The sequence below is a fragment of the Mycobacterium timonense genome (assembly GCF_025821985.1).
Taxonomy (GTDB): domain Bacteria; phylum Actinomycetota; class Actinomycetes; order Mycobacteriales; family Mycobacteriaceae; genus Mycobacterium; species Mycobacterium avium.
This window is the reverse complement of the sequence record NZ_JACKSY010000008.1, coordinates 1-113,968: the sequence shown is the minus strand read 5'-3', so window position 1 is coordinate 113,968 and position 113,968 is coordinate 1. Positions and strand designations below refer to the sequence as shown.

At 70.6% G+C, this 113,968-nt stretch carries 107 protein-coding genes and 6 pseudogenes (1 of these 113 cut by a window edge); 85 read left to right on the top strand and 28 right to left on the bottom strand.

Translation table 11 applies throughout. The features are described 5' to 3' along the window. From ftsY to H7I87_RS01690, 4 genes are all read left to right on the top strand, one after another. Positions 1–75, top strand: partial view of a signal recognition particle-docking protein FtsY gene (gene ftsY, locus H7I87_RS01705; RefSeq protein WP_033718031.1) — the end only. 1,284 nt of this gene lie to the left of the window's left edge; only the last 75 of its 1,359 coding nucleotides appear in the window; the start codon falls outside the window, past its left edge; its stop codon occupies positions 73–75. A 102-nt stretch (positions 76–177) separates the two neighbouring features. Further along, a complete protein-coding gene (locus tag H7I87_RS01700; RefSeq protein ID WP_042632831.1) occupies positions 178–1,653 on the top strand; it encodes an ammonium transporter in 1,476 nt (491 codons plus the stop codon). After that, a complete protein-coding gene (gene glnB / locus H7I87_RS01695; RefSeq protein WP_003878721.1) occupies positions 1,650–1,988 on the top strand; it encodes a nitrogen regulatory protein P-II in 339 nt (112 codons plus the stop codon). Before H7I87_RS01700 ends, glnB begins: the two co-directional genes overlap by 4 nt. Before the next feature lie 45 nt (positions 1,989–2,033). Further along, positions 2,034–4,478 carry a [protein-PII] uridylyltransferase gene (locus tag H7I87_RS01690; protein ID WP_023868358.1) on the top strand — a complete coding sequence of 815 codons (2,445 nt, stop codon included), beginning with the start codon at positions 2,034–2,036 and terminating at the stop codon, positions 4,476–4,478. 16 nt (positions 4,479–4,494) lie between these two features. Here H7I87_RS01690 and H7I87_RS01685 read toward each other — a convergent pair whose 3' ends face one another. Then, positions 4,495–6,234, bottom strand: coding sequence for a DEAD/DEAH box helicase (locus tag H7I87_RS01685; RefSeq protein WP_033718032.1), 1,740 nt, complete (start codon positions 6,232–6,234; stop codon positions 4,495–4,497). A 102-nt stretch (positions 6,235–6,336) separates the two neighbouring features. Continuing rightward, entirely contained in the window at positions 6,337–7,128 is a 792-nt protein-coding gene (locus H7I87_RS01680; RefSeq protein ID WP_033727180.1) for an alpha/beta hydrolase, read from the bottom strand. Positions 7,129–7,344: 216 nt separating this feature from the next. Between H7I87_RS01680 and ffh the strand changes: the two genes are divergently transcribed. From ffh to H7I87_RS01660, 4 genes and pseudogenes are all read left to right on the top strand, one after another. Next, positions 7,345–8,898, top strand: coding sequence for a signal recognition particle protein (gene ffh, locus H7I87_RS01675; protein ID WP_033711969.1), 1,554 nt, complete (start codon positions 7,345–7,347; stop codon positions 8,896–8,898). Positions 8,899–8,903: 5 nt separating this feature from the next. Beyond that, positions 8,904–9,995 carry a metal-dependent hydrolase family protein gene (locus H7I87_RS01670; RefSeq protein ID WP_003875064.1) on the top strand — a complete coding sequence of 364 codons (1,092 nt, stop codon included), beginning with the start codon at positions 8,904–8,906 and terminating at the stop codon, positions 9,993–9,995. A gap of 81 nt (positions 9,996–10,076) precedes the next feature. Next, a pseudogene (locus H7I87_RS01665) lies at positions 10,077–11,920 on the top strand (N-acyl-D-amino-acid deacylase family protein). Position 11,921: 1 nt separating this feature from the next. After that, a complete protein-coding gene (locus H7I87_RS01660; RefSeq protein ID WP_009978170.1) occupies positions 11,922–12,515 on the top strand; it encodes a TetR/AcrR family transcriptional regulator in 594 nt (197 codons plus the stop codon). Positions 12,516–12,609: 94 nt separating this feature from the next. On the opposite strand, the gene H7I87_RS01655 is transcribed toward H7I87_RS01660, so the two are convergent. Beyond that, positions 12,610–13,479, bottom strand: coding sequence for a D-alanyl-D-alanine carboxypeptidase family protein (locus H7I87_RS01655; RefSeq protein ID WP_003878716.1), 870 nt, complete (start codon positions 13,477–13,479; stop codon positions 12,610–12,612). A 59-nt stretch (positions 13,480–13,538) separates the two neighbouring features. Here H7I87_RS01655 and H7I87_RS01650 point away from each other — a divergent pair, with 59 nt between their 5' ends. From H7I87_RS01650 to trmD, 5 genes are all read left to right on the top strand, one after another. Beyond that, positions 13,539–13,958 carry a nuclear transport factor 2 family protein gene (locus tag H7I87_RS01650; RefSeq protein WP_003875068.1) on the top strand — a complete coding sequence of 140 codons (420 nt, stop codon included), beginning with the start codon at positions 13,539–13,541 and terminating at the stop codon, positions 13,956–13,958. 132 nt (positions 13,959–14,090) lie between these two features. Then, positions 14,091–14,603: a 30S ribosomal protein S16 gene (gene rpsP, locus H7I87_RS01645; RefSeq protein ID WP_011725661.1), complete on the top strand. Its 513-nt coding sequence runs from the start codon at positions 14,091–14,093 to the stop codon at positions 14,601–14,603. Positions 14,604–14,611: 8 nt separating this feature from the next. After that, the gene (locus tag H7I87_RS01640; protein WP_003878715.1) at positions 14,612–14,854 is read left to right on the top strand and encodes an RNA-binding protein; all 243 of its coding nucleotides are present in this window, start codon (positions 14,612–14,614) and stop codon (positions 14,852–14,854) included. A gap of 9 nt (positions 14,855–14,863) precedes the next feature. Beyond that, positions 14,864–15,391, top strand: a complete 528-nt coding sequence (rimM, locus tag H7I87_RS01635) for a ribosome maturation factor RimM (RefSeq protein ID WP_011725660.1) — start codon at positions 14,864–14,866, stop codon at positions 15,389–15,391. A gap of 6 nt (positions 15,392–15,397) precedes the next feature. Then, positions 15,398–16,117: a tRNA (guanosine(37)-N1)-methyltransferase TrmD gene (gene trmD / locus H7I87_RS01630; protein ID WP_011725659.1), complete on the top strand. Its 720-nt coding sequence runs from the start codon at positions 15,398–15,400 to the stop codon at positions 16,115–16,117. Here the strand turns inward: trmD and H7I87_RS01625 are convergent. Further along, positions 16,114–17,082: a serine hydrolase gene (locus tag H7I87_RS01625; protein WP_003875073.1), complete on the bottom strand. Its 969-nt coding sequence runs from the start codon at positions 17,080–17,082 to the stop codon at positions 16,114–16,116. The genes trmD and H7I87_RS01625 overlap by 4 nt on opposite strands. A gap of 344 nt (positions 17,083–17,426) precedes the next feature. Here H7I87_RS01625 and rplS point away from each other — a divergent pair, with 344 nt between their 5' ends. From rplS to H7I87_RS01605, 4 genes and pseudogenes are all read left to right on the top strand, one after another. Continuing rightward, positions 17,427–17,768, top strand: a complete 342-nt coding sequence (rplS, locus tag H7I87_RS01620; protein ID WP_003875074.1) for a 50S ribosomal protein L19 — start codon at positions 17,427–17,429, stop codon at positions 17,766–17,768. 57 nt (positions 17,769–17,825) lie between these two features. After that, entirely contained in the window at positions 17,826–18,725 is a 900-nt protein-coding gene (gene lepB, locus H7I87_RS01615; RefSeq protein ID WP_003875075.1) for a signal peptidase I, read from the top strand. 2 nt (positions 18,726–18,727) lie between these two features. After that, a pseudogene (locus H7I87_RS01610) lies at positions 18,728–19,502 on the top strand (ribonuclease HII). Between the two features lie 7 nt (positions 19,503–19,509). Further along, positions 19,510–19,815, top strand: coding sequence for a DUF2469 domain-containing protein (locus H7I87_RS01605; RefSeq protein ID WP_003875077.1), 306 nt, complete (start codon positions 19,510–19,512; stop codon positions 19,813–19,815). A 6-nt stretch (positions 19,816–19,821) separates the two neighbouring features. Here the strand turns inward: H7I87_RS01605 and H7I87_RS01600 are convergent, their stop codons facing one another. Next, positions 19,822–20,592 (bottom strand): GAF and ANTAR domain-containing protein, encoded by a 771-nt coding sequence (locus H7I87_RS01600; RefSeq protein ID WP_011725657.1) that lies wholly within the window; start codon positions 20,590–20,592, stop codon positions 19,822–19,824. A gap of 288 nt (positions 20,593–20,880) precedes the next feature. On the opposite strand from H7I87_RS01600, the gene H7I87_RS01595 reads away from it, so the two are divergent. From H7I87_RS01595 to H7I87_RS01580, 4 genes are all read left to right on the top strand, one after another. Next, positions 20,881–21,870: an SDR family oxidoreductase gene (locus H7I87_RS01595; RefSeq protein WP_003878714.1), complete on the top strand. Its 990-nt coding sequence runs from the start codon at positions 20,881–20,883 to the stop codon at positions 21,868–21,870. A gap of 56 nt (positions 21,871–21,926) precedes the next feature. Beyond that, entirely contained in the window at positions 21,927–22,745 is an 819-nt protein-coding gene (gene fdhD / locus H7I87_RS01590; RefSeq protein WP_011725656.1) for a formate dehydrogenase accessory sulfurtransferase FdhD, read from the top strand. A gap of 122 nt (positions 22,746–22,867) precedes the next feature. Continuing rightward, complete coding sequence (locus H7I87_RS01585; protein ID WP_029248554.1) at positions 22,868–23,245, top strand: YraN family protein; 378 nt, start codon at positions 22,868–22,870, stop codon at positions 23,243–23,245. Continuing rightward, positions 23,245–24,756, top strand: a complete 1,512-nt coding sequence (locus tag H7I87_RS01580; protein WP_009978152.1) for a YifB family Mg chelatase-like AAA ATPase — start codon at positions 23,245–23,247, stop codon at positions 24,754–24,756. Before H7I87_RS01585 ends, H7I87_RS01580 begins: the two co-directional genes overlap by 1 nt. Positions 24,757–24,782: 26 nt before the next feature. On the opposite strand, the gene H7I87_RS01575 is transcribed toward H7I87_RS01580, so the two are convergent. After that, on the bottom strand, positions 24,783–25,058 hold the full coding sequence (locus tag H7I87_RS01575; RefSeq protein ID WP_003875087.1) for a DUF4190 domain-containing protein: 276 nt from the start codon (positions 25,056–25,058) through the stop codon (positions 24,783–24,785). 110 nt (positions 25,059–25,168) lie between these two features. On the opposite strand from H7I87_RS01575, the gene dprA reads away from it, so the two are divergent. Genes dprA through H7I87_RS01555 form a run of 4 tightly spaced genes read left to right on the top strand, consistent with a single transcriptional unit; the run spans position 25,169 to position 29,355 of the window. Continuing rightward, a complete protein-coding gene (dprA, locus tag H7I87_RS01570) occupies positions 25,169–26,335 on the top strand; it encodes a DNA-processing protein DprA (protein WP_011725653.1) in 1,167 nt (388 codons plus the stop codon). Positions 26,336–26,378: 43 nt separating this feature from the next. Then, a complete protein-coding gene (locus tag H7I87_RS01565; RefSeq protein WP_003875089.1) occupies positions 26,379–27,230 on the top strand; it encodes a siderophore-interacting protein in 852 nt (283 codons plus the stop codon). Between the two features lie 25 nt (positions 27,231–27,255). After that, the gene (locus H7I87_RS01560; protein ID WP_011725652.1) at positions 27,256–28,416 is read left to right on the top strand and encodes a lactate 2-monooxygenase; all 1,161 of its coding nucleotides are present in this window, start codon (positions 27,256–27,258) and stop codon (positions 28,414–28,416) included. A gap of 33 nt (positions 28,417–28,449) precedes the next feature. Further along, a complete protein-coding gene (locus tag H7I87_RS01555; RefSeq protein ID WP_011725651.1) occupies positions 28,450–29,355 on the top strand; it encodes a tyrosine recombinase XerC in 906 nt (301 codons plus the stop codon). A 109-nt stretch (positions 29,356–29,464) separates the two neighbouring features. Here the strand turns inward: H7I87_RS01555 and H7I87_RS01550 are convergent. Next, positions 29,465–29,929, bottom strand: a pseudogene (locus H7I87_RS01550) (M23 family metallopeptidase); the annotation flags it as partial. A 304-nt stretch (positions 29,930–30,233) separates the two neighbouring features. On the opposite strand from H7I87_RS01550, the gene rpsB reads away from it, so the two are divergent. From rpsB to H7I87_RS01535, 3 genes are all read left to right on the top strand, one after another. After that, complete coding sequence (gene rpsB / locus H7I87_RS01545; RefSeq protein ID WP_003875093.1) at positions 30,234–31,064, top strand: 30S ribosomal protein S2; 831 nt, start codon at positions 30,234–30,236, stop codon at positions 31,062–31,064. A gap of 13 nt (positions 31,065–31,077) precedes the next feature. Next, positions 31,078–31,905: a translation elongation factor Ts gene (tsf, locus tag H7I87_RS01540; protein ID WP_011725650.1), complete on the top strand. Its 828-nt coding sequence runs from the start codon at positions 31,078–31,080 to the stop codon at positions 31,903–31,905. Between the two features lie 62 nt (positions 31,906–31,967). Continuing rightward, positions 31,968–33,386, top strand: coding sequence for an amidase (locus tag H7I87_RS01535; protein WP_023861087.1), 1,419 nt, complete (start codon positions 31,968–31,970; stop codon positions 33,384–33,386). On the opposite strand, the gene H7I87_RS01530 is transcribed toward H7I87_RS01535, so the two are convergent. Continuing rightward, the gene (locus H7I87_RS01530) at positions 33,387–33,809 is read right to left on the bottom strand and encodes a MarR family winged helix-turn-helix transcriptional regulator (protein WP_003875096.1); all 423 of its coding nucleotides are present in this window, start codon (positions 33,807–33,809) and stop codon (positions 33,387–33,389) included. It lies immediately after the preceding gene. 118 nt (positions 33,810–33,927) lie between these two features. On the opposite strand from H7I87_RS01530, the gene H7I87_RS01525 reads away from it, so the two are divergent. Next, positions 33,928–34,341 carry a ChaB family protein gene (locus H7I87_RS01525; protein WP_011725648.1) on the top strand — a complete coding sequence of 138 codons (414 nt, stop codon included), beginning with the start codon at positions 33,928–33,930 and terminating at the stop codon, positions 34,339–34,341. A gap of 90 nt (positions 34,342–34,431) precedes the next feature. Here H7I87_RS01525 and H7I87_RS01520 read toward each other — a convergent pair. Both H7I87_RS01520 and H7I87_RS01515 read right to left on the bottom strand, forming a co-directional pair. Further along, positions 34,432–35,271, bottom strand: a pseudogene (locus H7I87_RS01520) (SDR family oxidoreductase). 59 nt (positions 35,272–35,330) lie between these two features. After that, positions 35,331–35,507: a hypothetical protein gene (locus H7I87_RS01515; protein ID WP_003875100.1), complete on the bottom strand. Its 177-nt coding sequence runs from the start codon at positions 35,505–35,507 to the stop codon at positions 35,331–35,333. Between the two features lie 312 nt (positions 35,508–35,819). Here H7I87_RS01515 and H7I87_RS01510 point away from each other — a divergent pair, with 312 nt between their 5' ends. Then, positions 35,820–36,392: an MPT63 family protein gene (locus H7I87_RS01510; protein WP_019732352.1), complete on the top strand. Its 573-nt coding sequence runs from the start codon at positions 35,820–35,822 to the stop codon at positions 36,390–36,392. A 95-nt stretch (positions 36,393–36,487) separates the two neighbouring features. After that, positions 36,488–37,426: a lysophospholipid acyltransferase family protein gene (locus tag H7I87_RS01505; RefSeq protein ID WP_033711950.1), complete on the top strand. Its 939-nt coding sequence runs from the start codon at positions 36,488–36,490 to the stop codon at positions 37,424–37,426. Positions 37,427–37,449: 23 nt separating this feature from the next. On the opposite strand, the gene H7I87_RS01500 is transcribed toward H7I87_RS01505, so the two are convergent. Then, a complete protein-coding gene (locus tag H7I87_RS01500; RefSeq protein WP_009978105.1) occupies positions 37,450–38,145 on the bottom strand; it encodes a winged helix family transcriptional regulator in 696 nt (231 codons plus the stop codon). A 168-nt stretch (positions 38,146–38,313) separates the two neighbouring features. After that, positions 38,314–38,553, bottom strand: coding sequence for a microaggregate-binding protein 1 (mbp1, locus tag H7I87_RS01495; protein ID WP_003875104.1), 240 nt, complete (start codon positions 38,551–38,553; stop codon positions 38,314–38,316). 331 nt (positions 38,554–38,884) lie between these two features. On the opposite strand from mbp1, the gene pyrH reads away from it, so the two are divergent. From pyrH to H7I87_RS01465, 6 genes and pseudogenes are all read left to right on the top strand, one after another. Continuing rightward, positions 38,885–39,682, top strand: a complete 798-nt coding sequence (gene pyrH / locus H7I87_RS01490; RefSeq protein WP_003875105.1) for a UMP kinase — start codon at positions 38,885–38,887, stop codon at positions 39,680–39,682. 121 nt (positions 39,683–39,803) lie between these two features. After that, positions 39,804–40,361, top strand: coding sequence for a ribosome recycling factor (gene frr / locus H7I87_RS01485; protein WP_003875106.1), 558 nt, complete (start codon positions 39,804–39,806; stop codon positions 40,359–40,361). 146 nt (positions 40,362–40,507) lie between these two features. Beyond that, positions 40,508–41,329 carry a phosphatidate cytidylyltransferase gene (locus tag H7I87_RS01480; protein ID WP_050595261.1) on the top strand — a complete coding sequence of 274 codons (822 nt, stop codon included), beginning with the start codon at positions 40,508–40,510 and terminating at the stop codon, positions 41,327–41,329. 34 nt (positions 41,330–41,363) lie between these two features. Further along, positions 41,364–42,458, top strand: coding sequence for a dual-specificity RNA methyltransferase RlmN (gene rlmN, locus H7I87_RS01475; RefSeq protein WP_023865167.1), 1,095 nt, complete (start codon positions 41,364–41,366; stop codon positions 42,456–42,458). A 130-nt stretch (positions 42,459–42,588) separates the two neighbouring features. Then, on the top strand, positions 42,589–43,092 hold the full coding sequence (gene dsbE / locus H7I87_RS01470; RefSeq protein WP_033711947.1) for a disulfide bond-forming protein DsbE: 504 nt from the start codon (positions 42,589–42,591) through the stop codon (positions 43,090–43,092). Positions 43,093–43,132: 40 nt separating this feature from the next. Continuing rightward, positions 43,133–43,942, top strand: a pseudogene (locus H7I87_RS01465) (cytochrome c biogenesis CcdA family protein); the annotation flags it as partial. A gap of 9 nt (positions 43,943–43,951) precedes the next feature. On the opposite strand, the gene H7I87_RS01460 reads toward H7I87_RS01465, so the two are convergent. Next, entirely contained in the window at positions 43,952–44,206 is a 255-nt protein-coding gene (locus tag H7I87_RS01460) for a DUF2631 domain-containing protein (protein ID WP_016705993.1), read from the bottom strand. 121 nt (positions 44,207–44,327) lie between these two features. Here H7I87_RS01460 and dxr point away from each other — a divergent pair, with 121 nt between their 5' ends. The 13 genes and pseudogenes from dxr (at position 44,328) to H7I87_RS01395 (ending at position 58,874) form a co-directional block, all read left to right on the top strand. Beyond that, on the top strand, positions 44,328–45,551 hold the full coding sequence (gene dxr, locus H7I87_RS01455) for a 1-deoxy-D-xylulose-5-phosphate reductoisomerase (RefSeq protein WP_011725644.1): 1,224 nt from the start codon (positions 44,328–44,330) through the stop codon (positions 45,549–45,551). A gap of 19 nt (positions 45,552–45,570) precedes the next feature. Next, complete coding sequence (locus tag H7I87_RS01450) at positions 45,571–46,794, top strand: M50 family metallopeptidase (RefSeq protein WP_009978095.1); 1,224 nt, start codon at positions 45,571–45,573, stop codon at positions 46,792–46,794. 32 nt (positions 46,795–46,826) lie between these two features. Then, positions 46,827–47,993 (top strand): flavodoxin-dependent (E)-4-hydroxy-3-methylbut-2-enyl-diphosphate synthase, encoded by a 1,167-nt coding sequence (ispG, locus tag H7I87_RS01445; protein ID WP_003875113.1) that lies wholly within the window; start codon positions 46,827–46,829, stop codon positions 47,991–47,993. A gap of 48 nt (positions 47,994–48,041) precedes the next feature. Next, entirely contained in the window at positions 48,042–48,896 is an 855-nt protein-coding gene (locus H7I87_RS01440) for a GNAT family N-acetyltransferase (RefSeq protein ID WP_023861092.1), read from the top strand. A gap of 158 nt (positions 48,897–49,054) precedes the next feature. Next, entirely contained in the window at positions 49,055–50,872 is a 1,818-nt protein-coding gene (locus H7I87_RS01435; RefSeq protein WP_003878697.1) for a penicillin-binding transpeptidase domain-containing protein, read from the top strand. A gap of 66 nt (positions 50,873–50,938) precedes the next feature. Continuing rightward, a pseudogene (locus H7I87_RS01430) lies at positions 50,939–51,505 on the top strand (DUF1707 SHOCT-like domain-containing protein). A 31-nt stretch (positions 51,506–51,536) separates the two neighbouring features. After that, positions 51,537–52,394, top strand: a complete 858-nt coding sequence (gene map, locus H7I87_RS01425) for a type I methionyl aminopeptidase (protein WP_009978087.1) — start codon at positions 51,537–51,539, stop codon at positions 52,392–52,394. 4 nt (positions 52,395–52,398) lie between these two features. Further along, positions 52,399–53,892, top strand: coding sequence for a cobyric acid synthase (locus H7I87_RS01420; RefSeq protein ID WP_011725641.1), 1,494 nt, complete (start codon positions 52,399–52,401; stop codon positions 53,890–53,892). 129 nt (positions 53,893–54,021) lie between these two features. Continuing rightward, a complete protein-coding gene (locus H7I87_RS01415) occupies positions 54,022–54,573 on the top strand; it encodes an alpha/beta hydrolase (protein ID WP_003875119.1) in 552 nt (183 codons plus the stop codon). A gap of 12 nt (positions 54,574–54,585) precedes the next feature. Continuing rightward, positions 54,586–55,992, top strand: coding sequence for a glutamine synthetase family protein (locus H7I87_RS01410; protein WP_011725640.1), 1,407 nt, complete (start codon positions 54,586–54,588; stop codon positions 55,990–55,992). After that, on the top strand, positions 55,958–56,737 hold the full coding sequence (locus H7I87_RS01405) for a gamma-glutamyl-gamma-aminobutyrate hydrolase family protein (RefSeq protein WP_224112210.1): 780 nt from the start codon (positions 55,958–55,960) through the stop codon (positions 56,735–56,737). The genes H7I87_RS01410 and H7I87_RS01405 overlap by 35 nt, the downstream gene beginning before the upstream one ends. Beyond that, positions 56,734–58,101, top strand: a complete 1,368-nt coding sequence (locus H7I87_RS01400; RefSeq protein ID WP_033726174.1) for an aldehyde dehydrogenase family protein — start codon at positions 56,734–56,736, stop codon at positions 58,099–58,101. Before H7I87_RS01405 ends, H7I87_RS01400 begins: the two co-directional genes overlap by 4 nt. After that, a complete protein-coding gene (locus H7I87_RS01395) occupies positions 58,098–58,874 on the top strand; it encodes a 3-oxoacyl-ACP reductase (RefSeq protein ID WP_011725638.1) in 777 nt (258 codons plus the stop codon). The genes H7I87_RS01400 and H7I87_RS01395 overlap by 4 nt, the downstream gene beginning before the upstream one ends. Here the strand turns inward: H7I87_RS01395 and H7I87_RS01390 are convergent. Next, a complete protein-coding gene (locus H7I87_RS01390) occupies positions 58,871–59,800 on the bottom strand; it encodes a PPE family protein (protein WP_011725637.1) in 930 nt (309 codons plus the stop codon). The two genes, H7I87_RS01395 and H7I87_RS01390, sit on opposite strands and share 4 nt — an antisense overlap. A gap of 289 nt (positions 59,801–60,089) precedes the next feature. Here H7I87_RS01390 and H7I87_RS01385 point away from each other — a divergent pair, with 289 nt between their 5' ends. Further along, positions 60,090–60,419, top strand: a complete 330-nt coding sequence (locus H7I87_RS01385; RefSeq protein WP_049770268.1) for a hypothetical protein — start codon at positions 60,090–60,092, stop codon at positions 60,417–60,419. Positions 60,420–60,494: 75 nt separating this feature from the next. Here H7I87_RS01385 and H7I87_RS01380 read toward each other — a convergent pair whose 3' ends face one another. From H7I87_RS01380 to H7I87_RS01365, 4 genes are all read right to left on the bottom strand, one after another. Next, positions 60,495–61,628 (bottom strand): alkaline phosphatase family protein, encoded by a 1,134-nt coding sequence (locus H7I87_RS01380; RefSeq protein WP_011725635.1) that lies wholly within the window; start codon positions 61,626–61,628, stop codon positions 60,495–60,497. Between the two features lie 78 nt (positions 61,629–61,706). Beyond that, the gene (gene nicT / locus H7I87_RS01375; protein WP_011725634.1) at positions 61,707–62,852 is read right to left on the bottom strand and encodes a Nickel transporter NicT; all 1,146 of its coding nucleotides are present in this window, start codon (positions 62,850–62,852) and stop codon (positions 61,707–61,709) included. Between the two features lie 107 nt (positions 62,853–62,959). After that, positions 62,960–64,339: a mycothione reductase gene (gene mtr / locus H7I87_RS01370; RefSeq protein WP_011725633.1), complete on the bottom strand. Its 1,380-nt coding sequence runs from the start codon at positions 64,337–64,339 to the stop codon at positions 62,960–62,962. Between the two features lie 10 nt (positions 64,340–64,349). Further along, positions 64,350–65,360: an alpha/beta hydrolase gene (locus H7I87_RS01365; RefSeq protein WP_011725632.1), complete on the bottom strand. Its 1,011-nt coding sequence runs from the start codon at positions 65,358–65,360 to the stop codon at positions 64,350–64,352. A gap of 194 nt (positions 65,361–65,554) precedes the next feature. Here H7I87_RS01365 and mqo point away from each other — a divergent pair, with 194 nt between their 5' ends. The 9 genes from mqo to H7I87_RS01320 all read left to right on the top strand — a co-directional run bounded on the left by mqo (position 65,555) and on the right by H7I87_RS01320 (position 77,568). Next, positions 65,555–67,003, top strand: a complete 1,449-nt coding sequence (gene mqo / locus H7I87_RS01360; protein ID WP_230590625.1) for a malate dehydrogenase (quinone) — start codon at positions 65,555–65,557, stop codon at positions 67,001–67,003. 102 nt (positions 67,004–67,105) lie between these two features. Next, positions 67,106–67,576: a GNAT family N-acetyltransferase gene (locus tag H7I87_RS01355; protein WP_003875132.1), complete on the top strand. Its 471-nt coding sequence runs from the start codon at positions 67,106–67,108 to the stop codon at positions 67,574–67,576. Then, positions 67,573–69,414: a magnesium chelatase subunit D family protein gene (locus H7I87_RS01350; protein WP_011725630.1), complete on the top strand. Its 1,842-nt coding sequence runs from the start codon at positions 67,573–67,575 to the stop codon at positions 69,412–69,414. Before H7I87_RS01355 ends, H7I87_RS01350 begins: the two co-directional genes overlap by 4 nt. A gap of 29 nt (positions 69,415–69,443) precedes the next feature. Continuing rightward, the gene (cobO, locus tag H7I87_RS01345) at positions 69,444–70,058 is read left to right on the top strand and encodes a cob(I)yrinic acid a,c-diamide adenosyltransferase (RefSeq protein WP_011725629.1); all 615 of its coding nucleotides are present in this window, start codon (positions 69,444–69,446) and stop codon (positions 70,056–70,058) included. Beyond that, complete coding sequence (locus tag H7I87_RS01340; RefSeq protein WP_167380267.1) at positions 70,055–71,464, top strand: cobyrinic acid a,c-diamide synthase CobB; 1,410 nt, start codon at positions 70,055–70,057, stop codon at positions 71,462–71,464. Before cobO ends, H7I87_RS01340 begins: the two co-directional genes overlap by 4 nt. A gap of 9 nt (positions 71,465–71,473) precedes the next feature. Next, a complete protein-coding gene (gene cobA, locus H7I87_RS01335; RefSeq protein WP_003875136.1) occupies positions 71,474–72,679 on the top strand; it encodes a uroporphyrinogen-III C-methyltransferase in 1,206 nt (401 codons plus the stop codon). A gap of 33 nt (positions 72,680–72,712) precedes the next feature. Beyond that, positions 72,713–74,329 carry an MFS transporter gene (locus H7I87_RS01330; protein WP_003875137.1) on the top strand — a complete coding sequence of 539 codons (1,617 nt, stop codon included), beginning with the start codon at positions 72,713–72,715 and terminating at the stop codon, positions 74,327–74,329. Positions 74,330–74,523: 194 nt separating this feature from the next. Next, positions 74,524–75,762: a GNAT family N-acetyltransferase gene (locus H7I87_RS01325; RefSeq protein ID WP_009978061.1), complete on the top strand. Its 1,239-nt coding sequence runs from the start codon at positions 74,524–74,526 to the stop codon at positions 75,760–75,762. A 57-nt stretch (positions 75,763–75,819) separates the two neighbouring features. Then, positions 75,820–77,568, top strand: a complete 1,749-nt coding sequence (locus H7I87_RS01320; RefSeq protein WP_011725627.1) for a proline--tRNA ligase — start codon at positions 75,820–75,822, stop codon at positions 77,566–77,568. Here the strand turns inward: H7I87_RS01320 and H7I87_RS01315 are convergent, their stop codons facing one another. Then, a complete protein-coding gene (locus tag H7I87_RS01315) occupies positions 77,569–78,015 on the bottom strand; it encodes a ferritin-like domain-containing protein (RefSeq protein WP_003875140.1) in 447 nt (148 codons plus the stop codon). Then, the gene (locus H7I87_RS01310) at positions 78,012–78,551 is read right to left on the bottom strand and encodes a hypothetical protein (RefSeq protein WP_033726177.1); all 540 of its coding nucleotides are present in this window, start codon (positions 78,549–78,551) and stop codon (positions 78,012–78,014) included. The genes H7I87_RS01315 and H7I87_RS01310 overlap by 4 nt, the downstream gene beginning before the upstream one ends. Positions 78,552–78,767: 216 nt before the next feature. Here H7I87_RS01310 and rimP point away from each other — a divergent pair, with 216 nt between their 5' ends. From rimP to H7I87_RS01280, 6 genes are all read left to right on the top strand, one after another. Beyond that, entirely contained in the window at positions 78,768–79,304 is a 537-nt protein-coding gene (rimP, locus tag H7I87_RS01305) for a ribosome maturation factor RimP (RefSeq protein ID WP_062904689.1), read from the top strand. A 102-nt stretch (positions 79,305–79,406) separates the two neighbouring features. After that, on the top strand, positions 79,407–80,462 hold the full coding sequence (gene nusA, locus H7I87_RS01300) for a transcription termination factor NusA (RefSeq protein WP_011725623.1): 1,056 nt from the start codon (positions 79,407–79,409) through the stop codon (positions 80,460–80,462). An 85-nt stretch (positions 80,463–80,547) separates the two neighbouring features. Next, positions 80,548–80,880: a YlxR family protein gene (locus H7I87_RS01295; protein WP_073578851.1), complete on the top strand. Its 333-nt coding sequence runs from the start codon at positions 80,548–80,550 to the stop codon at positions 80,878–80,880. A 75-nt stretch (positions 80,881–80,955) separates the two neighbouring features. Then, positions 80,956–83,733, top strand: a complete 2,778-nt coding sequence (gene infB, locus H7I87_RS01290; protein ID WP_003875145.1) for a translation initiation factor IF-2 — start codon at positions 80,956–80,958, stop codon at positions 83,731–83,733. A 50-nt stretch (positions 83,734–83,783) separates the two neighbouring features. Continuing rightward, the gene (gene rbfA, locus H7I87_RS01285) at positions 83,784–84,272 is read left to right on the top strand and encodes a 30S ribosome-binding factor RbfA (RefSeq protein WP_003875146.1); all 489 of its coding nucleotides are present in this window, start codon (positions 83,784–83,786) and stop codon (positions 84,270–84,272) included. Continuing rightward, positions 84,247–85,242, top strand: a complete 996-nt coding sequence (locus tag H7I87_RS01280; protein ID WP_104123847.1) for a DHH family phosphoesterase — start codon at positions 84,247–84,249, stop codon at positions 85,240–85,242. Before rbfA ends, H7I87_RS01280 begins: the two co-directional genes overlap by 26 nt. A 17-nt stretch (positions 85,243–85,259) precedes the next feature. Here H7I87_RS01280 and H7I87_RS01275 read toward each other — a convergent pair whose 3' ends face one another. Next, positions 85,260–85,826, bottom strand: a complete 567-nt coding sequence (locus H7I87_RS01275; RefSeq protein WP_033720846.1) for a hypothetical protein — start codon at positions 85,824–85,826, stop codon at positions 85,260–85,262. A 58-nt stretch (positions 85,827–85,884) separates the two neighbouring features. Beyond that, positions 85,885–86,634, bottom strand: coding sequence for an enoyl-CoA hydratase (locus H7I87_RS01270; RefSeq protein ID WP_033712657.1), 750 nt, complete (start codon positions 86,632–86,634; stop codon positions 85,885–85,887). 70 nt (positions 86,635–86,704) lie between these two features. Between H7I87_RS01270 and H7I87_RS01265 the strand changes: the two genes are divergently transcribed. Both H7I87_RS01265 and H7I87_RS01260 read left to right on the top strand, forming a co-directional pair. After that, on the top strand, positions 86,705–86,974 hold the full coding sequence (locus H7I87_RS01265; protein WP_033718064.1) for a DUF2277 domain-containing protein: 270 nt from the start codon (positions 86,705–86,707) through the stop codon (positions 86,972–86,974). Further along, positions 86,971–87,531 carry a DUF1802 family protein gene (locus H7I87_RS01260; protein ID WP_009978046.1) on the top strand — a complete coding sequence of 187 codons (561 nt, stop codon included), beginning with the start codon at positions 86,971–86,973 and terminating at the stop codon, positions 87,529–87,531. The genes H7I87_RS01265 and H7I87_RS01260 overlap by 4 nt, the downstream gene beginning before the upstream one ends. Here H7I87_RS01260 and H7I87_RS01255 read toward each other — a convergent pair. Both H7I87_RS01255 and H7I87_RS01250 read right to left on the bottom strand, forming a co-directional pair. Next, positions 87,490–89,217 carry a CocE/NonD family hydrolase gene (locus tag H7I87_RS01255; RefSeq protein WP_033727172.1) on the bottom strand — a complete coding sequence of 576 codons (1,728 nt, stop codon included), beginning with the start codon at positions 89,215–89,217 and terminating at the stop codon, positions 87,490–87,492. The two genes, H7I87_RS01260 and H7I87_RS01255, sit on opposite strands and share 42 nt — an antisense overlap. A 3-nt stretch (positions 89,218–89,220) precedes the next feature. Continuing rightward, positions 89,221–89,811, bottom strand: a complete 591-nt coding sequence (locus tag H7I87_RS01250) for a DUF3558 domain-containing protein (protein WP_009978043.1) — start codon at positions 89,809–89,811, stop codon at positions 89,221–89,223. A gap of 129 nt (positions 89,812–89,940) precedes the next feature. On the opposite strand from H7I87_RS01250, the gene pptH reads away from it, so the two are divergent. From pptH to H7I87_RS01225, 5 genes are all read left to right on the top strand, one after another. Continuing rightward, positions 89,941–90,906, top strand: a complete 966-nt coding sequence (gene pptH / locus H7I87_RS01245; protein ID WP_003878665.1) for an ACP phosphodiesterase PptH — start codon at positions 89,941–89,943, stop codon at positions 90,904–90,906. After that, a complete protein-coding gene (pptT, locus tag H7I87_RS01240; RefSeq protein ID WP_011725616.1) occupies positions 90,903–91,580 on the top strand; it encodes a 4'-phosphopantetheinyl transferase PptT in 678 nt (225 codons plus the stop codon). The genes pptH and pptT overlap by 4 nt, the downstream gene beginning before the upstream one ends. Further along, on the top strand, positions 91,577–92,473 hold the full coding sequence (truB, locus tag H7I87_RS01235; RefSeq protein ID WP_024637200.1) for a tRNA pseudouridine(55) synthase TruB: 897 nt from the start codon (positions 91,577–91,579) through the stop codon (positions 92,471–92,473). The genes pptT and truB overlap by 4 nt, the downstream gene beginning before the upstream one ends. 132 nt (positions 92,474–92,605) lie before the next feature. Then, positions 92,606–93,796: a lipid-transfer protein gene (locus tag H7I87_RS01230; protein WP_009978037.1), complete on the top strand. Its 1,191-nt coding sequence runs from the start codon at positions 92,606–92,608 to the stop codon at positions 93,794–93,796. A 7-nt stretch (positions 93,797–93,803) separates the two neighbouring features. Then, positions 93,804–95,048 (top strand): acyl-CoA dehydrogenase family protein, encoded by a 1,245-nt coding sequence (locus H7I87_RS01225; protein WP_033727171.1) that lies wholly within the window; start codon positions 93,804–93,806, stop codon positions 95,046–95,048. Positions 95,049–95,226: 178 nt separating this feature from the next. On the opposite strand, the gene mntR is transcribed toward H7I87_RS01225, so the two are convergent. Beyond that, entirely contained in the window at positions 95,227–95,931 is a 705-nt protein-coding gene (gene mntR, locus H7I87_RS01220) for a manganese-binding transcriptional regulator MntR (RefSeq protein WP_003875160.1), read from the bottom strand. A gap of 112 nt (positions 95,932–96,043) precedes the next feature. Here mntR and H7I87_RS01215 point away from each other — a divergent pair, with 112 nt between their 5' ends. From H7I87_RS01215 to H7I87_RS01195, 5 genes are all read left to right on the top strand, one after another. Next, positions 96,044–97,018, top strand: coding sequence for a bifunctional riboflavin kinase/FAD synthetase (locus tag H7I87_RS01215; RefSeq protein ID WP_003875161.1), 975 nt, complete (start codon positions 96,044–96,046; stop codon positions 97,016–97,018). Positions 97,019–97,146: 128 nt separating this feature from the next. Further along, entirely contained in the window at positions 97,147–97,416 is a 270-nt protein-coding gene (rpsO, locus tag H7I87_RS01210) for a 30S ribosomal protein S15 (protein ID WP_003878661.1), read from the top strand. Positions 97,417–97,825: 409 nt separating this feature from the next. Next, complete coding sequence (locus H7I87_RS01205) at positions 97,826–100,099, top strand: polyribonucleotide nucleotidyltransferase (RefSeq protein ID WP_023861122.1); 2,274 nt, start codon at positions 97,826–97,828, stop codon at positions 100,097–100,099. Next, positions 100,086–101,459 carry a M16 family metallopeptidase gene (locus H7I87_RS01200; RefSeq protein WP_033727170.1) on the top strand — a complete coding sequence of 458 codons (1,374 nt, stop codon included), beginning with the start codon at positions 100,086–100,088 and terminating at the stop codon, positions 101,457–101,459. The genes H7I87_RS01205 and H7I87_RS01200 overlap by 14 nt, the downstream gene beginning before the upstream one ends. A 59-nt stretch (positions 101,460–101,518) precedes the next feature. After that, entirely contained in the window at positions 101,519–102,544 is a 1,026-nt protein-coding gene (locus H7I87_RS01195; protein ID WP_023861123.1) for a nitronate monooxygenase, read from the top strand. Here H7I87_RS01195 and ald read toward each other — a convergent pair. After that, complete coding sequence (gene ald, locus H7I87_RS01190; protein WP_024637889.1) at positions 102,541–103,662, bottom strand: alanine dehydrogenase; 1,122 nt, start codon at positions 103,660–103,662, stop codon at positions 102,541–102,543. The two genes, H7I87_RS01195 and ald, sit on opposite strands and share 4 nt — an antisense overlap. 111 nt (positions 103,663–103,773) lie before the next feature. Between ald and H7I87_RS01185 the strand changes: the two genes are divergently transcribed. The 4 genes from H7I87_RS01185 (at position 103,774) to H7I87_RS01170 (ending at position 108,212) form a co-directional block, all read left to right on the top strand. Beyond that, positions 103,774–104,235 (top strand): SRPBCC family protein, encoded by a 462-nt coding sequence (locus H7I87_RS01185; protein WP_011725609.1) that lies wholly within the window; start codon positions 103,774–103,776, stop codon positions 104,233–104,235. Between the two features lie 180 nt (positions 104,236–104,415). After that, a complete protein-coding gene (locus tag H7I87_RS01180; protein ID WP_224111662.1) occupies positions 104,416–105,327 on the top strand; it encodes a metal-dependent hydrolase in 912 nt (303 codons plus the stop codon). A 3-nt stretch (positions 105,328–105,330) separates the two neighbouring features. Continuing rightward, the gene (locus H7I87_RS01175; RefSeq protein ID WP_033727169.1) at positions 105,331–107,115 is read left to right on the top strand and encodes an SDR family oxidoreductase; all 1,785 of its coding nucleotides are present in this window, start codon (positions 105,331–105,333) and stop codon (positions 107,113–107,115) included. Then, a complete protein-coding gene (locus H7I87_RS01170; RefSeq protein ID WP_011725606.1) occupies positions 107,112–108,212 on the top strand; it encodes a PDR/VanB family oxidoreductase in 1,101 nt (366 codons plus the stop codon). Before H7I87_RS01175 ends, H7I87_RS01170 begins: the two co-directional genes overlap by 4 nt. 8 nt (positions 108,213–108,220) lie before the next feature. On the opposite strand, the gene H7I87_RS01165 is transcribed toward H7I87_RS01170, so the two are convergent. Further along, entirely contained in the window at positions 108,221–108,871 is a 651-nt protein-coding gene (locus H7I87_RS01165) for a TetR/AcrR family transcriptional regulator (RefSeq protein WP_003875173.1), read from the bottom strand. Between the two features lie 121 nt (positions 108,872–108,992). Here H7I87_RS01165 and H7I87_RS01160 point away from each other — a divergent pair, with 121 nt between their 5' ends. Both H7I87_RS01160 and H7I87_RS01155 read left to right on the top strand, forming a co-directional pair. After that, on the top strand, positions 108,993–109,988 hold the full coding sequence (locus H7I87_RS01160; protein WP_011725603.1) for an aromatic ring-hydroxylating dioxygenase subunit alpha: 996 nt from the start codon (positions 108,993–108,995) through the stop codon (positions 109,986–109,988). A 4-nt stretch (positions 109,989–109,992) separates the two neighbouring features. Next, positions 109,993–111,075, top strand: a complete 1,083-nt coding sequence (locus H7I87_RS01155; protein ID WP_011725602.1) for an NAD(P)H-dependent amine dehydrogenase family protein — start codon at positions 109,993–109,995, stop codon at positions 111,073–111,075. Between the two features lie 5 nt (positions 111,076–111,080). Here the strand turns inward: H7I87_RS01155 and H7I87_RS01150 are convergent, their stop codons facing one another. Beyond that, complete coding sequence (locus tag H7I87_RS01150) at positions 111,081–112,436, bottom strand: HNH endonuclease signature motif containing protein (protein WP_033727168.1); 1,356 nt, start codon at positions 112,434–112,436, stop codon at positions 111,081–111,083. Positions 112,437–112,721: 285 nt separating this feature from the next. On the opposite strand from H7I87_RS01150, the gene H7I87_RS01145 reads away from it, so the two are divergent. Then, positions 112,722–113,954 (top strand): integrase catalytic domain-containing protein, encoded by a 1,233-nt coding sequence (locus H7I87_RS01145; protein WP_033726865.1) that lies wholly within the window; start codon positions 112,722–112,724, stop codon positions 113,952–113,954. Positions 113,955–113,968 lie beyond the last annotated feature (14 nt).

Here is a 113,968-nt window from a genome sequence, read left to right as displayed (position 1 = left end):
GTCGGCCTCGGCGAGGGCCCCGACGATCTGGCGCCGTTCGAGCCGGCCGCCTTCGTCGACGCGCTACTCGGCTGAAAACCCCTCCGCGGCCCCGCGGGACGTTAATCCCGCCGAAACACAGCGGCACTATCGCCGAAACAACCATTGCGCAATGTTCTGGATCAGGTCATCGGACGCATGTCTGACGGCCAGAAGCGGGCCGACCGGAGGAGATTGCGAGTGACATACCCGATACTGGGCCAGCCCAATACCGGCGATACCGCCTGGATGCTGGCCAGTTCCGCGCTGGTGCTGTTGATGACGCCGGGTCTGGCGTTTTTCTACGGCGGGATGGTGCGCGCCAGAAGCGTGCTGAACATGCTCATGATGAGCATCAGCGCGATGGGCGTGGTCACCGTGCTGTGGGTGCTTTACGGCTATTCGGTCGCCTTCGGCGACGACGTCGGCAACTTCATGGGCAAGCCGACGTCCTACTGGGGCCTCAAGGGTCTCATCGGCGTCAACGCGGTGGCCGCCGACCCGAGCAAAGGCACTGCGGCAACGGACATTCCGCTGGCCGGTACGCTGCCGGCCACCGTTTTCGTGGCCTTCCAGCTGATGTTCGCGATCATCACCGTCGCCCTGATCTCCGGCGCGGTGTCCGACCGGCTGAAGTTCGCCGCCTGGCTGGTGTTCGCCGGCCTGTGGGCGACGTTCGTCTATTTCCCGGTGGCGCACTGGGTGTTCGCGTTCGACGGCTTCGCCTCCGAGCACGGCGGCTGGATCGCCAACAAGCTGCACGCGATCGACTTCGCCGGCGGGACGGCGGTGCACATCAATTCCGGTGTGGCGGGCCTGATGCTGGCGATCGTGCTGGGCAAGCGCCGCGGCTGGCCCACCACATTGTTCCGGCCGCACAACCTGCCGTTCGTGATGCTGGGCGCCGGGCTGCTGTGGTTCGGCTGGTACGGGTTCAACGCCGGATCGGCCACCAGCTCCAACGGCGCTGCGGGGTCGACGTTCATGACGACGACGATCGCGACCGCCACCGCGATGCTGGCCTGGATGCTCACCGAACGCATCCGCGACGGCAAGGCCACCACGTTGGGCGCGGCGTCCGGGATCGTCGCCGGGCTGGTCGCCATCACCCCGTCCTGCTCGTCGGTCAACGTGCTGGGCGCGCTGGTGGTGGGCCTGGTGGCCGGCGTGGTGTGCGCGCTGGCGGTCGGCCTGAAATTCAAGCTGGGCTTTGACGACTCGCTCGACGTGGTCGGGGTGCACTTGGTCGGCGGGCTGGCCGGCACCCTGCTGGTGGGCCTGCTGGCCGCCCCGGAGAGCCCGGCCATCAGCGGCGTCACTGGTGTGTCCAAGGGACTGTTCTACGGCGGCGGCTGGGCGCAGCTGGAACGGCAGGCGGTCGGCGCGTTCAGCGTCCTCATCTACTCTGGGGTGGTTACGCTGATCCTGGCGTTGATCCTGAAGTACACGATGGGGCTTCGTCTCAACCCGGAGGCCGAAGCCTCGGGTATCGACGAGGCTGAGCACGCCGAGAGTGGTTACGATTTCGCCGTGGCTACCGGCTCGGTTCTCCCGCCCCGGGTCGCTGTGGCGGATACCCGCAACGGCCTGGAGGAGCAGCGAGTGGGCGACAAAGTGGAGGCAGAGCAGTCATGAAGTTGATCACCGCGATCGTAAAGCCGTTCACGCTCGATGACGTGAAGACCAGCCTCGAGGACGCGGGCGTCCTGGGCATGACGGTCAGCGAAATCCAGGGCTACGGACGGCAGAAGGGTCACACCGAGGTCTACCGCGGTGCCGAGTACTCGGTCGACTTCGTGCCCAAGGTGCGCATCGAGGTCGTCGTCGACGACTCGATCGTCGACAAGGTGGTGGATAGCATCGTCCGGGCGGCGCGCACCGGCAAGATCGGTGACGGCAAAGTGTGGGTGAGTCCGGTGGAAACCATCGTGCGGGTGCGCACCGGCGAGCGCGGAACCGATGCGCTGTGACGCCTTTCGCCAATTGCTGATACACCCCGGGCGGGCGCCGGCGGCATGACCCCGACCGGCCCCGATCCGTCCGGGCACCAAAACGCTTGCGGGGCAGTCGATTTGGCTGCCTCGCGGCGTCAGCTTCTCTCCGAGGGCGGCAAGCTGCATGCCGCCGAACTGCGGCACGCCTGGCTGGATCTGCACGAATCGTGGTTGGCCGCCAAGGCGGCCCAGATCGGTATCGCCGACGACAGCGGCTTCGCCCTGGTGGGCATCGGCGGCCTGGGCCGCCACGAGCTGCTGCCGTATTCCGATCTGGACCTGATGCTGTTGCACGACAACAAGTCCGACGAGGTGCTGCAGCGGGTCGCCGACGCGCTGTGGTATCCGTTGTGGGACGCCAACGTTCGGCTCGACCACAGCGTGCGGACCGTGTCCGGGGCGCTCGGTGTCGCCAACGGCGACATGATCGCGGCGCTGGGCATGCTGGACGCCCGGCACGTCGCCGGTGACGCGCGATTGAGCGACGAGTTGATCGCCGGCGCAAGACGCCAGTGGCGCAGCGCAATTCGCTCCCGGATGGACGAGCTGGTGGAGATGACCCAGGCCCGCTGGGACCGGTGCGGCCGGATCGCGCAGCGCGCCGAGCCGGATCTGAAGTCGGGCCGCGGCGGCCTGCGCGATGTGCAGCTGCTGGACGCGCTGGGCGTGGCGCAGCTGATCGACCGGCACGGCATGGCCCGGCCCGAGTCGCCGGGGGGCTCGCTGGACGACGCGCATCTGACGTTGCTCGACGTGCGCACCGAGCTGCACCGGGTGTCCGGCCGCGGGCTGGACCAGCTGCTGGCCCAGTACGGCGACGAACTGAGCGCGGCCCTGCACATCGGTGACCGATTCGACTTGGCCCGCAAGCTGTCCGACGCCAGCCGCACCATCGCCTATCACGCCGAGACCGGGCTGCGCACCGCGGAGAACGCGCTGCCGCGCCGCGGGGTGTCGGCCCTGGTGCGCCGGCCCAAGCGCCGTCCCCTGGACGAGGGCGTGGTGGAGTATGCCGGCGAGATCGTGCTGGCCCGCGACGCCCGCCCGGACACCGACGTGGGCCTGGTGCTGCGGGTGGCCGCCGCGTCGGCCAGCACCGGTTTACCGATCGGCGCGGCCACGCTGAGCCGGCTGGCCGCCGCCGCGCCCGAGATGCCGGAGCCCTGGCCGCGGGAGGCGCTGGACGACCTGCTGGTGCTGCTGTCGGCGGGGCCGACCACGGTGGCGACCATCGAGGCGCTCGACCGCACCGGGCTGTGGGGCCGGCTGTTGCCGGAGTGGGACGCCATCCGCGACCTGCCACCCCGCGACGTCGCGCACAAGTGGACGGTGGACCGCCACGTCATCGAGACCACGGTCAACGCCGCGCCGCTGGCCACCCGGGTGGCCCGGCCCGACCTGCTCGCGCTGGGGGCCCTGCTGCACGACATCGGCAAGGGCCGCGGTGTGGACCACAGCGTGCTCGGGGCGGGGCTGGCCCTCGAGATCGGGCCGCGGCTGGGGATGGCGCCCGCCGATGTCGAGCTGCTCGCGCAGCTGGTCCGCCACCACCTGCTGCTGCCGGTGGCCGCCACCAGAAGCGACCTCAACGACCCGAAAACCATTGAGCGCGTGTCGAAAACCCTCGGTGAGGACCCGCTGCTGCTGGAAGTGCTGCACGCGCTGACCGAGGCGGACTCCAAGGCCACCGGGCCCGGCGTGTGGAGCGAATGGAAGGCGTCGCTGATCGACGATCTGGTTCGGCGCTGCCGGATGGTGATGGCGGGGGAGCCGCTTCCGAAGGTCGAACCTGCTGCGCCCCAATACCTTTCGCTCGCCGCCGACCGCGGCGTGCATGTGCAGATCAAGCCCGGCGGCGGCGAGCGGCTGGACGTGGTGATGGCCGCGCCGGATCAACGCGGACTGGTGTCCAAGGCCGCCGCGGTGCTGGCGCTGAACTCGCTGCGGATCCACTCGGCCTCGGCCAGCACGCACGAGGGATTCGCGGTCGTCGAATTCGTGGTGTCGCCGCTGTTCGGTTCGCCGCCGGAGGCGGGCCTGCTGCGCCAGCAGTTCACCGGCGCGCTGGGCGGCGACGTCGACGTGCTGGGCACGCTGGAGAAGCGGGACAGCGACGCCGTCGGCGCGGCCACCAGGCGGGCCGGCGAGGTCCAGGTCGGGGTGCCCGTCACCCGGTCGACCGCGCCGCCGCGCATCCTGTGGGTCGACACCGCCGCGGCCGACCAGCTGATCGTCGAAGTCCGTGCCATGGACCGGCTCGGGCTGCTCGCCCTGCTGACCCGGGCGCTGGAGCGGGCCGGCACCGACATCGTCTGGGCGAAGGTCAACACCTTCGGCTCGACCGCGGCCGACGCCTTCTGCGTCACGGCCGGCGACGCCGGCGCCCGCGACGCCGTCGAGCAAAGCCTGCTCGCGGTGCTGGGCGGTCCGGCCGTGGAAGTGCTCGAGGAACCGGTCGGCGACTAGCGGCCGTGATGGGCCGTCACGAGTGCTCGGCGTTGAGCCGGCGCACCGCGTCGATGCGGGCCCGCAACTGTTCGCGGCTGGCCGCGGCGATCGGCGGTCCGCCGCAGCGGCGCCGCAGCTCGTTGTGAATCCAGCCGTGCGGCTTGCCCGTTCGATGATGGGCGATCGACACCAGCGTGTTGAGCTCGCGGCGCAGCTCGCGCAGCTGGCCGTGCACCGTCGCCGGCGGGGCGTCGCCCGCCGACGGCTGCCCGGCCCGCCGCTGCAGCTGCTCGTCCTGGCGCTGGTGCAGCAGGGCGCGCATCTGCTCGGCGTCCAGCAAACCCGGGATGCCGAGGTAGTCGGCCTCCTCCTCGCTGCCGGCCGGGGCGGCGGTACCGAACGACGAGCCGTCGAAGATGACCTGATCGAGTTCCGCGTCGGCCCCCAGCGAGGTGAAGCCGTTGTCGAGTTCGCTCTTCTCGTTCTGCGTGCGGGTGGCCGGGTCGCCGTCGAGGGGGTCGCCCTCGGAGACGCGGTGCGGCTCGCCCAGCACGTGGTTGCGCTGGGCCTCCAGCTCGCTGGCCAGTTGCAGCAGGTTGGGCACCGACGGCAGGAAGATGCTCGCGGTCTCGCCCGGGCGGCGCGACCGCACGAACCGGCCGACCGCCTGGGCGAAGAACAGCGGCGTGGAGGCGCTGGTGGCGTAGATGCCGACCGACAGCCGCGGCACGTCGACGCCCTCGGAGACCATCCGCACCGCCACCAGCCACCGGCTGGTGCCCGCCGCGAATTCGCTGATGCGCGCCGAGGATCCGGGGTCGTCGGAGAGCACCACGGTCGGCGTCTCCGAGGTGATCTTGGTCAGCAGGGTCGCGTAGGCGCGGGCCGCGACCCGGTCGGAGGCGATGATCATGCCGCCGGCGTCGGGAATGTGGGCACGCAGCTGGCGCAGCCGCTGGTCGGCCGCCGCGATCACCGCGGGCATCCATTCCCCGGCCGGGTCCAGCGCGGTGCGCCAGGCCCGCGCGGTCTGCTCGGCCGACAGCGGCTCGCCCAGCCGCGCCGCGTGCTCCTCGCCGGCGCTGTCGCGCCAGCGGGCCTCCCCGGAGTAGGCCAGAAAGACCACCGGCCGGACCACACCGTCGGCCAGCGCCTCGGGATAGCCGTAGGTGTGGTCGGCCTGCGAGTGGCGCACCCCGTCGGGTCCGGCCTGGTAGCGCACGAACGGGATGGGGCTGTCGTCGCTGCGAAACGGCGTGCCCGTCAACGCGAGCCGGCGGGTGGCGTCGCCGAACGCCTCGCGGATGGCGTCGCCCCACGTCTTGGCGTCGCCGCCGTGATGGATCTCGTCGAAGATGACCAGCGTCCTGCGCTGCTCGGTGCGCACCCGGTGCAGCGTGGGGTGCGCGGCGACCTGAGCGTAGGTCACCATCACGCCGTGGTACTCCGGCGCGATCCGCGGGTTGCTGTTGGAGAACCGCGGGTCCAGCGTCAGGCCGTGCCGCTCCGCGGCCTGCGCCCACTGCACCTTGAGGTGCTCGGTGGGCACCACGACGGTGACCTGCTCGACGGCGCGCTGGCCGAGCAGTTCGGCGGCCACCCGCAGCGCGAACGTCGTCTTGCCCGAGCCCGGGGTCGCCACCGCCAGGAAATCGCGGGGCTGCCCGGCGAGATATTTCACCAGCGCCCGGCGCTGCCAGCCGCGCAGCGCACCGGAGCGGTCGCTGTGGTCGTTGCCGGCGCGCGGATCCAAGCTGCTGACCGGCACCGACACAGGCCCCCCAATCGTTGCTCCTCGACGCGGCCAGCTCGATTGAGCGGCGGCTGTGAAATCTAGCACGCCAACGGTTTTCGGTGCGGGAGCGACTCGACCGGGCTAGCGGTGACGGGCCGCCGTCGGGGCCTGGAGCCAGTCGCGGATGCTTTCGGCGACCGCGACCCATCCCGGTTCCAGCATCATGTTGTGGCCCATGTCAAAGAACTCCGGATCGGTGCGGTAGGCCCGCGCGGTGGCGCGCACGTCCGCGGCGCTGACGAAGCCGTCGTGCGTCGCGCCCAGCACCAGGATCGGCGTGCTGACCCGTCGGGTCCTGACCCGGCGCAGCATCGGATCGGTCATGGCGGCGCGCACGCTTTCGGCTCCGGCGCGTTGCCGGCAGGATTCGACGATCGCCTCGGGGGTGGCGGCGCAGAACAGGTACTCGCGGGCCAGCGCCGGGGTGGCGAGGAATTTCAGCAGGGTGGGGTCGTTCCAGGCTTCCATGGTCATCGACGGCCGGCGGCGCCAGACCCGCAGCGCCAGCCTGAGCACGCCCTGCGGCGGCACCGACCCCACCAGCACCGCGGCGGGAACGCGGTGGGTTTCCAGGTAGCGCTGGATGACGAAGCCGCCCAGCGAATGGCCGATCAGGATCGGCGCGCCGCCCAGCTCGCCGGCCACCGCGGCGAGGTCGTCCAGGTAGTCGGCGATGGAGACCCTGTGCAGCGGCTTGGACGTGGGGCTGGCGCCGTGCCCGCGCAGGCTGAGCGCGACCGCGCGGTAGCCGGCGTCGGCGAAGAAGTCCAGGAAGTTCTCCCAGCACCACGCGGCGTGCCAGCCGCCGTGCACGAAGAGCAGCGGCGTCGTGTGCTCGGCGCTGCCGGACCCCTTCTCGACCACCTCGAGCATGAGCTGACTTTTCTGTGCCGGCGTCGCGCCGTCAACCCCCCGTCGAGCGTCACGCCGGCGTGGCGCTCGACGCCCAGGGTCACGCCAGCGTGACGCTCGCGCCGAACGGCACCTGCTGCGCCCCGCTTCGCGGCGCTTGCAGTGCCACTAGGCCTGGTTGCGTGGCACCTGCTGCGCCCCGCTTCGCGGCGCTTGCAGTGCCACTAGGCTGGTGTCGTGTTTGAATCGCTGTCCGACCGATTGACCGGTGCCCTTGCGGGACTGCGCGGCAAGGGTCGACTGACCGACGCCGACATCGAGGCCACCACCCGCGAAATCCGACTGGCGCTGCTGGAAGCCGACGTGTCGCTGCCCGTCGTGCGCGCGTTCGTCACCCGGATCAAGGAGCGCGCCAAGGGCGCCGAGGTGTCCGGCGCGCTGAACCCGGCGCAGCAGGTCGTCAAGATCGTCAACGAGGAGCTCATCGGCATCCTGGGCGGCGAGACCCGCCAGCTGGCGTTCGCCAAGACTCCACCGACCGTGATCATGCTCGCCGGTCTGCAGGGTTCCGGTAAGACGTCGCTGGCCGGCAAGCTGGCCGCCTGGCTGCGCGGGCAGGGCCACACCCCGCTGCTGGTGGCCTGCGACCTGCAGCGCCCCGCCGCGGTGAACCAGCTGCAGGTCGTCGGCGAGCGCGCCGGCGTCCCGGTGTTCGCGCCGCATCCCGGCGCCTCGCCCGAGTCCGGGCCCGGCGACCCGGTGGCGGTGGCCGCACAGGGCCTCGCCGAGGCCCGGGCCAAGCACCACGACGTCGTCATCGTCGACACCGCCGGCCGGCTGGGCATCGACGACGAGCTGATGGCCCAGGCCGCGGCCATCCGCGACGCCATCGACCCCGACGAGATCCTGTTCGTGCTGGACGCGATGATCGGCCAGGACGCCGTCACCACCGCCGAGGCCTTCCGCGAGGGCGTCGGCTTCACCGGCGTGGTGCTGACCAAACTCGACGGCGACGCCCGTGGCGGCGCGGCGCTGTCGGTGCGCGAGGTCACCGGGGTGCCGATCCTGTTCGCCTCCACCGGCGAGAAGCTGGAGGACTTCGACGTCTTCCACCCCGACCGGATGTCCAGCCGCATCCTGGGCATGGGCGACGTGCTGAGCCTGATCGAGCAGGCCGAGCAGGTCTTCGACGCCGAGCAGGCCGAGGCCGCCGCGGTCAAGATCGGCAGCGGCGAGCTCACCCTCGAGGACTTCCTGGAACAGATGCTGGCCATCCGCAAGATGGGGCCGATCGGCAACCTGCTGGGCATGCTGCCCGGCGCCGGGCAGATGAAGGACGCGCTGGCCGCCGTCGACGACAAGCAGCTCGACCGGCTGCAGGCCATCATCCGCGGGATGACCCCCGAAGAGCGGGCCGACCCGAAGATCATCAACGCGTCGCGGCGGCTGCGCATCGCCAACGGCTCCGGCGTGACGGTGTCGGAGGTCAACCAGCTGGTGGACCGCTTCTTCGAGGCCCGCAAGATGATGTCGTCGATGCTCGGCGGCATGGGGATTCCCGGGCTGGGCCGCAAGTCGGCGACGCGAAAAGCCAAGGGCGCCAAGGGTAAAGCCAAGAAGGGCAAGAAGGGCGCGCGCGGCCCCACCCCGCCGAAGGTGCGCAGCCCGCTGGGGCCCGGGATGCCGGCCGGGTTCCCCGACCTGTCGCAGCTGCCCGAGGGCCTCAACGAGCTGCCACCCGGGCTGGCCGACTTCGACCTGTCCAAGCTGAAGTTCCCGGGCAACAAGTAGCCGCCGTGCGCTGGCACCTACGCGGTCGGAGTCTGCCCGACGAGGGCCCGATCGAACTCTGGGTCGTCGACGGGCGGATCAGCACCGAACCGGTGGCCGGCGCCGACACCGTCTTCGGGGCTTCCGGAGGCGGCTGGATCGTGCCCGGGCTGGTCGACGCCCACTGTCACGTCGGGCTCGGTGAGCACGGTGAGATCCCGCTCGACGAGGCGATCGCCCAGGCCGAGATCGAACGCGACGTCGGCGCGCTGCTGTTGCGCGACTGCGGCTCGCCCACCGACACCCGCAGCCTCGACGATCGCGACGACCTGCCCCGCATCATCCGGGCCGGCAAACACCTGGCCCGGCCCAAGCGGTACGCGGCGGGCTTCTCCCGCGAGCTCGACGACGAGTGGCAGCTGCCCGACGCGGTCGCGCAGGAGGCCAAACGGGGCGACGGCTGGATCAAGCTGGTCGGCGACTGGATCGACCGCAGCGTCGGCGACCTGGCGCCGTTGTGGTCCGACGAGGTGCTCAAGGCCGCCATCGACACCGCCCACGCGCACGGCGCCCGGGTCACCGCGCACGTCTTCAGCGAGGACGCGCTGCCCGGGCTGATCAACGCCGGCATCGACTGCATCGAGCACGGCACCGGGCTGACCGACGACACCATCGAGCTGATGGTGTCCCGCGGCACCGCGCTGGTGCCCACCCTGGTCAACGTCGTCGAGAACTTCCCCGGCATCGCCCAGGCCGCCGCCAAGTACCCGACGTATGCCGCCCACATGCGCGACCTGTACGCGCGCGGCCCGTCCCGGATCGCCGCCGCCCGCGAGGCGGGCGTGCCGATCTACGCCGGCAGCGACGCCGGCACCATGGTCGCCCCCGGGCGCATCGCCGACGAGGTGGAAGCGCTCAAGGGCATCGGGATGACGGCGACGCAGGCGCTGGGGGCGGCGTGCTGGGACGCGCGGCGCTGGCTGGGCCGGCCCGGACTCGAGCACGGCGCGTCGGCCGACCTGTTGTGCTTCGCCGAGGATCCGCGCTCCGGGCCGGCCGTACTTCGAAATCCCGATCTGATCATGTTGCGCGGCAACATCTTTCGTTCACCTGCCTAACCCGGCGCGTCGCACCCGCCGGGGCGGACCGGTCGGCGGCGGGCGGATCTCGGCGCAAAAGATTGCGAGTGCTTGCTATCTATGTTAGCGTTCCGGCAGCCCGCGACTTGGAGGACGCCATGCCCTACGACGTGATCATTCGCGACGGATTGTGGTTCGACGGCACCGGCGGCGCGGCGCTGACCCGCACGCTCGGCATCCGGGACGGCGTGCTGGTGGACGTGGCCGAGTCGCTGGACGAGGCCGGCTGCCCCGAGGTGATCGACGCCGCCGGGAAGTGGGTGCTGCCCGGATTTATCGACGTGCACACCCACTACGACGCCGAGGTGCTGCTCGATCCCGGCCTGCGCGAGTCGGTGCGGCACGGCGTCACCACGGTGCTGCTGGGCAACTGCTCGCTGTCCACCGTCTACGCCGATTCGCAGGACGCCGCCGACCTGTTCAGCCGGGTGGAGGCGGTGCCGCGCGAATACGTTTACGGCGCACTGAGTTCCAACCGGACCTGGTCGACGGCCGCCGACTACGTCAAGGCCGTCGACGCATTGCCGCTGGGGCCCAATGTCGGCTCGCTGCTTGGTCATTCGGATCTGCGCGCCGCGGTGCTGGGGCTCGATCGCGCCACCGACCCCGCCGTCCGGCCCACCGGCGACGAGCTGGCGAAGATGGCGGCGTTGCTGGACGAGGCGCTGGACGCCGGGCTGCTCGGCATGTCCGGGATGGATGCGGCCATCGACAAGCTCGACGGCGAACGCTTCCGGTCCCGCGCGCTGCCGTCCACCTTCGCCACCTGGCGGGAACGGCGCAAGCTGATCGAGGTGCTGCGCCGCCGCGGCCGGATCCTGCAGAGCGCACCGGATCTGGACAACCCCGCGCTGGCGCTGATGTTCTTTCTGACCAGCAGTCGGATCTTCGGTCGCGGCAGGGGAGTCCGGATGAGCATGCTGGTGTCGGCCGACGCCAAGTCCATGCCGCTGGCCGTGCACACCTTCGGGCTGGGCACCCGCATCCTCAACAAACTGCTGCGCTCCAGCGTGCGCTTCCAGCACCTGCCCGTGCCGTTCGAATTGTATTCCGACGGAATCGATCTGCCGGTCTTCGAGGAGTTCGGCGCGGGGACCGCCGCGCTGCATCTGCGGGATCAGTTGCAGCGCAACGAACTTCTGGCCGACACCGATTACCGTCGGCGGTTCCGCCGCGAATTCGACCGGGTCAAGCTCGGCCCGTCGCTGTGGCACCGCGATTTTTACGATGCGGTCATCGTCGAATGCCCGGATAAGTCGTTGATAGGAAAGAGCTTTGGCGCGATCGCCGACGAGCGTGGCCTGCACCCGCTGGACGCGTTCCTCGACGTGCTGGTGGAAAACGGTGAGCGCAACGTCCGGTGGACCACCACCGTGGCCAACCACCGGCCCAAGCAGCTGGACAAACTCGCCGCCGACCCCAGCATCCACATGGGCTTCTCCGACGCCGGCGCGCACCTGCGCAACATGGCCTTCTACAACTTCGCGCTGCGCATGCTCAAGCGCACCCGCGACGCGCAGGCCGCCGGCGCGCCCTTCCTGACGATCGAGCGGGCCGTGCACCGCCTCACCGGCGAACTGGCGGACTGGTTCGGCATCGACGCCGGCACCCTGCGCCCGGGCGACCGGGCCGACTTCGTGGTGATCGACCCGGCCGGCCTCGACGAGTCGGTGGACGCCTACCACGAGGAAGCGGTGCCCTTCTACGGCGGCCTACGCCGCATGGTCAACCGCAACGACGACGCCGTCGTCGCCACCGGCGTGGGCGGCGTCGTCGTCTTCGGCGGCAGCCACCGCAAGGGCGAATTCCGGGACGGCTACGGGCACACCGTGAAATCGGGCCGCTACCTGCGGGCCGGCCAGCGGGTCCGGGCCAGGGTCGGCGCCCCGAGGGTGACCGCCTGAGATGGCCAGAACCCAGCAACAGCGCCGCGAGGAAACCGTCGCGCGGCTGCTGGACGCGTCCATCGCCACCATCATTGAGGTCGGCTACGCCCGCGCCTCGGCGGCGGTGATCACCAAGCGGGCCGGGGTGTCGGTGGGTGCGCTGTTCCGGCACTTCGACACCATGGGCGACTTCATGGCGGCCACCGCCTCGGAGGTGTTGCGCCGTCAACTGGAGTCCTTCACCAAGCGGGTCGCCGAGATACCCGCCGACCAGCCGGTGCTGGAAGCGGTGCTGGGCATCCTGCGCGACCTCACCAGCGGCCCGGTCAACGCCGTGATCTACGAACTGACGGTTGCGGCGCGCACCGACGAAAAGCTCAGGGAGACTTTGCAACACGAGCTCGCGCAGTACGCCGCGAAGATCGACGAGGTGTCTCGCGCGCTGCCCGGCGTCGAGGGTTTCCCGGCCGACACCTTCCCGGTGCTGGTGGCGCTGATGCGCAACGTGTTCGACGGCGCCGCGGTGGTGGAAGGTGTGCTGCCGCAACCGGAAATCGCGGCGCAGCGGATCCCGGTGTTGACCGCGCTGCTGAACGCCGCGCTGCCGCAGTGAGTCTGGCGAGCAGACGCAAAAGCACGCGACACGCCGGGGAAACGGGCGCTTTTGTGTCTGCTCGCGGCGGTGGCGCGGGGTGGCGGGGGCGGTGTTACAGCGAGCCGATGCTGGCCTGCGGGCTCTGGGCGAATCCCCAGTCGAACAACGTCGCCGCCTGATCCCAGTACGACGGCCCGCCCTCCTTGATCAGCCCGTACATCATGGCGATCACCAGCCGCCGGCCCCCGCGCGCGGCGGCGCCGACGAAGGTCTTGCGGGCCGCGTTGGTGAACCCGGTCTTGCCGCCGATCGCGCCGGGGTAGCGCTGCAGCAGCTCGTCCTGGTTGGTGATCGGCTGCAGACCGTTGTCGCCAGGGAACATCGCCGAGGGCTCGGCGGTGATTTGCGCGAACACCGGGTTGGCCATTGCCGCGCGGAAGATGACGGCCAGGTCGTGCGCCGTCGACGACCCCGACCCGTTGGGCCCGTCCAGGCCGGACGGCGTCGACGCGTGCGTGTTGGTGGCGCCGAGCGCCGCCGCCTTGGCGTTCATCTTGGCCACCGTCGCCTCCGGCCCGCCCAGCATGTGCGCCAGCGTGTTGGCGGCGTCGTTGCCCGACACCAGCAGCAGGGCGTCGAGCAGTTGGCGCGCGGTGTAGCTGCGGCCCGGCTTGATGCCGACGCAGTTGCATTCGACCTGGGTGTCGGCGGCGTCGGCCACCACGGTGGCGTCCAGGCTCACCTCGTCCAGCACCACCTGGGCCAGCAGCGTCTTGATGGTGCTGGCCGGCGGATGCGCGACGTTGGGGTCGCGGCCGGCCAGCACCTGACCGCTGTCCAGGTCGGCGATGATCCAGGTCTGCGCCGGGCCGTCGGGAATCGGGATCGAGCCGGCCGGCTGGGTGCTGTCCGCCGCGGCGGTGGGGGCACCGCAGGCGCCGACGAGCAGCAGCGCCGCGGCCGCGGTCCAGAGCTTGCGCATGGCCGCAAAGTCTAACTTCCGGTCCATTTCGGAGGGGATTTTCGTCTACTGTCCGATGCATGTTGAGCCTGGAGGAGATCTCCGACCGCCTGGAGATCCAGCAGCTGCTGGTGGACTACTCGACCGCGATCGACAACCGGCGATTCGACGACCTGGACGACGTCTTCACGCCGGACGCCTACATCGACTACACGGCGCTGGGCGGCATCGAGGGTCGGTACCCGGAGGTGAAGAAGTGGCTGGCCGAGGTGCTGCCCAACTTCCCGGTATACGCGCACATGCTGGGCAACTTCTCGGTGCGCATCGACGGCGACACCGCCTCGTCGCGGGTGATCTGCTTCAACCCGATGGTGCTGGGCGGCGACACCGATCAAGTGCTGTTCTGCGGGCTCTGGTACGACGACGAGTTCGTGCGCACGCCCGGGGGCTGGCGGATGACCCGGCGGGTGGAGACCAAGGTGTTCCAGAAGGTGATGTGAGCGCGCGCGATTTCTGATCGCCGCGGCCGTTCTGGCACAATAGGCGGCTGCACGCGAGGCAAAACCGGATCCGGGCAGCCCGCCCCGATTGCTGAATTGCAGCGTGATCCACACAGGAGAATTCGCTTAACCATGGCTGTGAAGATCAAGCTCACCCGGCTTGGCAAAATCCGCAATCCCCAGTACCGCATCGCCGTCGCCGACGCCCGCACCCGGCGCGACGGCCGCTCCATCGAGATCATCGGCCGCTACCACCCCAAGGAAGACCCGAGCCTGATCGAGATCAACTCCGAGCGCGCGCAGTACTGGTTGTCTGTGGGTGCTCAGCCCACCGAGCCCGTCCTCAAGCTGCTGAAGATCACCGGCGACTGGCAGAAGTTCAAGGGTCTGCCGGGCGCCGAGGGCCGCTTGAAGGTCGCCCCGCCCAAGCCCAGCAAGCTGGAGCTGTTCAACGCCGCGCTGGCCGAGGCCGAGGGCGGACCGACCACCGAGGCCGCCAAGCCGAAGAAGAAGGCCGCGACGTCGGGCGCCAAGAAGGCCGCGAAGGCCGCCGAGCCGGAAGCCGCCGCGCCGGAAGCAGCCGAGCCTGAGGCCGCCGCGCCGGCCGAGGGTGGCGAGCAGGCCGAGTCGAGCACCGAGAGCTGACCGCGGTCATGAGCACGGTTGTCGTTGACGCTGTTGAGCATCTGGTTCGCGGGATTGTCGACAACCCCGACGACGTCCGGGTGGACATGGTGACCAGCCGCCGCGGGCGGACCGTGGAAGTCCACGTCCACCCCGACGACCTGGGCAAGGTGATCGGCCGCGGCGGTCGCACCGCGACGGCGTTGCGCACGCTGGTCGCCGGCATCGGCGGACGCGGGATCCGCGTCGACGTGGTGGACACCGACCAGTAGGGAACTCCCTTGGAGTTGACCGTCGGGCGCGTGGTCAAAGCGCACGGCATCAGCGGTGAGATCGTCGTCGAGATCCGCACCGACGATCCCGCCGCCCGATTCGCACCGGGTAACACGTTGCGCGCCAAGCCTTCCCGTGGCGGCCCGGAACGCAGCTGCGTCATCGAGAGCGCGCGTGAGCACGGCGGGCGGCTGCTGGTGCGGCTGGCCGGCGTCACCGACCGGGACGCCGCCGACGCGCTGCGCGGCACCCTGTTCGTCGTCGACTCCGCCGAGTTGCCCGACATCGACGAGCCCGACACCTACTACGACCATCAACTCGAGGGCCTGCAGGTGCGCACCACCGGCGGCCAGCGGGTCGGTGCGGTCGCCGAGGTGCTGCACACCGCCGCCGGCGAGCTGCTGGCGGTGCGTGACGACGCGGACGGTGCGCCGCGAGAAGTGTTGGTGCCGTTCGTCAGCGCGATCGTCACCGCGGTGTCGCTGGACGACGGGCTCATCGAGATCGATCCGCCCGACGGCCTGCTGGACCTGTAGGCCGGCATGAGAATCGACGTCGTCACCATCTTTCCGGCCTACCTGGACCCGCTGCGGCAGTCGTTGCCGGGCAAGGCGATTCAGTCCGGCCTGGTCGATCTGCGGGTGCACGACCTGCGGCGCTGGACGCACGACGTGCACCGCTCGGTCGACGACGCGCCCTACGGCGGCGGCCCGGGCATGGTGATGAAGGCGCCGGTGTGGGGTGAGGCGCTCGACGAAATCGCCTCCGCGGAAACACTTTTGGTGGTCCCCACGCCGGCCGGCGCGCTGTTCGACCAGGCCACCGCCGCCCGCTGGAGCGCCGAGCGGCATCTGGTGTTCGCGTGCGGCCGCTACGAGGGCATCGACCAGCGGGTGGTCGAGGACGCCGCCCGGCGGATGCGGGTCGAAGAGGTCTCCATCGGCGACTACGTGTTGCCGGGCGGGGAGTCGGCGGCGGTGGTGATGATCGAGGCCGTGTTGCGGCTGCTCGACGGGGTGCTCGGCAATCCCGCGTCGCGCCACGATGATTCGCACTCGCCGGCACTGGACCGGCGGCTGGAGGGGCCCAGCTACACCCGGCCGCCGAGCTGGCGCGGGCTGGACGTGCCCGAGGTGTTGCTCTCCGGTGACCATGCCCGGATCGCGGCGTGGCGCCGGGAGGTCTCGCTGCAGCGCACCCGCGAGCGCCGACCGGAGCTGCTAGCCGATCCGGTTGGGCCGCAAGACGGTCCGGGCCTTTAGAGCCCGTGCGGCGGGGCCTCGATGCGGCCGTCGGGAAAGATCGTCTTGACCGCCCGGGTGATGGTCTCCCGGGCGGTCGCGTCGTCGGCGGGCTGCAGCGACTGGACCACCATGATGTAGCGGCGGTCGGCGCCGATCACGCCGGTGGACAGGTGCATCCAGTCGGCGCCGATGCAGCACATCCAGCCCTGCTTGACCGCGACGGGCTCGGCGTACAGGCCGTCGGGGATGCCGAACCGCTGCGGATAACCGTCCACACCGTTGGGGGTCGACTGGGCCAGGTCGCTGACGATGATCCTGGCCTGGTCGGCCGGCAGGCCGCCCGACCCGTCCAGCAGCATGTCGTAGTAGCGGATCAGGTCGGTCACCGAGCTCATGGTGTTCCACCAGCGGCCGTCGCCGGGTGGGGTGGTGGACGTCAGGCCGTAGCGGCTCGCCACCTCGGAGATGATGGCCGCGCCGCCGCCCTGGCCCCAGAACCGCTCCGCGGCGCCGTCGTCGGAGGACTGCAGCATGATGTCCAGCGCCTGGCGGTCGTCGGCGCTCAGCGCGGCCTTGCCCTCGGCCTGGTGCAGCAGCAGATCGTCGGCGATGAAGAGCTTGGCCACCGACGCGGTGCCCACGATCTGGCCGTTGCCGATGGACACCAGCTGGTGGGTGCCGCGGTCGAGGATGGCCACCGACAGCGCGGCGCCGCTGGCCGCGGCCTGGTCGGCGGCCTGCTGGATGCGGGCCGGCAGCTGGGCGAACCCGGCGTTCGGCAGCGCCTGCGGCGGCTGCGGCGGGGTGGCGGCCTCGAGCATCAGGGCGGCCGACTGCGGGGGCGGCGGCTGAGTGAGCACCCGCACCGGCGCGGCGACGGGCAGGTGGTACACCTTGGCCTGGACCAGCGCCTCGGAACCGGCGGCGATCAGCAACGTCACCGCCGCGGTGGCGGTGAACAGCGTCAGCGGCCGTACCCGCATTCGTCTCCTTGCGCGCGACTCGACACAGTGCCTACGGCGGCCCGCTCGCGGCACTCGCACCGGCCATCACGCCGTGGTGCGGGTAGCGCGTTCTGACCCCAGTCATATGTACCATTCACCAGCGAGTTCGGCTCGTTGTGAACCGCCGACGCGCTGTGATTTCCGCGCCAGGGACCCCGTCTGGCACAATTGACCAGTTGTCTCCAGCGGTTGCAGGCCGGCTGGGCCACTTCCCGCCTGCTGCGAGATGCGCCAGAAAGCCCGAAACCATCGGCCGGGCGACCGCCTCACACCCGCGTGTGGGTGGCTGCCGCCGGCCGCGACCTCAAGGAAGTGTCTCTCACATGAACCGGCTGGACTTCGTCGATCAGGCGTCGCTGCGCGACGACATCCCGGTTTTCGGCCCGGGCGACACCGTCAACGTGCACGTCAAGGTCATCGAGGGCGCCAAGGAGCGGATCCAGGTGTTCAAGGGCGTGGTGATCCGCCGCCAGGGCGGCGGCGTGCGCGAGACCTTCACCGTGCGCAAGGAAAGCTACGGCGTCGGCGTCGAGCGGACCTTCCCGGTGCACTCGCCCAACATCGACCACATCCAGGTGGTGACCCGCGGAGACGTGCGCCGCGCCAAGCTGTACTACCTGCGTGAACTGCGCGGCAAGAAGGCCAAGATCAAGGAGAAGCGCTGAGCGGCCCGACCGCTCGCCGCTTGCCGGGCCGTAACGTGCGCTGGCTACGCTGATCTCGTGACCGACACCGCGGATTCCTCTAACCCCCAGTCCCACGCTGGCGACGCAGATCCGAAGGTCTCCACCCGCAACCCGGATACCCGCCCCGACGACGACGCCGGCGCGCCCGCACCGGTTCCCGAACCGGGGACCAAGCCCGACGCAGCCGCTCCCACCGAGGGCTCCAAGCGTTCGACGCTGCGCGAATTCGCCATCCTGGCGGTGATCGCCGTGCTGCTCTACTACGTCATGCTGACCTTCGTGGCGCGGCCGTACCTGATTCCGTCGGAGTCCATGGAGCCCACGCTGCACGGCTGCACCGGCTGTGTGGGCGACCGGATCATGGTCGACAAGGTCAGCTACCGCTTCGGCGCCCCGCGCCCCGGCGACGTGATCGTCTTCAAGGGCCCGCCGTCGTGGAACCTCGGCTACAAGTCGATCCGGTCCAACAACACCGCGCTGCGCTGGGCGCAGAACGCGCTGTCCTTCGTCGGCTTCGTCCCACCGGACGAGAACGACCTGGTCAAACGGGTGATCGCGGTCGGGGGGCAGACCGTGCAGTGCCGGGCCGAGACCGGGCTGACGGTCAACGGCAAGCCGCTGCGCGAGCCCTACCTGGATCGCAACACCATGGCCGCCGACCCGTCGGTGTACCCGTGCCTGGGCAGTGAGTTCGGCCCGGTCACCGTGCCGGCCGGGCGGCTGTGGGTGATGGGCGACAACCGGACCCACTCCGCGGATTCACGCGCGCACTGCACCAGCGTGCCGGCCGAGGCGCTCAAGGGCGTGTTGTGCACCGGGGATCCGGCGTCGGGAACCGTGCCGGTGTCCAACGTGATCGGCAAGGCCAGGTTCATCGTGTGGCCGCCGTCCCGCTGGGGCGGGGTGGGATCGGTGAACCCGCAACAGGGGCAGTAACCATGGCCACGACGTGGCCGCCCCGGACGGTGATTCGTAAATCGTCGGGTCTGCGCACCCTGGAGTCGGCGCTGTACCGCAGCGGGCTGGGGCCGGTGGCCGGCGTCGACGAGGTGGGCCGCGGCGCCTGCGCCGGACCGCTGGTGGTGGCGGCCTGCGTGCTCGGCCCGGGGAAGCTGGAAAGCCTTGCTGCCCTTGATGATTCGAAAAAGCTGACGGAGAGCGTGCGGGAGCGGCTGTTCCCGGTGATCCGCCGCTATGCGCTGGCCTACCACGTGGTGTTCATTCCGCCGGCGGAGGTGGACCGCCGCGGCGTGCACGTCGCCAACATCGAGGGGATGCGCCGTGCCGTGGCCGGGCTGTCGCTGCGGCCCGGCTACGTGCTCAGCGACGGCTTCCGGGTGCCCGGGTTGGCGGTGCCGTCGCTGCCGGTGATCGGGGGCGACGCCGTCGCGGCGTGCATCGCGGCCGCCAGCGTGCTGGCCAAGGTCAGCCGGGACCGGTTGATGGTGGCGATGGACGCCGAGCACCCCGGCTACGGCTTCGCCGACCACAAGGGCTACAGCACGCCGGCGCACAGCGCGGCGCTGGCCCGGCTGGGCCCGTGCCCGCAGCATCGTCATTCGTTCATCAACGTGCGGCGGGTGGCCAACGGCTCGGGCGGCCGGGTGGTGGCCGACTGCAAACCGGACCTACCGCTGCAGCGCGACGAGGGCCGGTGAGGAAAGATGGGATGGCGAGGGCAGTGTCTCCGAAGAAGGACGTCTGAGCAGATGAGTGGCAGATGAGCGCAGAAGATCTCGAAAAGTATGAAACCGAGATGGAGCTCTCGCTGTACCGCGAATACAAGGACATCGTCGGACAGTTCAGCTACGTCGTGGAAACCGAACGGCGCTTCTACCTGGCCAACAGCGTGGAGATGACGCCGCGCAACGCCGACGGCGAGGTCTACTTCGAGCTACGGCTCTCCGACGCCTGGGTGTGGGACATGTACCGGCCGGCGCGGTTCGTCAAGCAGGTGCGGGTGGTCACCTTCAAGGACGTCAACATCGAAGAGGTCGAAAAGCCCGAGCTGCGGCTGCCCGAATAGCCCGGCCTAGGTGTTGGGCGGCAGCTGGTTCTCGATCTCGGGTGGCAGCTGACCGCGGTTGTCGATCACGGCGCGCGCCACCTCGGCCAGCTTGATGTTGAGCGCCTGGGAGTGGCGGCGCAGCAGGTCGAACGCCTCGTCCTCGGTCATCTCGTGCAACAGCATCAACATGCCGACCGCCTTGCCGATCTCGCGGTTGGACAGCAGCCCGCGGCGCAGGCTCGCGGCGTCCTCGCCCTTGGCGACGGCGTTGATGGCGACGCTGGCGAAGGCGGCCAGCACCGCCGCCCGGCCGGCCGACTCGGCGTCGAACATGTTGGGGGTGTCGCTGAACAGGTTGAGCGCCGCGCCCTTGCGCTTGTCGACCGGCAGCCGAAAGCCCATCGCACCGCGCACCGGGGTCTCGGCGACCAGCACGGAGGCCAGCTTGGGCCACAGCGACGGCGTGGTCAGGTCGGGGTCGATCTGCGGCGTCTCCTCCTCGATCGCGTCGATGCAGGGGCCGTCGCCGGCCCGGCGTTCCAGCTCGTCGATGTGCCGGGCCAGCTGGTCGCTGGCGCCGACGGTGACGTAGCGGTCGTTCTCGCGCACCAACAGGCTGGCGTGGTCGCAGCCGCGCACCGTCAGGGTGGCGGCGATGCAGATGGCGGCATATATCTCGTTGGCGTCCGAGCCCTGGTAGATGATCTCGGCCAGCGCCGCGAAAACCGTCGCGGGGTCGGCTTTCTCCCCGCCCGCCGCGGATGCCACCGCGCCGGCTTCCGATTGTTCCGCCATGCTGCTGCCTCGTTTCCTGCGGTGCCGGCGGGATGACCCGCTCCCCAACGCCGTAAATTATCTCCTCGCCGACACCAGCCTTACATGCCGTTTGGCCGGGTTGCCGACGGCATCCGCCGTCACCGCCGGTCGTCGACGGGGTGGGATGCCCGCCCGTGGGCGGCGGGCGCGATCGCGCGCGGGTTGGAATGATGGTTCTACCACGCGCCGAGCGGGCGTGCGCGACGCCGGCCTCGCACGGTTTCGGCCGGCCGCCGGGGGGAAGGACGTCTGTATGGGGGTGACCGAGTGGGTGTGACCGTCGCGGTGACCGGACCGACGGGGGAGATCGGCCGCTCCGCGGTGACGGCACTGGAGCGCGAACCGGGCGTGGACGCGATCATCGGGATGGCTCGCCGGCCGTTCTCCCCGTCCTCGCGCGGCTGGCAGAAGACCACCTACCAGCAGGGCGACATCCTGGACCGGGAGGCCGTCGACGCGGTGGTCGCGCAGGCCGACGTGGTGATCCACCTGGCCTTCATCATCATGGGTTCGCGCGACGAGAGCGCCCGCGTCAACCTGCAGGGCACCCGCAACGTCTTCGAGGCGACGGTGGCGGCCGGGCGGCCGCGGCGCCTGGTGTACACGTCGTCGGTGGCGGCCTACGGCTACCACTCCGACAACCCCGTCCCGCTGACCGAGGACGTGCCGGCGCGCGGCTCAGCCGAGCATTACTACTCGGCGCAGAAGGCCGCGTCCGAGGCGATGCTCGCCGAGATCACCAAGGATTCGCCGCTGGAGGTGTTCGTGCTGCGGCCCTGCATCGTGGCCGGGCCGGGCGCGACCGCGCTGGCCGACGCGATGCCGTGGAACCAGCTGCCCGGCCCGCTGCGCGCCATCGTCAAAGCGGTGCAGGCGATCCCGGTGCTCAAGCCGGTGGTGCCGGACCCCGGTTATCCGCTGCAGTTGGTCCACCACGACGACGTGGCGTCGGCCATCGCGCTGGCCGCCACCGCGCCGGCGCCCCCGGGGGCGTACAACATCGCCGGCGACGGGGTGGTGACGGTGGCCGACGTGGCCAAGGCGCTGGGCGGGCGGCCGGTGCGGGTGCCGGCCGTGGCGGCGACGGCGGCCTCGGCGGCGATATCCAAGGCGCCGCTGGTGCCCTCGATGCTGGAATGGCTGCACACCGCGCGCACGTCGATGGTGATGGACACCACCAAGGCCAAAACCCAACTGGGCTGGCGGCCCGTGCACACCTCGGCGCAGGCGCTGGCGGCGCTGGCGTCGGCGGTGTGATCGGCTCGTGGGTCTGCCGCGGCTCGCTGACCCACCGGTCGCGGTAGTTTGAGGCGGTGCAGGTAACGTCGCGCCGGCGGGTCACGCATCTGACCGCAGGGCAGGCGACCACCCGACCGGAGACCCTGGTCGTCGAGGAGCCGTTGGAGATCCGGGTGGGCGGCGCCGCGGTCACCGTGACGATGCGCACGCCGGGCTCGGATTTCGAACTGGCCCAAGGCTTTCTGCTGACCGAGGGCATCATCGGGGCCCGCGAGGACGTGCACAGCATCCGCTACTGCGCCGGGCGCGGCGAGGACGGCGCGAACAGCTACAACGTGCTGGACGTCACGCTGGCGGCCGGCCTCGGCCGCCCCGAGCTCGACATCACCCGCAACTTCTACACCACCTCCTCGTGCGGGGTGTGCGGCAAGGCGTCGCTCGAGGCGGTGCGATCGGTCAGCCGGTTTTCGCCGGCCGCCGACCCCGCCACCGTCGCGGCCGCCACCCTGCAGGCGATGCCACACCAATTGCGTTCGGCGCAAAAGGTTTTCGACAGCACCGGGGGTCTGCATGCGGCCGCGCTGTTCCGCGCCGACGGCACCATGCTGGTGGTGCGCGAAGACGTCGGTCGGCACAACGCGGTCGACAAGGTGATCGGCTGGGCGCTGGAGCAGCAGCGGCTGCCACTGCGCGCCACGGTGTTGCTGGTCAGCGGGCGGGCGTCGTTCGAGCTGGCCCAGAAGGCGGTGATGGCCGGCATCCCGGTGCTGGCGGCGGTGTCCGCGCCGTCGTCACTGGCGGTGTCGCTGGCCGAGGAGTCCGGAGTCACGTTGGTGGCCTTTCTGCGGGAGGACTCGATGAACATCTACACCCGGGCCGACCGGATCGGCTGAACCGCACCGGTGGCACGGCGCGGCTGTGGATGCGAGCCGCACTGGGGATAACCGGCCGGTGCGGGCGGCCGCGCCCGGCGGCCCGGCCTCGCCCGTCGGCGGCGCCGGGCAGGGTGGCCGCCATGACGACCGAAACGACGATGACCCGGATCCAGCTGGGCGCGATGGGTGAGGCGCTCGCCGTGGACCACCTGACCCGGATGGGGCTGCGGGTGCTGCACCGCAACTGGCGCTGCCGCTACGGAGAACTCGACATCATCGCCTGCGACGACGCCACGTCCACGGTGGTGTTCGTCGAGGTCAAGACCCGCACCGGCGACGGCTACGGCGGGCTGCCGCAGGCCGTCACGCCGCGCAAGGTCCGCCGGCTGCGCCGGCTGGCCGGGCTGTGGCTGGCCGGCCAGGACCGGGGCTGGGCGGCCATCCGCATCGACGTGATCGGCGTGCGGGTGGGGCGCCGCCGCACCCCGGAGATCACGCATCTGCAGGGGATCGGCTGATGGCGCTGGGACGCGCGTTCTCCGTCGCGGTGCGCGGCGTGGACGGACAGATCGTGGAGATCGAGGCCGACATCACGTCCGGTCTGCCCGGCGTGCATCTGGTGGGGTTGCCGGACGCCGCGCTGCAGGAGTCGCGCGACCGGGTCCGGGCGGCGGTCAGCAACTGCACCAACAACTGGCCGCAGGCGCGGCTGACGCTGGCGCTGTCGCCGGCGACGCTGCCGAAAATGGGCAGCGTCTACGACATCGCTCTGGCGTCGGCGGTGCTGTCGGCGCAGCGGAAGAACCCGTGGCACCGGCTGGACAAGACGGTGCTGCTGGGCGAGCTGTCGCTGGACGGGCGGGTCCGGCCGGTGCGCGGGGTGCTGCCCGCGGTGCTGGCCGCCAAGCGCGACGGCTGGCCGGCCGTGGTGGTCCCGGCCGACAACCTGGCCGAGGCCAGCCTGGTCGACGGCATCGACGTGTGGGGCGTGCGCACGCTGGGCCAGCTGCAGGACTGGCTGAGCGGCATCGGCGCCCTGGACGGCCGGATCGAGCCGGACACCACCGTCCCGGAGCCGACGGCGGATCTGGTCGACGTGGTCGGGCAGACGCAGGCCCGGTTCGCGGTGGAGTTGGCCGCGGCCGGGGCCCACCACCTGATGCTCACCGGCCCGCCGGGGGTGGGCAAAACGATGCTCGCGCAACGCCTTCCGGGGCTGCTGCCGCCGCTGACGGAGAGCGAGTCGCTGGAAGTCACCGCGATTCACTCGGTGGCCGGGCTGCTGTCGGGGGACACGCCGTTGATCACCCGGCCGCCGTTCGTGGCGCCGCATCACAGCTCCAGCGTCGCGGCGCTGGTCGGCGGCGGCTCCGGGATGGCCCGCCCGGGCGCGGTCAGCCGGGCCCATCGCGGGGTGCTGTTCCTCGACGAGTGCGCCGAGATCCGGCTCAGCGCGCTGGAGGCGCTGCGAACACCGTTGGAGGACGGCGAGATTCGGCTGGCCCGCCGCGACGGCGTGGCCTGCTACCCGGCCCGCTTCCAGCTGGTGCTGGCCGCCAACCTGTGCCCGTGCGCGCCGGCCGATCCGCAGGACTGCGTCTGCGCGGCGGTCGCCAAGCGGCGCTACCTGGGCAAGCTGTCCGGGCCGCTGCTGGACCGGGTGGACCTGCGGGTGCAGATGCATCCGGTGCGGGCCGGCGCGTTCGGCGGCGGCGACGGCGAATCCACCGCGCAGGTCCGCCGGCGGGTCGCGCAGGCGCGGCAAGCCGCGGCGCAGCGCTGGCTGCCGTACGGGTTTCGCACCAACGCCGAGGTGAGCGGGCCGCTGCTGCGCCGCAAGTTCCGGCTGGGCAGCGCGGCGATGGATCCGCTGCAGAAGGCGCTGGACCGCGGACTGCTCAGCATCCGGGGCCTGGACCGCACCCTGCGGGTCGCGTGGAGCGTGGCCGACCTGGCCGGGCGCACATCGCCGGGACCCGAGGAGGTCGCCGCCGCGCTGAGCTTTCGCCAGGCGGGGGCGCAGCGATGAACGCGGCGGCGCGCCGACGGGCCGGGTCACCAGCGCAGCAGGGTCAGCCAGTCGGTGTGCCCGCCGCGCAGCGCGATCGCGACGGTCACCAGGATCGCGAACGCGCGGGCGAATTGCGCCATGGCGCGGCCGCTTTCGCCGCGCGTTTGGATCTCGCGCAGCGCGATGCAGGCCAGCACGATGGCGATCACCGGGATGGGAAAACCGAGCCAGGCGACCAGGCTCAGCGCGAACGCCGCGACCGCCCACGGGTTTTTGGGACGTTGCGACGCGGCGTAGCCCAGCGGCAGGTCGAGGATCATCGTTCGCTCCGTTCGGTGCGGGCCGGCGGGCGGCCGTCGGCGGACCACACCACAGTCGCGGGCGAGGCTGGACGGATTCTTGGCGGATTCTTGGAACCGGGAGCACGGCGATGACGGCCGCCGACCCCCGGGCGTTGCGCGCCTGGGCCTACCTGTCCCGGGTCGCCGAACCGCCCTGCCCCGGGCTGGGCGCCCTGGTGCGCCGGGTCGGGCCGGTGGAGGCGGCCGAGCGGGTCCGGCGCGCAGCGGTCGACGACGCGCTGGCCAAACACACCGAAGCCCGGCGCGAGATCGACCGCGCGGCGGCCGATCTCGAGCTGATCGCCCGGCGCGGCGGGCGGTTGGTCACCCCCGACGACGACGAGTGGCCGGTGCTGGCCTTCGCCGCGTTTGGCGCGGCGACACCCCGCCCGCCCGGCACCGCGCCGATGCTGGCGCCGCTGGTGCTGTGGGCGCAGGGCCCCGCCCGGCTCGACGAGGTCGCCCACCGCGCGGCCGCCGTGGTCGGCACCCGCGCCGCGACCGCCTACGGCGAGCAGGTCGCCGGCGACCTGGTGGCCGGGTTGGTGCAGCGCGACGTCGCGGTCGTCTCCGGCGGCGCCTACGGCATCGACGGCGCGGCGCACCGCGCCGCGCTGGACTGCGACGGCGTCACCGTGGCGGTGCTGGCCGGCGGGCTCGACGTCGCCTACCCGAGCGGTCACTCCGCGCTGCTGCACCGGATCGGGCAGCACGGCCTGCTGTTCACCGAATATGCGCCCGGTGTCCGCCCGGCCCGCTACCGCTTCCTGACCCGCAATCGGCTCGTGGCCGCGATGGCGGGGGCCACCGTCGTGGTGGAGGCCGGGCTGCGCAGCGGCGCGGCCAACACCGCGGCCTGGGCGCGCGCGCTGGGCCGGGTGGTGGCGGCGGTGCCGGGGCCGGTGACGTCGTCGGCCTCGGCGGGCTGCCACGCGCTGCTGCGCAACGGCGCCGAGCTGATCACCCGCGCCGAGCACGTCGTCGAGCTCATCGGCCACATCGGCGAATTGGCCGCCGAGGAGCCGCACCCGGTCACGCCGCTGGACGGCCTGGGCGAGGCCGAACGCCGGGTGTACGAGGCGTTGCCGGGCCGCGGCGCGGCCACCGTCGAGCAGCTCGCGGCCGGCTGCGGGTTGCTGCCCGAGCAGGCGCTGGGGCCGCTGGCGATGCTCGAGCTGGCCGGGCTGGTGCGCCGCCAGGACGGGCGCTGGAGGATCGTGCGGACCGCCGCGGGCCCGGCCCCGCCACCGGCGTGACTCGTATAGTCGACGGCGGGTCGAGGTTTGGACAGGAGGACACGTGGCGGGCCGACCACTGCAAAGCTTCGAGGTTGTCAGGACCGAACAACTCACCCCGCATATGGTGCGGGTCGTGCTGAGGGGCAAGGATTTCGACGCCTTCGTGCCGAGCAAGTTCACCGACTCCTACGTCAAGCTGGCCTTCGTCGCCGACGACGTGGACGTGGCCGGGCTGCCCCAGCCGTTGACCCTGGACAGCTTCGCCGAGCTACCGGCCGAGAAGAAGCCTTCGGTGCGCACCCTGACGGTCCGCCACGTCGACGCCGCGTCCCGCCAGATCGCCCTGGACGTCGTCGTGCACGGCGAACACGGGATCGCCGGGCAGTGGGCGGCCACGGCCCAGCCCGGCCAGCCGATCTACCTGATGGGTCCCGGCGGCGCCTACACCCCCGACCCGGCCGCCGACTGGCATCTGCTGGCCGGCGACGAATCGGCGCTGCCGGCCATCGCCGCGGCACTGGAGGCGTTGCCGCCCAGCGCGGTCGGGAAGGCCTTCATCGAGGTCGCCGGCCACGAGGACGAGATCCCGCTGACCGCGCCCGACGGTGTCGAGGTGCACTGGGTGTACCGCGGCGGCCGCGCCGACCTGGTTCCCGAGGACCGCGCCGGCGATCACGCGCCGCTGATCGAGGCCGTCACCAGTGCCCCCTGGCTGCCCGGGCAGGTGCACGTCTTCATCCACGGCGAGGCCCAAGCCGTCATGCACAACCTGCGGCCCTACGTCCGCAAGGAGCGCGGCGTCGACGCGAAATGGGCGGCGTCGATCTCGGGCTACTGGCGCCGCGGCCGCACCGAAGAGACGTTCCGGCAGTGGAAGAAGGAACTGGCCCAGGCGGAGTCGGCGCAAGCCTGACGGCCCGACTGGCATCCTCTATCTCATGGCGTTCGGCGACTACCAGAACGAGATCTACTTCCGCGGCCTGGGCGGGGTGGCGCCGTCGCTGCCGATGGCCTTCGCCGAGCTGGAGTCCCGCGCCGAGCGGGCCATGTCGCCGTCGGTGTGGTCCTACGTCACCGGCGGCGCCGGCGACGAACGCACCCAGCGGGCCAACCGGGAGGCGTTCGACCGCTGGGGCCTGATCCCGCGCATGTTCGTCGGCGCCGCCGAACGCGACCTGTCGGTGCAGATGTTCGGCCTGACCCTGCCGTCGCCGGTGTTCATGGCGCCGATCGGCGTCATCGGCATCTGCGCCCAGGACGGCCACGGCGACCTCGCCACCGCGCGGGCGGCCGCGGCCACCGGCGTCCCCATGGTCGTTTCCACCCTGACCGCCGACCCGATGGAAGACGTCGCCGCGCAGTTCGGCGACACCCCCGGCTTCTTTCAGCTCTACACCCCGAAGGACCGGGAGCTGGCCGCCAGCCTCGTGCACCGGGCCGAGGCCGCCGGCTTCAAGGGCATCATCGTCACCCTGGACACCTGGATCCCCGGCTGGCGACCGCGCGACCTGTCCACCGCCAACTTTCCCCAGCTGCGGGGGATGTGCCTGAGCAACTACACCAGCGATCCGGTGTTCCGCGCCGCCCTGGCGCGCCCGCCCGAGGAGGACCCGCAGGGCACCGTGCTGCAGTGGATATCGACCTTCGGAAACCCGCTGACCTGGGACGACCTGCCCTGGCTTCGGTCGCTGACCGATCTGCCGCTGATCATCAAGGGCATCTGCCACCCCGACGACGCCCGCCGCGCCCGCGACGGCGGCGTCGACGGCATCTACTGCTCCACCCACGGCGGACGCCAGGCCAACGGCGGGCTGCCGGCGCTGGACTGCCTGCCCGGGGTGGTCGAGGCGGCCGACGGCCTGCCGGTGCTGTTCGACTCCGGGATCCGCAGCGGCGCCGACGTCGTCAAGGCGCTCGCGCTGGGCGCCACCGCGGTCGGCATCGGCCGCCCGTACGCGTACGGCCTGGCGCTCGGCGGCGTCGACGGCATCGTGCACGTGCTGCGCTCGATCCTGGCCGAGGCCGACCTCATCATGGCCGTCGACGGATATCCGACGCGCAAAGATCTCACCCCGGACACGCTTCGGCGCGTCGTCTGAGTCCGGCCGCTCGGTTTCTGCCAGCGTGGGGGAGTGCCGGACAGCGAACCGATCCTCGAGGAGTTCGACGAGTACCTGGCGCTGCAGTGCGGGCGTTCGGCGCACACCCGCCGCGCCTACCTCGGCGACCTGCGCTCGCTGCTGGCCTTCGCCGGTGAGCGCGGCACGGGCCTGGACGGGCTGAGCCTGCCCCTGCTGCGCTCCTGGCTGTCCGCGGCCGCCGCCGGCGGCGTCGCCCGCACCACGCTGGCCCGCCGCACCTCGGCGGTCAAGGCGTTCACCGCCTGGGCCGTGCGGCGCGGCCTGCTGACCGCGGACCCGGCGGCTCGGCTGCAGGTGCCCAAGACGCACCGCACCCTGCCCGCGGTGCTGCGCCAGGACCAGGCGCTGGGCGCCATGGCCGCCGCTAAAAACGGTGCGGCACAAGGAGATCCGATCGCGTTGCGGGACCGGCTGATCGTCGAGATGCTGTATGCCACCGGGATCCGGGTCAGCGAGCTGTGCGGCCTGGACATCGACGACGTGGACACCGGGCGCCGGCTGGTCCGCGTCCTGGGCAAGGGCAACAAGCAGCGCAGCGTCCCGTTCGGGGCGCCGGCCGGCGAGGCGCTGCACGCGTGGCTGGCCGACGGGCGGCCCGCCCTGGCGAACGCGGAGTCCGGCCCGGCGCTGCTGCTGGGCGCCCGCGGCCGCCGGCTCGACGTCCGCCAGGCCCGCACCGTGGTGCACCAGACGATCGCGGCGGTCAGCGGTGCGCCGGACATGGGACCGCACGGGCTGCGCCACAGCGCGGCCACCCACCTCCTGGAAGGCGGCGCCGACCTGCGGGTGGTCCAGGAACTGCTGGGTCATTCCAGCCTGGCCACCACCCAGCTCTACACCCATGTCGCGGTCTCGCGGCTGCGCGCCGTGCACGACCAGGCCCATCCGCGGGCCTGACCGGCGACGCGCGCGTCGAGTGTGAACCCTGGGCGGCGACACGCCGACGATCCGCGCCGCGATGCAACACCGAACGCCGAGGTGCAACACTCGAGCGCGCTCAACCGCCCAGCGGCTTGAGCCGGATCGGGGTGGACGCGACCAGGCCCAGCGGATCGACGTAGCGTGCGCCCGACGCCGGACCCCACATCGCGCCCCAGTGCAGGCAGGCCCCTCCAGCTGGAGAGGCCCGGCAGCCGGGGTGCCCGGGCAGCAGCTCGCCCAGCACCGTCTGCGCCGTCACCGGCTGCCCGACCCGCACCACCGCCCGGACGGGCTCGTAGCTGGTGCGCAGCCCGCCGGGATGTGCCACCGACACCACCGGCCGCCCGGCGAGCAGCCCGGCGAACACCACGGTCCCCGCGCCCGCCGCGTACACCGGCTGACCGGCGGTGCCGGCCAGATCGACGCCCCGGTGGCCGGGATGCCAGTCCTGGGCCGGGGCGTCGAACGCCCGCACCACCACCGGCGGCGGGCGCAGCGGCCACTCCAGGCGAAGATCGCCGGCCGCCGCCGGGACCGCGCCGACCAGGCCCACGACCAGCATCAGCGCCGCCCACCGCACGCACCGAGTTCAGCGCCGCGGCGGCGGCGCCGCCAGTCACGGCCGCGGCGGCTGTGGAAAAAGCACCTGCTGAATGGGTGTAAACTGCTGGTCGCAGCTCGTCCGCGGGCTGACTTCGCGCGTCTGCATCGCGTCTCGGAGTTTCCACGAGGAGATCGCACCGCATGCCGACCGGTCCCACCCGGGTTTCCGGGCTGGGTTCGGCATCGCCGCAGGCGCCAGGGCCCGGCCTCACCCGATGCCGGGCGACAACCGACACAAGTGAGGCACCTCCATGGCCGTAGTCACCATGAAGCAGCTGCTCGACAGCGGCACCCACTTCGGGCACCAGACCCGTCGCTGGAACCCCAAGATGAAGCGGTTCATCTTCACCGACCGCAACGGCATCTACATCATCGACCTGCAGCAGACGCTGACGTTCATCGACAAGGCGTACGAGTTCGTCAAGGAAACCGTCGCCCATGGCGGCACCGTGCTGTTCGTCGGCACCAAGAAGCAGGCGCAGGAATCCATTGCGGCAGAAGCGACCCGGGTCGGCATGCCGTACGTCAACCAGCGCTGGCTCGGCGGCATGCTGACCAACTTCTCCACCGTGCACAAGCGGCTGCAACGCCTCAAGGAACTCGAGGCCATGGAGCAGACCGGCGGCTTCGAGGGCCGCACCAAGAAGGAGATCCTCGGGCTGACCCGCGAGAAGAACAAGCTCGAGCGCAGCCTCGGCGGTATCCGCGACATGAGCAAGGTGCCGTCGGCGATCTGGGTCGTCGACACCAACAAGGAGCACATCGCCGTCGGCGAGGCCCGCAAGCTGGGCATCCCGGTCATCGCGATCCTGGACACCAACTGCGACCCCGACGAGGTCGACTACCCGATCCCGGGCAACGACGACGCCATCCGCAGCGCCGCGCTGCTGACCAAGGTGATCGCCTCCGCGGTCGCCGAGGGCCTGCAGGCCCGCGCCGGCGTGGGCCGCGGTGACGGCAAGCCGGAGGTCGAGGCCGCCGAGCCGCTCGCCGAGTGGGAGCAGGAGCTGCTCGCCTCGGCCACTGCGACAGCCGCCCCCACCGAAGCGGGCGCACCCGAACCCACCACCGACCCCTCCTAAGGAAGGCTGACCATTGGCCAACTTCACCGCTGCCGACGTCAAGCGGCTTCGGGAACTCACCGGTGCCGGCATGCTCGACTGCAAGAACGCCCTGGCCGAATCCGACGGCGACTTCGACAAGGCGGTCGAGGCGCTGCGGATCAAGGGCGCCAAGGACGTCGGCAAGCGCGCCGAGCGGGCGACGGCCGAGGGCCTGGTGGCCGCCCAGGGCGGCGCGCTGATCGAGCTGAACAGCGAGACCGACTTCGTCGCCAAGAACGCCGAATTCCAGGCGCTTGCCGACCAGATCGTGGCGGCGGCCGCGTCCTCGAAGGCCGCCGACGTCGACGCGCTGAAAGCCGCGAAAATCGGTGACACGACCGTCGAGCAGGCGATCGCCGAGCTGTCGGCCAAGATCGGCGAGAAGCTGGAGCTGCGCCGCGTCGCGCACTTCGACGGCACCGTCGAGGCCTACCTGCACCGGCGGGCGGCCGACCTGCCGCCCGCGGTCGGCGTGCTGGTCGAGTACCAGGGCTCGGGCAAAGACAGCGACAAAGAGGCCGCCCACGCGGTCGCGCTGCAGATCGCCGCACTCAAGGCCCGCTACCTGTCCCGCGACGACGTGCCCGAGGACGTGGTGGCCAGCGAGCGCCGCATCGCCGAGGAAACGGCCAAGGCGGAGGGCAAGCCGGAGCAGGCGCTGCCCAAGATCGTCGAGGGCCGGTTGAACGGCTTCTTCAAGGACGCCGTGCTGCTCGAGCAGCCGTCGGTGTCCGATAGCAAGAAGACCGTCAAGGCGCTGCTCGACGAGGCCGGCGTGACCGTCACCCGGTTCGTGCGCTTCGAGGTCGGCCAGGCCTGACCGGTCGCGCGCGGCGGCACAAAACCTCCCGGTGGCGTGCCCGCGCGGGTTAGCGTCGGTGCATGCGACACGTGCACGCGTTCGGCGACGACGCCCTCGGCGACCTCGACGCGGTCGGGCTGGCCGACGCCCTCCGAGCCGGTCGGGTGAGCCGGGCCGAGGTGGTCGAGGCCGCGATCGCGCGCACCGAGGCCGTCGACCCGATGCTGAATGGCTTGGCGTACGCGGCTTTTCAGCAGGCGCGGGCGGCCGCCGAGCGGCCCGACCCGCCCGCCGGTTTCTCCGCGTTTTTCGACGGCGTCCCGACGTTCATCAAGGACAACATCGACGTCGCCGGCCAGCCCACCATGCACGGCACCGACGCGTGGACGTCGTACAACGCCGTCGCAGACAGCGTGTTCACCCGGCTGTACCTGGCCACCGGGCTGATCTCGGTGGGCAAGACACAGCTGTCGGAGTTCGGTTTCAGCGCGGCGGCCGAGCATCCCCGGCTGGGCCCGGTCCGTAACCCGTGGGACACCGACTACACCGCCGGGGCGTCGTCGTCGGGATCGGGCGCGTTCGTCGCCGCCGGCGTGGTGCCGATCGCGCACGCCAACGACGGCGGCGGCTCCATCCGCATCCCGGCGGCCTGCAACGGGCTGGTCGGGCTCAAGCCGTCGCGCGGGCGGCTGCCGCTGGATGCCACGCTGCGCCGGATGCCGGTCGGGGTGGTGGCCAACGGGGTGGTGACGCGTTCGGTGCGCGACACCGCGGCGTTCTACCGGGAGGCCGAGCGGATCTGGCGCAACCTCAGGCTGGCGCCGATCGGCGACGTCACCGGCCCGGGCCGCCAGCGGCTGCGGATCGCGGTGTTGACCCGGTCGATCCAGCGCGAGTGCAGTCCGCGGATCCGGGAGCTGACGCTCAAGACGGCCGGCCTGCTCGAGGAGCTCGGCCACCGGGTCGAGCTCCTCGACGAGCCCCCGGTCGCGGCCAGCTTCGTCGACGATTTCGTGCTGTATTGGGGGTTTTTGGCGCTGGCCCAGGTGCGCAGCGGCCGGCACCTGTTCGGCCCGACGTTCGACCGCGACAAGCTGGACACCCTCACCCGGGGCCTGTATCGGCACACCAGCCGCAACCTGCACCGCCTGCCGCTGGCGATCGCGCGGCTGCGCCGGGCGCGACGGCGCACCGCGCCCCTGTTCGGCGTCTACGACGCGGCGCTGACCCCGACCGTCGCCGACGAGACGCCGCGCATCGGTTTCCTGGCGCCGACCGACTATCAGCAGGTGATCAGCCGGTTGATCGACTGGGTGTCGTTCACCCCGCTGCACAACGTCACCGGCGAGCCGGCCATCTCGCTGCCGTTGGCGCAGTCCGAGCACGGCATGCCGGTCGGCATGATGCTGTCGGCCGACATTGGCCAGGAGGCGTTGCTGCTGCAGCTGGCCTACGAGCTGGAAGAGGCGCGGCCGTGGGCGCGCATCCAGGCCGCCTGATCAGCCGTCGGAGCCCAGTTTCTGCAGCATTCGTTTGAACTCGCGCTGCTGAGTCTCGGTGAGCTTGGCCAGGATTCGGGCATCGGCGCCGCGCACGGCGGCTTCGGCCCGCTTGAGCAGGGTGCGGCCCGCGCCGGTCAGGTGGGCCGGCAGCGAGCGCCCGGACGACACCGACGACGGCCGCGCCACCGCGCCGACCTCCTGCAGCCGGCGCAGCACCGTGTTCATCGCCTGCGGGGTGACGCCCGCGCGGCGGGACAACTCCGCACTCGACATGCCCGGGAACATCGAAAGAATGCGCAGGCAAACGAATTCGGGCAGGGTCAAACCCAGCGGGCCCAGCGCCCCGGAAACCTCCGGGCGCAGCGCGGCCCCCACCCGGTACAGCAGGTAACCCAGCGGCGCGTCGTCGGCCTCAGTCATGTCAACGATCTTGACATATCGCGGCGCCCCGGTGCGGGTGTTCGGCGGCGTGATTGCCGGCCCCGCAACGGGGTAACCGTCCGGCGGTAACCAGTCGGGTGGCACACGAGGAGGTCCGATGCCCAAGACGACCAAGGGCGGCGCGCCCAAGAAGGGCGAATTGCCCAGCACCCTGCAACGTTCCAGCGCCAAGGCGCAGCGGACGTTCGCCAAAGCCCATGACGCGGCCGCGCAGGAGTACGGCAGCGAGGAACGCGCGCACCGGGTGGCCTACTCGGCGGTCAAACACAGTTTCGAGAAGGTCGGCGACCACTGGGAGCCCAAGGCGAAGAAGGGTCCCTCCGACCCGCGGGCCCGCAGCGGTGGCCCGCGGGCGTCCGGTGCGTCGGCCGAGGGCGTCGACGCCAACGCGAGCAAGAAGCACCTGCTGGACGTGGCCCGCCGACTCGATGTCCGGGGCCGCTCGACGATGACCAAGTCCGAGTTGGTCGACGCGATCAAGAAGCACAACCGCCGGGCGCGGGCCCGCTGACCGCACGCCAAACCAGCGGCGGCTCTGGTGTTTTCACCGGTTTAGCCGCCCGGCCGGTGGGCAACGTCAAGCGGCCCAATGCCTTTGGCGCTAGAGGATGGGCCGTCCGCCGGTGACGGCGACCCGCGCCCCGGAGATGTAGCTCGCCTCGTCGGAGGCCAGCAGCACGTAGATGGGCGCCAGTTCGGCCGGCTGCCCGGCGCGGCCCAGCGGCACGTTGTCGCCGAACGACTCCACGCTGTCCGGCGGCATGGTGGACGGGATCAGCGGTGTCCAGATCGGCCCCGGCGCCACGCTGTTGACCCGAATTCCCTTGTCTCACAGCAGCTGGGCCAGGCTGGCCGAGAAGTTGGCGATGGCCGCCTTGGTGGCCGCGTAGGGCGCCAGGGTGGGATTGGGCGTATCGGAGTTCACCGAGGAGCTGCCGATGATCGACGAGCCGGCGCGCAGATGCGGCAGCACGGCCTTGGTCAGGTAGAAATAAGCGCCGACGTTGAGCCGGAAGGTGTAGTCCCACTCCTCGTCGCTGATCTCGTCGAGGTTCTTGTGCATCATTTGATAGGCGGCGTTGTTGACCAGGATGTCCACCCCGCCCAGCTCCCGCACCGCGCGGTCCACCACCGCCCGGCAGTGGGCGGGATCGGACAGGTCGCCGGGCACCAGCACGCATTTGCGGTCGGCGTCGGTGACGTGGCGGGCCACGTCGCGCGCGTCGTCGTCCTCGTTGAGGTAGGCGATCAGCACGTCGGCGCCCTCGCGGGCGTAGGCGATCGCCACCGCCCTGCCGATGCCGCTGTCGCCGCCGGTGATGATCGCCTTTTTGCCGAGCAGTTTTCCCGAACCCCGGTAACTGTTTTCACCACAGTCCGGAATTGGTTCCATCTTCGCCTGCACGCCCGGGACGGATTGTTGTTGCGCCACAAAGCCCATCGGATTTCCTCAGCTGCTCGAAAATTCGTCGTCCATTGCCTCGGCGGCCATGTGCCGCTTCAGGATTCGCGCCGGCTGGGGCCGGCGGTCGGCACGTCCGGGTCGTCGTCGGCCGGCGGTTCCGGATCGCGCCATTCCTCGCTGCGGCTGGTCCGGTTACCCCGGACGGTGCCGTCCAATTCGTGCTTGAGCTCGTCGTCTTGGCGTGAACTGTGCTTGGAGTTGCCGCGTTGCACCCGACTGCTCCCTTCGCGGATATCTCGACTCGCGTCCTTCCGGGCGGGCGGACGCCCTTGGCGACGACTACCCGGCGGGGCAGCGCCTAATCGCACCCGGAGCGCGGTTGCCGGTGTGAGTGCTGAGACGGCTGTTATGAGCTGAGGCCGAAGATGTCGTCGGGTAAGTAATGCCATTTGTCCGCGTTTGCGCCGGTTGGGCGGTTGATTCGGGGCGCCGGTGTTTAAGTCGAAGATTTGTTGGCTATTTGCCGGATTATCTGCGAAAGGCCCTTCCGGGGGGCAATTGTTCGAGACGAAAGGAAATGAACAATGAAGGTCACCAAGAACGCCGTGCTGACAGCCGCCGCTGCCGGGGGTATCGCGGCGGCGAGCGTGTTCGCGGCGACGCCGGCCGCCGCCGCGCCCAACATCCAGGGGTTCGGCGTCAGCGAGCAGCTGGTGGACGGGCCGCTGGTCACCGACTACACGGTGAGCAATCTGCAGCCCAGCAACGTCAGCATTCCGGGTTACACCCCGAAAGGCACGCTCTACCAGGCCGACGTCAGCGTCCGCTCGGACGGTGGGGTGGTCACCCCGATGGTCCACGACTTCATCGCCCGCGGCCCCAACGGCCAGAACTACCGGGTGATCGACAACGTGGCGGTGCCCAACGGCCTGAGCCCCGCGCCGATCCCGCAGGGCACCGAGTCGACCGGGACGCTGTACTTCGACGTGACCGGCGCGCCGCCCAACGGCGTGGTCTACAACGACGGCATGCAGGACGTCCTGATGTGGACCTCCAACGTGCCCAGCTCCGCGCCCGGCGCGCCGAACAGCCCCGCACCGGGTGCGCCGAACAGCCCGGCGCCGGGCGCCCCGCCCGCGCCGGCGGCGCACACGTAAACCGTCGAACCGTCGAAGAACTCCCCGCACCGCAATGGTGCGGGGAGTTTTGCGGTGCGGGAATCGTGCGGGCGCGAATCGGGTATCCGGAATTCATGAGTAACCCCGATCACAGACCGACGCAGGTGCGCGCCCAGGCGCAGCGCCACGCCGCCGAAACCCGGGCGGCCATGCAGGAGCGACGCAACGGCCAACGCGGCGGGCTGAGCGGATGGGTCGCCGAGCGGGCGGCCCGATGGGATCTGTCCGGCCAGGACGAGGACACCCTGCAGCGGCAGAAGTATCTGTGGAATGCGCTGGTGGACTACTGGTTTCGGATGGAGATCGACGGGTGGGAGAACATTCCGGACACACCGCCGGCGTTGCTGGTCGGGGTGCACTCCGGGGCGCCGTTCGTCTGGGACGCCTGGACCGTCGGCCTGCAGTGGTGGCGCCGGTTCGGGCCGGACCGCCCGCTGCACGGCACCGCCCACGACGCATTGATGGCAATCCCGTTGTTCGGGCGCTACTTCCGCTCGATGGGGGTCCTTCCGGCGGCCCCGGACGCGATCGCCACCGCGCTGGCGGAGGGGCGTGACGTGGCGCTGTGGCCCGGTGGGGAAGTGGACTCGCTGCGGCCGTGGACCGAGCGGGACCGCGCCAACCTGGCCGGGCGGACCGGGTTCGTCAAGATGGCGATCCGCGCCGGCGTGCCCATCGTGCCCATCGCCACCGTCGGCGGCGCCGACGCCATGCCGGTGCTGATTCGCGGCGACCGGCTCTCGAAAGCCTTGCGGCTGGACCGTTTACTGCGGCTCAAGGTGTTCCCGTTGGCGATCTCGCTGCCCTGGGGGATCGCACCGGCCGCGCTGCCTCAGCTGCCGCTGCCGGCCAAGATCCGGACGCGGTTCATGCCCCCCGTCGAACTCGACAACGATCCCGCGCGGGTGCAGGACGACGAATACGTCGAGCGCAAATACCGGGAGGTGCAGGACTCGATCCAGCAGGGAATGGACGCGCTGGCGCGCCGGCGGGCATTCCCGGTCTTCGGCTGATCCTCATCGAAAAGCGTTGCCGCTCACGGCTTCTGGTGCCCAACGATCCATTCCGGCTGCGGTGGCGTCGGCACCCGATAGCCGACTCCGCGGACCGTGCCGACCAGCGACTGGTGCCGGGTGCCCAGCTTGGCGCGCAGCCGCCGGATGTGCACGTCGACGGTGCGGGCCCGCCCGTTGCCCTCATAGCCCCACGCCTGCTGCATCAGCCGGGTCCGCGTGAACGCCTGACCGGCATGCTGCACAAGGAAATTCAGGAGTTTGAACTCGGTCAGGGTCAGGTTCAGTTCCCGGCCGTCCAGCGACGCGGTGAAGCTGGCCGGGTGCAGCAACAGATCGCCGAATTTCAGGGTGCCGTCCAGGCCGCCGCGGCGGCGCCCGATGGCCAGCCGCAGCCGCGCCTGCAACTCCTCGGCGCAGGTGCCGGGCAGCATCACGTCGTCGAAATTGCAGTCGACGTCCACCGCCGCGCAATCGGCCGGGGCGACCAGCGCCACCACCGCGGTCGCCGGATGATCGGCCGTCAGCCGGTGGCTCACCGCCTGGGCGGCGGCCACGTTGCTGCGCGCGTCGATGATCGCCACATCCGCGGGGCCGAATTGCCCGTCGCCGTCGGTGCTAAGCGCGGCGCGGCGTGCCGGGCGGGCGAATCTGCTCAGATCGGGTAGCGCCGATTCGAAATCGTCCTCGTTGGTGAGGACCACCACGTCCAACGACATCTCCAAACCTCGTGAGGTTCTCGCTTCCCCCGGTCCGTAGGCACCTCTGCGGGAGATGTCTGACAGCGCCGTACTGGATACCCGCCCCGCCGGAAACTATGCAGGCGATCCCAGAAAAGCGATGGGCCCGGCCCATTTTCACGGACCGGACCCATCTTTTCCAGCGAGCTACTGGTTGGCCCTCTGGCGCTCCTCGGCGGCCTCGGCGCCGCCGCGGGCGGCCTCGGCCTCGGCTTCCTTCTTCGCCGCGTCGCGCTGCGCTTCGGCCTTGTCCTGCTGCGCCTGGCCCTCCCGGGTCAGGTCGTCACGACCGGCCACCGCGCCCACGGCCTCCTTGGCCTTTCCTTTGACGTCCTCGACGACGCCCTTCACCGCTTCCGCGGGTCCCGACTTGTTTTCTTCCGCCATGGAACCGTTCCTCCTCTTGGCGTACTGCGAGCGATGCACGCTCGAACGACGATCGCGAGCGATCGATCCGGTCATACGGCGAGGCAGGTCCTCGTTGCTCAAGACCGCGTATTTCCGCCGCGTCCTGGCGGATTCCCCCGCCACCGAGCCCTCAAACGCGCACCGGCGCGCCGCCGCAATCCGGTACCGAGAGACTCGAAAATCGGTCGGGCAGGCCAACTGTGCGCATAATGCACCCCGGCGAGGCCGCGTTGTGCTGCGATGAGGCAGGATGTGAAATGCCGTTCCGGAGAGACTCGTCCCGGGATGGCACTCTCATGCGAGGAGTCTGATGACGGAGTCCAGGGAGCCCCACGTCGCCGGCTCGGCGGCTCCGAGGCCAGAGCCGGCGAACGGACTGGCTTCCGGCCAGCCGTCGAGCCGGGCCCGGTATTCGCGAGTGCTGCTCAAGCTGGGCGGCGAGATGTTCGGTGGCGGGCAGGTCGGTTTGGATCCCGACGTCGTCGCGCAGGTGGCCCGGCAGATCGCCGAGGTGGTCCGCGGCGGCGTCCAGGTGGCGGTGGTGATCGGTGGCGGCAACTTCTTCCGCGGCGCTCAGCTTCAGCAGCGCGGCATGGAGCGCACCCGTTCGGATTACATGGGCATGCTGGGCACGGTGATGAACAGCCTGGCGCTGCAAGACTTCCTGGAGAAGGAAGGCATCGTCACCCGGGTGCAGACCGCGATCACGATGGGCCAGGTGGCCGAGCCCTATCTGCCGTTGCGCGCGGTGCGCCACCTGGAGAAGGGACGGGTGGTGATCTTCGGGGCCGGCATGGGCCTGCCTTACTTCTCCACCGACACCACGGCCGCGCAGCGGGCGCTGGAGATCGGCGCCGAGGTGGTGCTGATGGCCAAGGCCGTCGACGGCGTGTTCTCCGCGGATCCCCGGCAATATCCCGAGGCCGAGCTGATCACCGCGATCAGCCACCGCGAGGTCATCGACCGCGGGCTGCGCGTGGCCGATGCGACGGCGTTCAGCCTGTGCATGGACAATGGCATGCCGATCCTGGTGTTCAATCTGCTGACCAATGGCAATATCGCCCGCGCGGTCGCCGGTGAGAAGATCGGGACGCTGGTCACCACCTGAGGAGGAGCGGCGCAGATGATCCGCGGCGGCGACGATGCAGAGCGTAGCGATGAGGAGGAGCGGCGCAGATGATCCGCGGCGGCGACGATGCAGAGCGTAGCGATGAGGAGGAGCGGCGCAGATGATTGACGAGGCTCTCTTCGACGCGGAAGAGAAGATGGAGAAGGCCGTAGCGGTTGCCCGTGACGACTTGTCGACCATCCGGACCGGCCGCGCCAACCCGGGCATGTTCTCCCGGATCGTGATCGACTATTACGGCGCGGCCACCCCCATCACCCAGCTGGCCAGCATCAACGTGCCCGAGGCGCGGCTGGTGGTGATCAAGCCCTACGAGGCCAGTCAGGTCGGGGCGATCGAGACGGCCATCCGCAACTCCGACCTGGGCGTCAACCCCACCAACGACGGCACCCTGATCCGGGTGGCGGTGCCCCAGCTGACCGAGGAGCGCCGCCGCGAGCTGGTGAAGCAGGCCAAGAGCAAGGGGGAGGATGCCAAGGTGTCGGTGCGCAACATCCGCCGCAAGGCGATGGAGGAGCTGCACCGCATCCGCAAGGACGGCGAGGCCGGCGAGGACGAGGTCGGGCGGGCCGAAAAGGACCTGGACAAGACCACCCATCAGTACATCACCCAAATCGACGAGCTGGTCAAGCACAAAGAAGGCGAGCTGCTGGAGGTCTAGCGACCATCCGGCAGCGAAGTTGATTCAGGTCCGTGGCTACCTCAGATCCCGGTGCAGGCGACGAGCCGGAGCATGCCGTCGAGAACACGACCGAGGGCGCGGCCGGGCAGCGGGCCAAGAAGAAAACCTCCCGGGCCGGACGTGACCTGCGGGCCGCCATCGCGGTGGGCGCCGGTATCGGCGCCGTGCTCATCGTCACGCTGGTGTTCGCGCCCCGCTTCTGGGTGCCGATCGTCGCGATGGCCATCCTGGTCGCCAGCCATGAGGTGGTCCGCCGGCTGCGCGAGGCCGGATACGTCATCCCGGTCATTCCGTTGCTGGCCGGCGGCCAGCTCACGGTGTGGCTGACCTGGCCGTTCCACGCCGCCGGCGCGTTGGCCGGCTTCGGCGTCACCGTGGTGGCCTGCCTGTTCTGGCGGTTGTTCATGCAGGACAACCGCAAGCGCCCCGAGCCGTTCGCCGGTTCGCCCTCGGCGAACTACCTGCGCGACGCGTCGGCCACCGTCTTCCTGGCCTGCTGGGTGCCGTTGTTCGCCTCCTTCGCCGCCCTGCTGGTCTATCCCGCCGACGGTGCCGGGCGGGTGTTCTGCCTGATGATCACCGTGGTGGCCTCCGACGTCGGCGGCTACGCCGTGGGCGTGCTGTTCGGCAAGCATCCGATGGTCCCGGCGATCAGCCCCAAGAAATCCTGGGAGGGCCTGGCCGGCTCGCTGGTGCTGGGTATCACCGCGGCCACCCTGGCGGCGACTTTTCTGGCCGGCAAGGCGCCGTGGGTGGGCGCGCTGCTGGGGGTGGTGCTGGTGTTCACCTGCACCCTCGGCGACCTGGTGGAGTCGCAGGTCAAGCGTGACCTGGGCATCAAGGACATGGGCCGGCTGCTGCCCGGCCACGGCGGCCTGATGGACCGGCTGGACGGTGTGCTGCCGTCGGCGGTCGCCGCCTGGACGGTGCTGACGCTCGTTCCGTAGGCCGGCCCCGGCGATGACCGATACTGGACGGGTCATGGTTCAACAACTGGTGTTCTCCGAGCCGCGCCCCGGTAAGCCGCCGCGGCACCTGGCCGATCTCGACGCCGACGGCCGCGCCTCCGCCGTCGCCGAGCTGGGCCTGCCGGCGTTTCGGGCCAAGCAGCTGGCGCATCAGTACTACGGCCGGCTGATCGCCGATCCGCGGCAGATGACCGATCTGCCGGCCGGGCTGCGCGACGCGATCGCCGACACCATGTTCCCGATCCTGCTCACCGCGGCCTCCGAGGTGACCTGCGATGCCGGCCAGACCCGAAAGACGTTGTGGCGGGCCCTGGATGGGGTCACCGTGGAGTCGGTGCTGATGCGCTACCCGCAGCGCAATACGGTGTGCATCTCGTCGCAGGCCGGCTGCGGCATGGCCTGCCCGTTCTGCGCGACCGGCCAGGGCGGGCTGAGCCGCAACCTGTCGACGGCCGAGATCCTCGAGCAGGTGCGCGCCGGCGCGGCGGCGCTGCGCGACGACTTCGGTGACCGCCTGTCCAACGTGGTGTTCATGGGCATGGGGGAGCCGCTGGCCAACTACGCGCGGGTGGTGGCCGCGGTGCGGCGCATCGTCGCCGCGCCGCCGCAGGGTTTCGGCATCTCGGCCCGTTCGGTGACGGTGTCGACGGTGGGGCTGGCGCCGGCGATCCGCAAACTCGCCGACGAACGGCTCGGGGTGACGCTGGCGTTGTCGCTGCACGCCCCCGACGACGAGCTGCGCGACACGCTGGTGCCGGTCAACAACCGGTGGAAGATCGCCGAGGCGCTCGACGCCGCCCGGTATTACGCCGACGTCACCGGCCGTCGGGTGTCGGTGGAGTACGCGTTGATCCGCGATGTCAACGATCAGCCATGGCGCGCCGATCTGTTGGGGCGGCGGCTGCATCGCGCGCTCGGGCCGCTGGTGCACGTGAACCTGATACCGCTCAACCCGACGCCGGGCAGCCAGTGGGACGCCAGTCCCAAGCCGGTCGAGCGGGAGTTCGTCCGGCGGGTGCGCGCCGCCGGGGTGTCCTGCACGGTGCGCGACACCCGCGGCCGCGAGATCAGCGCCGCCTGCGGACAGCTGGCCGCCGAAGGCGGGTAGCTGGAGCGCAGGCGATCGGGCCTGGGCCTGCGGACAGCTGGCCGCCGAAGGCGGGTAGCTGGCCTTCGAGAAGGGATAGCAGGCGGGGCCGGGCGGTGAACCCGGGAGGCGCGCGGTGCGTCTTCAGGGCATGTCCCGTTTGTCATTTGTCTGCAGGCTTTTGGCCGCAACCGCTTTCGCCGTCGCCCTGCTACTCGGGCTGGGCGACGCGCCGCGCGCGGCGGCCACCGACGACCGCCTGCAATTCACCGCGACCACGCTCAGCGGCGCGCCGTTCAACGGCGCCAGTCTGCAGGGCAAGCCCGCCGTGCTGTGGTTCTGGACGCCGTGGTGCCCGTACTGCAACGCCGAGGCCCCGGGCGTGAGCCGGGTGGCCGCCGCCAACCCGGGCGTCACCTTCGTCGGCGTCGCCGCCCACTCCGACGTCGGCGCCATGGCCAACTTCGTCTCCAAATACAACCTGAACTTCACCACGCTCAACGACGCCGACGGAGCGATCTGGGCCCGCTACGGCGTGCCCTGGCAGCCCGCGTACGTGTTCTACCGGGCGGACGGCAGCTCCACCTTCGTCAACAACCCCACCTCGGCGATGCCCCAGGACGAACTGGCCGCCCGGGTGGCGGCGCTGCGCTGACGTGGACCGCGGTCTGGTCGGGCTGGCGGTTGCCGCCGGCATGGTGGCGGCGCTGAACCCGTGCGGGTTCGCGATGCTGCCCGCCTATCTGCTGCTGGTGGTGCGCGGCGCGGGAGCGCGGGCGCCGGGTGTGGCCGCGGCGGGTCGGGCCCTGGCGGCCAGCGCCGGCATGGCGCTCGGCTTCCTGACGGTGTTCGGGCTGTTCGGCGCGCTGACCGTGTCGGCGGCCGGGGCGGTGCAGCGGTGGCTGCCCTACGCCACCGTGGTCGTCGGGGTGCTGCTGGTGGCGCTCGGCGGCTGGCTGCTCGCCGGGCGGTCGCTGTCGGCGCTGACGCCCCGGCCGGTCGGGCCGCTGTGGGCGCCCACCGCGCGGCTCGGCTCGATGTACGGCTACGGCATCAGCTACGCGATCGCCTCGCTGTCCTGCACCGTCGGGCCATTTCTGGCGGTCACCGCGGCCGGCCTGCGCAGTGGCTCGCTGCTGACCGGCGCCGCGGTCTACCTCGGCTACGTCGCGGGCCTGACGCTGGTGGTGGGGGTGCTGGCCGTCGCCGCGGCGACGGCCGGCGCGGCGACGGCCGACCGGCTGCGGCGGATGGTGCCGTTCGTCGACCGGATCAGCGGCGCGGTGCTGGTGCTGGTCGGGCTGTACGTGGCCTATTACGGCGGCTACGAGGTGCGCCTGTTCGGCGCCGGCGGCGACCCGCGGGACGCGGTGATCGGCGCGGCCGGGCGGCTGCAGGGTGCGTTGGCCGGCTGGGTGCATCGGCACGGGCTCTGGCCGTGGGCGCTGGCGCTGCTCGCGCTGGCGGCGGTGCGGTTCGGCCGCGCCCGGCGGCGCGGGCGGCGGGCCGACCGGCTACCTGATCCAGCCGCGGCGGCGGCCCCACAGGTCGCGGATCAGCACCACGAGGACCAGCGTCGCGAATCCGATCAGAAACCAGTTCTCGATGTGGCCGACGTGGTTGCCGCGCAGCATGGCCAGCAGCAGCCCGAAGATGATCAGGCCGACGACGTGCCAGGTCCGGTGGTTGATCCGGCTCCATCCCCACGCCGCCGACGGCACCTCGACGGTGTCGACGCCGGTGAAGTGCTCGACCTCGGTACTGGCCACGGCGAATCCCCTTCGGATCGGATCGGCTTGTCGAACCCAGATTCTGGCACAACGGCCGGCCGGGCTCGCGGGGCACGGCCGCATCATGGCCCGCGCCGGTGGCGGGCGGCACAATGAATGGGTGACCAACCCGACGAGCGACGGGCAGCCGCGCGGCCGCCTGCGCGTACTGGTGCTGGGCAGCACCGGCTCGATCGGCACCCAGGCGCTGCAGGTGATCGCGGCCAACCCGGACCGCTTCGAGGTCGTCGGCCTGGCCGCCGGGGGCGCCAACCTGGACACGCTGCTGCGGCAGCGGGCCGAGACGGGTGTGACCAACGTCGCCGTCGCCGACGAACACGCCGCCCGGCGGGCCGGCGACATCCCGTTCTGCGGGCCCGAGGCGGCGACCCGGCTGGTCGAGGAGACCGAGGCCGACGTCGTGCTCAACGCGCTGGTCGGGGCGCTGGGGCTGCGGCCCACGCTGGCCGCGCTGGAGTCGGGAGCCCGGCTGGCGCTGGCCAACAAGGAGTCGCTGATCGCCGGCGGGCCGCTGGTGCTCGCGGCCGCCGCGCCCGGGCAGATCGTGCCGGTCGACTCCGAGCATTCCGCGCTGGCCCAGTGCCTGCGCGGCGGCACCGGCGACGAGGTCGCCAAGCTGGTGCTGACCGCCTCCGGCGGCCCGTTCCGCGGCTGGACGGCCGAGGAGCTCGAGCACGTCACGCCCGAGCAGGCGGGCGCCCACCCGACCTGGTCGATGGGGCCGATGAACACGCTGAACTCGGCGTCGCTGGTCAACAAGGGCCTGGAGCTCATCGAAACCCACCTGCTGTTCGGCATCCCGTATGACCGCATCGAGGTGGTCGTGCACCCGCAGTCGATCGTTCATTCGATGGTCACCTTCGTCGACGGCTCCACCCTGGCCCAGGCCAGCCCGCCGGACATGCGGCTGCCGATCTCGCTGGCCCTGGGCTGGCCGCACCGGGTGCCCGGGGCGGCCGCCTGCTGCGACTTCTCCACCGCGTCGAGCTGGGAATTCGAGCCGCTGGACAACGAGGTCTTCCCCGCCGTCGAGCTGGCCCGCCACGCCGGGCAGGCCGGCGGCTGCATGACCGCGATCTACAACGCCGCCAACGAGGAGGCGGCCGCGGCGTTCCTGGCCGGACGGGTCTCCTTCGGCGCCATCGTCGAAACCATCGCCGACGTGCTGCACGCGGCCGACCAATGGGCGCCCAAATTCAGCGAAACACCCGCTAACGTGGATGACGTACTAGACGCGCAGCGCTGGGCACGGCAGCAGGCGCAGCGTGCCGTCGCACAGGCACGGCCCGCCACGGTGTCAGCGAAAACCCCCGGAGTGGTGTGAGAAAGGTCCTCGCAGCCTAATGATGTTCGTCATCGGCATTGTGCTGTTCGCACTGGCCATCCTGATCTCGGTGGCCCTGCACGAGTGCGGGCACATGTGGGTGGCGCGCGCCACCGGCATGAAGGTGCGCCGCTATTTCGTCGGCTTCGGCCCCACGCTGTGGTCGACGCGGCGCGGCGAGACCGAATACGGCCTCAAAGCCGTTCCGCTGGGCGGTTTCTGCGACATCGCCGGGATGACCTCGGTGGAGGAGCTGGCGCCCGACGAAGCCGACCGGGCCATGTTCAAGCAGGCCACCTGGAAACGGGTCGCGGTGCTGTTCGCCGGCCCCGGCGCGAACTTCGTCATCTGCCTGGTGCTGCTCTACGCCATCGCCCTGATCTGGGGACTGCCCAACCTGCACCCGCCGACCAAGGCGATCGTCGGCGAAACCGCTTGTGTGGCACCGGAAGTGGCGCCGGGCAAGCTCGCCGACTGCACCGGGCCCGGTCCGGCGGCGCTGGCCGGGATCCGCCCCGGCGACGTCATCGTCAAGGTGGGCGACACCCCGGTGTCGACGTTCGACGACATGGCCGCCGCCATCCGCAAGGTGCACGGCAACGTCCCGATCGTCGTCGACCGGGACGGCACCGCCATCACCGCCTACGTCGACGTCACACCCACCCAGCGCTACCTGAGCGGCGGGTCCGGCCCGCAGGGCGCCCCGCCGCAACCCTCGACTGTCGGCGCCATCGGCGTCGGCGCGGTCAAGGTCGCGCCCGCCCACTACGGCGTGTTCTCCGCGATCCCGGCCAGCGTGGTGTTCGCCGGCGACCTGACCGTCGAGGTGGGCAAGGCGCTGGTCACCATCCCCACCAAGGTGGGGGCGCTGGTGCACGCCATCGGCGGTGGCCAGCGCGACCCGCAGACCCCGATGAGCGTGGTCGGGGCCAGCATCATCGGCGGCGACACCGTCGACCACGGGCTGTGGGTGGCGTTCTGGTTCTTTTTGGCCCAGCTGAACCTCATCCTGGGCGCGATCAACCTGGTGCCGCTGCTGCCCTTCGACGGCGGGCACATCGCCATCGCGGTGTTCGAGAAGGTCCGCAACCTGATCCGGTCGGCCCGCGGCATGGTCGCCGCGGCGCCGGTGAACTACCTCAAACTCATGCCGGCGACCTACGTCGTGCTGGTGTTCGTGGTGGGCTACATGTTGCTGACGGTGACCGCGGACCTGGTCAACCCGATCAGGCTCTTCCAGTAATCGACTCCGGTAATCGACGTGAAGGAACGAACGTGACGACAGGCCTGGGCATGCCGCAGACCCCGGCGCCCACGCTTGCGCCCCGGCGCCGCACGCGCCAACTGATGGTGCGCGACGTCGGGGTCGGCAGCGACTATCCGATCTCGGTGCAGTCGATGTGCACCACCAAGACCCACGACGTGAACTCGACGCTGCAGCAGATCGCCGAGCTGACCGCGGCCGGCTGCGACATCGTCCGGGTGGCCTGCCCGCGCCAGGAGGACGCCGACGCGCTGGCCGAGATCGCCCGGCACAGCCAGATCCCGGTGATCGCCGACATCCACTTCCAGCCCAAGTACATCTTCGCGGCCATCGACGCCGGCTGCGCCGCGGTGCGGGTGAACCCCGGCAACATCAAGGAATTCGACGGCCGGGTGGGCGAGGTCGCCAAAGCCGCTGCGGCAGCGGGCATTCCGATCCGCATCGGCGTCAACGCGGGCTCGCTGGACAAGCGGTTCATGGCCAAGTACGGCAAGGCCACCCCCGAGGCGCTGGTCGAGTCCGCGCTGTGGGAGGCCTCGCTGTTCGAGGAGCACGGCTTTTCCGACATCAAGATCAGCGTCAAGCACAACGACCCCGTGGTGATGGTGGCCGCCTACGAGCAACTCGCCGAGCAGTGCGACTACCCGCTGCACCTGGGCGTCACCGAGGCCGGGCCCGCGTTTCAGGGCACCATCAAGTCCGCGGTCGCATTCGGTGCGCTGCTGTCGCGCGGTATCGGCGACACCATCCGGGTGTCGCTGTCGGCGCCGCCGGTCGAGGAGGTCAAGGTCGGCATCCAGATCCTGGAGTCGCTGAACCTGCGGCCGCGTTCGCTCGAGATCGTGTCCTGCCCGTCGTGCGGGCGCGCCCAGGTCGACGTCTACACGCTGGCCAACGAGGTCAGCGCCGGCCTGGACGGCCTGGACGTGCCGCTGCGGGTCGCGGTGATGGGCTGCGTGGTCAACGGGCCGGGCGAGGCCCGCGAGGCCGACCTGGGCGTCGCGTCGGGAAATGGCAAGGGGCAGATCTTCGTTCGCGGCGAGGTGATCAAGACGGTGCCCGAATCCCAGATCGTGGAGACGCTGATCGAAGAGGCCATGCGCATCGCCGCGCAGATGAACAGTGAGGGCGGGCCGGAGGCAACATCCAGCGGTTCACCGGTTGTCACCGTAAGCTGATAAGGGCCAGCGTCGGTCCACGAGTTTGCAGCACAGAGAGTTCGCAGCATGTCGGCTCCACCCCTGTTCCGCCTTGTCGGCGAGCGACGGGTGTCCGTGGTGCGCGACGCGGCCGCGGTGTGGCGGGTGCTCGACGACGATCCGGTCGCCTCGTGCATGGTGGCGGCCCGGGTGGCCGACCACGGTATCGACCCCAACGCGATCGGCGGCGAACTGTGGACGCTGCGCGGCGCCGACGAGTCGCTGTGCTTCGCCGGCGCCAACCTGGTCCCGCTGCGCGGCGCGCCGGGTGATTTGACCGCGTTCGCCGACGAGGCCATGCGCGGGGCGCGGCGCTGCTCGTCGCTGGTGGGCCGCGCCGACCTGGTGATGCCGATGTGGGAGCGGCTGGAAGCGGCCTGGGGCCCGGCCCGTGACGTGCGGGACCGCCAGCCGCTGCTGGCGCTGTCCAGCTATCCCAGCTGCGACATCGACACCGCGGTGCGCCAGGTCCGGCCCGAGGAGCTGGACGCCTATCTGGTGGCCGCCGTCGACATGTTCATCGGCGAGGTCGGCGTGGATCCGCGCATCGGCGACGGCGGCCGCGGCTACCGCCGGCGGGTGGCCAGCCTGATCACCGCCGGGCGTGCCTGGGCGCGGTTCGAGCACGGCCAGGTGGTGTTCAAGGCCGAGGTCGGCTCGCAGTCGCCGGGGGTGGGCCAGATCCAGGGGGTGTGGGTGCACCCGGAGTGGCGCGGCCTGGGCCTGGGCACCGCCGGCACCGCGACGGTGGCCGCGGTGATCGTCGGCAGCGGGCGCACCGCCAGCCTCTACGTCAACGACTTCAACACCGTCGCGCGCGCCGCCTACGCCCGCGTCGGCTTCGCCGAGATCGGCACCTTCGCCACGGTCCTGCTCGACTGATGGACCCCGGGCCGAAGTCACGCTGGCGTGACGCTCGGCGATCATCGCCACGCTGGCGTGACGTTCGGCGGACGAGATAGTCCGCAATCGGCACATCACGATCCGGTCTCGGTGTGTCGACGCCGCTGTTCAGGCCGCAGTTCTTAACATCAGCACCGATGGTAACTACAAGAACAGTGGCCACATCCGCCTCGGGCTTGCTGCTGGTCGCGGTGATCGCCCTGTCCGGATGCACACCGCGGCCCGACGGGCCCGGACCGGCCGCGGAGAAGTTCTTCCGCGCCCTGGCCGTCGGAGACACCGCGACGGCCGCCCAGCTCAGCGACAACCCCAACGAGGCCCGCGAAGCCCTCAACGCGGCCTGGTCGGGTCTGCAGGCCAGCCACCTGGACGCGCAGATCCTCAACGCCAAGTACGCCGAGGACACCGGCACGGTCGGCTATCGCTTCACCTGGCACCTGCCCAAGAACCGCACCTGGACCTACGACGGCCAGCTGAAGATGGCGCGCGACGAGGGCCGCTGGGAGGTGCGCTGGACCACCACCGCGCTGCACGCCAAGCTCGGCGAGCACCAGACCTTCGCGTTGCGCGCGGACCGGCCGCGCCGCGCCTCGGTCAACGAACTCGGCGGCAGCGACGTGCTGGTGCCGGGCTACCTGTACCACTACACGCTGGACGCCACCCAGGCCGGCAACGGCGCCGCGCTGTTCGGCACCGCGCACGCGGTGGTCGACGTGCTGCGCCCGTTCAACGGCGCGCTCGCCGACCCGCAGCTGCTCGCCGAGCAGGCCAGCTCGTCGACCCAGCCGGTGGACCTGGTCACGCTGCACCCCGACGACAACGACAAGGTCTTCCCGGCCATCGGCAGGCTGCCCGGCATCGTGGTCACCCCGCAGCCCGAAATGCTGCCCACCGACCCGCATTTCGCGCCGGCCGTCGTCGCCGCGGTGAAGAAGGCGGTGATCGACCAGCTCGACGGCCAGGCGGGCTGGCGGGTGGTCAGCGTCAACCAGAACGGTGTCGAGGTGGAGGTGCTGCACGAGGTGGAGGGGTCGCCGGCGCCGTCGGTGTCGCTCACCATCGACCGGGCGGTGCAGAACGCGGCCCAGCACGCGGTGGACACCCGCGGCGGCAAGGCGATGATCGTGGTGATCAAGCCGTCGACCGGGGAGATCCTGGCGATCGCGCAGAACGGCGGCGCCGACGCCGACGGCCTGCCGGCCACCAACGGGCTCTTCCCGCCCGGGTCGACGTTCAAGATGATCACCGCCGGCGCGGCCGTCGACCGCGACATGGCCACCCCCAACACCATGCTGGGCTGCCCCGGCCATCTCGACATCGGGCATCGCACCATCCCCAACTACGGCGGCTTCGATCTGGGCGTGGTGCCGATGTCGCGGGCGTTCGCCAGCTCCTGCAACACCACCTTCGCCGAGCTCAGCAGCAAGATGCCGCCGCGCGGCCTGACCCAGGCGGCCACCCGGTACGGCATCGGCCTCGACTACCAGATCGACGGCATCACCACGGTCACCGGCTCGGTGCCGCCGACCGTGGACCTGGCCGAGCGCACCGAGGACGGCTTCGGCCAGGGCAAGGTGCTGGCCAGCCCGTTCGGCATGGCGCTGGTGGCCGCGACGGTGGCCGCCGGCAAGACGCCGGTGCCGCAGCTGATCGTGGGCCGGCAGACCGCGGTCCAGGGCGACACCACCCCGATCAGCCCGAAGATGGTCGACGCGCTGCGGCCGATGATGCGGCTGGTGGTCACCAACGGGACCGCCAAGGAGATCGCCGGCTGCGGCGCGGTGTACGGCAAGACCGGTGAGGCCGAGTTCCCCGGCGGGTCGCACTCGTGGTTCGCCGGCTACCGCGGCGACCTGGCCTTCGCGGCGCTGATCGTCGGGGGCGGCAGCTCGGAATACGCGGTCCGGATGACCAAGGTGATGTTCGAGTCGCTGCCGCCGGACTTTTTGGCCTGACCAACACGCCCGCTCACAGGGCGCATGCGGCGGTAAATTGCAAGCGTGGGCGAGTCCGGGGAAGAGATGGTCGCGCTACGGGTCTCCGACGCCGACCGCAACGGCACCATGCGCCGGCTGCACAACGCGGTCGCGCTGGGGCTGATCGACATCGACGAATTCGAGCAGCGCTCGTCGCAGGTCTCCTATGCGCGCACCCGCGGCGAGCTGGACGGCCTGGTCGGCGACCTGCCCGGGCCGGGCGCCATCGTCACCTCCGCGGCCGACCGGGTGGAACTGCGCGGCTGGGCGGGTTCGCTCAAGCGGCACGGCGAGTGAACGGTGCCCACCCGGCTGGCGCTGGTGCGCCGGCTGGGCTCGGTGGAACTTGACCTCACCCGCGCCCGGTTCGCCGGCCCGGTGGTGGTGATCGAACTGGACATGCGGTTCGGCTCGGTGCAGATCCGGTTGCCCGACGGCGCCAGCGCCTCCATCGACGACGTCGAGGTGTATGTGGGCAGCGCCGTCGACCGCCGCAAGGACGCGCCCGGTGAGGGCCGCCCGCACGTCGTGCTGACCGGGCGGGTGGTGTGCGGCTCGGTGGTCATCCGGGGACCCCGCCGCTCGCTGCTGCGCCGGCGGTTGAGCGGCTGAGCCCGGTCGGGGCGCGGTTAAGCTAGCTACCATGCCCGCTCGCACCGCGCTGTCCCCCGGAGAGTTGTCGCCGACTCTGCCGGTGCCCGCCCGCATTCCGCGCCCGGAATACGTGGGCAAGCCCACCGCCCGGGAGGGCAGCGAGCCGTGGGTGCAAACCCCCGAGGTGATCGAGAAGATGCGGGTCGCCGGGCGGATCGCGGCCGGCGCGCTGGTGGAGGCGGGCAAGGCCGTCGCGCCCGGGGTGACCACCGACGAACTGGACCGGATCGCCCACGAGTACATGATCGACCACGGCGCCTACCCGTCCACGCTGGGCTACAAGGGCTATCCGAAGTCGTGCTGCACGTCGCTGAACGAGGTGATCTGCCACGGCATCCCGGACTCGACGGTGATCGAGGACGGCGACATCGTCAACATCGACGTCACCGCCTACATCGACGGCGTGCACGGCGACACCAACGCCACCTTCCTGGCCGGCGACGTCGCCGAGGAGCACCGGCTGCTCGTCGAGCGCACCCGGGAGGCGACCATGCGCGCCATCAACGCCGTCAAGCCCGGGCGCGCCCTGTCGGTCATCGGCCGCGTCATCGAATCGTATGCAAATCGGTTCGGCTACAACGTGGTTCGCGACTTCACCGGGCACGGTATCGGCACCACCTTCCACAACGGCCTGGTCGTCTTGCACTACGACCAGCCGTCGGTGTCGACCATTATGCAGCCGGGCATGACGTTCACCATCGAACCGATGATCAACCTCGGCGGCCTGGACTACGAGATCTGGGACGACGGCTGGACGGTGGTCACCAAGGACCGCAAGTGGACCGCCCAGTTCGAACACACCCTGCTGGTCACCGACACCGGCGTGGAAATCCTGACGCTGCCGTGAGCCGGTGAGCGGAGCCCTGCTGGTCGCCGGCACCAGCTCCGACGCCGGGAAGTCGGTGGTGGTGGCCGGCCTGTGCCGGTTGCTGGCCCGCCGCGGGGTGCGGGTGGCGCCGTTCAAGGCGCAGAACATGTCCAACAACTCGGCGGTCACCGTCGAGGGTGGGGAAATCGGCCGCGCCCAGGCGATTCAGGCCCGCGCGGCGGGCCTGGAACCCAGCGTGCGGTTCAACCCGGTCCTGCTCAAACCTGGCAGCGACCGCACCTCGCAGCTGGTGATCAAGGGCCAAGTGGCCGAATCGGTCACCGCGACAAGCTATGTGCAGCACCGCGACCGGCTCGCCGCCCTCGTTCTGAACGAATTGACTTGCCTGCGTGACGAATTCGATGCGGTGATCTGCGAGGGGGCGGGTTCGCCGGCCGAAATCAACCTGCGTGCAACGGATCTGGCCAATATGGGCCTGGCCAGGGCCGCCGATCTCGCGGTGATCCTGGTCGGCGACATCGACCGCGGCGGTCTGCTGGCGCACCTGTTCGGCACGGTCGCGGTGCTCGATCCGCAAGATCAGGCGCTGATCGCCGGGTTCGTCGTCAACAAATTCCGCGGCGACCCCGCGCTGCTGCAGCCCGGATTGCGCCGCCTGCACGACATCACGGGCCGGCCCACCTACGGTGTGCTCCCGTACGCCGACGGGCTGTGGCTGGACGCCGAGGACTCGCTGTCGGTGCTGGCGCACCGCGTCGTCGGCGCGCCCGACCCGCCGCTGGGCGACGACTGGCTGCGGGTGGCCGCCGTCCGGCTGCCCCGGATCTCCAACTCCACCGACGTCGAAGCGCTGGCCTGCGAACCCGGGGTGCTGGTGCGCTGGGTCAGCGAACCGTCCGACGTCGCCGACGCCGACCTGGTCGTCATCCCGGGCAGCAAGGCCACCGTCGCCGACCTGTCCTGGGTGCGCGAGCGCGGACTGGCCGACGCGATCACCGCGCACGCCGCCGCCGGCAGGCCGGTGCTGGGCATCTGCGGGGGATTTCAGATGCTGTGCCGGCGCATCGACGACCGGGTGGAATCCGGCGCCGGCGAGGTGGCCGGGCTGGGTCTGCTGGACGCCGACATCGCCTTTCATCCCACCAAGACGTTGCGCCGCTGGCAGCGGCCGCTGGCCGGCTACGAGATCCACCACGGGCGGGTCTCCCGCTGCGCCGAGCACAGCTGGTTCGACTCGGACGCCGAGCCGCAGGGTCTGGTGCGCGGCGCGGTGTTCGGGACGCACTGGCACGGCCTGCTCGACAACGACGACTTCCGGCGCGCCTGGCTCGTCCGGGTCGCCGAAGCGGCCGGCCGGCGCTTCGTGCCCGGCGACACCGACGTCGCCGCGCGGCGCGACGCCCAACTCGATCTGGCCGCCGACCTGCTGGCGGCCCACCTCGACGTCGACGCCGTGCTCGGGCTGCTGGACGGTCCGCCGCCGCGGCCGCGGCTGGCAACTCGGTTGTGCCGGTAGGGAATTCGCGCACCCCGACGGTGAACGCCGTTGTTGACGACGCGGTCAAAAATCCGCGCCCGCGTATCGGATGCTCGAGAAGCGTCGCGCACACAGGCCGTTTGGCTGTAGCGTGCTTGGGTGTCCTCGATGATGACCACCCTGGACGGGTTCGGTGTCCCGGTCGTTGTGGCCGGTCCGGAGAACGGCGTCGTCGTCGTCATCCTCGGTGACGAGGATCGCGCGCCCGCGGCCTACGACGCGGTCTGCGAACGGCTGCACACCGCGTCGCTGCGCACGGTGGTGATCGGCTTCGATCCGCGGCTCACCCCCAAATCGGTGATCGGCATCCTCGACGCGCTGGGCATCGGCTGGGCCGTCGTGATGGGTGACCGCGCCGGCGGCGAACTCGCCTGGGAACTGACGGCGACCCGGCTGGGCCGGTTCGTCGGCCTGGTGGTGATCGACCGCGGGCACCCGCGGGCCGCCGACCGCGACGGCGCCATCCGCGACGGGCACTGCCCGCCGGTGGAGATCGGCACCACGGTGTTGGTCAGCTCGCCGGCCGCCCGGGCGGTGGCCCAAGCCAGCCAGCAGTACGTCTACGCCGACTACCGGGTGGTGCACCTGGGGCGGCGCACGGTGCAGGAGTCGACGGCGCAACTGGCCGCCGAGATCATTCTGCGCACCAGCACCTGGTAGCCCGCGACGGTCATGGCCAGTGAAGACAGCGCGCTGACCGGTTCCGATACCGCGATGCTCTCGCTCGCCGCGCTGGACCGACTGGTGGCCGCCGGCGCGCCGGAAACGCGGGTGGACACCGTCATCGTGGCCTTCCCCGACATGCAGGGCCGGCTGGTCGGCAAGCGGATGGACGCGCGGCTGTTCGTCGACGAGGCGGCCGCCACCGGGGTCGAGTGTTGCGGCTACCTGCTGGCCGTCGACGTCGACATGAACACCGTGGGCGGCTATGCGATCTCGGGCTGGGACACCGGGTTCGGCGACCTGGTGATGCGCCCGGACCTGTCCACCCTGCGCCGCATTCCCTGGCTGCCCGGGACGGCGCTGGTGATCGCCGACGTGGTGGGGGCCGACGGCAGCCCGGTCGCGGTGTCGCCGCGGGCCGTGCTGCGCCGCCAGCTCGACCGGCTGGCCGGGCGGGGGCTGTTCGCCGACGCCGCGACGGAGCTGGAATTCATGGTGTTCGACGAGCCGTACCGCCAGGCGTGGGCCAGCGGCTACCGCGGGCTGACCCCGGCCAGTGACTACAACATCGACTACGCGATCTCGGCGTCGTCGCGCATGGAGCCGCTGCTGCGCGACATCCGGCGCGGAATGGCCGGTGCGGGACTGCGATTCGAGTCCGTGAAGGGCGAATGCAACCGCGGCCAGCAGGAGATCGGCTTCCGCTACGACGAGGCGCTGCGGACCTGCGACAACCACGTCATCTACAAGAACGGGGCCAAGGAGATCGCCGATCAGCACGGCAAGAGCCTGACATTCATGGCGAAATACGATGAGCGCGAAGGCAACAGCTGCCACGTTCACCTTTCGCTGCGCGACGCCCAGGGCGGGGCGGCGTTCGCCGACCCCAGCCGCCCGCACGGCATGTCGACGATGTTCTGCAGCTTCCTGGCCGGCCTGCTGGCCACCATGGCAGACTTCACGCTGTTCTACGCGCCGAACATCAACTCCTACAAGCGATTCGCCGATGAGAGTTTCGCGCCCACCGCGCTGGCCTGGGGATTGGACAACCGCACCTGCGCGCTGCGGGTGGTCGGCCACGGCGCGCACACCCGCGTCGAGTGCCGGGTTCCCGGCGGCGACGTCAACCCGTATCTGGCGGTGGCGGCGATCGTCGCCGGCGGGCTGTACGGTATCGAGCAGGGCCTGGCGCTGCCGGAACCCTGCGCGGGCAACGCCTACCGCGCCCGCGGCGTCGGCCGGCTGCCGGCCACCCTGGCCGAGGCGGCGGCGCTGTTCGAGCACTCGGCGCTGGCGCGGCAGGTGTTCGGCGACGACGTCGTCGCGCACTACCTGAACAACGCCCGGGTCGAGCTGGCGGCGTTTCACGCCGCGGTCACCGATTGGGAGAGGATGCGTGGTTTTGAACGGCTCTGAGCCCCTCGGGGGCGATCCGCCGCGGCGGCCGGTGGTGGGCCTGACGGCGTATCTGGAACGGGTGCAGACCGGGATCTGGGACATCCCCGCCGGGTACCTGCCCGCCGACTACTTCGAGGGCGTCACCCGGGCCGGGGGGATCGCCGTGCTGCTGCCGCCGCAGCCGGTGGACACCGGGATCGTCGGCTCGCTGCTGGACGGCCTGCACGCCCTGGTGATCACCGGCGGTTACGACCTCGACCCCGCCGGCTACGGCCAGCGGCCGCACCCGAGCACCGATGCACCCCGAACCGACCGCGACGCTTGGGAATTCGCGCTGCTGCGGGGCGCACTGCAGCGCGGGCTGCCGGTGCTGGGCATCTGCCGCGGCGCGCAGGTGCTCAACGTCGCGTTCGGCGGCACCCTGCACCAGCACCTGCCCGACGTGCTCGGCCACGGCGGGCACCGGGCCGGCAACGGGGTGTTCAGCACGCTGCCGGTGCGCACCGTCGCGGGCACCCGGCTGGCCGCGCTGCTGGGCGAGACCGTCGATGCGCCGTGCTATCACCATCAGGCGATCGACAAGCTGGGCGACGGGCTGGTGGTCAGCGCGTGGGATCCCGACGGTGTGGTGGAGGCGGTGGAGCTGCCCGGTGACGCGTTTGTGCTTGCCGTGCAATGGCATCCGGAACAGTCCCTGCACGACCTGCGGCTGTTCACCGCGATCGTGGACGCCGCCCGGTCGTACGCGGGGGTCGCCCGTTGAACACCGCGCGACTGATCAACCCGGCCACCGAGGAGGTGCTGGGATCGGTCGAGTACGCCGACGCCGCCGCCGTCGACGACGCGGTGGACCGGGCGCGGGCGGCCCAGCGGCGGTGGGCCCGGCTCGCCCCGGCCGACCGGGCCGCCGGGCTGCGGGCCTTCGCCGCCGCCGTCGACGCCCACCGCGACGAACTGGCCGCCCTCGAGGTCGCCAACTCCGGGCACCCCATCGCCTCGGCCGAGTGGGAGGCCGGCCAGGTCCGCGACGTGCTGACGTTCTACGCGGGCAGCCCGGAACGCTTGTCCGGCAAGCAGATTCCCGTCGCCGGCGGGCTGGACGTGACGTTCCACGAGCCGCTCGGCGTGGTCGGTGTGATCACCCCGTGGAACTTCCCGATGCCGATTGCGTCCTGGGGCATCGCGCCCGCGCTGGCCGCCGGCAACGCCGTGCTGGTCAAACCCGCCGAGCCGACGCCGCTGACCACCATCCGGCTCGCCGAGCTGGCGGTGCAGGCCGGGCTGGACCGCGACCTGCTGCAGGTGCTGCCCGGACCGGGGACGGTGGTCGGGGAGCGGTTCGTCACGCACCCCGACGTTCGCAAGATCGTGTTCACCGGCTCCACCGAGGTCGGCAAGAAGGTACTGGCCGGCGCGGCCGCCCAGGTGAAGCGGGTGACCCTGGAGCTGGGCGGCAAGAGCGCCAACATCGTGTTCGCCGACTGCGATCTGCAGCGGGCCGCCGCGACCGCGCCGGCCGGGGTGTTCGACAACGCCGGGCAGGACTGCTGCGCCCGCAGCCGAATCCTGGTGCAGCGCACTGTCTTTGATCGGTTCATGGAGCTGCTCGAGCCCGCCGTCACAGGCATCGTGGTCGGCGATCCGGCGTCCCGCGACACCCAGATGGGGCCGCTGGTGTCGGCCGCGCACCGCGCCAAGGTGGCGTCCTACGTGCCCGACGGAGCCCCGGTCGCCTTTCGCGGCACCGCGCCGACGGGGCCTGGATTCTGGTTTCCCCCAACGGTTCTGACCCCGTCCCGCACCGACCGCTGCGTCACCGAGGAGATCTTCGGCCCGGTGGTCACGGTGCTGGCCTTCGACGACGAGCAGGACGCCGTCGCGCTGGCCAACGACACCAGCTACGGCCTGTCCGGGTCGATCTGGACCAACGATCTGTCCCGGGCGCTGCGGGTGTCCCGGGCGGTGGAAGCCGGGAACCTGTCGGTGAATTCGCATTCGTCGGTTCGCTACCACACCCCGTTCGGCGGGTTCAAACAGTCGGGGCTGGGCCGCGAACTGGGACCGGACGCCCCGGCGCAGTTCACCGAGACCAAGAACGTTTTCATCGCGATCGACGAGGAGCCGTGATGGACCTGACGCAACGGTTGGCGGGCCGGGTGGCGGTCATCACCGGCGCCGGCGGCGGGATCGGGCTGGCCGCGGCGCGCCGGATGCACGCCGAAGGCGCCACCATCGTGGTGGCCGACATCGACGCCGACGCCGGGGCGGCGGCCGCCGACGAACTGTCCGGCCTGTTCGTGCCGACCGACGTCGCCGACGAGGACGCGGTCAACGCGCTGTTCGACACTGCGGTGCGCCGCTACGGGCGCATCGACATCGCGTTCAACAACGCCGGCATCTCACCCCCCGACGACGACGTCATCGAGAACACCGAACCGCCGGCCTGGCAACGCGTCCAGGACGTCAACCTGAAGTCGGTGTATCTGTGCTGCCGGGCGGCGTTGCGGCACATGGTTTCCGCGCGACGCGGGTCGATCATCAACACGGCGTCGTTCGTCGCGGTGATGGGCTCGGCGACGTCGCAGATCTCCTACACCGCCGCCAAGGGCGGGGTGCTGGCCTTGTCGCGGGAACTCGGGGTGCAGTTCGCCCGGCAGGGCATCCGGGTGAACGCGCTGTGCCCCGGGCCGGTCAACACCCCGCTGCTGCAGGAGCTGTTCGCCAAAGACCCGCAGCGCGCCGCCCGCCGGCTGGTGCACGTGCCGGTCGGCCGCTTCGCCGAACCTGGCGAAATCGCCGCTGCGGCAGCATTTTTGGCCAGCGATGACGCGTCCTTCATCACCGCGTCCACGTTCTTGGTCGACGGCGGCATCAGCGCGGCGTACGTGACCCCGCTCTAACCACCGGACTCGCCGGCCGCGTGCGGGCCCGCCGGCTCGCCGGGCGGCACCAGCCGGATGTGCTCGCCCGCCCGGTCCGGGCGCGGCTGCCGCGCCAAGGGGGCGAGCGCGGCCGCGCCCCGCGGCGCCGACAGCACGCCGACCGTCATCGCGCGACCGACGACCGCGCACACCCGGGGCGCGGCGGCCGGTCCGGGGAACAGCGTCTGCAGCGCCGCCGCCTTGTTCATCGAATTGAGGTGGCCGATCGCCAGATCCGAGGGCGCGGTCAGCGAATTCAGTTTCGACAGTGCCGGCGTGACGGGGGACATGGCCGCGTCCAGCGTGCGCAGCGGCGCCGCCGACAGCTGCTCCAGGGCGTCGGGAATGGCCGCCATCACCTGGCCGCCGGCCGAGATCAGCTCGGGTGCGGCGGTCAACGCCCAGCTTCGGGTCGCCGCCCCGCAGTCTCCCGGCGGCGCGGTGAACGGGGTCAGCGTCACCGCGGCGGCCGAGGCGTCGGCGTAGGCGTACATGGCGGCGGCGTTGCGCGCCCACATCCGCTCGTAGGCGGTGTCCACCTCGGCGATCGCCGGGCTGTGCTGGCCCAGGCAGTTCGCCGACACCAGCGCCAGCCGGTGGGTGCGGTTGCCGGCGATCACCGGCGGGGGCACCATCGCCGCGCAGGCCGACCGGTGCGCGTCGGCGGCCGCGGTGAGCCCCTCGGCGGCCTGCTCGCCGCGCGCGGCGTTGCCGTCCAGCCAGTCGATGTAGCGGGCGGCCGCGTCGCCCAGGGCGGCGGTCGCCGCCCGGTAGCTGGTCGCGACGGCGCGCAGTTGACGGGCCAGCCCGTCCCACGCCGCGGCGGCCCGGATCAGCGATCCGGCGCCCGGGCCCGAATGCATCAGCCCGGTGCTGACTTCCGGGGGAAGCGTTGCGAAATCCATTACGGCCACTGCCTGACTGCGCCGGTGTGAGCGGTACCCGAAACCATGGGGCTTCCTTCAACAGATAGACACGGGGGTTACACGTCCTGGGCCGGACCCCGGAGTCCGGCCGCGCGTCGATCAGCGTCGGGCCACGCCGAACAGTGTCAAGACATCCCGGTCGGGCAGAAAGGTTGCGGGCGCGCGGGATGGGGCCCCTCGCGGGGCAAAACCCAACGGGCTGAAGGATATCGGTATCGGCGACAGAACCGCGTGCGGCGACAGGCGGTTCCAGCTCAGCGGCCGCTCCTTGGTCATCCACGTGCTGTGGAACGGCTTCTTGTTGGTGTTGTTCGCCGGTGCCGCAGACCGCGAGGTGGCCGGGGCGGCCCGGCTGATCGTCGACGGGCGCCCGGCAACCCGCGCCACGGTCGGGGCCGACGGCATCGCCACGGGCGGGGCCGCAGTCGGGGCCGTCCAGGCCGGCGGCTCGGGCAGGGCGGCCGCGGCGCACGCGGGCCGCAACGCCGACCCCGCGACCAGCGCGATGAACACCCCGAGCGCTGCGGCAACCGCGATGGCCGGCTGCCATCGCCGCGTTTCGTCGCCGCCTCGCAAGATCACAGTGCATCGAATGTAGCGCGGGAAACCCGCGCGACGGTCGGAACCAGCTGTGAACTCGGTCGGAGTCCGGTGTGGCACGGGCCGCCGGGCGCTACCGGCGGAACAGGATCAGCGGGATCGCCGTCTCGGCCGGCGTGGCCGCGCCGTGGAAGCCGACCAGGCGCGCCGTCTCCGGCGGCTCGTGGGCGCTGGCCAGCACCGCGGTGTCCGCGGAACAGACCACCACCACGTCGCCGAGCCGCGGCAGGTGCCGGTCGGCGACCGGGCCGAACATGCCGGTGGCCACCGCCTGCGCGCGGCTGTACACGGCGGCCCGGCCGTCGAGCAGCTCCGACCACGCGGCCTGCACGTCGGGCGCGGCGCCCGGCTCGGTGTGCAGGTACCGCACCCGCGGCTCGCCGGCCACCACGCGGATGCCCGCGGCCAGCCGCGGGTCGCTGTCCAGGTCGACGCGGGCCTCGGGCGGCACGTTGAGGCCGCCGTGGTCGGCGGTCACCAGCAGCGCGGCATTCGGCGGCAGCGCCTCGAGCAGGCCGGACAGCAGGGCGTCGACGGCCGCCGCCGCGGTGTGCCACTGCGGCGAGCCGATCCCGAACAGGTGGGCCGCGGTGTCCAGCTCCGCGGTGTAGCCGTACACCAGCCCGGGGCCCGCCCGCAGCTCGTCGCCGACCAGCCGCGGGTAGTCGTCGGCGGGCTCGGCCGGCACCAGCCGGGCGCCGCGGTAGGCGGCCTCGGTCAGGCCACTGCCCAGAAACGACGACGGCAGCACGGCGCGGGCGCGGACACCGGCGGCGGCGAGCCGCTCGAACCAGGTGGGCAGCGGCTGCCAGGCGTCCGGCGCCGGGTCATCGCGCCACCGGACGTGGTTGAGCACCCGGTCGGTGCCCGGCACCCGCAGCGTGAAGCCCAGGATCCCGTGCTGGCCGGGCGCCGCGCCGGTGGCCAGCGACACCAGGCTGGTCGGGGTGGTCGACGGGAAGGTGCAGTCCAGCCGGGTCAGCCGGCCGACCTCGCCGGCCCGCACCGCGGCGAGCAGCGGGGCGTCGCCGGCCAGCTGGGCGAGCAGCTGCCAGCCCAGCCCGTCGACCAGCAGCACCAGCACCCGGTCCACCCGCTCGGCGCCGACCCAGTCGGTCACGGCCGACCCGCCCGGCTCGTGCCCCGCGTCTGCGACGCCGAGCAGGGCGGCCGCGGCGGGCAGCACGTCGCGCAGCGAACCGGGCACCCGGCCAGTCTGGCGTCCGGCCCACACGCGCGCCAGTCGGCGGTCGGGCCCGGGGCGGCCGGACCGTCAGGGCGCGGTTCAGGCTTCTCGGCCGGTCCCGGCGCGCGGATCGGCGCCGGCCCACCTCTCTTCGATGCGTCCGTACCGCCAGATCAGCAGGGCCACCGCCCAGGTGAGGACGAACATGCCGACGACGACGTAACCGACCGTGTTCAGGTCCAGCCCGCCGAGCCAGTCCCAGAACGAGCCCCGCCAACCGAATTCGTCGGCGAACAGGACGAGCAGCTCGATGCTGCCGATCACCCACGCGACCGCCACCGACAGCGCGGTGATGATGATGTTGTAGTAGATCTTGCGCACCGGGTTGGAAAACGCCCAGCCGTAGGCGAAGTTCATGAACGAGCCGTCGATGGTGTCCAGCAGGCACATGCCGGCCGCGAACAGCACCGGCAGGCACAGGATGGCGTACCAGGGCAGCCCGGCCGCCGCGCTGGTGCCGGCCAGCACCAGCAGCGCGACCTCGGTGGCGGTGTCGAAACCTAGCCCGAACAGCAGGCCGACCGGATAGCAGTGCCAGGACTGGGTGATCGACTTGGTGAACCGGCCCAGCCACCGGTTCATCAGCCCCCGGTTGTCCAGCTGCCGCTCCAATTCCGCGGCGTCGGTGTGCGGGTCGTAGTCACCCCGGCGCACTCGCGCGAGGACGCGCAGGATGCCGACCAGGACGACGACGTTGAGCAGGGCGATCGCATAGAGGAACACGCCCGAGACGCTGGTGCCGATCAGCCCGGTGTAGTGGTGCAGCGCCGACGAGTCGTCGCGCACCGGCCCCACCACCGTCCTCACCCCGCAGGCCAGCAGCACCGCCAGCGCGAACACCACCGTGGAATGGCCCAGCGAGAAGAAGAAGCCGACGGCCAGCGGGCGCTGCCCGTCGTTCATCAGCTTGCGGGTGGTGTTGTCGATCGCGGCGATGTGGTCGGCGTCGAAGGCGTGCCGCAGGCCCAGGGTGTAGGCCGTCAATCCGACACCGACGCCAAATGCCTTGCCGCCCAAGCTGTATTGCGCCGGGGCCACCAACAGCACCAAGGTCAACCAGCCGATCAGGTGCAGAGCGAGGATGGCGCCCAGCATCGACGCCAGCCGCCACCATTCCGCCGGCGCCAGCGCGCCGAGAAACCTGGTCGCCCGTGCCGGCCACCGGTCGATCTCCGTACTGGTCACGGGGGTCCTTCCGGCGCGGGCGGTGTCGGGCACAGGGCAACGGGCACGACTGTAAGTTCCGCGTCTTGCCGGACGCAAGGCGGGCACACGGCCCGGCGCCGCTGAGTTCAGTACAGGCCCAGCAGCGCGTTCTCGACGACCTCGGGCAGCGCCGGGTGAATCCAGTACTGGCCGCGGGCCATCTGCGCGGCGGTCAGCCCGAAGCTCATCGCCTGGATCAGCGGCTGGATGATCGAGGACGCCTGAGGGCCCATGATGTGCGCGCCCAGCAGCCGACCGCTGGTGCGCTCGGCGATCAGCTTGACCACCCCGGTGGTGTCTTCCATCGCCCACCCGTAGGCGACGTCGCCGTAGTTCTGGATGGCCACCGAGATGTCGAATCCCCGTGCTATCGCCTGGTTTTCGGTCAGCCCCACGGTGGCCAGCTGGGGATCGGTGAACACCGCCGACGGAACATAGCGGTGGTCGGTGACGGCCATCGACTCGGTGTCGTCCCAGTCGCAGAGCAGGTTGTGCCGCACCACCCGGGCCTCGTGGTTGGCGACGTGCTTGAGCTGATACGGCGACGATACGTCACCGAGCGCGAAAACCCCTCGGGCCGAAGTGCGTTGGTACTCGTCGACCACCACGCGACCGTTCTCCACGTCGACGCCGGCCTGCCCGGCGTCGAGCAGATCGGCGTTGGATATCCGGCCGGTGGCCACCAGCAGCACGTCGGCGTCCAGCGTGGATCCGTCGTCCAGGCGCAGTGTGACGCCGGAGCCGCGGTTGTTGCCGCCCACCACGTTGCGCTGGGTGCGCAGTTCCCATTTGGCCGCGGCCAGCCGGGTGAACCGCTCGCAGATCATGTCGTCGTACTGGCGCAGCATGCGGCCGCTGCGGATCACCACGGTCACGTGCACCCCCAGCGCGGAGAAGATGTGCGCGAATTCGGCTGCCACGAAGCCACTTCCGACGATCACCAGATGCTCGGGCAGCGCGGGGATGCGCATGATGGTGTCGCTGGTGTGGTAGGTGACGCCGCTCTCGAGGATCGCGGGGGGAATCACCGGCCGCGACCCGGCGGCGATCACCACCTGCTCGGCGGTGAACTGTTCGCCGGCGTCGGTGCGCAACAGGTAACGGCCGTCGGATTGCACCGGCCCGAACCGGGTGTGGCTGCGGTACAGGTCGATATTGACCGAGGAGCGCCGATACTCTTCGCCGCTGAGCGCGATCGGGTCGATGCGGCCGAAGACGCGGGAGACGATGTCGGGCCAGCGCACCCCGTCGAGGTGCGCGTCGACGCCGTAGCGGGCCGCCTCCCGGATCGTCGTGGCGACGTCGGCGGCGTAGACGAACATCTTGGTGGGGATGCACCCGACGTTGAGGCAGGTTCCGCCGAAGGTGCCGTGCTCGCAGATGGCGGTCCGCTTGCCGGCGAAGCGGGCATCGAGAAGGCTGTTGCCCGAACCGGTTCCGATGATCGCGAGGTCGTAGGTTTCCATGTTCGGCGCCTCACCCTTCGTCCCGGGACGCCGGGGCCCGGGTGCTTTCGGTGCTCCGGTCGCGCAGGTAGCCGTCCAGCCACAGATCCAGTTGACGATAGGCCGCCGCGCGGGGCCCCGGCAACGACAAGAACACGTCGTGTTTGGCGTCGGCGACCGGAATGATGGTGCTGCGGTTGCCGATACAGCCCGCCCAGCGGGCGATCTGGGTGACGTCGAGCACCGCGTCACCGCAGTGCATGGATGCCGGGTCGGGCGTCTCCTGCACGCTGTGGTCTGAGCGCAGGATCAGGTTCGGCACCCCGACGTCGAGACCGCGGTGCAGTCGCGCCTGACCGCGGCGCACTGCGTGCAGCCAACCGAACGTGATCGGAAAGCCGCCAACGGGTTTCCACTGCAGGTTGTAGTCGAATTCCCCGCCGTAGTCGCGGTGCAGCGTGGTGCCGTAGCCGCCCTGCACCGGGGACCGGGCCACGCCCTTGGAACGCACCCGGGACAGGCCGGCGATCAGCGCCACGGTCAGCGAGTGCCGCAGGATGGGCGGGCCGGGCAGCTCCAGGAACGGGCTGTTGAGCACCAGACCGCCAACTGCGGAGTGCGCTACGGGATTTCGGCGCCGCAGCCGGTCCAGCCACAACGACACGATCAGCCCGCCGGCCGAATGCCCGTACACCAGCACCCTGCGGTTTCCCCCGCTCGCCACGCTCAGCGCGCGTTCCAGTTCGGTGTCGTAGTTGGCCAGGTCGGTGACGAAGTGCGGCGTCTGCCCGTCGCGCCGAGACCGGCCGCACTTGTGCAGGTCCAGCGCGTAGAAGGCGAAACCGCGCGCGGCGAAGTGATCGGCCAGCGCGGTGTGGAAGAAGTAGTCGGTATACCCGTGCACCGCCAGCACCGCGTGATCGGCGGCCGGCGCCGCGTCGTCCCCGCGCCGGATCAGGGTCGCGACGATGTCGCCCTCGCCGGCCGGATCGGCGCCCAGCGCCAGGGTGCGCTGCCAATAGCCGGGTAGCACGTCGGGCACCCAGCCAGCCGCCCCGCCAGTCACCCCGCCAGCTTAGAGCTTTTGCCGGCCGCGGCGACCCCGCGCGTGGTTCGCGTCGCTTTGCCACCGGATAACCTGAGGATCGGCATGCCTCGAGGAAAAGGACCAACAAGCCGGTGTCATCGCTAGCCAGGACCACCCGCACGGACGTCGTGCTGGTGGGCGCGGGCATCATGAGCGCCACGCTGGGCGCGTTGCTGCGGCGGCTGCAGCCGGATTGGTCGATGACCTTCGTCGAGCGCCTGGACGCGGTCGCCGCCGAGAGCAGCAGCCCGTGGAACAACGCCGGCACCGGGCATTCGGCGCTGTGCGAGCTCAACTACACCCCGCAGCGCGCCGACGGCTCCATCGACATCGCCAAAGCGGTGCGCATCAACGAGCAGTTCCAGGTGACCCGCCAATTCTGGGCGTATGCCGTGGAGGACGGCATGCTGACCGATCGGGGCTTCGTGACCCCGATCCCGCACGCGAGTTTCGTGCGCGGGGCGCGGGCCGTCGAGTATCTGCGGCGCCGGCAGCAGGCGCTGGCGCCCAACCCGTTGTTCGCCGGCATCGAATTGATCGAGGACGCCGACGAGTTCGCCCGCCGGCTGCCGTTGATGGCCGACCGGCGGGACTTCTCCGAACCGACCGCGCTGAATTGGGCGCGCCACGGCACCGACGTCGACTTCGGCGCGCTGTCGCGACAGCTGATCGGGTTCTGCGTGCGCGGCGGCGCGACGGCGCTGTTCGGCCATCAGGTGCACAACCTGACGCGGGAGTCCGACGGCAGCTGGACGTTGCTGATCCGCAACCGCCGGACCGGCGAAAAGCACCGGTGCAACGCCAAATTCGTGTTCGTCGGGGCCGGCGGTGACGCGCTGCCGCTGCTGCAGAAGTCGGGTATCGGCGAGGCCCGCGGATTCGCGGGGTTCCCGATCGGCGGTCGGTTCCTGCGCGCCGACAATCCCGTGCTCACCGCGGCGCACCGGGCCAAGGTGTACGGGGCTCCAGCGCCGGGGGCCCCGCCGCTGGGCGCGTTGCATCTGGACCTGCGCTACGTCAACGGCAAGCCGTGGCTGGTGTTCGGGCCGTACGCCGGCTGGTCGCCGAAGTTCTTGAAACACGGGCACTTCACCGATCTGCCCCGCTCGGTGCGCCCGCACAATCTGGTCGCGCTGCTCGGCGTCGGCGTCACCCAGCTGACGTTGCTGCGATACCTGATCGGCCAGTTGCGGCTGTCCGCGCCGGACCGGATGCGGATGCTACGCGAATTCGCGCCCACCGCAGTGGATTCGGACTGGGAGCTGACGGTGGCCGGTCAGCGGGTGCAGGTGATCCGGCGCGATCGGCGCCGCGGCGGCGTGCTCGACTTCGACACCACCGTGGTGGCGGCCGGCGACGGCAGCATCGCGGGGTTGCTCGGCGGCTCGCCGGGAGCGTCGACGGCGGTGCCGATCATGCTCGATGTGCTGCAGCGCTGTTTCGCTGACCGTTATCGGTCGTGGCTGCCCGCGCTCAAGGAGATGGTTCCCTCGCTGGGCGTGACGCTGTCCGACGAGCCGGCGCTGTATGAGGAAGTCTATTCATGGGGAACGAAGATCCTGGGACTGGACGAGTTGGATGAGGAGCGCCCTAAGTGACACGCGCCGACGACGATGCAGAGCGCAGCGATGAGGAGGAGCGGCGCAGATGACACGCGCCGACGACGATGCAGAGCGCAGCGATGAGGAGGAGCGGCGCAGATGACAGAAGCATTGCGACGCACGTGGGCCAAAGACCTTGATGCCCAAACGCTTTACGAGCTGCTCAAGCTGCGGGTTGAGGTGTTCGTCGTCGAGCAGGCCATCCCGTATCCGGAGTTGGACGGGCGCGACCTGCTCGCCGAAACCCGGCACTTCTGGCTGGAAACCTCCGACGGCGAGGTGATCTGCACGCTGCGGCTGATGGAGGAGCACGCCGGCGGCGAGAAGGCGTTCCGGATCGGGCGGCTGTGCACCAAACGCAGCGCCCGCGGCCAGGGCCACACCACCCGGCTGCTGCGCGCGGCGCTGGCCGAGGTGGGCGACTACCCGTGCCGGATCAACGCCCAGACCTACCTGGCCGACATGTACGCCCAGCACGGATTCGTCCGCGACGGCGACGATTTCCTCGACGACGGCGTCCCGCACGTGCCCATGCTGCGACCCGGCTCGGGATTGGCGGAAAAGCCGTGAAGCCCTACCCGTTCAGCGCCATCGTCGGGCACGACCGGCTGCGGCTGGCCCTGCTGCTGTGCGCCGTGCGCCCGGAGATCGGCGGCGCGCTCATCCGCGGCGAGAAGGGCACCGCCAAGTCGACGGCCGTGCGCGGCCTGGCGGCCCTGCTGTCCGCCGCCACCGGCAGCGACGCGAACCTGGTCGAAATGCCGCTCGGCGCAACCGAAGACCGGGTGATCGGCTCGCTGGACCTGCAGCGGGTGCTGCGCGACGGCGAGCACGCGTTCTCCCCGGGGCTGCTGGCCCGCGCGCACGGCGGTGTGCTCTACGTCGACGAGGTGAACCTGCTGCACGATCATCTCGTCGACGTGTTGCTCGACGCCGCGGCGATGGGACGGGTGCACATCGAACGCGACGGCATCTCGCATTCGCACGACGCCCGGTTCGTGTTGATCGGCACCATGAATCCCGAAGAGGGCGAACTGCGTCCGCAGCTGCTGGACCGGTTCGGGCTCACCGTCGACGTGCATGCCTCGCGTGACGTGGAGGTGCGGGCGCAGGTGATCCGGCAGCGGATGGCCTATGAGGCCGACCCGGACGGTTTCGCCGAACGCTACGCCGACGCCGACGCCGAGCTGGCCCGGCGCATCGCTGCGGCGCGCGCCCTGGTCGACGACGTGGTGTTGCCCGACAACGAGTTACGGCGCATCGCGGCGCTGTGCGCGGCGTTCGACGTGGACGGCATGCGGGCCGATCTGGTGGTGGCCCGCACCGCGGTCGCGCACGCGGCCTGGCGCGGCGCGCCCACCGTCGAGGAGCAGGACATCCGGGTGGCCGCCGAGCTGGCCCTGCCGCACCGCCGCCGCCGCGATCCCTTCGACGACCCGGGCATCGACCGCGAGCAACTGGACGAGGCCCTGGCCCAGGCCGGCTCCGAGCCCGACCCGGATCCCGACCCGCCCGGAGGAGGCCAGGCCGGCCAGACCGAACAGCAACCGCCGCAACGGGATTCGGCGCAGGACGCCAAGCCGCGGCCGCCGACGACGAAACCGAGTGCGCCGCCGTCGAAGACGTTTCGCACCCGCGCGCTGCGGGTCCCCGGTGTCGGCGAAGGGGCACCCGGCCGGCGGTCGCGGGCCCGCAACGCCAGCGGCAGCGTCATCGCAGCCACCGACGGCGCCGACACCGGCTGCGGCGGCCACGGGCTGCACCTGTTCGCCACCCTGCTCTCGGCCGCCGAACGGGCCGGTGCCGGGCCGCTGCGGCCGGGGCCCGACGATGTGCGACGGGCCGTGCGCGAGGGCCGCGAAGGCAATCTGGTGATCTTCGTCGTCGACGCCTCCGGATCGATGGCGGCGCGGGACCGGATGGCGGCGGTCAGCGGTGCCACGCTGTCGCTGCTGCGCGACGCCTATCAGCGCCGCGACAAGGTCGCCGTGATCACGTTCCGGCAACAGCAGGCGCGGCTGCTGTTGCCGCCCACCTCCTCGGCGCACATCGCCGGGCGGCGGCTGGCCCGCTTCGACACCGGCGGCAAGACGCCGCTGGCCGAAGGGCTGCTGGCCGCGCGCGAGCTGATCGTCCGGGAGAAGGCCCGCGACCGGGCGCGCCGCGCCCTCGTGGTGGTGCTCACCGACGGCCGGGCCACCGCCGGCCCGGATCCGTTGGGCCGCAGCCGGATCGCCGCGGCCCGGCTGGTCGCCGAGGGCGCGGCCGCGGTGGTGGTGGACTGCGAAACGTCGTATGTGCGTCTGGGCCTGGCCGAACACCTGGCACGCCAGCTGGGCGCCCCGGCGGTGCGGCTGGAGCAGTTGCACGCGGATTCGCTGACGCGTGCGGTGCGCGACGCCGCCTGAGCCGGGGCGAACAGAAAGGGTAACCGCTTATGCCACAAGGTGTTCCGCTTCAAGTTCCCGACGACGGCCTGACCACCCGGGCCCGCCGGCACACCCCGGTGCTGGCGGTGCACACCGGCGCCGGCAAGGGGAAGTCGACGGCCGCATTCGGAATGGCGTTGCGGGCGTGGAACGCCGGGCTTTCCGTGGCGGTGTTCCAGTTCGTCAAGAGCGCCAAGTGGAAGGTGGGCGAGGAGGCGGCGTTCGCCGCACTCGGCCGCCTGCACGAGGAACAGCGGATCGGCGCGCCGGTGGAGTGGCACAAGATGGGCGCCGGCTGGTCCTGGACGCGCAAGGCGGGCAGCGACGACGATCACGCGGCGGCCGCGGCCGACGGCTGGGCCGAGATCGCCCGCCGGCTGGCGGCCGCCCGGCACGACTTCTACGTGCTGGACGAGTTCACCTATCCGCTGAAATGGGGCTGGGTGGACGTCGACGAGGTGGTGTCCGTGTTGGCGGGGCGGCCCGGACACCAGCACGTGGTGATCACCGGACGCGATGCCCCGCAACGGCTCATCGATGCGGCCGACCTGGTCACCGAGATGGCCAACGTGAAGCACCCGATGGACGCCGGGCGCAAGGGGCAGAAGGGCATCGAGTGGTGAACGTGCCCGCGGTGGTCGTCGCGGCGCCCGCCTCCGGCAGCGGAAAGACCACGGTGGCAACGGGTTTGATCGGGGCCCTGCGCCGGGCGGGCCGCCGGGTGGCGGCGTTCAAGGTGGGGCCGGACTTCATCGATCCCGGCTATCACGGCCTGGCCGCCGGCCGGCCGGGCCGCAACCTCGACCCGGTGTTGGTGGGGGAGAACCTGATTGGCCCGCTGTACGCGCACGGCGCCGCCGGCGCCGACATCGCCGTCGTCGAGGGCGTGATGGGGCTGTTCGACGGGCGGATCGGGCCGTCCGGCGCCAGCCCGGCGTCGGGATCGACCGCGCACGTCGCCGCGCTGCTGGGCGCGCCCGTCGTGCTGGTCGTCGACGCGCGCGGCCAGAGCCAGAGCATCGCCGCCCTGCTGCACGGCTTCTCGACGTTCGACGCCGCGACCCGGGTCGCCGGGGTGATCCTGAACCGGGTCGGGTCGGCCCGCCACGAGCAGGTGCTGCGTCAGGCGTGCGAACAGGCCGGCGTGCCGGTGCTGGGCGCCATCCCGCGCAGCGCCGAATTAGAGTTGCCGACAAGGTATTTGGGCTTGGTCACGGCGGTCGAGTATGGACGCCGCGCCCGGCTCGCGGTCGAGGCGATGACCGCGCTGGTGGCACGCCACCTCGACCTGGCGGCGGTGGCGGCGGTCGCCGCCGCCCGGCCCGTCGCGACGCCCTGGGATCCGGCGGCGGCGGTGGGGGATCCCGGCGGGCGCGGCGGCGAGCGGGCCACCGTCGCGGTGGCCACCGGGAAGGCGTTCAGCTTCGGCTACGCCGAGCACGCGGAGCTGCTGGCCGCCGCCGGCGCCCGGGTGGCCGAATTCGACCCGCTCGTCGACGCGTTGCCCGACGGCACCAACGCGCTGTTGCTGCCCGGCGGTTTTCCCGAACAGTTCACCGCCGAACTGTCGGCCAACGAGGTCGTGCGCCGCCAGATCAACGAGCTGGCCGCCGCCGGGGCGCCCGTCCACGCCGAGTGCGCCGGGCTGCTCTACTTGGTGTCCGAACTCGACGGCCACCCGATGTGCGGGGTGCTGGCCGGGCAGGCCCGGTTCACCCCGCAGCTGACGCTGGCCTATCGCGATGCCGTGGCCGTCGTCGACTCCCCGCTGTACGCCGCCGGCCAGCGGGCGGTGGGGCACGAATTCCACCGCACCACAGTGACATTCAGCGACGACTACCTGCCGGCGTGGATGTACCGGACCCAGGAGTCCGGCCATCGCGACGGCGCGGTGCGCGCCGGCGTGCACGCGTCGTATCTGCACACCCACCCCGCCGCCGCGCCCGCGGCGGTGGCCCGCTTCGTCGGGTGCGCGCTGGCCGCTCGCGCCGACCCGGGCAGGACGCGGGCCCACCCCGGCAACCACTAGGCTTGCCGGGTGACCGAGAGCGCCTACCTGGTGGGGCTGCGGCTGACCGGCAAGAAGGTGGTCGTGGTCGGCGGCGGCACCGTCGCCCAGCGCCGGCTGCCGTTGCTGATCGCCAGCGGCGCGGACGTCCACGTCATCTCCCGCAGCGCCACCCGATCGGTCGAGGCGATGACCGGAATCACCCTGCAATTGCGCGAATACCGCGACGGCGACCTCGACGGCGCCTGGTACGCGATCGCGGCCACCGACGACCCGCGGGTCAACGAGGCCGTGGTTGCCGAGGCCGAACGCCGCCGCATCTTCTGCGTCCGGGCGGACGTCGCCGTGGCGGGGACCGCGGTCACCCCAGCATCTTTCAGCTATGCCGGGTTGTCGGTGGGCGTGCTGGCCGGCGGCGAGCACCGCCGCTCGGCGGCGATCCGCTCGGCCATCCGGGAGGCGCTGCAGACCGGGGTCATCACGCCGGAAGGCCCGGTGGGCTCCGACGCCGTCAAGGGCGGGGTGGCGCTGATCGGCGGCGGCCCCGGCGACCCCGAACTGATCACGGTGCGCGGCCGGCGGCTGCTGGCCCAGGCCGACGTCGTGGTGGCCGACCGGCTCGCCCCGCCCGAACTGCTCGCCGAGCTGCCCCCGCACGTGGAGGTGATCGACGCCGCCAAGATTCCCTACGGCCGGGCCATGGCCCAGGACGCCATCAACGACGTCATGATCGAACGCGCCCGCGCCGGAAGCTTCGTGGTGCGCCTCAAAGGCGGGGACCCGTTCGTCTTCGCCCGCGGCTACGAGGAGGTGCTGGCGTGCGCCGACGCCGGGATTCCGGTCACCGTCGTCCCGGGTGTGACGAGTGCCATAGGAGTGCCCGCATTGGCGGGCGTCCCGGTCACCCATCGGGCGGTAAATCACGAATTCGTGGTGGTCAGCGGGCATCTCCCACCCGGTCATCCCGAATCGTTAGTGAATTGGGATGCACTGGCCGCATTGACCGGCACAATTGTTTTGCTGATGGCGGTCGAACGTATCGAACTTTTCGCCGAGGCCCTGCTGAAGGGCGGACGACCAGCGGATACGCCGGTGCTGGTGGTTCAGCACGGGACGACGGCGGCGCAACACACTTTGCGGGCCACCCTGGCCGACACGCCCGAAAAGATTCGTGCCGAAGGTATCCGACCTCCCGCGATCATCGTGATCGGCGCGGTGGCGGCTTTCGGGGTTTAAACGGTTCTTAAGATTACTGTAAGGTAACCCTTTATGACGGCTCTCAACGACTCAGAGCGCGCGGTCCAGAACTGGACATCTGCACGCCCCGATCGTCCGGCCCCGGTGCGCAGCACGCCGCCGGCGGAGACCGCCCCCAAGCCCGCGGCGGAGACCGCCGTAAAGCGGACCAGCAAGTACTACCCGGCGTGGCTGCCGTCGCGCCGCTTCATCGCCGCCGTCATCGCCATCGGCGGCATGCAGCTGCTGGCCACCATGGACAGCACCGTGGCGATCGTCGCGCTGCCCCGGATCCAGAACGAGCTCAGCCTCTCCGACGCCGGCCGCAGCTGGGTGATCACCGCCTACGTGCTGACGTTCGGCGGGCTGATGCTGCTCGGCGGCCGGCTCGGCGACACCATCGGGCGCAAACGCACCTTCATCGTCGGCGTCGCGCTGTTCACCATCTCCTCGGTGCTGTGCGCGGTCGCCTGGGACGAGGCGACCATGGTGATCGCCCGGCTCTCGCAGGGGGTCGGGTCGGCCATCGCCTCACCGACGGGCCTGGCGCTGGTCGCCACCACCTTCCCCAAGGGGCCCGCCCGTAACTTCGCGACGGCGGTGTTCGCCGCGATGACGGCGGTCGGCTCGGTGATGGGCCTGGTGGTCGGCGGGGCGCTGACCGAGGTGTCCTGGCGGCTGGCGTTTTTGGTGAACGTGCCGATCGGGCTGGTGATGATGTACCTGGCCCGCACCGCGCTGCGCGAGACCAACCGCGAGCGGATGAAACTGGACGCCACCGGCGCCGTGCTGGCCACCCTGGCCTGCACCGCCGCCGTGTTCGCCTTCTCGATGGGCCCGGAGAAGGGCTGGATCTCGCTGACCACCATCAGCTCCGGTGTGGTCGCGCTGGGCGCCGCCCTGGCCTTCGTCATCGTGGAGCGCACCGCGGAAAACCCGGTGGTGCCGTTCGACCTGTTCCGCGACCGCAACCGGCTGGTCACCTTCATCGCGATCTTCTTGGCCGGCGGCGTCATGTTCACCCTGACCGTGTGCATCGGCCTGTACGTGCAGGACATCCTCGGCTACAGCGCGCTGCGCGCCGGGGTGGGCTTCATCCCGTTCGTCATCGCGATGGGCATCGGTCTGGGCGTCTCCTCGCAACTGGTGGCGCGGTTCTCGCCGCGGGTGCTGACCATCGCCGGCGGCTACCTGCTGGTGCTCGCCATGCTCTACGGCTGGTGGTGCATGCACCGCGGCGTTCCCTATTTCCCGAACCTGGTGCTGCCCATCGTGGTGGGCGGCATCGGCATCGGCATGGCCGTCGTCCCGCTGACCCTGTCGGCCATCGCCGGCGTGGGTTTCGACCAGATCGGCCCGGTATCCGCGGTCACGCTGATGCTGCAGAGCCTGGGCGGACCGCTGGTGCTGGCCGTCATCCAGGCCGTGATCACCTCGCGCACACTGTATCTGGGCGGCACCACCGGCCCGGTGAAGACCATGAACGACGCCCAGTTGCAGGCGCTCGACCACGGCTACACCTACGGGCTGCTGTGGGTCGCCGGGGCGGCCGTCATCGTGGGTGCCGCGGCGCTGTTCATCGGCTACACACCCGAGCAGGTCGCGCACGCCCAGGAGGTTAAGGAAGCGATGGACGCCGGGGAGCTCTGACCCGGCCCAGTGGTTGCGGCGCAACCAGTTCCGTGATTTTCGTCGGCTGGTGATTGGCCGGGTGTCCGGCGGGGTAGTGCATCAAGCGGTGCCTTCGGCTCAACGAGCCCCCAGTGACCCCCAGCGAAGCTCCACGAAGCCTCCACGAACCGAAGTGTCGCCCGATGCATGCCCGCCGACGCGATGGGACGAGGATGGACACCACCGACGACACGATCAGGATCAGATTCGCCACCGAGGACGACTGGCAGGCGGTCTACGCGAATCAGGCGGGCGCCTACGGGGTTTCGGTGGACCCGGCCGACGTCGAAGCGTGGAAACGCCGCGTCGACCTGGAAGACATCCTGGTCGCCGAGGACGTCTCCGATCCGGCGCGGCCGACCGTGGTCGGCACCTCGTTGTGCTACAAGCTGCGGCTCACCGTGCCGGGCGGCGCCACCCTGAAGGCGGCCTGGCTGGCGATGATCGCCGTCGCCGCAACGCATCTGGGGCGAGGCGTCTGGCAGCAGCTCAGCATCCGCGGCTTCGGCATCCTGCAGGAACGCAACTATCCGATCCTGTGCGGCGTTCCGACCCAGCCCACGGTGTATGAGATCCTGGGCGCCGGAGTGGCCAGCTACGCCCGCACCTACAACATCGAGCCGCGCTTCACCGACCTGCGCGCCAAGCCCGAGCGGAACCGGGCGCGCGTCGTCGAGGCCGACGAAGCGCGGGGGCTGCTGCCCGACCTCTACGACCGATGGTGCGCGGTGACGCCCGGGGCGCTGAGCCGCAGCCGGGCCTGGTGGGCCGACGTCCTGGAGGACCGGGTGACCCAGCGCGACAACGGATCAACGCTGAACTACGTCGTGCACCCGGACGGCTTCATGACCTACCGGGTGATCGGCGCGTCACCGCACGCGTTTCGCCGGCCCTTCGGCAACCTGATCGTCCAGGATTTCTGCCCGATCACCCCCGAGGCGCACACCGACCTGCTCGCGACCCTGCTGAGCCTGAAGATGTTCGACAACAGCGTCATCGAGACGCCGGTCGACGATCCGCTCCCGCTCAAGCTGAAGGACCAGCTCGCCGCCCAGACCACGAAGGTCAACGACTTTCTGTGGATGCGGATCATGAATGTGCCCGAGGTGCTTCCCAAACGGGCCTACCGCGCCGACGCGGATTTGGTGCTGGATGTCACCGACCCGCTCGGGGTGGCCGGCGGCCGGTTCCTGCTGCGGATCCGCGACGGCGTCGGAACCTGCACGCCGCACGACGGGCCCGCCGACATCAAGATCGGTCTGGGCGATCTGGGATCGATCTACATGGGTGCGCATCGCGCCTGGGAACTCCACCAGGCCGACCGCATCACCGAACTGCGCAGCGGTGCGCTGCTCGACCTGGACGCCGCGTTCACCACGCAACGGGCGCCCTACTGCGGCACGCTGTTCTGACGCCGGCGCGCACGCGCCGGTGAGGGCTACCCGGTTGCCAGGCTAGGCTAGCCCGCTGTGATCACCCGGATGTCCCAGCTGTTCCTGCGCACCCTGCGCGACGACCCCGCCGACGCCGAAGTGCCCAGCCACAAGCTGCTGATCCGGGCCGGATACATCCGGCCCGTCGCGCCCGGGCTGTACAGCTGGCTCCCGCTGGGGCTGCGGGTGCTGCGCCGGATCGAGCACATCGTCCGCGAGGAAATGAATGCGATTGGCGGCCAAGAGATCCTGTTTCCCGCCCTGCTGCCGCGCGCGCCGTACGAGGCGACGAACCGGTGGACCGAGTACGGCGACAGCGTCTTTCGGCTGCAGGACCGCCGCGGCAACGACTACCTGCTGGGGCCCACCCACGAGGAGCTGTTCACCCTGACCGTCAAGGGTGAATACAGCTCCTACAAAGACTTTCCGGTGCTGCTGTATCAGATCCAGAACAAATACCGCGACGAGGCGCGGCCACGGGCAGGCATCCTGCGGGTGCGCGAGTTCGTGATGAAGGACTCCTACTCGTTCGACATCGACGATGCCGGGCTCAAGGCCGCCTATCACGCACACCGGGAGGCCTATCAGCGCATCTTCGCGCGGCTGCAGGTGCGCTACGTGATCGTGTCCGCGGTGTCGGGCGCCATGGGCGGCAGCGCCTCCGAGGAGTTCCTGGCCGAGAGCCCGGTCGGCGAGGACACCTTCGTGCGCTGCCTGGAGTCCGGCTATGCGGCCAACGTCGAGGCGGTGATCACCGCCCGCCCGGACCCGCAACCCGTCGAGGGTCTGCCCGAGGCGGTGGTCCACGACACCGGTGACACCCCGACCATCGCCACCCTGGTCGACTGGGCAAACCGGGCGGGCCTGGGCCGCACCGTCACCGCGGCCGACACGTTGAAGAACGTCCTGCTCAAGGTGCGCCAGCCCGGCGGGGACTGGGAGCTGCTGGCCATCGGCCTGCCCGGCGACCGTGAGGTCGACGACAAGCGGCTGGGCGCGGCGCTGGAGCCGGCCGAGTACGTGCTGCTCGACGACGCCGACTTCGCCAGGTACCCGTTCCTGGTGAAGGGTTACATCGGTCCGAAAGCGTTGAAGGACAACGGAGTTCGTTACCTGGTCGATCCGCGGGTGGTGGACGGCACCAGCTGGATCACCGGGGCCGACGAACCGGGCCGCCATGTCGTCGGGCTGGTCGCGGGCCGGGACTTCACCGCCGACGGCACCATCGAGGCCGCCGAGGTGCGCGACGGCGACCCGTCGCCGGACGGCGCCGGGCCGCTGGTGTCCGCGCGCGGCATCGAGGTCGCCCACATCTTCCAGTTGGGCCGCAAGTACACCGACGCCTTCACCGCCGACGTGCTGGGCGAGGACGGCAAGCCGGTGCGGCTCACCATGGGCTCCTACGGCCTGGGGGTGTCGCGGATGGTGGCCGTCATCGCCGAACAGCACCACGACGAGCTGGGCCTGCGCTGGCCCGCGTCGGTGGCGCCGTTCGACGTCCACCTGGTGATCGCCAACAAGGACGCGCAGGCGCGCGCCGGAGCCACCGCGCTGGCCGACGACCTGGACCGGCTCGGCGTCGAGGTGCTGCTCGACGACCGTCAGGCCTCGCCGGGAGTGAAGTTCAAGGACGCCGAGCTGCTGGGCGTGCCGTGGATCGTGGTGGTGGGCCGGGGCTGGGCCGACGGTGTGGTGGAGCTGCGCGACCGCTTCGCCGGCCAGACCCGGGAGCTGGCCACCGGGCCGTCGCTTGCCGCCGACATCGCGGCCGCCCTGCGCGGCTAGTCAGTCGTTGCCGCCCGGGAAGCTGGTGGTGATCGGCCAGGCGCCCAGCACCCGGTTCCACCGGGCCGCCATCACCGCGCTTTGGACCAGGGCGGTGGCGGCGAACGCGCGGTCGTCGCCCGTCTCGGCGTGCTCGGCCACGACGCGCCACGCCCCGGCGCCGTCGTTCTCCATCCGGGCGGCCAGCCGCGCGGCGTCGGCCGGGCTGCCCACCACCAGGGGCAGCTGGTAGCCCGCCGCGGCGACCGGGGCGGTGACCTTGCGGGCGGTCAGCATGGCGATGACGTCGTCGCGGCGCTGCCGGTGCTGCTCGAGGGCCTCCACCACCATGTCGTTGACGCTGGGCGGCGACATCGCCGAGACGATCCCGTAGCCGTAGATCGTCGAGTGCTCGATGGCCAGCGCGTCGCACAGCGCCGCGTTGTCGGCGTCCTTGCCCGAGGTCATATCGACGGCCCCCCGGGCACCAGCGCGACGGTGTAGGAGGCCGTGCAGGAGGCCGCGATCGAGGCCAGCAACCCGGCCCGGTAGCCGGATTCGGTGCCCACCAGCCGGCTGGCGCTGTCGGCCGAGGCGCGCAGCGCGTTGATCACGTCGGACACCGGCGGCGGGGGTGGTGGCGGCCCGGCCGGTTGCGCGGGGCTCGGGCTGGTCGTCTCGCTGGTCGAGGAGGTGGCGAGCTTGCCGGCCGCCCGCGAGATCTCGGTGGACAACGCGCGGGCGTGCGCGGCGCGCTGGCTCGCCACCACGGTCAGCGCGGCGGCGACCTGCGGCGGGTTGCCCAGGGCCGCAGCGGCGGCGCCGGCCAGCGCGCTGTCGTGGCGGGCCTGGTTCAGCGGGCCCAGCAGCTGCTCGACCGGCGGCGGCTTGGGCGCGGGCTTGCTACAGGCGGACACCGCTCCCAGCGCGGCCAGCGCCGCGCCACCGGCGAGGACCTCACGCCTGTTGACACGCCTGTTGACGGGCGGAACTGCGCTAGGCACAAGGACATCCTGCCATCGGCGCGAAAGCGGGCTCGATGCCAGGACGCGATCACCCCGTCATCGCTGATTCCTGGCGTATCGTGGATAGCTGGTTCTCGCGGAGGGCCGACCCTGAAGGGCTGTGTGCTCCGCCGGGACACCGGAAGCCGCCCGCGAGGCCATCGGGGTGGCGAACATCCGCCAGATGACCGGACAACTCAAGATGAGGAGCTCGCCGTGACCACCGGGCTACCGTCCCAGACGCAGGTGATCGAGCTACTCGGTGGAGAGTTTGCGCGCGCCGGATACGAGATCGAAGACGTGGTCATCGACGCACACGCGCGTCCACCGCGCATCACGGTGATCGCCGACGGCGACGACGGCCTCGACCTCGACGCCGCGGCCACGTTGTCCCGCTCGGCGTCGGCGCTGCTGGACAAGCTCGACACCATCGAGGACCACTACGTGCTCGAGGTGTCCTCGCCCGGGGTGGACCGACCGCTGAGAACCCCCAAGCATTTTCGCCGCGCCCGCGGCCGCAAGGTCGACGTCGTCCTGTCGGACAACTCGACGGTGACCGGCCGGGTCGGCGAGACGGGCGACGACACCGTCGCCCTGGTGGTCCGCGCCGGCCGGGACTGGGCGATACGCGAGATTCCGCTCGGTGACGTCGTCAAAGCCGTTGTCCAGGTGGAGTTTTCGCCCCCTGCGCAGGCGGAGCTGGAACTGGCGGGTGTGGGCGGCACGGACAAGACGGAGGAGCGGCGCAGATGAATCGCGCCGGCGACGATGCAGAGCGGAGCGATGAGGAGGAGCGGCGCAGATGAATCGCGCCGGCGACGATGCAGAGCGGAGCGATGAGGAGGAGCGGCGCAAATTAATATCGACATGGCCGCACTGCACGCGATCGAGGTGGATCGGGGCATCTCGGTCAACGAGCTGCTCGAGACCATCAAGTCCGCGCTGCTGACCGCCTACCGGCACACCGAAGGCCACCAGAACGACGCCCGCATCGAGATCGACCGCAAAACCGGCGTCGTCAAGGTGATCGCGCGGGAGACCGACGAGGACGGCAACGTCATCAGCGAATGGGACGACACCCCGGAGGGTTTCGGCCGGATCGCCGCGACCACCGCGCGCCAGGTGATGCTGCAGCGCTTCCGGGACGCCGAGAACGAGCGGACCTACGGCGAGTTCTCCACCCGCGAGGGCGAGATCGTCGCGGGGGTGATCCAGCGGGACAGCCGGGCGAACGCGCGCGGTCTGGTGGTGGTCCGGATGGGCACCGAGACCAAGGCTTCCGAGGGCGTCATCCCGGCCGCCGAACAGGTGCCCGGCGAAAGCTACGAGCACGGCAACCGGGTGCGCTGCTACGTCATCGGGGTGACCCGCGGCGCGCGCGAGCCGCTGATCACGCTGTCGCGCACCCACCCCAACCTGGTCCGCAAGCTGTTCTCCCTGGAGGTCCCGGAGATCGCCGACGGATCGGTGGAGATCGTGGCGGTGGCCCGCGAGGCCGGGCATCGCTCCAAGATCGCGGTGAAGTCCAACCTGCCCGGGCTGAACGCCAAAGGCGCCTGCATCGGGCCGATGGGCCAGCGGGTGCGCAACGTGATGAGCGAGCTCTCCGGGGAGAAGATCGACATCATCGACTACGACGACGACCCGGCCCGGTTCGTCGCCAACGCGCTGTCGCCGGCCAAGGTGGTCTCGGTGTCGATCATCGACCAGGCCGCCCGGGCCGCCCGGGTGGTGGTGCCCGACTTCCAGTTGTCGCTGGCCATCGGCAAGGAGGGCCAGAACGCGCGGCTGGCGGCCCGGCTCACCGGCTGGCGCATCGACATCCGCGGCGATTCGCCCGGCGGCGCGGGCGGGCACTCGGAGAGCCGGCCCGAGCACGGCGCCACGCACGGAATGGTCCACGACCGCTGACCGCACGGTCCGGGACACTCCGGGCGTGGCCGGACAGGCTCGGGTGGTGCTGACCATCGATTCGGTGACGCTAGACTGAGCCGTGATCCAGCGTGAGCCTTCGGGACCCGTGCGAACGTGTGTCGGGTGCCGGAAGCGAGAGTTGGCCGTCGAACTGCTTCGCGTGGTGGCTGTGCCCACCGGGAACGGCGAATTCGCCGCGATCGTTGACACAGCCGGTAACCTGCCGGGGCGGGGTGCGTGGCTGCATCCCGCGCCGCAGTGCGCCCAGCAGGCGATCCGGCGGCGTGCTTTCACCAAAGCGCTGCGGATCACCGGTTCACCGGACACCTCCGCGGTGGTCGAGCACATAGAGTCCCTCCATGCGCCCGAGCGCCCGGCGACAGAACAGGTAGCAAAGAACATGAGCACACCGTGAAGTCCCGATGACAATGCGTCATAGCTGAACACGAGGCGCGGCCCCACGACTGTCGCCTCATAGACAGGAGAAGTAGTGGCAGGTAAGGCCCGCGTACACGAGTTGGCAAAGGAACTCGGTGTCACCAGCAAGGAAGTCCTCGCCCGACTGAATGAACAGGGCGAATTCGTCAAATCCGCGTCGTCGACGGTAGAAGCGCCGGTGGCGCGCCGGCTGCGCGAGTCCTTCGGCGGCGGCAAGGCCGCCGAAGGCGCCGCGAAGGCACCCGCCAAGGCCGCGGCCAAGGGCGACGCGAAGACCGCGGCCAAGGGCGACGTCAAGGCGCCCGACAAGGCGCTGGACGCCGCCCTGGACAACGCGATCAAGGCCGGCGGCAACGGCGAGGCGGCCGCGCCGCCCGCCCAGCCCGGCGGCACCGCGACCACCCCGGCCGCGCAGGCCACGCCCGAGGCCCCGGCCCGACCGGGGCCCGCTGCCGCGCGGCCGTCGGCGCCGGCTCCCGGGCAGCCCAAGCCGCCCGCCCCGGGGCAACCGCCCCGCCCGGGCGCCACGCCGGGCCCGCGTCCCGGCCCGGCACCCAAGCCCGCCGCCCGCACGCCGCGGGTCGGCAACAACCCGTTCTCGTCGGCCCAGCCGGTCGATCGGCCCATCCCGCGCCCGGTGCCGCGTCCTGGAGCGCCCCGCCCGGGTGCGCCGCGGCCCGGCGCGTCGCCGGGCAACATGCCCCCGCGCCCCGGCGGTGTCGGCGGCCCGGGCCGCCCGGCGCGGCCCGGAGCCCCGCGGCCCGGCGGCGGCCGGCCCGGTGGGCCCGGCGGTCGTGACGGCGGCGGCGGCAACTACCGCGGCGGCGGCGTCGGCGCCCCGCCCGGTGGTGGCGGTGGTTTCCGCGGCCGCCCCGGTGGTGGCGGCGGTGGCCGTCCCGGGCAGCGCGGCGGTGCGGCCGGCGCGTTCGGCCGTCCCGGTGGTGCGCCGCGGCGTGGCCGCAAGTCCAAGCGGCAGAAGCGTCAGGAATACGACTCGATGCAGGCCCCGGTCGTCGGCGGCGTGCGGTTGCCGCACGGCAACGGCGAGACCATCCGGCTGGCCCGCGGCGCGTCGCTGTCCGACTTCGCCGAGAAGATCGACGCCAACCCGGCGTCGCTGGTGCAGGCGCTGTTCAACCTCGGCGAGATGGTGACCGCCACCCAGTCGGTCGGCGACGAGACGCTCGAGCTGCTGGGCAGCGAGATGAACTACAACGTTCAGGTCGTCTCGCCCGAGGACGAGGACCGCGAGCTGCTGGAGTCCTTCGACCTGACCTACGGCGAGGACGAGGGCACCGAGGAGGACCTGCAGACGCGGCCGCCGGTGGTGACCGTGATGGGTCACGTCGACCACGGTAAGACGCGGCTGCTGGACACGATCCGTAAGGCCAACGTCCGCGAGGCCGAGGCCGGCGGCATCACCCAGCACATCGGCGCCTACCAGGTGACCGTCGAGCACGACGGGGTGGAGCGCCCGATCACCTTCATCGACACCCCGGGTCACGAGGCGTTCACCGCCATGCGTGCCCGCGGCGCCAAGGCCACCGACATCGCGATCCTGGTGGTCGCCGCCGACGACGGTGTCATGCCGCAGACGGTGGAGGCGATCAACCACGCGCAGGCGGCCGACGTGCCGATCGTGGTGGCGGTCAACAAGATTGACGTCGAGGGTGCCGACCCGCAGAAGATACGCGGGCAGCTCACCGAATATGGTTTGGTGCCAGAGGAATTCGGCGGCGACACGATGTTCGTCGACATCTCCGCGAAGCAGGGCACCAACATCGACCAGCTGCTGGAGGCGGTGCTGCTGACCGCGGACGCCGCCCTGGACCTGCGCGCCAACCCGGACATGGAGGCCCAGGGTGTGGCGATCGAGGCGCACCTGGACCGTGGCCGCGGGCCGGTGGCAACGGTGTTGATCCAGCGCGGCACGCTGCGGGTCGGCGACTCGATCGTCGCCGGCGACGCCTACGGCCGGGTGCGGCGCATGGTCGACGAGCACGGCGACGACGTCGAGGAGGCGCTGCCGTCGCGGCCGGTGCAGGTCATCGGGTTCACCTCGGTGCCCGGCGCCGGGGACAACCTGCTGGTCGTCGACGAGGACCGGATCGCCCGGCAGATCGCCGACAAGCGCAGCGCCCGCAAGCGCAACGCGCTGGCGGCACGGTCGCGCAAGCGGATCAGCCTGGAGGACCTGGATTCGGCGCTGAAGGAAACCAGCCAGCTCAACCTGATCCTCAAGGGCGACAACGCCGGTACGGTCGAGGCGCTGGAAGAGGCCCTGATGGGCATCCAGATCGACGACGAGGTGGCGCTGCGGGTCATCGACCGCGGTGTCGGTGGCATCACCGAAACCAACGTCAACCTGGCGTCGGCGTCGGACGCGGTGATCATCGGCTTCAACGTGCGCGCCGAGGGCAAGGCCACCGAGCTGGCCAACCGCGAGGGCGTGGAGATCCGCTACTACTCGGTGATCTACCAGGCGATCGACGAGATCGAGAAGGCCCTGCGCGGCATGCTCAAGCCGATCTACGAGGAGAACCAGCTGGGCCGCGCCGAGATCCGGGCGATCTTCCGGTCCTCCAAGGTGGGCATCATCGCCGGCTGCATGATCACCTCCGGGGTGGTGCGCCGCAACGCCAAGGCCCGGCTGCTGCGGGACAACGTGGTGGTCAGCGAGAACCTCACGATCAATTCGCTGCGCCGGGAGAAGGACGACGTGACCGAGGTCCGCGAGGGCTTCGAATGCGGTATGACGCTGGGCTATTCCGACATCAAGGAAGGCGACGTCATCGAGTCCTACGAGCTGGTCCAAAAAGAGCGCACCTAAGCGGTAGCGCCCAGGGAAGCGAAGTGATGAGGAGGAGGCGGTGAATCCGAATGCCTGACCCGGCGCGGGCCCGCCGTCTGGCCAAGCGGATCAACACGATCGTCGCCTCGGCGATCGAGTTCGAGATCAAGGATCCCGGACTGGACGGCGTCACCATCGTCGACACGAAGGTGACCGCCGACCTGCACGACGCCACGGTGTTCTACACGGTGATGGGACGCACGCTGGACGACGAGCCGGACTACGGCGCCGCCGCGGCCGCGCTGGAGCGGGCCAAGGGCGCGCTGCGCACCATGGTCGGGGCCGGCACCGGCGTGCGTTTCACCCCCACCCTCACGTTCACCCGCGACACCACGTCCGACAGCGTGGCGCGGATGGACGAATTGCTGGCCCGGGCCCGCGCCGCCGACGCTGATCTGGCGCGGGTTCGGTCCGGCGCCAAGCCGGCTGGGGAGGCCGATCCATACCGGGAGAGCGGATCGGGCGTCGAGCCCGGCCGGGACGGGAGCATCGGTGACGACGACCAACCCGAATACTGAGCTGACCGGCGTCCGCGTGGATGCGCACGGCGCCGTCGAGTTGCTGTCGCGGGCGGGCACCGTCGCGGTGATCGCGCACGTGCATCCCGACGCCGACACCATCGGGGCCGGGCTGGCCCTGGGACTGGTGCTGGACAAGTGCGGCAAGCGGGTCGAGGTGAGTTTCGCCGAGCCGGCCGGGCTGCCCGAGTCGCTGGCGTCGCTGCCCGGCTGCCGGTTGCTGGTCAGGCCGGACGAGATCCGGCGCGACGCGGATTTGGTTGTCACCGTTGATGTTCCGAGCGTCAAGCGGCTGGGCGTGTTGAGTGAGTTGGCGGTCACCGGCCGCGAGGTGCTGGTCATCGACCACCACGCCTCCAACGACGTGTTCGGCACCGCCAATTTCATTGACGTGGCGGCTGATTCGACGACGATGATGATCGCCGACATCCTGGACGCCTGGGGCAAGCCCATCGACCCCGACGTCGCGCACTGCATCTACGCGGGCCTGACCACCGACACCGGCTCGTTCCGGTGGGCCAGCGCCCGGGCGCTGCGGCTGGCCGCCCGGCTGGTCGACATCGGCGTGGACAACGCCGCGATCAGCCGGGCCCTGATGGACACTCATCCGTTCGGATGGCTGCCGCTGCTGTCGCGCGTGCTGGCCTCCGCGCAGCTGCTGCCGGACGCGGTCGGGGGCCGCGGCCTGGTGTATGCCGTTGTCGGCAACCAGGATTGGATCAGCTCACGCCCGGAAGAAGTCGAGAGCATCGTCGACATCGTGCGCACCACGCAGCAGGCCGAGGTGGCCGCGGTGTTCAAGGAGATCGCGCCGGGGCAGTGGTCGGTGTCGATGCGGGCCAAGGCGCAGGTCGACCTGGCCGCGGTGGCCTCCGGGTTCGGCGGCGGCGGGCACCGGCTGGCGGCCGGCTACTCGACCACCGGCTCGATCGAGGACGCGGTGGCCTCGCTGCGCGGCGCCCTGGGGTAGCACGGCTTGCCAGGTTCTCAGAACGCCCAGCTGCCCGAGCGCTGCACGACGAACCCGTGGTCGCCGCTGGTGGTGTCCAGGCAGGCGATGAGGTGGTCGGCTCCCACCGCGCAGGTGACGTTGAGGTAGGTCAGCTTCTGGCCGGCGCCCAGCGTTTTGCCGCCGGACGGCAGCGGGGCCGGATTGCCGTCGCACCCGCCGTAGGACATCCGGCTCAACTGGTAGCCCGGCCCCTTGAAATCGACGGTGCCCAGCACGCAGTCGCCCGGGCGGGGCCGGCCGCCGGGGAAGGGCACGTCGTCCATCCCGGACATGTCGCCCTTGCACTTGATGTCCTGGGACGGCTGCGGCACCGGCGCCGGCCCGCCGTAGAAGTCGCAGGCCACGGCGTAGGGGGTGGAGAAACCGATCCGCGGCGGGCTGCCCGGCGCGCCGCTGGTCAGGTAGCCGTCGGACGGGACGGCGGTGAAACCGTCCAGGTTGGGGAAGCCCGGCGGCTGCGCGACCGCCCGCGGCGCCACCGCGGCGATGGCCGCCAGCGCGAGCCCGCCGAGCACCCTGGTGACGCCGACCACCGCACGCATCTGCTGATCGTATTGGGTCGGCGGGATGAGACCCAACGGAGCGCCCGGTCGGTGCCGGTCAGCGGACCTGGGAGCGGCCGCGCGCCAGCACCGCCTCCCGGTTGGCGGCGATGTCGTCGCCGCTGGTCCGGAACTGCCGGGCCGCCATGGCCTCCTGCCACAGCCCCGCGCTGGTCTGCGCGTCGTCGATGCGGTGATAGGAGGCCAGCAGCGCGCGCACCGCGTTCTGGTTGTTCCCGACGATCGAGGCCGCCACGGCCCGGGCGGCGCCCAACAGCTGGTCGTGCGGCACCACCTCGGTGACCAGCCCGGCCCGCAGCGCGTCGGCCGCCGACAGGTAGTCGCCGGTCAGGCTCATCCGGCGGGCCAGGCCGATGCCGACCTTCTGCGGCAGCCGCACGCTCAGCCCCCAGGTGGGCAGCAGGCCGACCCGGGCGTGCGTGTCGGCGAAGCGGGCGTTCTCCGAGGCGATCAGGATGTCGCAATACAGCGCCAGCTCCAGCCCGCCGGTGACCGCGGCGCCGTTGATGGCGCCGATCACCGGCTTGGTCAGCGCCGGCCAGCGCGGCGAGATGTCCGGCAGCGCCGACGAGCCGCCCAACTCCTTGAGATCCAGCCCCGCGCAGAACACCGGATCGGCGCCGGTGATGATGACGACGTCCACGTCGTCGTCCGTCTCGGCGTCGGCCAGGGCGCCGAAGAAGCGGTCCCGCAAGGCCGCGGACAGCGCGTTGCGGGCCTGGGGCCGGTTGAGGGTGAGGGTGCGCACCCGCTCCTCGGTGTTGCTCAGCAGGATCTCGTCGGTCATGCGTTTACCGTAGCCAGCCGGCCGATGCGAGCGGAGGCGGTCCCTGGCCGCAGCGCTTATGGTTGGACCCATGTGCCGGAACATCACCGAACTGCGCGGTCTGCAGCCGGCGGCCACCGCCGAGGAGATCGCGGCGGCCGCGCGCCAATACGTGCGCAAGGTCAGCGGCATCACCCGCCCGTCGGCGGCCAACGCCGACGTTTTCGAGGCCGCGGTCGCCGAGGTCACCGAGGCCACGACGCGGCTGCTGGCCGCGCTGCCGCCGCGGCGTCAACCGCCCAAGACGGTCCCGCCGCTGCGCCGGCCCGAGGTGATCGCGCGATTGGCGGGAGCGAAATGACGCTCGCCACAACGACTCTCGCGCTCAAGGAGTGGAGTGCGGCGGTGCACGCGCTGCTGGACGGGCGGCAGCGGGTGCTGCTGCGCAAGGGCGGCATCGGGGAGAAGCGGTTCGAGCTGGCGGCCGGCGAATTCCTGTTGTTCCCGACGGTCGCGCACAGCCACGCGCAGCGGGTGCGGCCCGAGCATCAAGACTTGCTGGCGCCCGCCGCCGCCGACAGCACCGACGACGAGCTGGTGATCCGCGCGGCCGCGAAAGTCGTTGCGGCGGTTCCGGTCAACCGGCCGGACGGCCTGCCGGCCATCGAGGATCTGCACATCTGGACGGCCGAGTCGGTGCGCGCCGACCGGCTCGACTTCCGCCCCAAGCACAAGCTGGCCGTGCTGGTGGTGTCGGTGACGCCGCTGGCCGAGCCGGTGCGGCTGGCCCGCACGCCGGACTACGCCGGCTGCAAGAGCTGGGTGCAGCTGCCGGTGCACGCTCGGCTGGGGCCGCCGGTTCACGATGACGAAACGCTAGCCGCAGTCGCCGACCGCGTCCGCGACGCCGTCGGCTGACGGCTCAGCCGGCCCGACGGGCAGCAGCAGCCGGGAGCGCCCGTAACGCACGCTGTGGGTGACCGGGGTGAGCCGCCGGGCGGTCAGTACCGGTTCGCCCGAGCCCAGATTGTGCGCGTAGCGCGGTGACCAGCTGCCGGCGATCAGCAGCCGGATGCGCGAGCCGGCCCGGAAGCGGTGGGCCGTGCCGTCCAGTTCGAGGCGAATGACCTTGTCGGCCTGAGGTTTTGCCGCGGCGCTGAGCCGCCGGTAGGTCTCGGTGACGTTGCGCGACCGGCCCGCTGCGTCGACCTCGCTCACCCGCACGAACAGATCCGCGTGCGGATGGTCGGCGCCGTGCGCGAGCTCGACGACCGGGTTGCCGTACACGTACAGGTCCTCGGTGAGGGTGGCGCTGGTGAACGCCAGCACGTCGTCGCGGGACGCCAGCCGGGTGTCGTCGCGGTAACCGCCGTTGGGGGACAGCAGCGGACCGCCGGTGGTCGGCGTCGGGTGGGCCGGGTCGTAACGAAAGGTGGCCGGCGCCAACCCTTTCAGGCTCGGCGCCGTCTCGCCCAGGTAGCCGCCGGGGCGCAGGTACAGCGCGCGCTCGGTGGTGGCCGGGGGCCAGTCGGGTAGGCGGCGCCAGGCGCGGGCCCGGTCCACGCCGGTGACGTAGACGTGCACCCGGCCCGCCCGCCGGCCGGGCGCGTCACCCAGGTGGGTGTCCAGCCACTGCAGCGACTCCCGGGTGCAGACGCCCAGCCCGGTGGTGAGCAGCTGGGTGTGGGTCCAGGGGCCGACGGTGAGCGCGACGTCGACGCCGCGGGCGCGCAAGTGCGCGTACTGTTGCAGGGTTTGGCGGATGAAGAGGTCCTGCCAGCCGCCCACCAACAGCACCGGCACCCGCACCCGGTCCAGGGCTTCGTTGCACCGCAACGAGTTCCAGAACGGATCGGACGGGTCGGCGTGTTCGATCCAGGATTCGAACCAGGGCGCGCCGGTGCCCAGCAGCGCCCGGGCGGCCTCGCCGAGCGGCACCCCGGCCGCCGCTTCGGCCACCTTGCGGCGGGCCCGCAGCTGGTGCAGCGCGGCCCGGGCGCGCACCGGGTCCTCCTGATGCGACACCATGTCGCTCCAGCCGAGGAAGTCGTTCACGGCGAACGACCCGGTGCCCCAAGTTGATTCGTTGAAGTCGTGCGGACCGACCATGATGACGGCGGTGGCCATGTCCGGCGGCGGGTCCTGCAGCAGCGCCCACTGCGTGAACCCCAGATAGGACATTCCGATGGTGGCGAAGCGGCCGGTGAACCAGGGCTGTTCGCGCAGCCATGCCACGGTGTCGGCGCCGTCGGCGACCTCGTGGGCCATCGGCTCGAACACCCCGCCCGAGCCGAACGTTCCGCGCACGCTTTGCAGCACAACGTGATAGCCGCGCGCCGCGTACAACCCGCCGAACACCAGCGCGAACGGAAACCCGCGTCCGTAGGGGGCGCGCACCAGCAGGGTGCCGGCCGGCGCGGAGGTGGCGGGCGCGTAGTGGTCGGCCACCAGCTCGACGCCGTCGCGCATCGGCACCGCGACCCGCCGCACGGTGTAGTCGGTGGTGGCCGGAGGCAGGCCCAGCAGCCGGCCGGCGGCCCTGCCGCCGAGGTGTCGCAGCGTGTGCAGCGCCGGCTGTGCCGGGCGAAGTGAAGTCAGACTCACGGCCTAGAACTTGTAGTAGGGGGCCAGGTCGTTGGCGCGCTGCAGATTGGTCTGCATGCAGTCGACCTCGGGATTGGAGTAAACGGTCGAGTAGTACAGCGCCTGCTGCAGCACGCCGTAGCTGGTCTTGAACGCCACCATGCAGGAGTAGAACCAGTAGCTGTTGTGGTAGGTGGGCTTGAGCACCCAATACTGCGCGGCGCGGTGGCCGGCGATCGTCGTCTCGACCGCGTCGGCGGGCAACGACTGCTCGTAGGTGCGCCAGATGATCGGCTCGACGGCCACCTGGTAGTTCCCGGCGTCGAAGTGGCAGCGCAGCCCGTCCTCGTGTTCGGGTGGCGTGAAGGCCAGCCCCAGCCCCTGGACGGCGTCGAACGGGATGTCCTCGCACGGGTCGAACGGGCGCGGGTCGGTGGTCGCCACGATGGGGCTCTTCATGGTGGTCTCCAGCGGCTGGGCGGTCGATCGCAGCTCGACGGGCCCGGCGGCGCCGCCGTCCGGCGCGGGTGGGGCGCTCAGCACCCCCGCGGTGCCCGCGATGGCCGCTGTGAGCAGCGCACCCAGCGCCCCCAACAGCCGAACATTGGCGAACACGACACCCCCTGACGCCTCAGCGGTTCCTTGCCGGGAGTGTACAAGTCGGGTGCGCGGCGTCACAGCCCGACAAGAACTTGTTCCAATCGGAGCGGGGGTGGCGCGGTGGAGTCGTTAGGGTGGGGAGTCGTGGCAGGCCAGGAATCGAGCAACGCGGGACAACCGACGCTGTGGGCGGTGTCCGACCTGCACACCGGGCATCTGGGCAACAAGCCGGTCACGGAGTCGCTGCACCCGTCGTCGCCGGAGGACTGGCTGATCGTCGCCGGCGACGTCGCCGAACGCACCGACGACATCCGCTGGGCCCTTGACCTGCTGCGACGGCGGTTCGCCAAGGTGATCTGGGTGCCGGGCAACCACGAGCTGTGGACCACGACCCGCGACCCGGTGCAGATCTTCGGCAAGGCCCGCTACGACTATCTGGTCAACATGTGCGACGAGATGGGCGTCATCACGCCCGAGCATCCGTTCCCGGTGTGGACCGAGCGCGGCGGCCCGGCCACCATCGTGCCGATGTTCCTGCTCTACGACTACAGCTTCTTGCCGGACGGTGCCGCAAGCAAGGCCGAGGGCCTGATGATCGCGCGGGACCGCAACGTGGTGGCCACCGACGAGTTCCTGCTCTCCCCGGAGCCCTATCCGACCCGGGAGGCGTGGTGCCGGGAACGGCTGGAGATCACCCGCGCCCGGCTGGAGGCGCTGGATTGGATGACGCCGACCGTGCTGGTCAACCACTTCCCGCTGGTACGCGAGCCGTGCGACGCGTTGTTCTACCCTGAGTTCTCGCTGTGGTGCGGCACCACCAAGACCGCCGACTGGCACACCCGCTACAACGCGGTGTGCTCGGTCTACGGCCACCTGCACATCCCGCGCACCACCTGGTATGACGACGTGCGGTTCGAGGAGGTGTCGGTGGGCTATCCGCGGGAGTGGCGGCGCCGCAAGCCCTACGGCTGGCTGCGCCAGGTGCTGCCGGATCCCCAGTACGCGCCGGGCTACCTCAACGACTTCGGCGGTCACTTCGAGATCACTCCCGAGATGCGCCGGCAGGCCACGCAGTTCCGGGAACGGTTGCGGCAGCGGCAGTCACGATGACGGGCACGCTGGTCTCCTCGGTGCTGCCCGCATCGGACGGCCTGGCCTACTCGGAGGTGTACTCCGATCCGCCGGGGTTGGCCCCGCTGCCCGAGGAGGAGCCGTTGATCGCCCGGTCGGTGGCCAAGCGGCGCAACGAGTTCATCACGGTGCGGCACTGCGCGCGCATCGCGCTGGGCGAGCTCGGCCTGCCCCCGGCGCCAATCCTCAAGGGCGAGAAGGGAGAACCCCGCTGGCCCGACGGCGTGGTGGGCAGTCTCACCCATTGCACGGGCTATCGCGGGGCGGTGGTGGGCCGCACCGGCGCGGTGCGCTCGGTGGGCATCGACGCCGAACCGCACGACGTGCTGCCCGACGGGGTGCTGAACGCCATCAGCCTGCCCGCCGAACGTTCCGAGATCCCGTCTGCCCTGCCCGGGGATCTGCATTGGGATCGAATCCTGTTCTGCGCCAAGGAGGCAACGTACAAGGCCTGGTTCCCGCTGACGCGGCGCTGGCTGGGCTTCGAGGACGCCCACATCACCTTCGAGGCCGATCACCCGGGCGCGACGACGGGCGGTTTCGTCTCGCGGATCCTGATCGATCCGGCGGCGCTGTGCGGCCCGCCGCTGACCGCGCTGTCCGGCCGGTGGTCGGTGGCGCGCGGGCTGGTGCTGACCGCCATCGTGTTATGAGCCCTCCGGGCCTGGTCGTCGTCGACAAGCCGGCGGGAATGACCAGTCACGACGTGGTGGGCCGGTGTCGCCGGATCTTCGCGACCCGACGGGTGGGGCACGCCGGAACGCTCGACCCGATGGCCACCGGCGTGCTGGTGCTCGGCGTGGAGCGCGCCACCAAGATCCTGGGCCTGCTGACCGCGGCCGCCAAGTCGTACTCGGCCACCATCCGGCTGGGCCAGGCCACCTCCACCGACGACGCCGAGGGCGACGTGGTGCGCAGCGTCGACGCGCGGCACCTGACGAGCCAGGCGATCGAGGCGGCGGTGGGCGGGTTGCGCGGCGACATCCACCAGGTGCCCTCGACCGTCAGCGCGATCAAGGTGGCCGGCAAGCGGGCCTACAAGCTGGTCCGCGAGGGCCAGGCCGTCGAGCTGCCGGCCCGCCCGGTGCGCATCGACCGGTTCGAGGTGCGCGACCTGCGCGCCGCCGGTGAGTGCGTGGACGTCGACGTCGAGGTGGACTGCTCGTCGGGAACCTACGTTCGGGCGCTGGCCCGCGACCTGGGCGCGGCGCTCGGGGTGGGCGGGCATCTGACGGCGCTGCGGCGCACCCGGGTCGGGCGCTTCGGGCTTGAGCAGGCGTATGGGCTCGACGAGCTGGCCGAGTGCCCGCGGCTGAGCTACAGCCTGGACGAGGCATGCCTGCTGATCTTCGGGCGCCGCGATTTGTCCGCCGACGAGGCCGAGGCCGCCGGCAACGGCCGGGCCCTGGCGGCGGCCGGGATCGACGGAGTGTATGCCGCCTGCGCCCCCGACGGCCGGGTGATCGCGCTGCTGCGCGACGAGGGCGCGCGGACTAGATCGGTCGTCGTCATCCGCCCGGCGACGATGCAGGACGGTACGTCCTGAGGAGGAGTCGGGCCATCGGGTCCAGCCCGGCGACGCTTTAGCCGCCCGGCCCACGCTTTAGCTGCCCCGGCCCAACGGTTGGTCGGGCCACGTTGCACACTGAGAGCCTGAGCCGTTGGGAAGGGGACAAAGATGTCCAACAAGGTTTACGTCGTCGGCGTCGGCATGACGAAATTCGAGAAGCCCGGCCGCCGCGAGGGCTGGGACTATCCGGGCATGGCGCGCGAGTCGGGGACCAACGCGCTGGCCGACGCCGGCATCGACTACCGCGAGGTGCAGCAGGGCTACGTCGGCTACGTCGCCGGCGACTCGACGTCCGGCCAGCGCGCGCTCTACGAGCTGGGCATGACCGGCATCCCGATCGTCAACGTCAACAACAACTGCTCCACCGGTTCGACCGCGCTCTTCCTGGCCGCCCAGGCCATCCGCGGCGGGCTCGTCGACTGCGCGATCGCGCTGGGTTTCGAGAAGATGCAACCGGGCTCGCTGGGCGGCGGCGCCCAGGACCGCGAATCGCCGATGGGCCGCCACGTCAAGGCGATGGCCGAGATCGACGAGTTCGCCATGCCCGTCGCGCCGTGGATGTTCGGCGCCGCCGGCCGCGAGCACATGCGCCAATACGGCAGCACCGCAGAGCATTTCGCCAAGATCGGCTATAAGAACCACAAGCATTCGGTGAACAACCCGTTCGCTCAGTTCCAGGAGTCCTACACGCTCGAGGACATCCTGGCCGCGCGGATGATCTCCGATCCGCTGACCAAGCTGCAGTGCTCGCCCACCTCGGACGGCTCGGGCGCGGCGATCCTGGCCAGCGAGGCGTTCGTCGACAAGCACGGGCTGGCCGGCCAGGCGGTGGAGATCGTCGGCCAGGCCATGACCACCGACTTCGCCTCGACGTTCGACGGCAGCGCGAAGAACCTCATCGGCTACGACATGAACGTCCAAGCCGCGCAACAGGTTTACGACCAATCCGGGTTGGGGCCGCAGGATTTCCAGGTGATCGAGCTGCACGACTGCTTCTCGGCCAACGAACTTCTGCTCTATGAAGCCCTCGGCTTGTGCGGCCCGGGCGAGGCGCCCAAGCTGATCGACAACGGCGACACCACCTACGGCGGGCGCTGGGTGGTCAACCCGTCCGGCGGCCTGATCTCCAAGGGGCACCCGCTGGGCGCCACCGGGCTGGCGCAATGCGCCGAGCTGACCTGGCAGCTGCGCGGCACCGCGGACAAACGTCAGGTCGAAAACGTCAGCGCCGCACTGCAACACAACATCGGGCTGGGCGGCGCGGCCGTCGTCACCGCCTACCAGCGCGCCGAACGCTAAGCGCGCCATGATCGAATGGTCCGACACCGACCTGATGGTCCGCGACGCCGTCCGGCAATTCGTGGACAAGGAGATCCGGCCGCACCTGGACGAATTGGAAAGCGGCGCGATGTCGCCCTATCCGATCGCGCGCAAGCTGTTCAGCCAGTTCGGCCTCGACACCATGGCCGCCGAGGCGGTCAAGAAGATGCTGGACCGCGAGCGTAGCGGAGTCGACGAAAATGGCGACAGCTCAGGCGGTTTCGGCGGCGGCGCGCAAGGCTCGATGATCGCGGTGCTGGTCTCCGAGATCGCTCGGGTCAGCATCGGATTGCTGTCCACCGCGTCGGTCAGCCTGGGCCTGGGCGCGGCCACCATCGCCAGCCGCGGGACGCTGGCCCAAAAAGAGCGCTGGCTGCCCGAGCTGATGACGCTGGAAAAGATTGCGGCGTGGGCGATCACGGAGCCGGACTCGGGCTCGGATGCGTTCGGCGGCATGAAGACCTCAGTCCGGCGCTCCGGCGACGGAGATGGGGCCTACATCCTCAACGGGCAGAAGACCTTCATCACCAACGGGCCCTACGCCGACGTGCTGGTGGTCTACGCCAAACTCGACGAAGGCGACCCGTCGGTGGACAAGCGCAACCGCCCGGTGCTGGTCTTCGTGCTCGATGCGGGCATGCCGGGCCTGACCCAGGGCAAGCCGTTCAAAAAGATGGGCATGATGTCCTCGCCGACGGGCGAGCTGTTCTTCGACAACGTGCGGCTGACCCCGGATCGTCTGCTCGGCGAGAGCGAGCAGCACACCGAAGGCGACGGCCGCGACAGCGCCCGGGCCAATTTCGCCGCCGAGCGGATCGGGATCGCGATGATGGCGCTGGGCATCATCGACGAATGCCACCGACTGTGCGTCGATTACGCCAAGAGCAGGACGTTGTGGGGCAAGAACATTGGGCAGTTCCAGCTGATCCAGCTCAAGCTGGCCAAGATGGAGATCGCCCGAATGAACGTGCAGAACATGGTCTTTCACACCATCGAACGCCAGCAAGCGGGTAAACCGCTGACGCTGGCCGAGGCCTCGGCAATCAAGCTGTACTCGTCGGAGGCGGCCACCGAGGTGGCGATGGAGGCCGTGCAGCTGTTCGGCGGCAACGGCTACATGGCCGAGTACCGGGTGGAGCAGCTGGCCCGCGACGCCAAATCGCTGATGATCTACGCCGGCAGCAACGAGGTCCAGGTCACCCACATCGCGAAGGGTCTGCTGTCGAGCTGAGTCCGTCAGGCCGACCTGGTCGCCGAACGTGCACTGAGCGCGAAAAAAGGGCGGCGGAATCGCAACCAGTGCACGCTCGGCGGGGGAGAGGCGCGGCGCGAGGCGCGGGGCGCGGGGAGAGGCGGGGCGCGGGGCGCGAGCGCGCGAGGCGCGAAAGCGCGAGGGCTCAACAGGCGAGTTATGCCGTTACCCAGATCGCCCGGGCGGCGGGGCTGCCCAGGTCCACCGTCGTCTCGGCGCCGTCCCCGGACTCGATCGCCACCGAGATCATGCCGGCGAACTCGCGGCGGGTCAGCACCCGCAGCCGCGAGTCGAGGTTGATGCCGACGTCGGTGAAATAGCGCAGCATCTCCGAGTCGGCGTCGGAGATGCGGGCCACCGTCCCGGTGTCGCCGTCGCCGCACGCCCACAGCTGACGGGCCGGCGGCGTGGGCACCTGGCCGTCGGTGGCCGGTATCGGGTCACCGTGCGGGTCGCGCTGCGGGAAGCCGAGTTTGGCGTCGATGCGCGCCACCAGGCGGTCCGACACCGCGTGCTCGAGCACCTCCGCCTCGTCGTGCACCTCGTCCCAGGCGTAGCCCAGCTCGTTGACCAGGAAGGTCTCCAGCAGCCGGTGCCGGCGCACCATCTCAAGCGCCGCGCGCCGGCCCGCCTCGGTCAGGGTCACCGCGCCGTACTTCTCGTGGTCGACCAGCCCCTGTTCGGCGAGTTTGCGGATCGACTCGGAGGCGGTGCTGGCCGACACCCCGATCTTCTCGGCCAGCATCTTGGTGCTGACCTTCTGCGGCGCACCCTCGGGCGACCACTCCTGGGCATTCCAGATGGCCTTGAGGTAGTCCTGGCCGACCGCGGTGAGACCGCCACGCTCTTCGTCAGCCCTCACAGGAGAAAGTTTAGGCAACCCAACCTCGATCCGGCGTGTTCCCCGCCACCTCGCCCGGCGTTGCGCGCCGCGGACCTCCCGGCGGGCGGCCGCGCGCCGTAGGCTTGCGGGCGTGCAGCGGTGGCGCGGCCAAGACGAGATACCCACGGACTGGGGCAGGTGTGTGCTGACCATCGGCGTGTTCGACGGTGTGCACCGCGGCCACGCCGAGCTGATCGCGCACGCGGTCAAGGCGGGGCGGGCCCGCAACGTGCCGACGGTGTTGATGACGTTCGACCCGCACCCGATGGAAGTGGTCTACCCGGGCAGCCATCCCGCCCAGTTGACGACGCTGACCCGGCGCGCCGAGCTGGTCGAGGAGCTGGGCATCGACGTTTTCCTGGTGATGCCGTTCACCACCGACTTCATGAAACTCACCCCGGACCGCTACGTGCACGAGCTGCTGGTGGAGAACCTGCACGTGGTCGAGGTGGTGGTGGGGGAGAACTTCACCTTCGGCAAGAAGGCGACCGGCAATGTGGAGACGCTGCGGCGGGCAGGCGAGCGATTCGGGTTCGCCGTGGAGGCGATGTCGCTGCTTTCCGAGCACCACAGCAACCAGACCGTGACGTTCTCCTCGACCTACATCCGGTCCTGTGTGGACGCCGGCGACGTGGTGGCGGCCATGGAGGCGCTGGGTCGTCCGCACCGGGTGGAGGGCGTCGTCGTCCGCGGCGAGGGGCGGGGGATCCAACTGGGCTTCCCGACCGCCAACGTGGCCCCGCCGATGTATTCGGCGATCCCCGCCGACGGGGTCTACGCCGCCTGGTTCACCGTGCTGGGCCACGGGCCGGTGACCGGCACCGTCATCCCGGGTGAGCGCTACCAGGCGGCGGTATCGGTGGGCACCAACCCGACCTTCTCCGGGCGCACCCGCACCGTCGAGGCGTTCGTCCTGGACACCCAGGCCGACCTGTACGGGCAGCACGTCGCGCTGGATTTCGTCGCCCGCATCCGCGGCCAGCACAAGTTCGACTCGGTCGACGACCTCGTCGTCGCGATGGGCCAGGACACCGAGCGGGCGCGTCAGCTGCTGTCCGCCGGCTAACAGACCAGCGTTTATGCTCGCCGGTCCCGGCGCTGCTAGACTGCCCGACGACATCGGCGCGTGCTGCGGTTCGCGGTGGCCGCGCCCGAACTCGTGATTATCGCGGACCGATCGATGGAGACAATTTCGTGGCGCTGACAGCCGAGCAGAAGAAAGAAATCCTGGGCACCTACGGCCTGCATGACACCGACACGGGCTCCCCAGAGGCGCAGGTCGCGCTGCTGACCAAGCGGATCGCTGACCTGACCGAGCACCTGAAGGTGCACAAGCACGACCACCACTCGCGGCGCGGACTGCTGCTGCTGGTCGGGCGGCGCCGGCGGCTGCTCAAGTACGTCGCCCAGATCGACGTCGAGCGGTACCGCTCGCTGGTCGAGCGGCTGGGCCTGCGCCGCTGACCCGGTAGCGGCCGCGCACGAACAACCGATTCCGCCGGCGATGCTGGCGGGTGCGCCCCGCCCGTGTAGAGTGAGGACGTTCTGGGCCGATTCGGCCCGAGCAACCGGTGCGGTCACGCAGATCCGCGTGTGCCGTTCCAGCGTGTCACTACGCACCTTTCGAGGGGGCACCTTCGAGGGAGCAGCCCGGTCTGCATCGGGCGGTCTTCGGTAGTGGCTGCCGGGCTCTCCGGATCTGGAGCAGGTCGGCCGCTTCGATCGATGGCCGTAGCCGCATACAGACTGGCTCCTCGAAAAGCTCCGCGGGTGGCTCGCAGGCCCATTCGGGTCGGTGAGTGATCCTGCAAACCCTCTCCAGTTGCGCGTGATGACGCGAAACAGCCGAATAAGAGAGGCCGTACGGACGTCTATGTCTGTCGCTGAAATTGAAGAAGGCGTGTTCGAGGCGACCGCCACCATCGACAACGGGAGCTTCGGCACCCGCACCATCCGCTTCGAGACCGGCCGGTTGGCCCAGCAGGCTGCCGGCGCCGTCGTCGCCTACCTCGACGACGAGAACATGCTGTTGTCGGCGACCACCGCCAGCAAGAGCCCCAAGGAGCACTTCGACTTCTTCCCGCTCACCGTCGACGTCGAGGAGCGGATGTATGCCGCGGGCCGCATCCCCGGCTCGTTCTTCCGCCGCGAGGGTCGCCCCTCCACCGACGCCATCCTGACCTGCCGGCTCATCGACCGCCCGCTGCGGCCGTCGTTCGTCGACGGCCTGCGCAACGAAATCCAGGTCGTCGTCACGATTTTGAGCCTGGACCCCAACGACCTGTACGACGTGCTGGCGATCAACGCCGCGTCGGCCTCCACCCAGCTGGGCGGTCTGCCGTTCTCCGGCCCCATCGGCGGGGTGCGGGTGGCGCTGATCGACGGCACCTGGGTGGCGTTCCCGACGGTCGAGCAGCTCGAGCGCGCGGTGTTCGACATGGTGGTGGCCGGCCGCAAGGTCGACGGCGCCGACGGGCCCGACGTCGCCATCATGATGGTCGAGGCCGAGGCCACCTCCAACGTCATCGAACTCATCGACGGCGGCGCCCAGGCGCCCACGGAAACCGTTGTGGCCCAAGGCCTTGAGGCCGCCAAACCGTTCATCGAGGTGCTGTGCACCGCGCAGCAGGAGCTCGCCGACAAGGCCGCCAGGCCCACCAGCGACTACCCGACCTTCCCCGACTACGGCGACGACGTCTACTACTCGGTGGCGTCGGTGGCCACCGACGAGCTGTCCAAGGCGCTGACCATCGGCGGCAAGGCCGAACGCGACGCGCGCACCGACGAGCTCAAGGCCGAGGTGCTGGCCCGACTGGCCGAAACCTATGAGGGCCGCGAGAAAGAGGTCAGCGCCGCGTTCCGCTCGCTGACCAAAAAGCTGGTGCGCCAGCGCATCCTGACCGACCACTTCCGCATCGACGGCCGCGGCATCACCGACATCCGCGCGCTGTCCGCCGAGGTCGCCGTGGTTCCGCGGGCACACGGCAGCGCGCTGTTCCAGCGCGGTGAAACCCAGATCCTGGGGGTGACCACGCTGGACATGGTCAAGATGGCCCAGCAGATCGACTCGCTGGGGCCCGAGACCACGAAACGCTATATGCACCACTACAATTTCCCGCCGTTCTCCACCGGCGAGACCGGCCGGGTGGGCTCACCCAAGCGCCGCGAGATCGGGCACGGCGCGCTGGCCGAGCGTGCCCTGGTGCCGGTGCTGCCGAGCCTCGAGGACTTCCCGTACGCCATCCGGCAGGTGTCCGAGGCGCTGGGCTCCAACGGCTCGACGTCGATGGGCTCGGTCTGCGCGTCCACGCTGGCGCTGCTCAACGCCGGGGTGCCGCTCAAGGCGCCGGTGGCCGGCATCGCGATGGGCCTGGTGTCCGACGACATAGAAGTTGAGGCGGGAGACGGCACAAAATCGCTTGAGCGCCGCTTCGTCACCCTGACCGACATCCTGGGCGCCGAGGACGCGTTCGGCGACATGGACTTCAAGGTGGCCGGCACCAAGGACTTCGTCACCGCGCTGCAGCTGGACACCAAGCTCGACGGCATCCCGTCGCAGGTGCTGGCCGGGGCGCTGAGCCAGGCCAAGGATGCCCGCTTGACCATCCTCGAGGTGATGGCCGAGGCCATCGACGAGCCCGACGAGATGAGCCCGTACGCGCCGCGGGTGACCACCATCCGGGTCCCGGTGGACAAGATCGGCGAGGTGATCGGCCCCAAGGGCAAGATCATCAATGCCATCACCGAGGAGACCGGCGCCCAGATCTCCATCGAGGACGACGGCACCGTGTTCGTCGGGGCCACCGACGGCCCGTCGGCGCAGGCCGCGATCGACCGGATCAACGCCATCGCCAACCCACAGCTGCCCACCGTCGGCGAGCGGTTCCTCGGAACCGTGGTCAAGACAACGGATTTCGGCGCGTTCGTGTCGCTGCTGCCCGGGCGTGACGGCCTGGTGCACATCTCCAAACTCGGCAAGGGCAAGCGCATCGCCAAGGTCGAGGACGTGGTGAACGTCGGCGACAAGCTGCGCGTGGAGATCGCCGACATCGACAAGCGCGGCAAGATCTCGCTGGTCCTGGTGGAGGAAGACAACTCGGCACCCGCCGACGCCCCGGCGGCCGCCCCTGCCGATGCCACCAGCTGACAGCAGAAGGCGAGCAGCTGACTCATCGACCGGCGCCCTGCGCGCCGGCAAGGTCGTCGAGGCGCAACCGCACCCGCACGCCGCCCTGCGGCGCAGCACGCTGCCCGGCGGCCTGCGGGTGGTCACCGAGTACCTGCCCGCGGTGCGGTCCGCCTCGGTCGGGGTGTGGGTCGGCGTCGGCTCCCGCGACGAGGGTGCCACCGTGGCCGGCGCCGCGCACTTCCTCGAGCACCTGCTGTTCAAGTCCACGCCCACCCGCACCGCGGTGGACATCGCGCAGGCGATGGACGCCGTCGGGGGAGAACTGAACGCGTTCACCGCCAAGGAACACACCTGCTACTACGCGCACGTGCTGGACGCCGACCTGGAACTGGCCGTCGACCTGGTCGCGGACGTGGTGCTCAACGGCCGCTGCGCCGCCGAGGACGTCGAACTCGAGCGCGACGTGGTGCTGGAAGAGATCGCGATGCGCGACGACGACCCCGAGGACGCGCTGGGGGACATGTTCCTGGGCGCGCTGTTCGGCGACCACCCGGTGGGCCGGCCGGTCATCGGCACCGCGCGGTCGGTCGCGTCGATGACGCGGACGCAGCTGCACTCGTTTCACGTCCGCCGCTACACACCGGAACGGATGGTGGTGGCGGTGGCCGGCAACGTCGACCACGACGAGGTGGTGGCGATGGTGCGCGAGCACTTCGGGCCGCACCTGGTCCGCGGGCGGCAACCGATCGCGCCGCGCAAGGGCGCCGGACGGGTGAACGGCCGGCCCGGGCTGCTGCTGGGCACCCGGGACGCCGAGCAGACGCACGTGTCGCTGGGGGTGCGCACGCCCGGGCGCGGCTGGCAGCATCGCTGGGCGCTGTCGGTGCTGCACACCGCGCTGGGCGGGGGCCTGAGTTCGCGGCTGTTCCAAGAGATCCGGGAGCTGCGCGGGCTGGCCTACTCGGTCTACTCGACGGTGGACATCTTCGCCGACAGCGGCGCGCTGTCGGTGTACGCCGCCTGCCAACCGGAACGCTTCGCCGAGGTGATGGCGGTGACCGGCGGCGTGCTCGAGTCGGTGGCCCGCGACGGCATCACCGAGTCGGAATGCCGGATCGCCAAGGGCTCGCTGCGCGGCGGCCTGGTGCTGGGTCTGGAGGACTCCGGCTCGCGGATGAGCCGGCTGGGCCGCAACGAACTCAACTACGGCCGGCACCGCAGCATCGAGCACACCCTGGCGCAAATCGACCGGGTGAGCGTCGACGAGGTCAACGCGATCGCCCGCCGGCTGCTCACGCAGCGCTACGGTGCCGCGGTCCTGGGCCCGTATGGCACCAAACGGTCACTGCCCCAACAACTTCGGGCGATGGTACGGTAAGCCAATGTCCGCCTCCTTACTCGCGCCGTGCCGGCGCTCGCCGTCGCCGGAGTAACCCAATGGTGCTGGGCTTCTGGGACATCACGGTGCCCATCGTCGGCGCGCCGATGGCCGGCGGGCCCGGCACCCCCGCGTTGGCCGCGGCGGTGTCCAACGCCGGCGGGCTCGGCTTCGTCCCCGGCGGCTACGTCAGCGCCGAACAATTCGCCGACGACATCGCCGCGGCGCGCAAGGCCACCACCGGCCCGCTCGGGGTGAACCTGTTCGTGCCCCAGCCCAGCGTCGCCGACTGGGTGGCCCTGGACTACTACGCGGCGGAACTGGAAGAGATCGCCGAGCACTACCAGGTGGAGGTCGGCCACCCGCGCTACGGCGACGACGACGGGTGGGAGCAGAAGCTCGAGGTGGTCGCCGACGTCCGGCCCGAGCTGGTGTCGTTCACCTTCGGCGTCCCGCCGCCCGACGTGATCCGGCGGCTGGGCGCGCTGGGCCTGCTGGTGATGGTCACGGTGACGTCGGCCTACGAGGCGGGCGTGGCCGTCGCCGCCGGCGCGGACAGCCTGGTGGTCCAGGGTCCCGCGGCCGGCGGGCATCGCGGCACCTTCGCTCCGGACATGGAGCCGGCCAACGAGTCGCTGCACCAGCTCATCGACCGCATCCGGCACACCCACGACATCCCGATCATCGCCGCCGGCGGGCTCGGCACCGCCGACGAGGTCGGCGCGGCGCTGCGCCGGGGCGCGGTGGCCGCCCAGGTCGGCACCGCGCTGCTGCTCGCCGACGAGGCCGGCACCAATGCGGCGCACCGCACCGCCCTGAAGAACCCGCTGTTCGCCACCACCGTTGTCACCCGGGCGTTTTCGGGCCGCTACGCACGCGGGCTGGAGAACGACTTCACCCGCATGCTCGACCACGTGGCGCCGCTCGGCTATCCCGAGGTGAACCAGATGACCACACCCATCGTCGAGGCGGCCGCCGCCATCGAGGACCCCAACGGGATACCGCTGTGGGCGGGGGCGGCGTTCAAGCACGCCAGCGCCGGCCCCGCGGCCGACATCATCGCCGGCCTGGCCGCCACCGGTTAGTCCTGCTGCAGCACGCCGGCCGGGTCGGTGCACGGCAGACCGAGGTCGGCGGCCACCTGCTGCGACAGCAGCGTACCGTCATGTGTCGAAAGCCCTTTGGCCAGAGCATGATCCGAGCGGCACGCCGCACGCCAGCCGCGGTCGGCCAGGGCCAGCACGTAGGGCATGGTGGCGTTGGTCAGCGCCACCGTCGACGTCTTGGGCACCGCGCTGGGCATGTTCGCCACGCAGTAGAACACCGTGTCGTGCACGGCGAAGGTCGGGTCGTCGTGCGTGGTCGGCCGGGAGTCCTCGAAGCAACCGCCCTGGTCGATGGAGATGTCCACCAGCACCGCGCCCGACTTCATCTGCGCGACAAGCGAATTCGAGATCAAGTTGGGGGCCTTGGCGCCGGGCAGCAGCACCGCGCCGATGACCAGGTCGGCGCGCTTGACGGTGCCCTCCAGGTCGTAGGCCGACGAATACCGGGTGCGGACCTGGCCGCCGAACTCGGCGTCGAGCAGCCGAAGCTTGTTGATGTTGACGTCGAGAACCGTGACCATGGCTCCCATCCCGCCGGCGACCCGGGCCGCGTTGTAGCCGGCCGTGCCCGCCCCGACCACCACGACATCGGCGGGCTTGACCCCCGGCACCCCGCCCATCAGGACGCCGCGACCGCCGTGGGTGCGCATCAGGTGGTAGGCGCCCACCTGAGCGGACAGCCGGCCGGCCACCTCGCTCATCGGGGCCAGCAACGGCAGGGTGCCGTCCGCGGTTTGCACCGTCTCGTAGGCGATCGACGTCGTGCCCGAGCTCAACAGCGCCTCGGTGCAGGCACGCGAGGCGGCCAGATGCAGAAAGGTGAACAGAATCTGGTTGCGCCGCAACAGGTCATACTCGGCCGGCACCGGTTCCTTCACCTTGAGCAGCAGCTCCGCGTCGGCCCAGACCTGTTCGGCGGTGTCGGCCAGTTGGGCGCCGGCCGCCTTGAACTCGGAGTCGGGGATCGACGACCCCTCGCCGGCGCCGCTTTGCACCAGCACCTCGTGGCCGCGGCGGGTCAACTCGGCGACGCCGGCGGGGGTGAGGGCCACGCGAAATTCGTTGGTCTTGGTCTCGGTCGGTACGCCGACTCGCATGATCGCCCCTTGTCCGCGGATTCCCTTTCAAGTGTGGAGAAACTTCGGAGGGCCCGCAATCAGACCGAAAACGGATACCCGCTGGACAGAGCGGGTGGATATGATCCGACGATGAGTGACCCCAGTGTTTCTGCGTCCGTGCACATCGACGCCCGGCCCGAGGTGGTGTACCGGCTCATCACCGACCTGCCCACCCTGGCGTCGCTGGCCGAGGAGGCGGTGGCGATGCAATGGCGCAAAGGCGACGCGGCGCGCCCGGGCGCGGTGTTCACCGGACACAACCGAAACGGCGGCCGGCGCTGGAGCACCAAGTGCACCGTCACCGACGCCGAACCAGGTCGCCGCTTCGCATTCGACGTGCGCCACACCGTCTTTCCGGTGGCGCGCTGGCAGTACGACATCGTCGGCACCGACGGCGGCTGCGACGTCACCGAAAGCACCTGGGACCGCAGGCCTGGGTGGTTTGCCAAGGTCGCCGGCAGGGCCACCGGAGTCACCGATCGGGCGGGCGCCAACGCCGAGCACATCCGGCTCACCCTGCAGCGGCTCAAGCAGCGCGCCGAGGCCGAGTAGTCGCCGGCGCCCTCATCGACACCAAAGAACCCGGTACCGGCGGTTTCGCATACCGGGTTCGCCGACCTATACTTGCGACGCTGCTTGTGCCGGGCGACGCCCGCGGCGCGACGGGGTCACCGGCCGCCGACGACGGCGCAACGCTGAGGTAATGCCAAGGTAATGCCGAGGTAGGGGGCCATCTTGGTGACCATCGACAACCAGGCGGCGGGTCCGCACGACGCGTCGGTGGACCACGAGCGGCTGGTTCTCGAGGCCCGCGACGTGGACTTCGACTGGGCGCAGCTGCCGTTCCACTACGTGCCCAGCGAGCCGTTCGCCACCCATGTGCTCAACGTGCTGCACCTGCTGCTGCCCGCCGGCGAGCAGTTCTTCGTCGAGGTGTTCAAGCAGGCGTTGCCGCTGATCCGGGACGATCAGCTGCGGCTGGACGTCCAGGGATTCATCGGGCAGGAGGGCGTGCACTCTCGGGCGCACGCCAATGTGCTGGCCCACTTCGCCGCCCGGGGCATCGACCTGCGCCCCTACACCGGTCAGATCGAGTGGCTGTTCGGCACGCTGCTGGGGCCCCGCCCCAATTGGAGCCCGCGCCGCCGGCAGAGCTGGCTGCTCGAGCAGATCTCCCTGGTGTCGGCCATCGAGCACTACACCGCCATCCTCGGCGAGTGGATTCTCGACTCGCCGGCCCACGACCGGATCGGCACCGATCCGGTGATGCTGGACATGCTGCGCTGGCACGGCGCCGAAGAGGTCGAACACAAGGCGGTGGCCTTCGACACCATGAAGCACCTGCGGGCCGGCTACTGGCGGCAGGTGCGCACCCAGCTGGTGGTGACGCCGGCCATGTTGCTGTTGTGGATCCGCGGCGTGCGGTTCATGTATTCGCGGGATCCCTATCTGCCGCCGCACACCAAACCGCGCTGGCGGGACTACTTCCGGGCCGCGTGGCGCGGACTGGTGCCCGGGCCGCTGCGGTTCGTTCGGGCGGTCGCCAACTACTATCGGCCGGGCTTTCACCCCTCGCAGCTCGGCGGGCTACAGCGGGCCGTGGACTACCTGGCCGTCTCGCCCGCCGCCCGGGCCTCGCACTGACCGATGACCGTCACGTCGACCATCACCGCCGACGACGGTGTCACCCTGGCGGTGCACCGCTACACCGACATCGACCCGGCGCGCCCAACCATCCTGGCAATCCACGGATTTCCCGACAACCATCACGTCTGGGACGGGGTGGCCGACGAGCTGACCGGCGCGCCGTACAACTTCGTTGCCTACGACGTGCGCGGCGCCGGTGAATCATCATGTCCGGCAACACGTTCCGGGTACGGGTTCGCCCAGCTGGCCCGCGACATGGGTGCGGTGATCGACAGCCTGGGCGTCGGGCGGGTGCACCTGCTGGCCCACGACTGGGGTTCGATCCAGGCCTGGGCCGCCGTCACCGACCAAGCGATCATGGGCGAGTCGGTCATGGACAAGGTGGCGTCGTTCACCTCGATTTCGGGTCCGCATCTGAACTACGCGGGGGCGTTCCTGCGTTCGGCGCGCACCCCGCGGGCGGTGGCCCGGGTGGTCCGGCAGCTGATCGCCTCGGGCTACATCGGGTTCTTCCTGTGCCCGGGCGCGGCGGAACTGTCGTTTCGCGCCGGGATCGGCGTGAAAGTCATTGCTGCCCTTGAGCGTATCGGGCACACCAGCACCCGGAGCCAACGCCGGGACACCCAGCGGTCGCTGCGGGACTACCTCAACGGGCTGCAGCTGTACCGGCAGAACATGCCCGCGCCGATGCTGGCGCCCGGACCGCGGCTGCCCGAGACGACGGTCCCGGTGCAGACCCTGGTTCCGCGCCGGGACGTCTTCGTCACGCCCGCGCTGCAACGGTTCACCGGCGCGATTCCCCAGCGCGCCAGGGTGATCGAGATCGAGGGTGGCCACTGGGTGGTGACCTCGCGCCCGGACGTCATCGCCCGGCTCACCACCGAATGGGTCGATTTGCAGTCCGCCGGCGCGGTCGCACCCCAGCTGACCGGCGAGCGCCGTGAGCTGCCCGGCGAGCGCCGTGAGGTCCGCGGCCGGCTCGCGCTGGTCACCGGGGCCGGCGCCGGGATCGGCAGGGCCACGGCGGTGGAACTGGCCCGTCAGGGCGCCCGCAAGGTCGTGATCGTCGACCGCGATCGGGCCGCCGCCGACCAGACCGCCGACGCGGTGCGCGCCGCGGGCGCCGGGGCCGCGGTCTACCAGGTCGACGTCAGCGACGAGGCCGCGATGAACGACCTTGCGGCCCAAGTGCGTAACGAGCACGGGGTGGTCGACATCCTGGTGAACAACGCCGGCATCGGCATGGCGGGGCGTTTCCTGGAGACCAGCCCGGCGAATTGGGACGCCATCATGGGCGTCAACGTCCGCGGCGTCATCTGGGGCAGCAGGGCGTTCGGGGTACAGATGGTCGAGCGCGGCCAGGGCGGAACGATCATCAACGTGGCCTCGGCGGCGGCCTACCTGCCGTCGAAGTCGATGGTGGCCTACGGCACCACCAAGGCGGCGGTGCTGGCGCTCAGCGAATCACTGCGGGCCGACTTCGCCGACGAGGGCATCACCGTCACCGCGGTGTGCCCCGGATTCGTCAACACCAACATCGCCAAGAGCACCATCTACGCCGGCATGAGCGCCCAGCAGCAGGAGCGGGCGCGGGACAGGGCCGACGCCGCCTACCGGCGCCGCAACTTCACGCCCGAGGCCACCGCCAAGGCGATCGTCAAGGCGATCAAGACCGGCCCGGCGGTGGTGCCGATCGCCGCCGAGTCGCGGATCGGCTACGCGCTGCGCCGGATCAGCCCCGGCGCGATCCGGCTGTTGGCGCGCTGGGACATTCGACAGACATGAGCATCCGCCGGGCCGCGTCGCGCGCGCCGAGCATCTGGGCCAGCAGACCGGCCGACCTGTACGGCCGGCGCGACCACGATCGCTTCACCGCGGTGCTGTGGGGCGTGCGGGCGGTGTTCGAGGGCTTCGCCTCGGTGTCGCGGTGGCACCCGGCGCGGGTGAAACCCGTGCAGCGCAAGCTGACCGCGGTGGTGACCAAACGCGAGTTCGCCGCCCCCGACGTCGTCGCGTTGACCCTGGCCGACCCCGACGGCGGGTTGCTGCCGTCCTGGACACCGGGCGCGCACATCGACGTGCTGTTGCCCTCGGGCCGGCGCCGGCAGTACTCGCTGTGCGGCCCGCCCGGGCACCGCGGCGAGTACCGCATCGCGGTGCGCCGCATCGCCGACGGCGGCGGTGGATCGATCGAGATGCACGAGGCGTTCGGCGTGGGCGACACCGTGGAGTTCGAGGGCCCGCGCAACGCGTTCTACCTGGGCACCGCCGAACACGATGTGTTGTTCGTCATCGGCGGCATCGGGGTGACGCCCATCCTGCCGATGATCCGGGTGGCCGCGGGGCGCGGAATCGATTGGCGCGCAATCTATACCGGACGCAGCCGCGAGTACATGCCGCTACTCGACGAGGTGGTTTCGGTGGACCCGCAGCGGGTGACGGTGTGGGCCGACGACGAGCACGGCCGGTTTCCCACCGCGGCGGAGCTGCTGGCGGCGGCCGGCCCGGCGACGGCCGTCTACGTGTGCGGGCCGAGTGCCATGCTCGAGGCCGTCTGGATCGCCCGCAACGAACATGCCGGCGCGCCACTGCATTACGAGCGGTTCAGCCCGGCGCCGGTCGTCGACGGTGTCCCGTTCGAGCTGGAGCTGGCGCGATCACGGCAAGTGCTCGCCGTGCCGGCGAACCGGACGGCGCTGGACGTCATGCTCGACCGCGACGCGACGACACCGTATTCGTGCCGGCAAGGATTCTGCGGCACCTGCCGGGTGAAAGTGCTTGCCGGGCAGGTGGATCACCGTGGCCGCACCGATCCGGGCCAGGACGGCATGCTGGTCTGCGTCTCGCGCGCCGACGGCGGGCGGCTGGTCATCGACGCCTGAGCGCGTCGTCACGGTCGGGACTGCTCCAGGTAGGCGGCCAGGGCGTTGGTCAGGCCCCGGCGCGCCATGTCGAGGTCGGCGTAGGAGCCCAGCTGGCGTTCCGACACCAGGCCGCGCATCGCGCCGGGGATCAGGGCGGCCACCTCACGGACGCGGTCGGGGTCGACGGCCAGCCCGGCGAAGGCCTGCTGGCAGGTTTCGAGCCAGCTCTTGCCCCAGGAGAACAGCTCGGCGGCGGTGCGCGGGTACAGCCGCTCCAGCTCGTCGGGGTCGCGCGGCAGCGCCGCCCGCAGGTTTTCGATCGCGCGGGAATCCGGTGCCGCCAGGCCGCGGTAGAGCGTCTCGATGATGGCGCCGACCCGTTCGCGCAGCGGCGCCTCCGGCGAGACCGGCGAGGACAGCGACGAGAACGTCGCGGCGCGCCGCTCGGCGGTGCGGTGCAGCACGGCCGCCCAGAAGCCGTCGGTGTCGCCGAACTGGTACTGCACCGCGCCCCAGGTGGCGCCGATGTCCTTGGCGATGCGATTGGCCGACACCGAACCCGGTTCGCCGGAGGCCAGCGAGCGCAGCGCGGCCTCCAGCATGCTTTCGCGAGTCGCGTGGCCCCGCCGGTTGGGGCGCCGGCCGGCGACCCCGGCCCCGCTGGTCTGCCGGGTCATTCGTCGATCTTATCCGCCGGCACTTATCCACCCGCAGAGTTTCATAGAGGGTACTTTGATTTGGCGGCGGGGCGGCCTAATATTCGTACCCGAGGGAGGGCAGCTCAGATGGGAGGGCACGATGGCTAAGCCGCCGTTGTCGATGAAGCCGACCGGCTGGTTCCAGGTCGCCTGGTCCGACGAGATCGGCGTCGGCGACGTGCACAAGATGAAGTACTTCGACCAGGAGATGGTCGCCTGGCGCGCCGAATCCGGTCAGCTCACGGTGATGAACGCCTACTGCGAACACCTGGGCGCGCACCTGGGCTACGGCGGCAAGGTCGTCGGCGAGGTGCTGCAGTGCCCGTTCCACGGGTGGCAGTGGAGCGCCGAGGGCCGCAACGTGTGCATCCCGTACCAGGATCGGCCCAACCGCGGCCGGCGGATGCGCACCTATCCGGTGGTGGAACGCAACGCCTCCGTGTACATCTGGCATGACCTGCAGCGTCGCGAGCCCTACTTCGACCCGCCCGACGTGTTCGCCGCTTTCGGCGACGGCAGCAGCGCCGACGACTACTACCCGCAGCAGCGGCTGTACCGGCAGGCGCTGGAGATGCATCCGCAGTACGTACTGGAGAACGGGGTGGACTTCGCGCACTTCAAATTCGTGCACAACACCCCGATCGTGCCGGTGTTCACCCGGCACGACTTCGCCGAGCCGGTGTCCTACGTCGACTTCACCATCACGTTCGAGGGCGACGACGGCCAAAAGATCGAGGACGTCAACAGCGGTGTGCAGGCCATCAACGGCGGGCTGGGGATCGCGGTGACCAAGAGCTGGGGCATGATCGACAACCGCACCATCTCGGCGATCACCCCGGTCGACGAGCGCACCTCCGACGTCCGGTTCATGGTCTACATCGGGCGGACGCCGGCCAAGGATGCGGCCCGCGCACAGCGCAAGGCGGCCGAATTCGGGGGCGAGGTGATCCGGCAGTTCACCCAGGACATCGAAATCTGGCAGCACCAGCGGTATTCGGATCCGCCGGCGCTGGCCGCCGACGAGTATCAGGGTTTCATGGCAATTCGCCAGTGGGCCAAGCAGTTCTATCCCGAGTTCGCAGCGCAGGAGGCTTAGGCAAATGGGCACAGCACCGATTCGCGTCTTCCAGGTCGGAAGCGGCAACGTCGGCTCCGAGATGATCAGGCGGATCGCAACCCAGCCCGATCTGGAACTGATTGGCGTGCACTGTTATTCGCCCGAGAAGATCGGCAAGGACACCGGACAGTTCGCCGGCCTGGCGCCCAACGGGGTGAAGTTCACCGGGACCGTCGAGGAGATCATCGCCGCCAAGCCGGACGTGCTGACCTTCCACGGCGTGTTTCCCGACGAGGACCTCTACGTCAAGGTCCTCGAGGCGGGCATCGACATCGTCACCACCGCGGACTGGATCACCGGCTGGCACCGCGACAAAAACCACCCGCACCCGTCGGGCAAGCCGGTGACCCAGCTGCTGGCCGAGGCCGCCGCGAAGGGCGGCGCGACGTTCTACGGCACCGGCATGAACCCGGGGCTGAACCAGATCCTGGGTGTGGTGTGCTCGGCCGACGTCGCCGAGATCGAGAACGTCACCACCATCGAATCGGTCGACGTGTCCTGCCACCACTCCAAGGACACCTGGATCGAGGTGGGATACGGCCAACCGGTGGACGATCCGGAGATCCCGGCCAAGCTGGAGAAGTACACCCGCGTCTTCGCCGACAGCGTGTACATGATGGCCGACTGCTTCGACCTGACCCTCGACGAGGTCACGTTCAGCTATGAGTTGGGTGCGTGCACCAAGGACGTCGACCTGGGCTGGTACACGCTGCCCAAGGGGTCGTTGGGCGGCAACTACATCAAGTACCAGGGCATGGTCGACGGCGTGCCGCGGGTGGAGACGCACCTGGAATGGCAGATGACCCCGCACACCGACCCGAGCTGGAATGTCAAGGGCTGCTACATCACCCAGATCAAGGGTGACCCGTGCGTCTACAACAAGCACATGATCTTCCCCAAGCCCGGCGTGGACCTGTCCAACCCGGACAACTTCGCGTCCATCGGCATGACCGTGACCGGCATGCCCGCGCTCGCCGCGATCAGGTCGGTGGTGGCCGCGCCGCCCGGGCTGCTCACCAGCGCCGATCTGCCGCTGCGCGGTTTCGCCGGGCGGTTCAAGAAGTAGGGACCTCACGGGTCCTCGCCATCGAAAGCGCGCTCCGGATGGTGAAATTCGTTGGTGCGCGCGCCGCGGTCCCACTGCGGTGGCGGGATCCACGCCGTGCGTCCGTCTGCGAGTTTCTTTGTCCGCCAACCATTTTCGATCAGTTTGTGATGCGGCCCGCAGGCGAAGGTGAGGTTGTCGACATCGGTCAAGCCGCCCGTCGCCCACTCGTTGAGATGATGCACCTCGCACCAATAGCCGGGTGCGTCGCAGCCGGGGTGGGTGCAGCCCCGGTCTTTCGCGTAGAGCACCACGCGCTGGTCCGGCGACGCGACGCGGCGGCTCCGGCCGAGATACAGCGGCCGACTCGAGTGCTCGTCGAACACCGCCAGGTAGTGATACGCGTGACGCGCCATGCGGATCACGTCGCGCATCCGCAGCAGCGTCCCGCCGCCCGTCACCGCCCGGCCGGCGCCCGTCGTCAGCTCTCGCAGCGTGGTCGACACGATGACCGTGACCGGTAAGCCGTTGTGCAGACCGAGCTTCGGATCACCCAACCGGCCGCGCACCAGGGCGTTGAGTGCGTCGTGCTGTCGCTGGGCGGGAGTGCGCGAGTCCTTGGTGGCGGACTCCTCGTCGGGTTCGCCGGCGACGCAGGGGGCCTCGTCGTCCGGGTTGCACATGCCGGGGGCCGCGAACCGGGCCAGCCACGCGTCCAGATTGGCGCGCAATTCCGGTGAGGCCCAAAGCTTTCCGAGGCTCATCCCGTCTGCCCGCTGGCCGCACCAGGTGAAGCCGCGCTGGCGGGCACGGTCGGCGTCGGAGAACTTCCCGTCGGGGTTGATGCGCAACGCGCACTGGTGCGCGACCTTTTCCAGCTGGTCGGGCCGCAACAGCGTGGCCTGGTGGGCAAGAAACCGCTCCGCTTCTTCCACCGCGCGGACCGGCGTCGTCTCGGGAAGGTCGCGAACGAACTTCTCGATCACCCGCAGGTGCTGCCCGTCGAGCATGCCCTCGCGCCACACCCCGGCGGTGGCCGGCAATTCCGGTGGCAATTCCTGGCCGGTCAGCGTCAGGCGCGGCGACAGCTGCTTGGCTTCCCGAAGCCGCCGGCACGCCTCGGCGTAACTGATCCGCAGCCGGTCGGCGATGACCTTATGCACCGGGCCGCCCACGTTGGCGGGGCCCTCGCCGGCCAAACCGGCGATCACGTCGTGACTGACCGCGATCTGCCGCCGCCGCGAGGCCTCCATCCGTTCGAGCGCGCGAAGCCGGACGACGGGATGCAGGGCGTCGAAGTCCAGCGCGCGGATCGCCGCGTCGGCGGTGTCCAGCGCGTCCAGGGCCGCGCGCACCTCGGCCGGAACTTCGATCGAATGCATGTTCGAATCCTATGGCGGATCGGGGCGCGGGGAAATGCGCGTTGACTCATCCGAAATGCGCGCGAAAGGCCCCGAAATGCGTCTTCGTTGCCTCACTCGAGATGCGCGCGTACGGCGCGCCTACCTGATCGGTCAGCCATGACCTCAGTAGGCCCGATTGANCGCGTTGACTCATCCGAAATGCGCGCGAAAGGCCCCGAAATGCGTCTTCGTTGCCTCACTCGAGATGCGCGCGTACGGCGCGCCTACCTGATCGGTCAGCCATGACCTCAGTAGGCCCGATTGATGGGGTTGACATTGGCCGAGCGCAGGGCAGTGACCGAGACGATCGCGATCCGCTACTCGCAGGCGGACAAACGGACCAAGGGCGTGATTCTCGATGAATTGTGTGCCACCACGGGCTGGCATCGCGGCCACGCCCGCAAGGCGCTCACGAAGGCGCTGCAGCCCAAACTGGTAGCGGCGCGACATCAGCGGCCACCAACGTATGGGCCGGATGTCATCGCAGCTCTGACGGTGTGCTGGCGGGTGTTGGGAATGCCGGCTGGCAAGCGGCTGGCGCCGATGTTGAACGAATTGGTGGCGGTGCTGCGCCATTTCGGCGAGCTGGTCATCGACGAGCCCACAGCGGCGCTGCTGGTGTCCATGTCGGCGGCCACCATCGATCGTCGGCTGGCTCCCGAACGGCGTAAACGCCAGACCAAAGGGCGTGCCGCTACCAAGCCGGGATCGCTGCTCAAGAGTCAGATTCCGGTGCGCACCTGGGCCGACTGGGACGAAGCCCGACCCGGGTTCGTCGAGATCGACCTCGTCTCCCACGACGGCGGCAACGCCGCTGGCCAGTTCGCGTTCACGCTGACGGTCACCGACATCGCCACCGGCTGGACCGAGAACCGCTCAGTGCCCAGCAAAGCCGCCAAATGCGTCCTGGCGGCACTGAACGACATTGCCTACAAGATGCCGTTCCCGATCCTGGGGGTGGACTCCGACAACGGATCGGAATTCATCAACGTCTACTTGCTGCAATGGTGCCAACGCCACCAGATCACCTTCACCCGCGCGCGGCCGGCGAACAAGAACGACGGCTGTCACGTCGAGCAGAAGAACTGGACGGTGGTCCGCGCCGTGGTCGGCTACCACCGCTATGACACCGCCGCAGAACTGTTGTTACTCAACGAGATCTGGCAGCTGCAGTCCAAGCTGACCAACTACTTCTACCCGCAGCAGAAACTGATATCCAAGGTCCGTGACGGCGCCAAGGTGTCCAAGAAATACGACACCGCGGCCACCCCGTTTCACCGCGCGATCAATCACCCAACGATGACCGAGGGCCGCATCCTGGGCCTGGCCAGAGCCCAGAGCCGGATCAACCCCGCGGCCACGCAGCGCCGGATCCACGCTTTGACCAACCAACTCCTCACCCTGACCTCCGGCAAAGCCGGACCCACAACCAACGCCCGTGCCGCTACGCGCGCACCCTCAAATGAGGCAACCATGAGCCCCACGCGCGCATCTTGACGTGAGGCAACACG

Excerpts from the sequence above, each read along its gene's own strand:
- H7I87_RS01700 (WP_042632831.1), top strand. The coding sequence starts at position 178 with ATGTCTGACGGCCAGAAGCGGGCCGACCGGAGGAGATTGCGAGTGACA.
- glnB (WP_003878721.1), top strand. The coding sequence starts at position 1,650 with ATGAAGTTGATCACCGCGATCGTAAAGCCGTTCACGCTCGATGACGTG.
- H7I87_RS01690 (WP_023868358.1), top strand. The coding sequence starts at position 2,034 with ATGACCCCGACCGGCCCCGATCCGTCCGGGCACCAAAACGCTTGCGGG.
- H7I87_RS01680 (WP_033727180.1), bottom strand. The coding sequence starts at position 7,128 with ATGCTCGAGGTGGTCGAGAAGGGGTCCGGCAGCGCCGAGCACACGACG.
- H7I87_RS01660 (WP_009978170.1), top strand. The coding sequence starts at position 11,922 with ATGGCCAGAACCCAGCAACAGCGCCGCGAGGAAACCGTCGCGCGGCTG.
- H7I87_RS01655 (WP_003878716.1), bottom strand. The coding sequence starts at position 13,479 with ATGCGCAAGCTCTGGACCGCGGCCGCGGCGCTGCTGCTCGTCGGCGCC.
- H7I87_RS01650 (WP_003875068.1), top strand. The coding sequence starts at position 13,539 with ATGTTGAGCCTGGAGGAGATCTCCGACCGCCTGGAGATCCAGCAGCTG.
- rpsP (WP_011725661.1), top strand. The coding sequence starts at position 14,091 with ATGGCTGTGAAGATCAAGCTCACCCGGCTTGGCAAAATCCGCAATCCC.
- H7I87_RS01640 (WP_003878715.1), top strand. The coding sequence starts at position 14,612 with ATGAGCACGGTTGTCGTTGACGCTGTTGAGCATCTGGTTCGCGGGATT.
- trmD (WP_011725659.1), top strand. The coding sequence starts at position 15,398 with ATGAGAATCGACGTCGTCACCATCTTTCCGGCCTACCTGGACCCGCTG.
- H7I87_RS01625 (WP_003875073.1), bottom strand. The coding sequence starts at position 17,082 with ATGCGGGTACGGCCGCTGACGCTGTTCACCGCCACCGCGGCGGTGACG.
- rplS (WP_003875074.1), top strand. The coding sequence starts at position 17,427 with ATGAACCGGCTGGACTTCGTCGATCAGGCGTCGCTGCGCGACGACATC.
- H7I87_RS01605 (WP_003875077.1), top strand. The coding sequence starts at position 19,510 with ATGAGCGCAGAAGATCTCGAAAAGTATGAAACCGAGATGGAGCTCTCG.
- H7I87_RS01600 (WP_011725657.1), bottom strand. The coding sequence starts at position 20,592 with ATGGCGGAACAATCGGAAGCCGGCGCGGTGGCATCCGCGGCGGGCGGG.
- H7I87_RS01585 (WP_029248554.1), top strand. The coding sequence starts at position 22,868 with ATGACGACCGAAACGACGATGACCCGGATCCAGCTGGGCGCGATGGGT.
- H7I87_RS01580 (WP_009978152.1), top strand. The coding sequence starts at position 23,245 with ATGGCGCTGGGACGCGCGTTCTCCGTCGCGGTGCGCGGCGTGGACGGA.
- H7I87_RS01575 (WP_003875087.1), bottom strand. The coding sequence starts at position 25,058 with ATGATCCTCGACCTGCCGCTGGGCTACGCCGCGTCGCAACGTCCCAAA.
- dprA (WP_011725653.1), top strand. The coding sequence starts at position 25,169 with ATGACGGCCGCCGACCCCCGGGCGTTGCGCGCCTGGGCCTACCTGTCC.
- H7I87_RS01560 (WP_011725652.1), top strand. The coding sequence starts at position 27,256 with ATGGCGTTCGGCGACTACCAGAACGAGATCTACTTCCGCGGCCTGGGC.
- rpsB (WP_003875093.1), top strand. The coding sequence starts at position 30,234 with ATGGCCGTAGTCACCATGAAGCAGCTGCTCGACAGCGGCACCCACTTC.
- H7I87_RS01535 (WP_023861087.1), top strand. The coding sequence starts at position 31,968 with ATGCGACACGTGCACGCGTTCGGCGACGACGCCCTCGGCGACCTCGAC.
- H7I87_RS01530 (WP_003875096.1), bottom strand. The coding sequence starts at position 33,809 with ATGACTGAGGCCGACGACGCGCCGCTGGGTTACCTGCTGTACCGGGTG.
- H7I87_RS01525 (WP_011725648.1), top strand. The coding sequence starts at position 33,928 with ATGCCCAAGACGACCAAGGGCGGCGCGCCCAAGAAGGGCGAATTGCCC.
- H7I87_RS01510 (WP_019732352.1), top strand. The coding sequence starts at position 35,820 with ATGAAGGTCACCAAGAACGCCGTGCTGACAGCCGCCGCTGCCGGGGGT.
- H7I87_RS01505 (WP_033711950.1), top strand. The coding sequence starts at position 36,488 with ATGAGTAACCCCGATCACAGACCGACGCAGGTGCGCGCCCAGGCGCAG.
- H7I87_RS01500 (WP_009978105.1), bottom strand. The coding sequence starts at position 38,145 with ATGTCGTTGGACGTGGTGGTCCTCACCAACGAGGACGATTTCGAATCG.
- mbp1 (WP_003875104.1), bottom strand. The coding sequence starts at position 38,553 with ATGGCGGAAGAAAACAAGTCGGGACCCGCGGAAGCGGTGAAGGGCGTC.
- pyrH (WP_003875105.1), top strand. The coding sequence starts at position 38,885 with ATGACGGAGTCCAGGGAGCCCCACGTCGCCGGCTCGGCGGCTCCGAGG.
- frr (WP_003875106.1), top strand. The coding sequence starts at position 39,804 with ATGATTGACGAGGCTCTCTTCGACGCGGAAGAGAAGATGGAGAAGGCC.
- rlmN (WP_023865167.1), top strand. The coding sequence starts at position 41,364 with ATGGTTCAACAACTGGTGTTCTCCGAGCCGCGCCCCGGTAAGCCGCCG.
- dsbE (WP_033711947.1), top strand. The coding sequence starts at position 42,589 with ATGTCCCGTTTGTCATTTGTCTGCAGGCTTTTGGCCGCAACCGCTTTC.
- H7I87_RS01450 (WP_009978095.1), top strand. The coding sequence starts at position 45,571 with ATGATGTTCGTCATCGGCATTGTGCTGTTCGCACTGGCCATCCTGATC.
- H7I87_RS01440 (WP_023861092.1), top strand. The coding sequence starts at position 48,042 with ATGTCGGCTCCACCCCTGTTCCGCCTTGTCGGCGAGCGACGGGTGTCC.
- H7I87_RS01435 (WP_003878697.1), top strand. The coding sequence starts at position 49,055 with ATGGTAACTACAAGAACAGTGGCCACATCCGCCTCGGGCTTGCTGCTG.
- map (WP_009978087.1), top strand. The coding sequence starts at position 51,537 with ATGCCCGCTCGCACCGCGCTGTCCCCCGGAGAGTTGTCGCCGACTCTG.
- H7I87_RS01415 (WP_003875119.1), top strand. The coding sequence starts at position 54,022 with ATGATGACCACCCTGGACGGGTTCGGTGTCCCGGTCGTTGTGGCCGGT.
- H7I87_RS01410 (WP_011725640.1), top strand. The coding sequence starts at position 54,586 with ATGGCCAGTGAAGACAGCGCGCTGACCGGTTCCGATACCGCGATGCTC.
- H7I87_RS01390 (WP_011725637.1), bottom strand. The coding sequence starts at position 59,800 with ATGGATTTCGCAACGCTTCCCCCGGAAGTCAGCACCGGGCTGATGCAT.
- mtr (WP_011725633.1), bottom strand. The coding sequence starts at position 64,339 with ATGGAAACCTACGACCTCGCGATCATCGGAACCGGTTCGGGCAACAGC.
- mqo (WP_230590625.1), top strand. The coding sequence starts at position 65,555 with ATGAGCGCCACGCTGGGCGCGTTGCTGCGGCGGCTGCAGCCGGATTGG.
- H7I87_RS01355 (WP_003875132.1), top strand. The coding sequence starts at position 67,106 with ATGACAGAAGCATTGCGACGCACGTGGGCCAAAGACCTTGATGCCCAA.
- cobO (WP_011725629.1), top strand. The coding sequence starts at position 69,444 with ATGCCACAAGGTGTTCCGCTTCAAGTTCCCGACGACGGCCTGACCACC.
- H7I87_RS01330 (WP_003875137.1), top strand. The coding sequence starts at position 72,713 with ATGACGGCTCTCAACGACTCAGAGCGCGCGGTCCAGAACTGGACATCT.
- H7I87_RS01325 (WP_009978061.1), top strand. The coding sequence starts at position 74,524 with ATGGACACCACCGACGACACGATCAGGATCAGATTCGCCACCGAGGAC.
- H7I87_RS01315 (WP_003875140.1), bottom strand. The coding sequence starts at position 78,015 with ATGACCTCGGGCAAGGACGCCGACAACGCGGCGCTGTGCGACGCGCTG.
- rbfA (WP_003875146.1), top strand. The coding sequence starts at position 83,784 with ATGCCTGACCCGGCGCGGGCCCGCCGTCTGGCCAAGCGGATCAACACG.
- H7I87_RS01275 (WP_033720846.1), bottom strand. The coding sequence starts at position 85,826 with ATGCGTGCGGTGGTCGGCGTCACCAGGGTGCTCGGCGGGCTCGCGCTG.
- H7I87_RS01270 (WP_033712657.1), bottom strand. The coding sequence starts at position 86,634 with ATGACCGACGAGATCCTGCTGAGCAACACCGAGGAGCGGGTGCGCACC.
- H7I87_RS01265 (WP_033718064.1), top strand. The coding sequence starts at position 86,705 with ATGTGCCGGAACATCACCGAACTGCGCGGTCTGCAGCCGGCGGCCACC.
- H7I87_RS01260 (WP_009978046.1), top strand. The coding sequence starts at position 86,971 with ATGACGCTCGCCACAACGACTCTCGCGCTCAAGGAGTGGAGTGCGGCG.
- pptT (WP_011725616.1), top strand. The coding sequence starts at position 90,903 with ATGACGGGCACGCTGGTCTCCTCGGTGCTGCCCGCATCGGACGGCCTG.
- truB (WP_024637200.1), top strand. The coding sequence starts at position 91,577 with ATGAGCCCTCCGGGCCTGGTCGTCGTCGACAAGCCGGCGGGAATGACC.
- H7I87_RS01230 (WP_009978037.1), top strand. The coding sequence starts at position 92,606 with ATGTCCAACAAGGTTTACGTCGTCGGCGTCGGCATGACGAAATTCGAG.
- H7I87_RS01225 (WP_033727171.1), top strand. The coding sequence starts at position 93,804 with ATGATCGAATGGTCCGACACCGACCTGATGGTCCGCGACGCCGTCCGG.
- H7I87_RS01205 (WP_023861122.1), top strand. The coding sequence starts at position 97,826 with ATGTCTGTCGCTGAAATTGAAGAAGGCGTGTTCGAGGCGACCGCCACC.
- H7I87_RS01200 (WP_033727170.1), top strand. The coding sequence starts at position 100,086 with ATGCCACCAGCTGACAGCAGAAGGCGAGCAGCTGACTCATCGACCGGC.
- H7I87_RS01195 (WP_023861123.1), top strand. The coding sequence starts at position 101,519 with ATGGTGCTGGGCTTCTGGGACATCACGGTGCCCATCGTCGGCGCGCCG.
- ald (WP_024637889.1), bottom strand. The coding sequence starts at position 103,662 with ATGCGAGTCGGCGTACCGACCGAGACCAAGACCAACGAATTTCGCGTG.
- H7I87_RS01185 (WP_011725609.1), top strand. The coding sequence starts at position 103,774 with ATGAGTGACCCCAGTGTTTCTGCGTCCGTGCACATCGACGCCCGGCCC.
- H7I87_RS01175 (WP_033727169.1), top strand. The coding sequence starts at position 105,331 with ATGACCGTCACGTCGACCATCACCGCCGACGACGGTGTCACCCTGGCG.
- H7I87_RS01170 (WP_011725606.1), top strand. The coding sequence starts at position 107,112 with ATGAGCATCCGCCGGGCCGCGTCGCGCGCGCCGAGCATCTGGGCCAGC.
- H7I87_RS01165 (WP_003875173.1), bottom strand. The coding sequence starts at position 108,871 with ATGACCCGGCAGACCAGCGGGGCCGGGGTCGCCGGCCGGCGCCCCAAC.
- H7I87_RS01160 (WP_011725603.1), top strand. The coding sequence starts at position 108,993 with ATGGCTAAGCCGCCGTTGTCGATGAAGCCGACCGGCTGGTTCCAGGTC.
- H7I87_RS01155 (WP_011725602.1), top strand. The coding sequence starts at position 109,993 with ATGGGCACAGCACCGATTCGCGTCTTCCAGGTCGGAAGCGGCAACGTC.
- H7I87_RS01150 (WP_033727168.1), bottom strand. The coding sequence starts at position 112,436 with ATGCATTCGATCGAAGTTCCGGCCGAGGTGCGCGCGGCCCTGGACGCG.
- H7I87_RS01145 (WP_033726865.1), top strand. The coding sequence starts at position 112,722 with ATGGGGTTGACATTGGCCGAGCGCAGGGCAGTGACCGAGACGATCGCG.